This window comes from Flavobacterium sp. TSSA_36 (assembly GCF_051547165.1).
Lineage (GTDB): Bacteria > Bacteroidota > Bacteroidia > Flavobacteriales > Flavobacteriaceae > Flavobacterium.
In genome coordinates this window covers 518592-633934 of record NZ_JBPTTP010000001.1, presented here as the reverse complement: position 1 = coordinate 633934, position 115343 = coordinate 518592, and the positions used below count along the sequence as shown (strand labels likewise).

The window sequence follows — 115343 nt, the reverse complement described above, 5'->3', positions numbered from 1 at the left end:
CGGCGGAGGAGCTTAGAAGCTTGACAGTAATGTTAGGCTTTTTTTATGGAATAAACTTTTTGGACTAGGTTTCATCTTAAAAAATTACCCTTTCGATTATCGTTTACTGATACAGATTACTTGTAAGATAATTTTGTTTTTCTTCTATTTATGACGTGACTTCCCAATACATTTTTTGTAAGTTTGTAGGGATAGCATTTTCTGCTAATTCACAAATGTCACGCTTTATAAAAAATTTATGCCTTTATTTCAAAATTCAGTTGTTGCTAAATATCTAAAAACGCAAGATAAAACGCATCTCACAAAGCAATGGAATGACTTCAAAAATCATTTTCATAATCCTACTATCCAAGAAAATATTCGAAATAGTAAAGAAGAGCAATACCAAGAGGGATTTTTGAGGGATTTGTTTGTGAAAATTCTAGGCTACAGCCTTAATCCTGATACAAATTTCAACCTGACTACCGAATACAAAAACGTAAAAGATAGCAAGAAAGCCGATGGCGCTATTCTTATTGACGATAAAGTAAAAGCGGTAATTGAACTCAAAGGCACCAACACTACCGATTTAGGGAAAATAGAAACACAGGCTTTTGGCTATAAAAACAACCAACCTGATTGTGTGTATGTAATTACTTCCAACTTTGAGAAGATTCGTTTTTATATAGACAATGCCATAGAACACATTGAGTTTAATCTTTTCACGCTAACCGAAGCCGATTTTGACTTACTGTATTTGTGTTTAGCATTTGAAAATATTTCCAAAAACATTGCCAAGAAAATCAAAGACGAATCGGTAAGTGAGGAAGATGTCATTACCAAAAAGCTGTACAAAGATTACTCCCTATTTAAAAGAGAGTTGCACCAAAACCTCGTACAATTAAATCCTGAATTTGATCCTTTGGACTTATTCAAGAAATCGCAAAAATTACTAGACCGCTTTTTGTTCCTGTTCTTTGGAGAAGACCGTCATTTATTACCTCCCAATTCGGTTAGATTGATATTGGCACAATGGAAGCAACTACAAGAATTAGACGAATACACCCCGCTTTATGACCGTTTCAAAAAATATTTTGGGTATTTGAACACGGGCTACAAGGGAAAACAATATGATGTATATGCCTATAACGGTGGACTTTTTAAGCCTGACGAAATATTAGACAGCATAAAAATTGACGATGATTTATTGTACACCCATACTTTAAAACTCTCTGAATATGACTTTGCCAGCGAAGTAGATGTAAACATATTGGGGCATATTTTTGAAAACTCTTTGAACGAGTTAGACGAAATAAAAGCTCAATTGGAGGGAACCGATATTGACAAAACCAAAACCAAACGCAAGAAAGACGGTGTTTTTTATACCCCAAAATACATTACCAAATACATAGTCGAAAATACTATTGGTAAATTGTGTGAGGAAAAGAAAGTAGCACTGGTAATAAATGATGAAGACTACTTTGCAACAAAGGAGCATGCACCTTTGCCAAAAAAGAAAAAACAAGAATTATTAGAAAAACTGGACACTTACAGAAAATGGCTATTACAACTCACTATTTGTGACCCCGCTTGTGGTAGTGGTGCTTTCTTGAACCAAGCTTTGGATTTTTTAATTGAAGAACACCAATATATTGACGAACTGCAAGCCAAGTTGTTTGGCGATGCCTTGGTGTTAACCGATATGGAAAACAGCATTTTGGAAAACAACCTTTTTGGGGTAGACTTAAATGAAGAAAGTGTAGAAATTGCCAAACTCTCTCTATGGTTACGCACCGCACAACCTAATAGAAAACTAAACGATTTAAGCGGTAATATTAAATGTGGCAACTCCTTGATTGATGATCCAGAAGTGGCAGGAGATAAAGCTTTTAGTTGGAAGGAAGCTTTTCCGCAGGTGTTTAAAGAAAAACAGAAAAAACCATTTCATATTACAACAGCCATTCACGATAGTCGCACTTCACAAAGGATGATTGACTACAAGGTTCGAGAAAATAGAGCTTTGGGAACTATGCCTGAGCCACAAGTAAATTATCTTACCGATGATGACGAAATGGTAATTGCAGAAACGGTTTCGATTTTGGCAAAAGAACTACAATTAAATATTGTAGCATTTAATGTCTGCAAAGATCATATTCATATTGTTTTGGTTTGTGAAGAGGACGAAATTGACGAAATTGTTAGAAAAATAAAAGGACGTACTGCTAGAGAAGTAAATAAAAACAATGGAATAAATCCTGTAATCAATAAGGATTACAACAATGAGCTTTACAACAATGGGCTTGAGCCCATTGTCAAAGAAAGTACCGGAGCAAAAAGTGTCCCGCTATGGACACAAAAATTTGGATGCAAAGCAATTGTGGACCAAAACCAATTACAAAACACCATTGCCTACGTAAAAAACAACAGGGAAAAGCATAATTTGCCACCACATAGTAACAAGGGGTTTAAACCCCTTGTCGAAAGTATAGCCTGCTCCCACGAACACGCCTTTAGAGCCGAATATAAAGGTGGTTTTGATGTGATTATTGGGAATCCGCCTTATGTGGTTTATATTAAATCTATTGTTGGAAATTCTACCATTGATTATATCATTAAAAATTATAAGTATGCTGAATATAATCCAAACACTTATGCTTTATTTACAGAGCTTGGAACTAAGATTTTAAAAACTAATGGTTTCTTAGGTTTCATAATTCCAAATAGTTGGATGCAGAACAAATATTTTTCAAATATGAGAGATTTTGTTTATGGATTGCAAGTAAATGAAATAGTTTATTTAAAAAATACTGCTTTTCAGGAAATTGTTGAAACTGTAGTGTTAATATTTGAAAATAGAATTAGAATTTCAGACAAAATTAAACTTACTAGTGAAATTGTTGAAGATAAATTTATTTTTCAAACTTTTGATATTCAAAAATATAAAAATGGGTACAATCCATTTATAGAGACAACGGATAGTATTATTGATAAGATGAATATCCAAAAGAGTCTTAAGAATTATGCAATTATCTACAGAGGTCTTGAAACTAAAGATAATCAAAAATGGATTGTTTCTAATAAATTAGATGATAACCACAAGCCTATTTTATTAGGTAAAGATGTTAACAAGTATTCTACATCTTACAGTGGTTCATATGTCAACTTTATCAAAAAAGAAATGAAAAGTAATGCTAATGAAGAATATTATAATAGAGCTAAAATATTTATGAGAAGGACAGGCTCTTATATAATAGCAGATATTGATTTGACAAAGGCTATGGCATTAAAGAACTTATATTTAATTATTCCAAATGATGAAGACAATATCTACAGTATTGTAGCACAATTGAACTCTAAACTTTTTAATTATTATCATAAAGCAAAATCTTCAGGAGAAAATAAAGCATTTGCGCAATTTACTGGTGAATATATTGAGTCATTTCCTTACAATATTAATGATGATTTCAATATTAAATTTAAAAATCTAGTACAAAAAATAACTTCAAGTAATTCAGAATTAATTGAACAATCCCAAAAATTCCAAAGAACGCTTCAACGTAAATTCGAGCTAACCGATTTGCCCAAAAAGTTACAAGATTGGTATTTGTTGTCGTATGGAGAGTTTATCAAAGAATTGGGCAAAAAGAAAATCAAACTTTCCCTTTCGCAAGAGGCAGAGTGGGAGGATTACTTCAGCCAAGAACAGCAAAAAGCCGTTGCTTTAAAACAGCAAATAGACACCACAGATGCGGCAATAGACCAAATGGTGTATGCCTTATATGGGTTAACGGAGGAGGAAATAGCAATTGTGGAGAATAGTTAAAAATTTATAAATGAATATTGTTCATATTATAGGAAATGGATTTGATTTAAATTTAGATTTAAAAACTAGTTATAAAGACTTTTACGATTATTATATTAAAATAAATAGTAAAAATGAAATTATTGAGTTGTTAAAAAGAGAAATAAAGTCAAATTCAGAAAATTGGTCAGATTTAGAACTCGCTTTAGGAAAGTTTGCATCAAAAATAAAAACAGTAGATGAATTTGAGGTCATTAGACGGGACATCATTTTAAATCTTTCAAATTATTTAAAAGTCATTGAAGATTCTTTTGATTTTAAAAAGGTTATTATAGGTGAACTTTTGATGTTTTTAGGAGCTCCAAATCGTAAATTAAGAAATGGGGATAAAATTAAATTTGAACAAGAATATTTATCTTTTAAAAACCATGTAACCCAAATAGATACGATTTCATTTAATTACACATCAATTTTAGATAAACTACTTATTGGGCAGACTAATAAACAGATGAGTATTGCAAATTCATTGACCAATCATTCCATAATTAAGCCAGTTAAGCACATACACGGCTATCTTAACGAAAGGATGATAATTGGCGTAAATGATCCTTCACAGGTTTTGAATGAGTTTTTTGTTAAAAATATTGATTTTAATGAAGCCTTTATAAAAACCGAATACAATAAAGCGGCAAATCATTTAGTTGACAATGAGTGTGTTGATTTGTTAAATAATGCCAATATAATTTGTGTTTTTGGAAGTTCACTGGGCTTAACTGATAAATTCTGGTGGGAATTAATTTGTGAGAGACTTTTAAAGGGAAACTGTCAATTAATTATTTATCAAAGAAATCCATACATAGAAAATAATCTCTTCAGCAATGATATTTCAAAAGAAATCAGAAAAACAAAGGATAAGTTTTCATCGTTTAAATCCAATGCAACTAGAGAAGAAATTGAAATTATAAAACAAAATATTTATGTAAATATAAATTCAGATTTTTTTAAAATAGTCTAATAAATTAAACTTGTTAATATTGCTTTTACTCGATAAAATTCAATTTTTATGATTTTATACCACAACACATCCAATACCCTTGAACAAGTAAAGGAAAAGCCTTTTAAACTGGAGCGAGAGATTCAAAACCTTTTTGAAAACAATCTTCAAAACATTATGGGGTTGCAAATGGTGAAATCAGAGTTTAGTATCAAGAATAAGCGTATTGATACCTTAGCTTTTGATACACAATCCAACGCTTTTATCATTATAGAGTACAAGCGAGACAAAAACTATAGTGTGGTAGACCAAGGCTTGACTTATTTAAACTTAATGCTACAAAACAAAGCAGAGTTCATTTTAACGTATAACGAAACCTTACCCGAGCGTTTGCATAGTAAAGATGTGGATTGGTCACAATCTCGTGTGGCTTTTGTATCGCCCAGTTTTACAGAAAACCAAATATCGGCTAGTGATTTTAAAGATTTTGGAATTGAGTTATGGGAAGTAAAACAGTTTGAAAACAATACCATAAGCATTAATAGTATCAAAAAAAGTTCGGGTGCTCCCAGTATTAAACCGCTTCTAGAGAATAATGAGAAATTAAAGGAGGTAAAAGAAAACATAAAAGTGTTTTCAGAAGAAGACCATTTATCTAGTGGTTCAGATACTTCGAGGGAATTGTATGAAAAGTTTAAATCTGCCATCCTTAATCTTTCAGATGGAATCGAAGTTATACCCCAAAAATATTATATCGCCTTCAAAAAAGGGTCAAACATTTCAGATATTGAAATGCAAAAGAAAGGCTTGAAAATATTCATAAATACCAAAATAGGTTCGTTAGATGATCCAAAAGGTATCGCCAAAGACGTTTCCACAATTGGACATCGGGGCAACGGAGATTATCAAATCCAAATAGAAAATGACAATGATTTGGAATATATAATGAGTTTAATAAAACAGGTAATTAGTGTATAGATTCTTGCAAAATGCTTAATTTTAATAACTAATAACAGGCCTTTCACCCAAAAATCTTTGGGATATGAAAAAGTTTTATGACCACTATAAAACCTCTGGTGAAAACTGCGACACAGCGTCGCATTTTTACCTTGGAAACATAATTTATTGATAATGAGTAAAACCACTACTGATGACGAGGCATTGTTTTACGCTTCAAAGACAGTAGAATTGGCTTGGACAAGAGATATTTTACAGAACGTTTCCAATTGCGTCCGCAGTGCGGAAGCAATTCAATACATCATAAATAGAATGGAACTAAAAAAAGAGATTGAAAAACTAAGCAAAGGAGAATAAGGTTGCAATGAAACTCAGCATTAGAATAGTAAATAAGTTCTGTATTCACCATAGCTATTTACAACCAAAGCCCGACAAAATTTTTTTGTCGGGCTTTGGTTATTGTACAAATCACTCTTTATATCACCATCGTCAACTGAATACGTTTACGGTCTTCATCAACTTCGGTGACTTTTACTTGCACGTGTTAGTGGAGTTGCTACAATTTCAATACTTCTTCGATTATTTTTTGTTTGCAGGTTTCCCAATTAAAGTCTTTAACCATTTTAGGTTGCAACTGAATATCTGCATCCTCAAAATAAGCTAAACTTTTTTGTACCATAAAAACAGATCCATCAGGGTATTTTTGAGTATAAAAGGAAAATATTTCTTTTAATGAAAACTCTTCAAGTAAAAAAAATAAATCAATAAAATCTTTTTTTGAGCCTCTTCCTGCTATAGCATTTAACTTCATTGCAGCAATGTCTCTGGTTGACAGCATTCTAATATTTTCAACTAATAAAGCATTCGTTAATAATGGATATTTGTAATTCACAAAATCAACTTTAATATTATTAATCTTTGTAATTAATACATTTTTGGTACTTTGCGTTACAACAACTTCTCCAAAACTTTTTAATGTATCGATAAATAAATCAACTTTAATTTCTGAATTGCCAAACAAATCTATGTCAATAGAATTTCGATGTCCTATTTGTAAAGCCAGAGCGGTGCCGCCCACTAAATTGAAATCTGAAAACAGATTTTCATTCATAATTCCTTTTAAAAGTTCCAGTAGGTCGGGTACAACTGTCTGTGTTTGTAACATCTGAATTCAGTTTTATCTATATTAAATAGGGCTGACAAATAAGAAAGTGTAACTGCATCTAAGCTTCTGATTTTGATAGAAATATCTTTTATTTGATCTAATCCATACAAATCTTTTATTAAATTCCAATCACTTATTAAGCCATATTCTAAAACCTTTTGAACTAAATGGGCTTTGTGAATTTGTAGATCAAATCTATCCAAATCCACGTCCCAAAAAAGATGGGGCGAAAAGTCGTCTATAGTGATTTCTTTCTTCATAAAAACAAAGATAATAAATTTTAAATTTCAAAGGTTTAAATACGGTATTCCTGTTTCAAACCCTTGAATTTACCTTATCAAACGAACTCAATAGTACGCATTGGAATTTGGAATTTCTTTTTTTTGAGATTTCCTTTTTATATCACCATCGTCAATTGTATTCGCTTTCTTTCTTCATCTACTTCCGTTACTTTTACTTCAACGTGTTGGTGCAATTTAACCACTTCGTTGACATCGCTCACAAATCCGGATTTGAGTTGGGAAATGTGAACTAAGCCACTTTCTTTGATGCCAATGTCGACAAAGCAACCAAAATTGGTAATGTTGTTCACAATGCCTGGCAAAATCATTCCGGTTTTTAAATCTTTAATGGATTTGACATTCGGGTCGAATTCAAATATTTTAGCCGATTTTCTTGGGTCCAATCCTGGTTTTTCGAGCTCTTTGAGGATGTCTTTGATACCCAAAATCCCAATTTCGGGCGTTACGTAGTTTTCGGGTTTGATGAGCGCAATTTTTTCTTTGTTGGCAATCAAATCATTCACAGAGATTTTCAAGGTTTTAGCCATTTTTTCTACTATGGCATAAGCTTCGGGATGCACCGCCGAATTGTCTAACGGATTTTTTCCTTCTTTTATTCTGATGAAAGCTGCGCCTTGTTGGAAAGCTTTTTCGCCCAATCGCGGTACTTTTTTGAGTTGTTTTCGATCGTCAAATGGACCATTTTCAGAACGATACGTCACTATATTTTCGGCTAGTTTTTCTCCAATACCACTCACATAACTCAACAAATGTTTGCTAGCGGTATTGATGTTGATTCCCACCGAATTCACGCAACGAATTACCGTTGCATCCAATTCTTCTTTGAGTTTGGTTTGGTCCACATCGTGTTGGTATTGTCCCACACCAATGGCTTTTGGGTCGATCTTTACCAATTCGGCCAAAGGATCCGACAAACGACGTCCGATAGATACCGAACCACGAACAGTGACATCGTAATTTGGGAATTCTTCACGAGCAATTTTGGAAGCCGAATAGACCGAAGCCCCTGCCTCCGAAACAATAAATACTTGAACAGGTTTATCGAAAGCGATTTTCTTGATGAAGAATTCGGTTTCTCTTGAGGCGGTTCCGTTCCCAATGGATATGGCATCAATATTATAGGCGTTTACCATCGATTTGATTTTTTTCATCGCCATCGCCGTTTCATTTTGTGGCGCGTGCGGATAGATGGTTTCGTTGTAGAGCAAATCGCCTTTTTCGTCCAAACAAACGACTTTACAACCCGAACGAAATCCCGGGTCGATGGCTAAAATTCGTTTTTCGCCCAAAGGGGGAGCCAATAACAATTGCCCTAAATTATTCGCAAAAACCTGAATGGAATTGGCATCGGCTTTGGCTTTGGCTTCTTGCAAGGTTTCGTTCGCAATAGCTGGTTGCAGCAATCTTTTATAAGAATCCTCAATGGCCAATTGTACGTGGGAGGTACTTGGACTTTGTCCTTTCAACACCAATTCGTCGATTAGGTCATAGGCTTCGTTAAGATCTGCTTCGACTTTGAACTTGATAAAACCTTCATTTTCGGCACGCAGCATCGCCAAGAGTCGGTGTGAAGGCGCTTTGGTCAACGGTTCAGACCAATCGAAATATTGCGAAAATTTTTGCGCATCAGGTTCGTCTTTTTTCGTTTTGACTACTTTGGTGGTGATGGTCGCTTTGCGTTCGTACAAACGACGCAATTGTTTACGAACATAAATATTTTCGTTGATCCATTCGGCTATAATTTCTCTGGCGCCTTGTAAAGCCGTTTCTTCATTGACAATGGCATCGTTCAAGTAGTGCGTAGCCAAGAAATCGACATCGTCATTTTTCTGTGCCATTATAATTTTGGCCAAAGGTTCTAATCCGTTTTCACGAGCAACATCGGCTTTGGTTCTTTTTTTCTTTTTGTACGGCAAATACAAATCCTCCAACTCTTGTAGGTCAAAACTCTGTTGGATTTTTTTATCCAATTCGGGCGTCAAAGCGTTTTGCTCTTCGATGGATTTTACGATGGCTTCTTTTCGTTTCAAGATGGTCTCGTACTCCTTTTGGAGTTTGGCAATTTGTTCGATTTGTGTTTCATCTAGATTCCCAGTGGTGTCTTTTCGGTAACGGGAAATAAAAGGTATGGTGCAATCTTCTTGTAGTAATTGAACCGTTTTTTGGATATTGATGGCTGCGGTAGCCACCTTTTGGGCGATGAATTGTAGGTTGGTCATTTTTTGAATTTTCTAAACGCAAAGAAGCAAAGTTTTCGCAACGTTCGCAAAGGTTTTTGGAATTTATTACTGTATGAAATGATATTCAAACCCCAAAGTGAATTACAATTTCGGGGATCCTTAAGTTTCTAATATGAATTATTTTTAAGTTGAAACAAAATACGCAAAGGCAGGAATCAAATAAATGGTTTTGTCCTCTATTTGCAAGCTGTCTTTTTGATTTTGAGTGATTATAAATCCTTCTTTCAAATCGAAAAACTGCATTGCTTCTACTAATCCGTCCAATTCTCTTTTTTTGTTATCTCCATTTATTTCGTAACAAACCTGAAGTGCTGCGGTACATTTACCTTTATCGAAAAGCACAAAATCGCATTCGTTTTTTTCTCTAAAATAAAACATTTTAGTGCCTTTATTTCTCAAATAAATATAAACAGCATTTTCTAGTTTTCGACCATTATCCGAACTAAAACTTAAGGAATTAGCATTGATTAATCCGTTGTCAATGGCATAAATTTTTCTTGGATTTACGGCACTGCTTTTGGCTGAATAACTAAATTTTTGCAAGAAAAAAAGTAAATAGGCATCTTCTAACCACGTTAAATAATCAACAACGGTATTGGTGGAGCCTACTTGAAATGTTTTTTTCAAACTAGTATAAGTAGTTTCTTTCCCCACATTCGAGATTAAAAACAACGCAATATCTATCAGTATTTTGGTATTTCGAATTCCGTAACGAATGGCAATATCCCGGAACACAATATCTTTGAACAAGTTTTGTAAAACTTCGTCATTGTTCGACTTAAGATATTCTGGAAAACCTCCTTTTTCTAAATATTGGGTTAACGAAAACAGATTCGCTTCTTTTTTTTCGAAAACTATAAACTCTTGAAACGAAAAGGGAAATAATTCCGTGTTTAAATAACGTCCTGTAAGTCGGGTTCCTAAATCTTTACTCAGTAATGAAGCGTTAGAACCGGTAATAAAAATCTTTTTTTCGTTGTCGTGTAATTGCCGGATATAGACTTCCCATTGGGTTACATTTTGAATTTCGTCAAAGAAGTACGCTTCTACATTTTTAGGAATTATCTCTTCTAGTTTTGAAAAATCAGAAACTTCAAAATTGATTATTCGTGGGTCTTCAAAATTAATATAAGCTACTTTGGAGTATTTCTCCATCAAAAAATTCAATAAAGTACTTTTTCCACAACGCCTAATTCCCGAAATTACTTGAATAAAACTACTGTCAATGAAAATCGAATCGGCCTTGGTTCGAATGACAAGGGAGTTGTTTTTTTTTATTTTTACTTGTTGTAGTAAATACGCGTTTTCTATTTCTGATTTTAGTAACATCTTTAAAATTGTATTTTACAAATATACAAAATTATATAATACTAAAATACAAATAACTAATAAAACCTTACTGCTTAACCTTTTGGGCGATGTATTGTAAGTTGGTCATTTTTTTAATTTTTAGGATAGCTAAAATAGCTTAATTTACTCTAGCTCTTTTTGACTTGGTGGTAGAAAATTTTCTCCTGTTACTACACTTTTTCCAGTTTTCTCCTCTAAAGCTAGTCGGGCGTTTTTGGCAATTGCTCCTCCTTTCTTACTGGCTTTTGCATTTTCTAAAAGTCCCTTGGCTTCGTCTGTTTCGGCAATTTGTCGGGTAGAAAGTTCTGCGAGAGCTGTAAAAATTAATTCAGCTTCCGTCATATGATCTCTTAAATTTTGAGTTTTCAGTCCTTTTATTTCTTTATGATTTTTAACAGATAATCCTGTCCATTCCTGATGAATGATATTGATCAACATTGCAAATTCATCTTGTTTTTCAACACCAGATTCCTTCCAATAATCGGTTAACTTATTGCGAGTCTCCTGTCCAGTCATTCGTTGCTGAATCCATTTTTCGCTACGTCCTAATTTTTGCCAATTTTCACGGGCACGGTCTAAACTTTGGGCGGGATCTGCCAATTCTTGCATTCGTTCATAGCCTACTTTTGCTAACCATTGCTTGAACGGCTCTGCTTTTGGAGAAGGAATAGATTGAATTAAGCGCAATAAAGTTTCCGTATCGGCGGTATCTGTTAGTCTATTTCTACCATCTTCGGCTACCATTTTCAACTGTCCGATTTTATCGGACACTTCACTTCCTTCTTTTACTAGTTTCTTTTTCAAATCAGACCAATATTTCCTCGGTCTGTCTGTTCCTGTTAAAATCTGAATAACATCAATAACTGAGAAATACCAAATTTCTTTTTCAGCATCATAATGGCTACGTACTTTTTTGGCTTCGAATAATTTAATTGGGCTCATAATTAAGGGATTTTTATGACTTACATAAGAGTTCTAAATATAAGAAAAACAACTTACTTCTTTTATCTTTGACTTCAATTTTTACCCAAATGAACTTGGTTTTTTACTTTCTTTTATTGATTAACATATTCGCTTTTTTTGTAATCGGCTATGACAAAATAGTAGCTCAAAAACATAAAAGAAGAATCCCCGAAACAACACTTTTAGCTTTCGTGTTCTTCGGAGGAGCTCTTGGTAGTGGGTTAGCGATGCTTTTGTTCAGACATAAAACAAGGAAAACCAGTTATCTTATAAAATTTTGGTTGATCGTTATATTGCAAATTTTAGCCATTTGTTTTGTTACATTAGACTATAAAATCTAAATAATTTTGCTTGTTGATTACCTCAAAACTAGCTTCAGGATAGGCTTTTGCAAAGGCCGTGGGGATTTTAGCTTTTCTGTTTTCATTCCATTTGAATTCGTAGCCTTTCAAATTTCCGTTTTCTTCTTCGAGCCAATCCAATTCTTGTTGGTCATACGTACGCCAAAAATAATTGAATACTGTTTTTTGGGTATAATTTTGATTTTTTATACGCTCTGATGCCAAATAATTTTCCCACAAAGCCCCCACATCGGTTCGGGATTCTAAACGAGTAAAATTGCCAATAATGCCATTACGAATCCCGTTGTCATAAAAATACCATCTATTGGATTTGGTGATTTCTTTTCGCAGGTTTCTGCTAAAACCCGGCACTTTATAAAGTATAAAAACTTTTGAAAGCAAGTCCAGATAACGCTCGACGGTGTTTTTGGAAATACCCAATTGTCTAGCTAATTCTTGCAAAGAAACCTCTTGTCCTACCTGATAAGCAATTAATTTGAGTAAATCCAAAATTTTGTTGGACTGCTTGATACCCTCAAAAATCAAAATATCTTTCAATAAATAGGAATTGATAATCTCTTTTATGTAATTTATTTTATCATTCCAATCAGGGTATTGTTCGAGTTCGGGATAGGAGCCAAAAAGCAATCGCTCTTCCAATTTTTGAGTGGTTACTTTGAAATTTTCATAGTTAGAAAATTCCATTTGAGCCAATGGAAATAGATAGATTGTATTTTTTCTTCCCACCAAAGGTTCTCCTAATTTATTAGACAAATCAAAAACTGACGATCCTGTAGCAATAACTTTTATATTGTCAATAGAATCCACAATCAATTTGAGAATCAAACCAATGTCTGGAATATTTTGAGCTTCATCAATGACTAACAATTTGGTGTTTGCTAAAAGACGGCTGTAATTGGTTACGGAACGTTCTTTCAACAAATTTGCATCCTGAATATCTTCACCATTTAACTGCAAATAATCTGTTTTTGGAATGGTAGCAAGATAATTTTTGATGAAAGCAGTTTTGCCCACTCGCCTTGCACCCAATAAAATGAGTACTTTATTGGGTAACACTTTTTTGGAAAACAGTATATCTATACCTCTATTTAAAAAATCCATAGCCTGAAATGTTTAAATTTAGATACAAATATACTTAAAAAACATTAATTCAGTCAACACACTGACTGAATTTACATTAATTCAGTCAACACACTGACTGAATTTACATTAATTCAGTTAATTGAAAAGCATAGCAACTAATTTTTTTTGTAGTGAATTATTGAAGTGTACTTGTTTTTTAATATGAAAAAGAGGTTAAGTAACGAAATCAGCTTTAGGGTTTACGTTTACTTTCAAAACAGATTTGAAACAAAAAAGGAATACCCAATCGGAATATTCCTTTTCATAATTTATTTGTAGTAACGGTTTACTGTAACGACTCGAAACCTAATTTCAAGCGCACTCGATCCAAAACGCCATTGGCGATACCAGCGGCTTTTTCGGCACCTTGTTTCAATAAGGCATCTACTTCTGATAGGTTATTGATGTAATAATTGTACCGTTCTCTTTCGGTTTTGAATTTTTCTACAATCAGTTCAAACAAGGCTTGTTTGGCGTGGCCATAACCATAATTGCCTCCTAAATAATTGGCTGTCATCGAGGCAATTTGGGCTTCGTTGGCTAACAATTTATAGATAGCAAAAGCTTTACAAGTATCAGGATTTTTAGGTTCTTCTAATGGCGTACTATCGGTTTCGATGCTCATAATTTGCTTGCGCAACGTTTTGTCATCCAAGAAAATATTGATGATGTTATTGGCTGATTTGCTCATTTTTCCGCCGTTAGTACCTGGAATCAACATACTGTCTTCTTGGATTTTGGCTTCTGGTAGCACGAAGGTTTCTCCCATTTGGTGATTGAAACGAGAAGCGACATCACGAGTGATTTCGAGGTGTTGCAACTGGTCTTTTCCTACGGGTACAAATTCGGCATCATACAATAAAATATCAGCAGCCATCAACATTGGATACGAAAACAATCCAGCATTGACATCGTCTAAACGATCGGATTTGTCTTTGAAAGAATGTGCCAAAGTCAACCGTTGAAAGGGGAAAAAACAGCTCAAATACCAAGATAACTCCGCCGTTTGAGGCACATCGGATTGGCGATAAAAAGTAACTCTATTAACATCTAGTCCACACGCCAACCAAGCAGCTGCGGTACTGTAAGTATTGTTTCTTAAGGTTTCGCCATTTTTGATTTGTGTTATCGAATGCAAATCGGCGATAAAAAGGAATGATTCATTTTTTGGATCATTCGATAATGCAATTGCGGGTATAATTGCGCCTAATAAGTTTCCTAAATGTGGCGTTCCTGTACTTTGAACTCCCGTTAATATTTTTGCCATTGTAAATTTTTCAGAATGACAAAGTTCGCAAAGTTTGCAAGCTTTAGCATCATGTTTTATGAAAATTTTGTTGGTTTTGAATCAAATTCGTTCAACGCACTTGAAACTTAAAATTCAAAAAAAGGTAATTTTATTTTATTGGTAATTTAAAAAGCCAAAAAAGAACAATATGAAACTATTCATTAAGGATTTTTAAGGATAATTTGCCTCCTTTTTAAAAGCATTTCTATAAATTGCATAGATTAAATACAGCGTTATGGGAGAAGTGAATGCAGAAAAGACTCGTTTATCAGAAAGAAAAGATAATAAAGGATGGAAAAAATGGGGCCCTTACTTAACTGATAGACAATGGGGAACTGTAAGAGAGGATTATTCTTCCAACGGAGATGCTTGGAATAGTGTAACACATGATATGGCGCGTTCCAAGGCCTATCGCTGGGGCGAGGAAGGTATTGGAGGAATTTCTGACAACAAACAATATATTTGTTTTGCGTGGTCCTTTTGGAATCACCAAGATAAAATTCTGAAAGAACGCTTTTTTGGATTGACTGGCAACGAGTCTAATCATGGTGAAGATGTTAAGGAAATCTATTACTACCAAGATGCCACACCCACACATTCGTATCAAAAAATGCTTTATAAATATCCACAAAGCGCTTTTCCTTACGAAAAACTTGTCAAAGAGTCCAAAAAAAGAAACAGAAACCAACCCGAATACGAGCTCTTGGATACGGGTATTTTTAATGAAAACCACTATTTTGACTTAACTATTGAATATGCCAAAGCAGATAAAGAGGATATTTTAATTCAATTAACTATTGAAAACCAATCTAGTTTACCTGCTCCAATTACCGTTTTGCCTACGATTTGGTTTCGTAATACCTGGTGTTGGGGTTATGATGATTTCAAACACCGACCTACTTTAGCCGCTGATGATACTGCTAGTATAGCAGTTTATCATCAAATGGTGGGGCGCTTCCATTTGTATGCAGAAAAGGCGGATGATTTCCTTTTTTGTGAAAATGAAACCAATTTTAAACAATTGTATCATTCCGAAAATCCTACAGAATTTTGTAAAGATGGTATCAATAATTATGTGATACAACAAGAAAAAGACGCTGTAAATTCGGAAAAAAAAGGAACTAAAGCAGCAGCGCTCTATCAAGAAATTATTCCTCCCAAAGGCAAAAAAACAATTCGATTACGATTTTCAAAAACGACGCATACCACACCATTTGAGGATTTTGATGCTATTTTTAAGCAACGAATTCAAGAAGCAGATTTATTTTATGAAAACATACAAGGCAACGTAAAAAAGGACCCTTTAAAACTCTTGCAACGCCAAGCTTATGCTGGAATGCTTTGGACCAAACAATGGTATTATTATAATGTGTACCAATGGATCAAAGGCGATCCTTCAATGCCTAAACCTGATGCTCAAAGAAGTAAAGGGAGAAATAGTACTTGGAAACACATGTACACCGCCAATATTCTATCGATGCCTGACAAATGGGAATATCCTTGGTTTGCGGCTTGGGATTTGGCTTTTCATACGCTTCCCCTGGCCCGATTAGATCCGGATTTTGCGAAACGCCAACTTTCGGTGATATTGAGAGAATATTATATGCATCCCAATGGACAAATTCCAGCTTATGAATGGTCGTTTTCGGATGTAAATCCACCGGTTCACGCTTGGGCCACATGGAAAGTGTATGAAATTGACAAAGAAATGAATGGTGGTAAAGGTGATCGTGCCTTTTTGGAACGCATTTTTTTAAAACTATTGCTCAATTTTACGTGGTGGGTCAATCTAAAGGACGAAGGGGGCAATAACATTTTTGGTGGTGGCTTCCTGGGAATGGATAATATTGGCGTCTTTGATCGTTCTGCGGCCTTACCAACAGGTGGCCATTTAGAACAAGCCGATGGCACAGGATGGATGGCCATGTACAGTCTGAACATGTTGCGAATAGCTTGCGAAATTGCTATAGAAAATCCAGTGTATCAAGATATGGCTTCAAAGTTTTTTGAACACTTTTTGCACATTGCAGGTGCCATGCAAACTATGGGAGGCGATAAAATAAATCTTTGGGATGAACAAGATCAGTTTTATTACGACATGTTGCACAAAGAAAATGGAGAAGCCGAATTACTCAAAGTTCGCTCGATGGTTGGGTTGATTCCACTGTTTGCTGTTGAAGTTTTGACACCGGAATTGTTAAATCAATTGCCGGAATTCAAGCGACGCGTAGAGTGGATTATTGCGAATCGTCCTGATTTAGCGAACTTAGTGTCTCGTTGGTACAATCCCGGCAAAGGAGAGACAAAACTCCTTTCAATTCTTAGAGGACATCGTATGAAAATGATACTGAAACGTATGTTTGATGAATCTGAATTTTTATCGGATTACGGTGTTCGATCGTTGTCAAAATTTCACAAAGAGCATCCTTACCAATTCACTTATGACGGTGGTACTATTCAAGTAGACTATACTCCCGCCGAAGCCACAGGAGCAATGTTTGGAGGCAACTCGAATTGGCGTGGCCCCATATGGTTTCCTATGAATTTTTTAATTTTGGATTCGCTAGAAAAATTTTGTACTTATTATGGTAACGACTATGAAGTAGAATTCCCAACAAATTCTGGTAACATGATGAATATTAAGGAGGCTTCTGATGGTGTGGCGCAACGTTTACTTTCATTGTTTATTCCCAATAAAAACATGCATATTCCAATGTATGGGCCGTATGAAAAGTTTCAAAACGATTCGAATTTCAACCAAAATTATTTATTTTTTGAATATTTTGATGGGGATACTGGAAAAGGCTTAGGCGCGAACCATCAAACAGGTTGGACTGGATTGATTGCTGAAATTATTCATCAATTACATTTAGACAAAAAGTAAAAAGATAAAAGCCCTTTCAAGAAGGGCTTCTTTATTATCTATAACTATTTTAAAACCCATAATTCACCCCTAAACCAAAAACTTGTCGGGTTTGAAATCCTTGAAAAGCGTTGTCGTCATAAATGGCTTGAAAGTTCAAATTAGCCGATAAAACTCGGTTAATTTTCATCACAATAGCCAAAGAATAATCGATATCTACATTTTGAGGATCTTCTAAATAATTGGTGTAAAGATTCAGTGTATTTTCGGCCGAAACATTCGTCATTAAATTGAACTTATAATAAGCCGAAGCATAAAAACCCAATTCGTAGCGCAAGCTTTTAGTAGCATCTACCCCAAAATACGCTCCATCTACATAACCCGGTTGGGAGGTATAAAAATCGTCTACGAAGGTCATTTTAGAGGTTAGTGGCGCAAAATTTAAGCGCAAATGGTCTCCTTTTTTCCAAAACAAACCAGGTCCAAAAGTAAGATACCCAGGCGATAAAAAGTTGGTGTTTTCTGTTCTTATCTCAGCTCCATTGGCATCTTTGCCATAAATAAAACCACGGGTAAATTGAGTTCTAAAATTCAGGAACAACGAGTAATACCAATTCCCAAAAGCGTGTTGCCCTAGGGTAGAATTGAATTCGAAACGGTCATCGGTTTTTTTCTCAAAATCGGCATTTTTGGTTTGCAACAAACCGTAAGAAGCAATGATTTTGTTGTCCCAAGTCAGTTTGTCTTTTTTATAGTTGAAATCATAGTTGATGCCTAAATTTCCAGACAAGTTGTTTTCTCCACCTGCAATCCAGTTATTGAAGTTGGACTGGCTGAAAAGAAAAGCAATATTTCCTTTTTTGCGCCAACCGTTCGGCAAAGTATCATTGATGTTCTTGACGGCTGCCTCGGTGTTTTTGATTAGCTCTTTCTCGGTGTTTTGTGCTTGTGCTTCAGTAACGGAATAAAGCAAAAAAAGGGTAATTACAATGGCTCTCATTTCGTTTGGTTTTAAGTTTCTTACTCAAATGTAGTAAAAACCATTAAAACGCTGAAAAATAAATGGTTATTAAGTCCAAAAATCATAACAAAAAGGAAAATTGTGACTCCCTAACCCCGATTGCTTCGCCAGTTCGCTATCGCTCGGGTGTAGCGAAAATCCTTTTGTGCTGGGGTTCAGCACAAAAGATTATAGCGGATAGCGGGACTTTGCTTCCTGAAAATGCCCATTGCTGGGGTTTCTAAAAACAATTAAGGTTTTGGCCTTTTATACAAAGGCACCGCAGAACAAGCCTCACCATACATAATGCTTTTGGCCAAAGGTTGCAGTTTTTGAATGGCCATAATATAAGCGCTTTCTGGTACTGGTTTTTTGGAACAGCCTTTAATAATCAAAGGATGATCTTGATATTCGGAATAATTGAGTTGATTTAAGATATCTTGGTACAAAGAGGTATTCAAATCGATTATGGTGCCTAAGACAATATGCTTGGCAAAAGGGGAAAGATAAGACGCAACCAAAATAGTTGCCCACGCCGGAATAATGGCATCGGTACTACAATGCACCGCGACATAATGGTCTTGGTATTGGGACCAATCCTGATTTTTTAAGGCCTCCCGAAAGTCTTTTTCTTTTAATAAAAAACCATCCAACAGCCATTGCGAAACATCGACTTGCGTTCGAATTCCACTTGGATAATAATCTTCTAAATCGAAGACTTTTAGCGCACTATTGGCTACTTTATTTACTATTTCTTCCATCTTTTTAAAATGAGTATTCAGTGGTCAGTCTTTAGTGGTCAGTGGTAACTGCATACTATAAAACTGAACACTGAACACTTTTTATTTAAAGCATTCCCAATTCTAATTTAGCTTCTTCACTCATTAAATCCTTGCTCCAAGGTGGGTCGAAAGTGATTTCTACCTCGGCATCTTTTACGTGCTCAATGGATTTGATTTTCTCTTCTACCTCTCTTGGCAAACTCTCCGCCACGGGGCAATTTGGTGAAGTTAAAGTCATCAAGATTTTTACTTCATAATCGGTATTGACCATCACGTCATAAATCAATCCCAATTCATAAATGTCTACTGGAATCTCTGGGTCGTAAATCGTTTTTAATTTTTTTACAATCGCTTCTCCTAATACTTCGGTGTTTATTTCTTCTGTCATTTTTTTGGTTTTTAAAACATATGAGTCATATGAGTTTTTTTGTTTTCTAAAGTCTGGATATAAGTTCATGTAAGCAATAAACTTATAAAAATATCATCTAATTAAATCAGAACCAACATTAATCATCTAGCTCTCTATAATATTCATTTACCATTGTTTTTTGTCCTTCATAGTATATATTCTTAACGCCAAAATTAATTAACAAACCCATTGGAGCCTTCAATAAATTCATATAGGTAAGTAGTTGAGCATCAAAAATTGGATTAATTTCTACAACCGATTTTAATTCAACAACCAACGAATTCTCAATAAACAAATCACATCTAAGTTTTGATTCCAATTCAAAACCTTTATATGTTAAAGGAATTTGAAGTTCAGAAGAATAATTTATTTCGCGCAATTCTAATTCCTTTTTAATACATTGATGATAAATGTTTTCTAGTAGACCTGGTCCTAAACTTTTATGAACTTCTATCGCTGCTCCATTTACCTGATACACCAATTCTTTTAAAAAAGTTCTTGTTATTTTCATCTTGGGAAAAAACTTTAATGGCTTATATGTTTAATTATTTTTTTGCATCAAACGCCAAAGCATACATTTTGATGTTTTTAATCATCGATACTAAGCCATTAGCTCTGGTGGGAGACAAATGTTCTTTGAGTCCAATTTCATCAATAAAATCCATCTCTGCATTCAAGATATCAGCAGGTTTCTGATTCGAGAAAGCGCGTATTAAAATCGCGATTATGCCTTTCGTCAAAATCGCATCACTATCGGCAGTGAATACAATTTTGTCCTCATTTTGCTGGCCTTGTAACCAAACTTTAGACTGGCATCCTTTAATTAAATTATCATCGGTTTTGGCAGCTTCTTCTATTAAAGGCAAATTTTTTCCTAACTCAATAATGTATTCGTAACGCTGCATCCAGTCGTCGAACATTGAAAATTCATCTACAATTTCGTCTTGTATTTCTTTGATACTCATGCTTATTTTTCGCTATATGAAACTAATAAGGTTACTATTTTTTCTATGTCTTTTGGGGGAAATCCGTGGTCAAAACTTTTGGAGATGTAGGCCTTTCCACCAGCTGAAATGGCTAGGTTGGCAATGGCTGCACCGTCATATAATCGCTTTGCCGTTGGAGCTTTCAATGAAGGTATTTTTTCCAAATTCAATACAGAAAAGGCACTTTCAAGCTCCTTCTTTTCTTGTGCTGTCAACACAATTTCATAGGGTTTTTCATTTCTACCTTTGATGACCCAAACTTTTTGATTTTCCATCCAAACACTCAAATATACGCCTCTAGATTGCGCAGTATACGTGATGGATGAAGTGCTAAAATCATTGATTTTTTGACTTTTACAACTACTCATAATAACAAAAACAAAAAACAATTGACTAATCCACTTCATCTTTTTTAGGGGTTTATGACAGCATCATTTTGGCTTTCTTTACGGCCTCAACTAAGCTATCGATTTCTTCTTTGGTATTATAAAACGAAAAAGATGCTCGAATCGTTCCTGGAATTTCAAAGAAATTCATAATCGGTTGGGCACAATGATGTCCCGTTCGAACGGCTATTCCTAATTTATCGATAATGGTCCCAATATCATAAGGGTGAATTCCTTCTATATTAAATGAAATTACCGAAGTCTTATGTTCTGAAGTACCAAAAATACGCAAGCCTTCTATCTCTAAAAGACGTTGTGTTCCGTATTCTAAAAGTGCCAACTCCTGAGCTTGAATGTTTTCGAAACCAATTGCATTCATATAATCTACCGCAGTTCCAAGGACAATTCCTCCAGCAATATTTGGTGTTCCTGCTTCGAACTTATGTGGCAAATCGGCATAAGTGGTTTTTTCAAAAGTTACCTCTTTGATCATTTCGCCTCCACCTTGATAGGGTGGCAATTTGTTCAACCAAGCTTCTTTTCCATACAAAATTCCTGTACCTGTTGGCCCACACATTTTATGTCCTGAAAAAGCATAAAAATCACAATCCAAGGCTTGTACATCGGGTTTCAAATGAGGCACGGCTTGGGCTCCATCGATAAAAACAGCCGCTCCAAATTCGTGCGCTTTATCAATGATGTATTTTATGGGATTAATCGTTCCTAAAGCGTTAGAGATATGATTTACCGTAACGATTTTGGTTTTTTCGGATAGTAATTGATCAAATACTGACAAGATCAACTCCCCTTTTTCGTTCATCGGAATGACTTTTAGCGAAGCGCCTGTACGTTCGCAAAGCATTTGCCAAGGCACAATATTGCTATGATGTTCTAAAGCGGACACCAATACCTCATCGCCCGATTTTAGTAGAGAAGCAAATCCATTCGTTACCAAATTCACGCCGTGAGTTGTCCCTGAGGTAAACAATACTTCGTGCGCGTGCTTGGCATTGATATGGTGTTGAATTTTCCCTCTAGAAAGTTCGTACGCATCTGTCGCTAATTGGCTCAAGGTATGTACGCCACGATGAATATTGGCGTTGATTTCTTGGTAATACTTTGCAATCGCATCAATCACTACTTGTGGCTTTTGCGAAGTCGCTCCGTTATCGAAATAAACCAAAGGTTTTCCATTTACTTTTTGAGAAAGTATCGGAAAATCGGCTCTTATTTTTTGAAGGTCTAACATGACTTAATTTAGAATTTTTCTAAATACAAAAGTAGTGAAACTGTGGCTAATTTTCAGCAAACAGTTGTTAATAAAACTTGATACCCAAATAGGCGCTATTTATAGAGGAAACCCTCTGTAGTTTGAGCAAGGAAAGAAAAAAATAAAACCCAACACAAGGTTTCCTACTTTTTACTACATTGCTTAAAAATAACATTTTATGAAGAATATAATAAAAAGTATCGGAATCCTTCTTTTGCTTGTTTTGGGTTATATTGGATATACCACCTATCCTAAACTCGATTTAATCTCTGGTTTTTCGGCCAAAAGTATGGCGTCAGGACATTTTATTGACCATCGCTCACAAGAGATGATCGAAAAAGGAGATAACGACATTAACCTCATTGATCATGCTAAAAATGAAATCGATGACAACGCCAAAACCGCTACTTCATCTGTTTACGGATTAAAAACCAGAAAAGCTATGTATCGAGAAGGTTTAGGAGCGACATTAATCAATGATGATTTTGATGTTTCAAAACCCTATTTGGTACCAAAACGCAAGGTTACAAAAAACAATTTGCCCTTTCCCTATGGAAATAATGAAGCCAACGACACTGTTTTTGCCAATGTTGATTATTCAAAACTAACCGCTGCTGTAAACAACGCTTTCGATCCAAAGGGACAAAAGAAAAAAAGATCAAGAGCCGTTTTAGTGATTTATAAAGACCATATTATTGCCGAAAAATACGATACTGGATTTACCAAAAACAGTAAAATTTTGGGATGGTCTATGACTAAAAGTATCACTGCTACTCTTTTTGGGATACTCCAAAAACAAGGAAAATATGACATCAACAAACCCGCTCCAATTCCCGAATGGCAAAACGATGAACGAAAAAAAATCACGACCAACGATTTGTTGCACATGAATTCTGGATTGGAATGGGAAGAAGCCTATGATAAAATATGCGACGCTACTAAAATGTTATTCATAGCAGAAGATATGGGACGTGTACAACTCGAAAAACCTGCCGCTTTTGCTCCCAATACCCATTGGAATTACTCCTCTGGAACTAGTAATTTATTGTCTTACATCTTGCGTAAGCAGTTCAAAACCCATCAAGAGTATTTGGATTTTTGGTACACTCAATTGATTGATAGAATTGGAATGCATTCTATGCTAATCGAAACCGATATGGTTGGTAATTATGTTGGATCATCTTATGGATGGGCTACCGCAAGAGATTGGGCCAAGTTTGGATTATTGTATTTGCATAAAGGCAATTGGAATGGAGACCAAGTCTTTGATGCCAGTTGGGAGCATTATGTAAGCACCCCTACTAACGATTCAAACGAAGGTTATGGAGCGCACTTTTGGCTGAATGCAGGTGGTCATTTCCCAGCTGCGCCGCGAGATATGTACTCTTGCAATGGCTACCAAGGACAAAAGGTATTTATTATTCCGTCTTTGGATTTAGTTATTGTTAGAATGGGATTAAGCGACGAAGGAAAATATGATGTCAATGAATTGCTAAAAGGAGTGATTGGAAGTTTTAAGAAGTAACACCTACCCTATTTAAGCATAAACCCGACAAATTTTATGAAGTTGTCGGGTTTGTTTTTTTAACAGATTGCTCTATTTTTATCAATCCACAAAAATATCCGCCACATTAAAACTCAATTCTGGAAAAAGTGGACTGTGTACCAATCCTTCTTCGGCTATGGGTTTAAGGCCAATATATTTGTCTTTTTGAAGTGTATAAATTAAAATTGATTTTTGATACGGTTCTACAATCCAATATTCTTTAACGCCGTTTTCTTCATATAAATCGAACTTAATATCCATTTCTTTTTTGGAATTGCCTGGCGAAAGAATTTCAATAATCAAATCAGGCGCCCCAAGACACCCTCTGTCGTCTAATTTTTCCTTATCGCAAATCACACAAATGTCAGGTTGAAATACCGTTGTAATTTCTTTATCTGAGGTGCTTTTTTTGTAATTGATTAATCGCACATCAAAGGGCGCAACGTAAACGTTGCAAGGTGTTTTCTTAAAAAAATTTCCAAAAATTAAGGATAACTGAAATGAAACTTCCTGATGCTTTCTACTAGGTGCTGGACTCATTTTGAAAATTTTTCCTTTCAAAATTTCTAATCTTTCCTTAAAATTCCAAGTAAGATAGTCCGCATAGGTATACGATTTGGAAAGATCTAAACTGTTGATGTCTGTAATAATTGTTTCCATAAGAATGCCTATTAATACCTCAAATATACTAATTTTTGAGAGTGGATAAATACACAAAGGGCACAAAGTTCTAGTTTGACTTTATACCCTTTATTTATTTTATTTGAAATTGTTTTAAAAATTACAAATCAATCCACAAAAATATCCGCCACATTAAAACTCAATTCTGGAAACAGTGGACTGTGTACTAATCCTTCTTCGGCTATGGGTTTAAGTCCAATATAAGTACCTTTTTGTAAAGTATAAATTAAAATTGATTTTTGATACGGCTCTACAATCCAATATTCTTTAACGCCGTTTTCTTCATATAAATCGAACTTAATGTCCATTTCTTTTTTGGAATTGCCTGGCGAAAGAATTTCAATAATCAAATCAGGCGCACCGAGGCATCCTCTATCGTCTAATTTTTCCTTATCGCAAATCACACAAATATCAGGTTGAAAAACGGTAGTAATTTCTTTGTCGGAAGTACTTTTTTTATAATTTTTTAATCGCACATCAAAGGGAGCAACATAAACATTACATGGTGTTTTTTTGAAATAATTATAAAAAATACCCGTAAGCTCAACTGATATTTCTTGATGTTTTCTACTGGGTGCAGGGCTCATTTTGAAAACTTTCCCTTTCAAAATTTCTAATCTTTCCTTAAAATTCCAAGTAAGGTAATCCGCATACGTGTACGATTTGGAAAGATCTAAACTGTTAATATCTGTAATAATTGTTTCCATAAGAATGCAAATTAATACCTCAAATATACTAATTTTTGATAGTGGAAGTTACCAAAAAAGGGCACAAAGTTAAATTAAAAACTTTGTGCCCTTTGTGTAAGCCTTAGTGAACTTTGTGTTTATAAACTACAAATCAAACCCTAATTTCACGCCTAATTTATTGGCAATAATAGTCGTAATTCGTTTTTTAAGCTCTGGGATTTTGATGTTCTCGATTACTGCATTTGAGAAAGCGTACATCAATAATGCTTTGGCTTCTTTCTTTGGAATTCCTCGTTGTTGCATGTAAAACAAAGCTGTTTCGTCTAATTGTCCCACCGTACAACCGTGAGAACATTTTACATCGTCGGCAAAAATTTCTAACTGTGGTTTAGCATTGATGGTGGCTTTATCACTCAACAAAATATTGTTACTCTTTTGGAAAGCATTGGTTTTTTGAGCTTCTTTTTCTACGAAAACTTTCCCGTTAAAAACACCTGTAGCTCTATCTGAAAATATTCCTTTGTAATCTTGAAAACTTTCACAGTTTGGAGTTGCGTGGTTTACTAGGGTATAATGATCTACGTGTTGCTTCTCTCCTATTATCGTAATTCCGTTTAGCGTACTGGTAAGACGTTCGCCAAAATGATAAAAGTTCAAATTGTTTCTGGTCAAATTACCACCAAAAGAAAAGGTTTGCACCGCAACATGACTTTCTTGTTTTTGTGAAACGTAGGTATTATCAATTAAATTAGCCTCAGCACCGTCATTTTGAATTTTATAGTAATCAACAATAGCGCGTTTTGCAGCAAAAATTTCTGTAACTGAATTGGTCAACACGGCATTATCATTCAAACATTGATGTCTTTCGATAATTTGCACATGCGAATTCTCGCCTACAATCACCAAATTACGCGGCTGAACCAACAACGCTTTTTCAGAACCTGTAGAAAAATACATGATTTCGATAGGTTTATCGGCAACTTTACTTTTTGGAATGTTGATGTAAGCACCTTCATTAGCAAAAGCAGTATTTAAGGTTGTCAACGACTCGTCTTTACTTGCAATTTGGTTAAAGTAAGTATCAATAACCATTTTATATTTAGGCTTGTTCAACGCCGATGACATCAAACAAACGTCAATTCCATCGTGAGTAGTAGATGATAAATTGGAACTAAAAACCCCATCAATAAATACTACTTTATAGGTGTCCACTTCATGCAAAAAGTATTTCTTTACCTCTTTATACTCAATCGTATCTTCGGTATTTGGAAAAACACTGAAATCATTTTTTAGAATAGCATTTAAGGATGTATACTTCCAAGCTTCCTCTTTTTTGGTTGGAAAGCCTTTATTTTCAAAGTTCTTTATGGCTGCGGTGCGAATATCATGAAGAGCTGTTTGCACATCAATCTTCTCTTCAAAAGCCATAAAGGACGATAGTAATTTTTCTCTTAACATAGTTTTTCTTGTTTAAAGTTTAAGGTTTAAAAGTTTAAAGTTGTCATGGGATAACTTTAAACTTTAAACTTCAAACAAATTTTTACGCTTCTTGTTCTTGTTTGATCCAATCGTATCCTTTTTCTTCTAGCTCATAGGCTAATTCTTTGGTACCGGATTTTACAATTTTACCATTGTATAAAACGTGTACAAAATCAGGAACGATATAATCTAATAAACGTTGGTAATGCGTAATCACAACAATTGCATTTTTGTCGCTTTTTAGCTTGTTTACGCCATTGGCAACAATTCTAAGGGCATCGATATCCAAACCAGAATCTGTTTCGTCTAGAATGGCTAATTTTGGTTCTAACATCGCCATTTGAAAAATCTCATTACGTTTTTTCTCTCCTCCAGAAAAACCTTCGTTTAAAGAACGAGATAAAAACTTACGGTCGATTTCTAACAATTCAGATTTTTCGCGAATTACCTTCAACATTTCGTTGGCCGGCATTTCTTCTTTACCATTGGCTTTACGCGTTTCGTTGATAGCCGTACGCATAAAATTGGTTACAGAAACTCCAGGAATCTCCACTGGGTATTGAAACGAAAGAAACACCCCTTTGTGCGCTCTTTCTTCTGGTCCTAATTCGGCAATATCTTCGTTGTCTAAAAGAATTTCTCCCTCTGTAACTTCGTAGTTTTCGTTTCCGGCAATAATAGCCGAAAGTGTACTTTTTCCAGCACCGTTAGGTCCCATAATCGCGTGCACTTCGCCGGCTTTTACCTCAAGGTTGATTCCTTTTAATATTTCTTTATCGCCTATTGAGGCGTGAAGGTTTTTTATTGATAACATGAGTTGTTTTATTTTTATTCGTAGTGTCCTTTTAGTGAAATAATATTTAAGATTTCAATTGTATTTTCATCAATAATTTCATAAATTATTCTATGTTCTTGATTTATTCTTCTTGACCAAACACCCGAAAGATTATATTTTAACGGCTCTGGTTTTCCAATGCCTTCAAAAGGACTTTCTTGTATTGCTCTTAACAATTCTGAAATTTTCTTAAGAATTGTTTTATTTCCTATTTTATTCCAAAAATCTAAATCATTCTTCGCTTTTTTAGAAAAAATTATTTCCATAATTTGTCTATTTCCTCCAAAGTCATTTTTATACCTTTCCCTTGTTTTAGTTCTTCTCTAGCTTCCAAGATTTCTTTTACAAATTCTGGATTATAAGGTTTTTGCTTCGCCAGTTCGCTTTTGCTCGGGTCAATTTCTTGAACGATTTCAAAACCCAATGATTTTGCCAATGATTTCAAAACTGGAAAATCTTTCTTCTTAACGTTTTTTAAAATGAGTTCCATAACAATCTGATTTAAATACTATTGCTCCAAATTTATAAAAAATTATCCCACAGAACCTTCTAACGAAATTTCTAATAATTTTTGTGCTTCAACAGCAAATTCCATCGGTAATTTATTCAACACGTCTTTGCTAAATCCGTTTACGATAAGTGCAATGGCTTTTTCGGTTGGGATTCCACGTTGGTTACAATAAAACACTTGATCTTCTCCAATTTTACTTGTTGTAGCCTCGTGTTCTATTTTGGCAGATGGGTTTTTACTTTCGATATACGGAAAAGTATGTGCACCACAATTATTACCCATTAATAAAGAATCGCATTGCGAAAAATTACGAGCATTTTCGGCTCTTGGGCTAATTTGCACTAATCCTCTATAACTATTTTGTGATTTTCCTGCCGAAATTCCTTTAGAAATAATGGTTGATTTGGTGTTTTTCCCCAAATGAATCATCTTGGTTCCTGTATCGGCTTGTTGGAAATTGTTGGTTACTGCAATAGAGTAAAACTCTCCTACCGAATTATCGCCTTTTAAAACAACCGAAGGATATTTCCAAGTTACAGCAGATCCGGTTTCTACTTGCGTCCACGAAATTTTAGCATTGGCTTCGCATAACCCTCTTTTGGTCACAAAATTATACACTCCACCTTTGCCTTCTTTATTTCCGGGGTACCAGTTTTGAACGGTTGAGTATTTAATCTCTGCATTATCCATGGCTATTAATTCTACCACAGCAGCATGCAATTGATTTTCGTCACGACTTGGAGCGGTACACCCTTCCAAATAAGAAACGTAACTTCCTTCATCAGCAATTAAAAGAGTTCTCTCAAATTGTCCGGTTCCGGCCTGATTGATTCTAAAATAAGTAGAAAGTTCCATTGGACACTTCACCCCTTTTGGAATATAACAGAAAGAACCATCTGAGAAAACAGCCGAATTCAATGCGGCATAAAAATTATCTTTTTGAGGAACAACCGTGCCTAAATATTTACGTACTAATTCTGGGTGTTCTTTGATGGCTTCGGAAATACTCATAAAGATTATCCCTTTTTCGCCTAATGTTTTTTTGAAAGTTGTAGCTACCGAAACAGAATCGACTACAATATCCATAGCCACATTGTTCATCATTTTTTGCTCATCCACAGAGATACCTAACTTTTTATACATTTCTAAAAGTTCTGGATCTACATCGTCTAATGTCTTGTTAGGATCTACTGCTTTGGGCGCAGAATAATAGGAAATTGCTTGAAAATCTGGTTTTTCATAATGCACATTCGCCCATTCTGGCTCGATCATTTCTTGCCAAGCACGAAAAGCTTCGATACGCCAATCGGTCATCCATTGTGGTTCCTCCTTTTTTTGAGAAATCGCTCGAACAATTTCTTCATTTAAACCAATAGGAAATGTTTCCGATTCCAAATTAGTGTAAAATCCGTATTCGTATTCTTTATTTTCTAGTTCGATTTTTAAATCGTCCTCAGTATATTTACTCATATTTTTTTATTTATAGAGAAAAAGATTCTCCACATCCACAGGTTCTTTGTGCATTTGGATTATTAAAAACAAAGCCTTTTCCGTTTAATCCACCAGAAAATTCTAAAATTGTCCCTGCTAGATATAGGAACGATTTTTTTTCAACAGCAATAGTGATGTTGTTGTCCACAAAAATTTGATCATTTTCACCTTTATTTTTGTCAAATTTTAAATCATAAGATAAACCCGAGCATCCTCCACTTTTTACTCCTACTCTTACATAGTCTGTAGCGGCGTCAAAGCCATCATCTTTCATTAAATCGATGATTTTTGTTTTGGCTGTATCAGAAACCTTTATCATTTTGTAACTTTTTATTTGGTTATAAATTCAATGTTTTTAGATCCTTAGACGATCTGAAAATTTGGTTATATTGATTTTGTCTAAATTAACCGCAAATGTATAACTTTAAAAAGATTTTGGCACATTACTTAACATTTTAATGTTTGATAACTCAATAAGAAAAATTGATACCACTATTGGATAAAAAAATTTAGTCTTTTGAATACGTTAACAAGAAAATTATAAAAAAACTAAAAATTGTTGCTGTAGAAAACATCCAACATCAATCGTAGCTTTTAAATTTAGAAAAAAACCGCTTAGACTAAAAGTGTGCTAAGCGGTTTTTGTATATAGATTAGTGCGAAATACTCAAAAATTTACTGACAAGCGATTTTATTCACTCTATTTTGATGTCTTCCTCCCTCAAAATCTGTGGCTAAAAACGTAGCTACAATTTCTACTGCTTGCTCTATAGAAGTAAAACGAGCCGGAATACTCACCACATTAGCATCATTATGTAATCGAGTCAAATAAGCGATTTCTTTGGTCCAACAAAGACCTGCTCTCACGCCAACATGTTTATTTACGGTCATCGCAATACCATTCCCGCTGCCACAAATAACGATTCCAAAATCAGCTTTTCCTTGTTCAACATCAGTAGCTACAGGATGTCCAAAATCTGGATAATCAACAGAATCTGTAGTATCCGTTCCGTAATTCGTAACTTGATGTCCTTTAGATTCTAAAAACTGTACAATGGCTTTTTTGTAATCTGGTCCTGCGTGGTCGTTTCCTATAGCAATTTTCATGGTAGATGTTTAAGTTGTGAAGCAGCAAATTTAACCAAAGTAATTCAGTTTTTGTATATAAAAATTACTTTTGCCAAGTTCAAATACTAGTATGATATCAGGGCATTCGCTTTTAAAAAAAAGGTAGCCACCAATTACACCAATTGACACTAATTGTCATCGTAACTGATATTGAATGTGACTAATTCCAGCAATAGTACTAATTCGTGTCATTAAAAACACGCTTTAATTCTATCTAACACTTTTTTTAATCTTTGAAAATCAGCGAATCAGCGCTAAAAAAAGTTAGCCAAGCTGCGGTTAAAGTTTTTCCACTTTTTTGAAATTCGTGATTTATTAGTGCCTTCGTGGTGGATATTTTTAAAAGCCAACGCTCTAGCCTGAAATATCTAAATTGACAGCATAAAAATGAATATCTTGTAACTCACATAAAACGAGTAATTTAACAAAATCAGCTCATTTTATTATTTCTATAAAATACTATAAATCAATAGATAAACTATAATTTAAATGTTAATTTTATACATTGTTAATACGAAAACCTAATTAATTGATATTCAGTTAACTTTAAATTAACAAACAATGTTGATAACTATGGAAAGAAAATTAGAAGTTTTTTTAGTTTGCTTCAAAAAAAATTGTAATCCAAAATGGGAATTTAAAATGCAAGAAAAGTTTAGTGAATTTTTAGAATAGTTTTCAATACTTAGTTTGGAGTTATTAACATTAATTCTGAGAAAACTTATTTACAAATTAGCATATAATTCTAGTTTCAACAATTGTTAATTAAAATTTAAAAAACCTTATAAATTAATCACTTACCCTAAAACAACTATGTTAATAAGTACAAATAACTTGGAAAAACTTCTAAATACTACTTTTTCTTAAAAATTTATTGCGCTTATTAACACGCTATAATAACCATCAAAAAATATTTAAATTTAAATTTTTCTTTTTTATTATTTTAATGAATGTTGACAACTTTGAAATTTGAAAACTGAATTCAAACAATTTTTAAATGGTTGTTGAGTTCATCTAAGATAGATTGAACGGTTTCAAAATCGTTGGGATGAATTTTGAGTTGAATACCTCCGAGAGCATGAGTGTAAAAAGGGGCTACAGACAGAGTCGTTTCATTTTCAAAATAGAAAGGAATTTTTTCTAGCTCTAAAATGTGTTTCAAAACGACAATTTCATGAGGATAATTAAAAATAGCAATGGTTTTAAAATCTTGCATAACAGTTGTTTGTATAAAGATAAATAAATTAAGTATACGTTATATTTAATTTAAAACGGATGGGTATTCGTGTTTAACCGTTACTATTTTGTAATTTTAGACTTTATAAGAAAAGATATATGCGTAAAAGACTAAGAAAGCCAATCAAAAAAGAAATAGATTTTAGCGATAAAATTTTAAAAATATTGGCTCAAAATCCTAACAAAGGGTTTAACTACAAACAAATAGGAGCAAAGCTAGAGTTAGATGATACACAAAGTAGAAATCAAATTATCAAAGATTTGAAATTACTAGCTGCTTCAAAAAAAATTATTGAAAATGAACCGGGTAGTTATTTGGTCAAAGCAATTAGCCAAGATTATTACGAAGGAACCATTGATATGACAGGGCGTAAGACAGCTTATTTTATTTGTCCTGATTTTGAAGAAGACGTTTTTATTCCAACCAATAATCTGAATAGAGCTTTAGATAAAGACAAAGTGAAGGTCTATGTTTATAATCGAAGAAAAGGAAAACGTCCTGAAGGCGAAGTAATTGAAGTAGTCGAAAGAGCCAAAACTGATTTTGTGGGTGTGATTGACATTCAAAAGAATTTTGCTTTTGTTTCTACTGCCAATCCAAAAATGTACACCGATATTTTTATTCCAAAAGATAAAATAGGAGCCGCAGAGCACGGAGATGTCGTTCTGGTTCATATCGAAGATTGGCCTAAAAGAGCCGATAGTCCTTTTGGACAAGTAATTAAAGTGCTTGGAAAACCTGGAGAACACGATACAGAAATTCACGCTATTTTAGCAGAATATGGTTTGCCTTCTGAATTTCCAATAGAAGTCGAAACCTTTGCCCAAAAAATTGATACTACGATTCAAGAAAGTGAAATAGCCAAACGTCGCGATATGCGAGATACACTCACTTTTACCATAGACCCAAAAGATGCTAAAGATTTTGATGATGCACTGTCTTTCAAAAAATTAGAGAATGGTAATTTCGAAATTGGGGTTCACATTGCCGATGTTTCGTATTATCTAGAAGAAGGAACGATACTTGATGATGAGGCCTATCAACGTGCGACATCAGTTTATTTAGTAGATAGGGTAGTACCAATGTTGCCTGAGGTTTTATCTAATTTTGCTTGTTCGTTACGACCTCAGGAAGAGAAATATACGTTTTCGGCTATTTTTGAATTGGATGCTAAAGCCAAAGTCATCAATCAATGGTTTGGAAGAACCGTTATTTTTTCGGACCAACGTTTTGCGTATGAAGAAGCACAATACATCATCGAAACCAAAGACAACACTATTCCATTAGAAACTTCAATCACAGGAAGTAGTTATTTTGTGGCCGACGAAATTGTTGAAGCTACACTCAAAATGGATGAGTTAGCCAAAATTTTAAGAAGAAATAGAATGAATGAAGGCGCTATTTCTTTTGATAAAGTCGAAGTAAAATTCAATTTAGATCAAGAAGGAGAACCTGAAGGCGTGTACTTCAAAATAGCCAAAGATGCCAATCATTTGATTGAAGAATTTATGCTTTTGGCCAACAGAAAAGTAGCGGAATATATTGGCAAACAAAAGAAAACGTTTATTTACAGAATTCACGATGAACCCAATGAAGATAAGCTAATTGCCATGCAAAATGTGATTGCTAAATTTGGATACAAAATTGACTTTAGAAACAAAGGCGATATCTCCAAATCATTGAATGCCTTGATGGAAGCCGTGAGTGGTAAAAAAGAACAAAATTTGATTGATACTCTAGCCATTCGTTCGATGAGTAAAGCCAAATATTCAACGGATAATATTGGTCACTATGGATTAGCTTTTGATTATTATTCTCATTTTACTTCACCCATTCGAAGGTATCCCGATGTAATGGTACACCGATTATTGCAATTTTATCTCGATGGAGGAAAATCAGCAGATGAAGAAACCTATGAAACCAAATGTTTACATTCTTCGACTATGGAAGGTTTAGCTACTAATGCAGAACGTGATTCTATTAAATATATGCAGGTTAAATACATGCAAAATCATGAAGATCAAGAATTTTTGGGTGTCATTTCAGGAGTAACGGAGTGGGGAATTTATGTTGAAATCATCGAAAATAAATGCGAGGGTATGGTAAGAATTCGTGATATAAAAGAAGATTATTATACTTTTGACGAGAAACAATATGCCTTGGTAGGAGCGACTTCGCATGATTTATTACAATTAGGGGATGAGATATATGTAAAAGTAAAAAATGCAGATTTGGTTAAAAAACAATTGGATTTTCATTTTATAAGAAGAAATAATTAAAAAAAAATGATGAAAAAAATAATAGTACTAGTGGTCTTGTTCATCGCTAGTTTTTCCCAAGCCCAAATCACTAAAAATTTAGGTGATTTTGATTCGGTAAAAGTATTTGATAAGTTGACCGTAAAATTAATTCCTTCCGAAGAACGAAAGGTTGTCATTACAGGTTCAAGGGCATCAGAGGTGGAAGTAATAAACAGTAATGGTGTTCTTAAATTACGTATGCCTTTCCCAAAATTATTAGCTGGGAATGATATTAAAATTGTATTGTATTTTAAAAAATTGGAAAGTATTGATGGTAGTGAAGGAAGCTACATTTCGTGTGATTTTCCATTTAAACAAACAACTTTATCATTGAATACCAAAGAAGGTGCTCAAATAAAAGTAGAATTAGCCGTTGAAAAAGCGGTTTTAAGAGCTGTTTCAGGCGGAATAATAGAGGTTAGTGGAAGTACAAAAAGCCAATCAGTGATTATTGCTTCGGGTGGTATTTTAGAAGGGAAAGAGTTATTAAGCGAACAAAGCACTATAAACGTTTCTGCAGGAGGAAAAGCTGAAATACATGCTACAACCTTAGTGGATGCAAAAGTGAAAGCTGGAGGCTCTATTTACATTTATGGTAAACCCAAACAAATCAATCAAGAAACCATACTTGGTGGAACTATAATTGAAAAGTAACTTGAACTAGGCTTTTACCTATTCACTATTCACTAATTACTATTCACTAATTACTATTCACTATTAAATGATTAATGATATTTTAGCTGGAATTCCTTGGGGAATTTTTTTAAGTTTTATGATTGGCCCAGTATTCTTTATTTTACTAGAAACTAGTATTAGTAAAGGATTTAGAGCCGCAATGGTATTTGATTTAGGTGTTATATTTGGTGATATCGTATTTATTTCTATTGCTTATTTAGGGAGTTATCGTTTAATTACAAGTCTCAAAGATGAACCTTCCTTGTTTATTTTTGGAGGAATAGTGATGTTGGTTTATGGAATAATTTCTTTTATCAAATTACGAAATACAGAGAAATCTCCTGAAGAAATTCTTGAAGATGAGATCCTTAAGAAAAATTATGGCAGTCTATTTGTTAAAGGCTTTTTTCTCAATATCATCAATATTGGAGTGTTAGGTTTTTGGTTAGCCGTTATTATTTCTGTAGGTCCAAAAATGGATATGGAAACTTCAAGAATGATGACTTTTTTCACATCGGTTATTCTTTCTTATTTGTTAATTGATTGTATTAAAATTGTTTTGGCTAAAAAATTAAAATCAAAAATGACGCCTACCAATATTCATAAAATTAAAAAAGGAATTGCAGTCGTTTTAATGGTTTTTGGAATTGTTTTAATTACCCAAGGTGTCTTTCCTGGAGAAAAACAAATGGTAAAAAATGCCTTAGAAAAGATAGAGTAGGAGCCATTTCTATTCAAAAAAAAGATAAAGCTTCTGAATTTCAGAAGCTTTTTTTGTTTAATACTACACATTATTTAGTATTCTTAACTATCATATTTTTAAAATAATGAATCACTATTCAGGTGTTTTTTTTGACATTAATTACCTTCAACTTTAGTTGGAGAAACGAAATTTGAAAGTTTTAAAGGCTTTAGCTAAAATTTGTTGCTTTTATTTGGCTAAAGCCAATGCAATCAATCCCCATCATAACTCCAGCTAAAGCTGGAGGCAATTGAAAGTAAGATAAGCTGAGTAGTTACAATAATGAAAAAAAAGAGATACATTTATGCCTCTTTTTTGAGGCATCGTCCGGATTCGAACCTTTTCTTTATCTAATTTTTTCTAAAAATTTACCATTAAAAAAAACTCCAATTTTCTTTGAAAGTATTAAAGTCATCGTCCGGATTCGAACCTTTTCTTTATCTAATTTTTCTTAAAAATTAACCATAAAAAAAACGGCCAAGTTTCCTTGAAGGTTTCAGAGTTATCGTCCGGATTCGAACCTTTCTTTATCTAATTTTTATTAAAAATTTACCAAAAAAAAACCTCCAAGTTTCCTTGAAGGTTTCAGAGGCATCGTCCGGATTCGAACCGGAGTAGGAGCTTTTGCAGAGCCCAGCCTAGCCGCTCGGCCACGACGCCATTGTTTAAACGGATTGCAAATGTAATACAAAAATTCCAAAAAGCAAATTTCAAATTCCAAATAAAAAGAGATTGTTTTTTATTTTACACTTTATTTATTCACGTGTTTTACTCATAATAATGGTAACCGCTTCAACATCACCACCAATAGGAGGATTTATTTTTGAAACTTCTACTTCAATTTTAGTGATAGTAGGCGCTTCATTCATAGCACGAACCAAGATTCTATGGGCTACATGTTCTAATAATTCAGATCTTATAGCCATTTCTTCCACCACAATTCGGTTCAATAATACATAATCTACAGTATCATTTAATTGATCTGATAGTGAAGAAATAGATAAATCACATTCAATTTCTAAATTCACTAGATAATCTGAACCGATTTTTGCTTCTTCAAGTAAGCATCCGTGGTTAGAATATGTACGAATATTTTTTAGTTTAATTTTCCCCATTTTACTATTTCTAAATAATTAATTATTGTGCATAAAAGTACAAATTGTTTTGCTTTTTTGAGGGTTTTACTAAATAAAGAAGCCCTTTTCACTTAGATTCCTCAACAATTTTGATAACTTTGCTTTTCAAATTACTATATAATGGCATTAGAAGAAAAATCACTTCATTTTATTGAACAAATCATAGAAGATAGTATTGCTACTGGTTTTCCAAAAGAGCAATTGCGTTTTCGTTTTCCACCTGAACCTAATGGGTATTTACACATTGGTCATGCCAAATCCATTTGTCTTAATTTTGGATTAGGTTTGAAGTATAATGCCCCTGTAAACCTTCGATTTGATGATACTAATCCTGCCAAAGAAGAGCAAGAATACGTGGATGCTATCAAAGAAGATGTAAAATGGTTAGGTTTTAATTGGTCGGAAGAATTATATTCTTCGGATTATTTTCAGCAATTGTATGATTGGGCTATTCTTTTGATTAAAAAAGGAAAAGCTTATGTTGATAGCCAAACTTCAGAAGACATGGCGGCTCAAAAAGGAACGCCTACACAACCTGGTGTTGATGGACCTTATAGAAATCGTACTATTGAGGAAAATCTTCAGTTATTTGAAGGCATGAAAAATGGTGATTTTCCGGAAGGAAGTCATGTTTTAAGAGCTAAAATAGATATGGCTTCTACTAATATGTTGATGCGTGATCCATTGATGTATAGAATCTTACATCGTCATCATCATCGTACTGGAAATGATTGGAATATTTACCCGATGTATGATTATGCTCATGGGGAAAGCGACTATTTGGAACAAATTTCTCACTCTATTTGTACTTTGGAATTTGTAATGCATCGTGAATTGTATGACTGGTTTTTGGATCAAATTTATGATAGCAATAAAGTTAGACCACATCAATATGAATTTGCTCGTTTGAACTTGAATTATACCGTTATGAGCAAACGAAAATTATTACAATTGGTTCAAGATAAAGTGGTTAATGGGTGGGATGATCCAAGAATGCCTACTATTTCTGGTTTACGTAGAAGAGGGTATACCGCTGCTTCTATTCGTAAATTTTGTGATACTATTGGTGTTGCTAAGCGTGAAAACATCATTGATATTTCTTTATTGGACTTCTGTTTACGAGAAGATTTGAATAAAAAAGCACCTAGAGTTATGGCTGTTTTGGATCCTGTGAAATTGGTTATTACCAATTATCCAGAAGACAAAGTAGAGTGGTTAGACGCCGAAAATAATCAAGAAGATGAAGCTGCTGGTTTTAGAAAAGTTCCTTTCTCTCGTGAATTATACATTGAAAAAGAAGATTTTCTTGAAGTGGCTCCAGCCAAATTCTTCAGATTAAGCATTGGTAATGAAGTACGTTTAAAAAATGGTTATATTATTAAGGGTGAGTCTGTTGTAAAGAATTCTGACGGTTCGATCAAAGAAATTCATGTTACTTATGACACGGATTCTTTGAGTGGAAGTGGGAGTGAAGCCAGCAAACGTAAAGTAGCTGGAACGCTTCATTGGGTTGCTATTAATCACGCTATTGAAGCAGAAGTTCGTTTGTATGATCGTTTATTTACCGATGAAGCACCTGATAGTCATAAAGAGAAAAGTTTCTTGGAGTTTGTAAATCCATCTTCTTTGCAAATTGTAACTGGTTTTGTAGAACCAAGTTTACAAGATGCGGTTTCTGGTACGCATTATCAATTCCAAAGATTGGGTTATTTTTCTGTTGACAAAGATACAACGGATTCAAAATTAGTATTTAACAAAACGGTTGGTTTGAAAGACGCTTGGGAGGAGAAAGACAAGAAAGAAGCGAATCTTTTGATGAATACTCAAAAAGAAATCAATAAATACGTTAAAGAAAAAGATGCAAACCTAGCTTCAGCTTTATTAACTTCAATTGTTGGTAATATCGAAAGTATCGACAATTATAGTTTATTGACGCAAACGGTTAGTAAGAATATTAAAAATGATAATAATGCTTTATTGTTTTCAAATTTAATTCTGAAATATTCTGATAAAATTTCATTTAAAGATATTGCTAACGATTCTTTACAAAAATTATATACAATGTCTTTAAAAAGTCAATCTACTTTAGTTCGTGAGATTGTCATTGAAAATATAAAAAATGATGTTATTCATTTAGATCAATTTCAAACTTTGATTTAATTTTTTCATCATCAATTTTTCTTATCAAAAGCATCCTTTATCGGGATGCTTTCTTATTATTAATATTTTCTATTATTTTATGTGGAATAATTAATTTTTATTATTAAAAATGACTTTCATAAATTGATTTTAAGACATTTTTTTTATTTCTTCGACTCAATTTACATCTTTTAAATTTTATTTAAAAAAAAAGCTTTATTTTAATTTTTACTCCCTTTTTTAATAGTTTATCACGTTGTTAACTTTGTTTTGTTAATAAAGTAGTATCTTTATAATTAATAACACTAATTTTTAAGTATCATGGCAAGTAACACTGGAAATACCATTTTGGCTCTTATAACCGGAGCCGCTATCGGAGCAGGAATTGGAATTTTATTCGCTCCTGATAAAGGATCCAATACAAGAAAGAAAATTAGAAAAGGAGTAGAGGATGCTTCTGAGAATTTAAATGAAAAATTTTATGATGCTTCTGACAAATTGGTTGAGAGACTTTATTTGACTAAAGACGAGTTAGAACAGGGTTTAGAAAATTTTGTTGCCACCACTAGTCACAAAACAGAGGATGTTATTACTTTTCTAGAAGAAAAATTAGCGGCTCTAAAAGTTAAAAATGCTAAATTTCAAAAATAGGTAACCATGCCATTAGAGGATTTAAAAGAAAAAACAGAAGATATTCAAGACCAATTGCAACGTTATATAGAAAGTAACGTCGCTTATTATAAACTTTGGGGTTTTAAAGTGGCCATGAAATCAACGACTATGATTTTAAAGTTTTCTTTAATAGCACTCTGTTTTTCTATGGTATTATTGTTTTGTTCTGTTGCAGCTGCTCTTGCTATTGGTACTTTTTTGAATAGTAATGCCTTAGGGTTTTTGTCAGTGGGTGCCATTTATCTTGTACTTACGCTTTGTTTATTTATGGTTAAAAATAAAATTGTAGAGGGTCCCATTTTAGAAAAATTCTCAGAAATATTTTTTAACGACTAACTTATGGAAAACAAAAAATATGCTTCCTATGCAGAGATTGATCGGGATTTGGTAATTCTTAAATTAGAAAAGGAAATTCATTACCAAAAGCTCATTCTAAGCTTTCAAAAAACCAAGGAAAGTTTTGAACCCAAAAATATTATTGATAGTTATTTAGGTTCTTTTAAGCAGACCATTTCAAATAACTATGTGCAGATTATTCAATCAGCTATTCCTTATGTAATTGGTTGGTTTATTAATAGAAAAAGAGGCTGTTAAGCCTCTTTTTTATTACTCGTTTTCTGCTGTTTCTTCCGTAGTTTGGGATTCTTGTCTGGTGTTTTTACTTTCGTTTTTGGGTTTTTTACGTTCTGTTTTTTTCATCATTTCTCCAACTTGATTGGAAGCGGAGAAGGAGGCGACCATGTTATTCAGCATATCACTTCCTGCTTGAGGAGAATTAGGTAGTAATATTAAGTTAGAATTGGTATCAGCTCCAATGGCTTGTAGCGTATCATAATGCTGAGTTACTACTATCAGTGCTGATGCTTCTTGTGAATTGATCCCCACTTTGTTTAACACATCTACACTTTCTACTAAACCTCTTGCAATTTCTCTTCTCTGATCAGCGATACCTTGTCCTTGTAATCGTTTACTTTCTGCCTCTGCTTTGGCTTTGGCTACAATTCTAATTCTTGAGGCTTCCGCTTCAAATTCGGCTACTGTTTTTTCTCTATCTGCCGCATTGATTCTATTCATGGCATTTTTTACCTGAATATCAGGATCGATATCTGTAACTAATGTATTGATTATGGTGTAACCATACGTTGTCATGGCTTCATTTAATTCTCTTTTGACTGCTATTGCGATGTCATCTTTTCGCTCAAATACATCATCTAATATCAATTTAGGTACTTCGGCTCGTACTACATCAAAAACGTAAGACGTAATTTGATCGTGGGGAAATTCTAATTTGTAAAAGGCATCATAAACTGTTTCTTTTACCACCATAAATTGTACAGATACTTTTAGTTTTACAAAAACATTATCCTTCGTTTTAGTTTCGATAATTACATCTAATTGTTGAATTTTTAAATTAACACGTCCTGCAATTCTATCTATTAATGGTATTTTCAGGTGCAATCCTGATTGTCTGATGCTGTGAAACCTTCCAAAACGCTCTATTATTAAACTTGTCTGTTGTTTTACTGTAAAAAAGGAAGACAGTAAAATAAACAGTCCGATGACTAAAAATACTACAAATGCAATGTCCATAATTGTTATTTATTGAAGTTATTATTTTTGAATTGTTCTAAAGGTACAAAAAAAAGCTCCCCGTTTGGAGAGCTTATTCTTAAAGTGCGTTGATGGCTTTTTCTATTCTTTGAATAGTGGTTTCTTTTCCAATGAGTTCAACAATATCAAATAGGTGTGGACCTTTGAGTGCACCAACTAAACTTAGTCGGAAAGGTTGCATAATTTTACCCATTCCAATCTCATTTTCTGTCATCCAATCTTTGACTGTTGCTTCAATAGTTGCAGAAGAAAAATCATTTATATTTTTTAAAACTTCCATTAATTTTTGCATTAATTTGGGAGTCTCTTCTTTCCAATTTTTTGTAGCTTTTTCATCATATGTAGTTGGATCTTCGAAAAAGTAGGAGCTGAGTTCCCAAAATTCTGAAACGAAATTAGCTCTTTCTTTGATTAAACCTACAATTCTACTTACATCATACTGTTCAACAGCAATTCCTTTCTCTACTAGGATAGGAGTGAAGCTGTTAGCTAATTCTGCATTATTTTTATGAATTAAATATTGGTGATTGAACCATTTATTTTTCTCTGGATCAAATTTTGCACCTGCTTTGTGTACTCGATTCAAATCAAATACTTTTGTCAATTCTTCCAAAGTAAAGAGTTCTTTTTCGGTTCCATCATTCCATCCTAACAAAGCTAAAAAGTTAAGGACTGCTTCTGGATAAAACCCTTTTTCTCTGTATCCTGATGAGATTCCTTCCTCGGTTTTCCATTCTAAAGGAAATACAGGAAAGCCCATTTTATCTCCATCGCGTTTCGATAATTTACCATTTCCAATTGGTTTTAGAATTAATGGTAAGTGTGCAAACTCTGGAGCTTCCCATCCAAATGCACGATACAACAATACATGTAGTGGCATCGAAGGCAACCATTCTTCTCCACGAATCACATGTGAGGTTTCCATTAAATGATCGTCTACAATATTAGCTAGATGATAGGTTGGCATGCCATCACTTTTGAATAATACTTTATCATCTAATAAATTGGTTTCAAATTTTATGGCACCTCGAATGATATCTTTTAGATGTAATGTTTCATCTACAGGTGTTTTAAAACGGATTACATAAGGATCGCCATTTGCTATTTTTGCTTTCGTTTCTTCCGCGCTCAAACTAATTGAATTATTTAATGTAGTTCGAACCGAATGATTATAAATAAAAGTTTTGCCTTCTTTTTCTAAGTCATTACGCAAGGAATCTAATGCTTCTGCGCTATCAAATGCATAATAAGCATGGCCTGACTCAATTAATTCTTGAGCATAATTTTCATAGATGTGTTGTCTTTCGCTTTGCTTATAGGGACCAAATTTTTCATTTTTTCCTTTGGTCTCATCAGGTGCAATGCCTAACCATTCTAAGGCTTCTAGTATATATTCTTCGGCGCCTGGCACAAATCTATTTTGATCGGTATCTTCAATGCGCAAATAGAAAGTTCCATTGTTTTTTTTGGCAAATAAATAATTAAATAGGGCCGTTCTTACACCTCCTATATGTAATGGTCCTGTTGGACTTGGTGCAAAACGCACGCGTACTGGTTTTGACATGTTACTATTTTTTTACAAATATACGATTTTACCAATCTTTTTAATTTGAGTTTGTTAATTCGTATGCTCTCTGTTACTTTTTTCTACTTTCTTTCGTAGAAAATAGTATTTTTATAGGTTATATCTTTAATGCTATATATTTTGAAGTCGACAGGTATCATATATCAAAAATTAGAAGCTTTTATTAAAAAGTTTTATGCCAATGAGTTATTGAGAGGTGCATTGCTTTTCATTGGATTTGGCTTGTTGTATTTCCTTTTTACCCTATTTATAGAGTATTTTTTATGGTTACAACCCTCAGCGCGCACTTTTTTATTTTGGTCTTTTATTCTTGTCGAATGTTATTTACTTTTTCGTTTCATTGCATTTCCAATAATCAAACTGTTTAAATTACAAAAAGGAATTTCTTATGAAGAAGCATCTTCAATTATAGGGAATCATTTTCCAGAAGTCAATGATAAATTACTCAATTTTCTGCAACTTTCAGAAAGTAGGGAAGAATCCTCGGAATTACTATTGGCGTCCATTGAACAGAAATCAAATACTTTGGCACCTATTCCTTTTGGTAAAGCGATAAATTTTAATTCGAATAAAAGATATTTACCTATTGCTTTTATTCCTTTAGTGTTTCTTTTATTGTTTTTTGTATCTGGAAATAGTACTATTATTTCGCAAAGTTTTAATCGGGTAATCCATTATAAAGCCTCTTTTGTAAAACCTGCACCTTTTCAATTAATCATTCAAAATAGGCAGTTAACTGTACTTGAAAAGAATGATTTTATGTTACAAGTAAAAGCAGTTGGTACTGTTGTACCCGAGCAAGTTTCAGTTTTTATTGGGGATGAAAGTTATCTTATGGAGCAAATCAGTCCAGGTATTTTTCAGTATAAATTTGTGGCTCCTTCTAGTTCTTTTGTTTTTCATCTTGAGGCAAATACCGTAGTTTCATTCGATTTTGATTTGAAAGTTTTGCAAGTTCCTGCCATTGCTAATTTTCAAATGGAACTTATTTATCCTTCCTATTTAAAGCAAAGACCTCAAGTAATAAAAGGTAGTGGTAATGCCGTTATTCCAGAAGGGACTTTAGTTAAATGGCATATTTCAGGTCAAGCCATTCAATCCGTAGATTATAGTGTTGCATCTTCAACTAATAAGTTTGTAAATTCTGGAAGTTCTTTTGAATTCTCTAAAAATATTTATCAAAATACAGAATATCAGGTATTTACTTCTAATTTTTCGATAAAAAACTATGAAAAATTAAGTTATCGTCTCGAAGTAATCAAAGACCAGTATCCCTCCATTGATGTTATTCCGGCTCCTGATAGTTTGAAAGTTGAAAAGAGTTATTTTATAGGTAAAATTGCTGATGATTATGGTATTTCAAAATTGGAAATAGTCTATTATGAAAAAGGAAAACCCGCTACTGCCAAACGTGGAACAATTCCGATTAAATCTGGAGTTTTTGATCAATTTGTGTATTCTTTTCCCGACAACCTAGCTGTTTTGGAAAGTACAACGTATGAGTTTTATTTCGAAGTTTTTGATAACGATGCGCTACATCAATTGAAACATGCCCGTTCTGCTATTTTTTCTAATCATATTGCCAGTGCTTCTGAAAGGGAAGATGCTTTAATTCAAAAGCAAAATGCTACTTTAAATAGTTTAGAAAATACCTTAGATAAGCAATCGAAACAAATTTCAGATTTGGATAAGTTGAATGCTTCGGTAAAGCAAAAGAAGAATCTTGAATTTAAAGAGCAACAAAACATCGCTGATTTCATTAAAAAACAACAACAGCAAGATCAATTAATGAAATCTTTTTCTGAAAAAATTCAGCAAAATTTGAATCGTGACCCTTCTGATAAAAAAGACGGAGCTAAAGAAATTTTAGAAAAGCGATTGGATAAAGTAGTGGATGCGGTTGATAAAAATAAGGAGTTACTCGAGGAATTAAAGGAGTTAAATTCTAAATTAAATTCAGAGGAGCTTCAAGATAAATTATCACAATTTAAGCAAACTAGTAAAAATCAAGTAAAAACTTTAGAACAATTAGTCGAACTAACAAAGCGTTTTTATGTTGATAAAAAAGCCAATCAATTAGCTGATAAATTAGAGCAACTCTCCCAAAAGCAACAAAAGCTTGCGTTGGAAGAGAATCCTGCAAAGAGTAAATTACAAGAAAATATTAAAGAACAATTTCAAGATATTCAAGAACAACTACGTGATGTTATTAAAGAGAATGCTACTTTGAAATCACCTATTGATTTACCTGATACGAAAAATTTGGAACAAGATGTCAATAAAAATTTAAATGATTCTAAAGAAGAATTGTCTAAATCAAATATGTCTAAAGCTAGTAGTTCACAAAAGAAAGCTGCGCATAGCATGAAACAACTAGGAGCTAAAATTAAAGAAGCGATGGAGAGTGGTGAACGCGAACAATTAGAGGAAGACGTAAAAATGTTACGTCAAGTTTTAGATAATCTCTTGGCTTTTTCGAATGAGCAAGAGCAGGTAATGAAACAATTTCGTGTGGTTAAAATTGGTTCTTCCTCATTTAATAAATTTTTAAAAACCCAACAATCTCTCAAGAGCCAATTTAAGCATATTGATGATTCTTTATTTTCAATGTCGCTTCGTAATGAGAAAATTGCTGAAGATGTCACCAAAGAAATTGGTACTGTGCAGTACAATATTGATAATGCTATCGATAAATTAGGTAATGGAATTGTTTCAAAAGGTATCTCTCACCAACAATTTGTGATTGCTTCTTCCAACAAGCTGGCGGATATGCTAAGTGATTTTTTGCATAACATGCAAATGAATTTATCTGGTACAAGTCGTGGGAAACCAAAGCCAGGAAAGGGGGATGGTATGCAATTGCAAGATATAATTTCTAAACAAAAGGGATTGGGTGAAAAAATGAAAGATCAAATCAATGGTCAGGGTAAACCTAACGAAGGTGGTGCTAAATCGGGTGCTAAATCTTCAGGTAAAGAAGGTCCTGATGGGGAAGGGGACGCCAAAGCAGTTATGGAAATTTATCAGCAACAAAAGGAATTACGCGATGCCTTAGAGAACGAATTGCAAAAAAATGGTTTGAATGGTTCGGGGCAATCTGCTTTAGAGCAAATGAAACTAATAGAAAAGCAACTTTTAAACAAGGGTTTTAAAAATGAAGTGTTACAACGTGTTTTGAATCTTACCCAAGAATTATTGAAGTTAGACACTGCATTACAACAACAAGGTCAAGATAGTAATCGCAAGTCAGAAAGTAATTCAAAATCATTTTCTAATCCTTTAACGCCTTTACCAACCCCTTTGAAGCAATATATGAATAGTGTTGAGATATTAAATAGACAATCACTACCTTTGCACTCCAATTTTAACCAAAGAGTTAAGCAATATTTTAATACCAATGATTGATTTTAATTACGAGATTGATTTTACTTTGACAGATGAAACCTCATATGTTTCTTGGATTTCCAACACCATTCTTTCTGAAAATAAAGACGAGGGTGAGATCAATTATATTTTTTGTGATGACGAATATTTGCATAAAATTAATGTGGATTACTTGGATCATGATACCTTAACAGATATCATTAGTTTTGATTATACAGTTGGTAATGAAATCAACGGTGATATTTTTATTTCTATTGAACGTGTTAAAGAAAACGCTATTGATTTTGCCGTTTCTTTTGAAGAGGAATTGCGTAGAGTTATGATTCACGGCATTCTCCATTATTGTGGCTATAAAGATAAAACACCACAAGACGAAGTAGTAATGCGTCAGAAAGAAGATGAAAAAATGAAATTGTTTCACGTGAAACAATAAATATTCGCTTTTAGTTTCGTTCCACGTGGAACGAAATTTTTATTAATTTATTTATGTTCCACGTGAAACGTGTTTTGAAAGTTTCACGTGGAACACTTAACAAAAGAGTTTTCTTTTATAATTTTTTTACCATGTTTTTAGAAGAGTATGATGTAATTGTTGTTGGTGCTGGACATGCTGGTTCTGAAGCTGCGGCTGCGGCTGCAAATTTAGGATCTAAAACATTGTTAGTAACTATGAGTTTGCAAAACATTGCGCAGATGTCTTGTAATCCGGCAATGGGCGGAATTGCTAAAGGTCAAATCGTAAGAGAAATTGATGCTTTAGGCGGGTATTCTGGAATTGTTTCTGATAAGACCGCTATTCAATTCAAGATGTTGAATAAGTCTAAAGGACCCGCTATGTGGTCGCCGCGTGTTCAAAGTGATCGTATGCGTTTTGCTGAGGAATGGCGTATGATGTTAGAAGCTACTCCCAATTTAGATTTTTATCAAGAAATGGTGAGTGGTTTGATTCTTGAACAAGGAAAAATAAAAGGAATTAGAACTTCATTAGGAGTTGAAATTCGTGCCAAAGCCGTGGTGTTAACTAATGGTACTTTTTTGAATGGTTTGATTCATATTGGAGAAAAACAATTTGGAGGAGGAAGAGCAGGGGAGAGTGCGGCGTATGGAATTACCGAAGACTTGGTTAAGGTGGGTTTTCAATCCGGCAGAATGAAAACAGGAACGCCTCCTCGTGTGGATGGTCGTTCTTTGGATTACTCTAAAATGAACGAAGAAAAAGGTGATGCGCGTCCAGATAAGTTTTCTTATTCTGATGTAACAGTTCCTCTTGTTCATCAAAGGTCTTGTTTTATGACCTATACTTCAAATGAAGTGCACTCTATTTTGAGAGAAGGTTTTGATCGTTCTCCTATGTTTAATGGTCGTATCAAAAGTTTAGGCCCAAGATATTGTCCCTCTATAGAAGATAAAATTAATCGTTTCGCAGATAAAGAGCGCCATCAGTTATTTATTGAACCCGAAGGTTGGCATACTTGTGAAGTGTATGTAAATGGTTTTTCAACTTCTTTGCCTGAAGATATTCAATTTAAAGCCTTGCGTTCAGTTGCTGGTTTTGAAAAGGTAAAATTCTTCCGTCCGGGTTATGCAATCGAATATGATTATTTTCCTCCTACACAATTGAAACATACCTTGGAAACAAAATTAATTGACGGATTGTATTTTGCAGGGCAAATAAATGGTACGACTGGATATGAAGAGGCGGCTTCGCAAGGATTGATGGCAGGTATCAATGCACATTTAAAAGTCCATGAAAAAGCACCTTTAATATTAAAACGTGACGAGGCTTATATAGGAGTCTTGATTGATGATTTAATCACGAAAGGTACAGAAGAACCTTATCGTATGTTTACTTCACGTGCTGAGTATAGAACTTTACTTCGTCAAGATAATGCTGATTTTAGATTAACGCCGATGTCTTATGAAATTGGTCTTGCTTCAGAAGCTCGTTTGAGACGAATGGAATATAAATTGGAGGAATCCGAAAGAATGGTTTCTTTTTTCAAGGAAACGAGTATTACAGTTGCGGAGGCTAATCCTATTTTGGAATCAAAAGAAACGGCTTTAATTTCCCAAGGTGATAAATTATTTAAAATATTTTCTCGTCCACAAATTGACTTGCAAGATATGCTGCAGTTTGATAAAGTTAAGCAATATGTTCACGATCATAATTTAGATCAAGAAATACTAGAACAGGCCGAAATTCAAGTTAAATATTCGGGATATATAGAGAAGGAACGCAATAATGCCGATAAACTTTCTCGTTTAGAAGAAGTAAAGATTCCTGATAATTTTGATTATTCCAAAATAAAATCGATGTCAATTGAAGCAAGGCAAAAATTAGATAAAATTCGTCCTATTACTATTTCACAAGCTTCTCGTATTAGTGGTGTATCTCCAAGCGATATTTCGGTATTATTAATTTACATGGGGCGTTAAATTTATTTTACTTTTTTGAATGCTCCTTTTGTTCCACGTGAAACTAAATCTTATATTATTCAACTATTGCTCTATCTAAGAGCAATAGTTTTTTATTAAATTAACCTACTTATGACTATTGTATCAAAGCAACATTTTCTTACCGTAAAAGATTATTCGGTTTCCCAAGAGGTTTTCGACTTGTATCACGACGAAGCTTTGGATATGCTGATAACACATCCACAGCCTAGTTTAGAAAACTTAGGGAAATATTACGAAAGTGTAGATTATATTTCTCATACCGATTCGAAAAGAAGTTTATTTGAAAAAGCGTATCATTTTGTAAAAGGAATAGCTTTAAAAAATAAACTGCAATTAATTACTGCCGAACAACCTTCAAAAGGACAACTTTTGGATATTGGAGCTGGAACAGGAGATTTTTTGTTGGTAGCTCAAAATGATGGTTGGAAGACTATTGGAATTGAACCTAGTCAAAAGGCCAAAACCATTGCAGAAGGAAAAGGAATTTCTTTTGTAAATGATACGACCGAATTAGCTTCACAAAGTTTTGATTGTATCACGATGTGGCATGTGTTAGAACATGTTCCAGATTTAGATTTTCAACTAAAAGAATTGAAGCGTTTGCTAAAACCTGCTGGAACTTTAATTGTCGCGGTACCTAATTTTAAATCTTTTGATGCTAAGCATTATCAAAATTTTTGGGCAGCTTATGATGTGCCGATTCATTTTTGGCATTTTTCAAAACAATCGATACAAATGCTTTTTCAGAAAGAAAATATGGCACTAAAGAAAATCCTTCCGATGAAATTTGATTCTTTTTATGTGAGTTTATTATCCGAAAAATACAAAACAGGAAAAATGAATTTTGTAAAAGCTTTTTTTATCGGTTTACGCTCCAATTGGAAAGGAAGTCAAAATAAGGAGTATTCTTCACATATTTATGTGCTCAAAAACACTTAAAATTGATTTTAAGCCCTTTTAAGCGTTAATCTTAAGTAATGCTGACCAAAATCATGTCTTTTTTAAAACAATTACGCATTTCAAAGCTATTGAATCCGGTTTTAATCAGGTATTCTTATAGGATATTACCCTTTAATAATAAAAATCGATATAACTAAAAGTGGGGCATTTTACAAACTTTCTGTTGATGCTAACTATTTTTTTATATTTTTGTCTTACATCATATAAAAATAAAATTATCTCCAATGAAAAAATCATTACTTATCCTTGCCGTTGCGATAGCATTTGTGTCTTGTGATAAAAAAGAAGCAGTAAATGAAGTTAAAGAAGTAAAAACAGCCTATGTGGATACTTCTGAATTAATGAAGGAATATACCGAGGCCAAAGATCTTGAAGCGAAATACAAAACGCAAGCACAGGAAAAAGGACGTCAGTTAGAAGCTGAAATTAATCGTTTCAAACAAGAAGCGGCTAATTTTCAATCGCAAGCACAAGCTAATGGTCAAGAATGGGCTCAGAAAAAAGGAGCCGAATTGCAAAAAAGAGAACAACAATTAGGTTATGCTCAACAAGCATTATCTCAGCAACTTCAAATGGAAAGTGGCAAAGAAATGGATTCTTTAGTAAGTGGTGTTAAAAAATTCATCAAAGCGTACGGAAAAGAAAAAGGCTACTCATATATTTACGGAACAGGTGATGCTGCTTCCATTTTATATGCAGAGGATAAATTTGATATCACCAAAGATATTATCAAAGCCCTTAACGAAAAATACAAAGCTGACGGTGGTACCAAAGCAGAAAAAGTGGTTACCAAAAAATAATCCTGCAAAAATTGCATTGTAAAAAGTCTTCCTTATTTAGTGAAGACTTTTTTTTTTGGATTATCTTATAAAATTCAGCACGCAAAGCTCTTTTTTTTTATTTTAGTACTTTATTTATACGCCTTATGCAAAATCTTTCTAAAGCCGCCGCTTACACGCTTCAATTTATCAACCAAACACAGCGCTCTGTTTTCCTTACAGGTAAAGCAGGTACCGGGAAAACTACTTTATTGCGCGAAATTATTGCTACGACACATAAAAATACAGTCGTGGTTGCCCCTACGGGAATAGCAGCACTAAATGCTAATGGGGTGACGATACATTCCATGTTTCAATTGCCTTTTGGCGCTTTTATCCCGGATCACTCGGCACCACAATTTTTAGAAGCCACTAAATTTGAAACCAAAGCCACTTTGCAACGGCATTTTAAAATGAGTGGACTAAAAAAATCAGTGATTCGAAATATGGAATTGCTCATTATTGATGAAGTAAGTATGTTGAGAGCTGATTTGCTGGATGCTATGGATTTTATGATGCAAACAGTTCGCAAGAATAACAAGCCATTTGGGGGTACTCAAATATTATTTATAGGAGATTTACTACAATTACCTCCTGTGGTGAAAGACGAAGAATGGCGTACATTACGTAATTATTATCGGGGGAAATTCTTTTTTCACGCCCATGTACTGCTTCAAAATCCACCGTTATATATTGAATTATCTCATATTTACAGGCAAACGGATGAGCGTTTTATTTCGGTGTTAAACAATTTGCGTAATAATGAAATAACAAAGCAAGATGTAGCCATTTTGAATGAATATGTACAACCCGATTTTGACCTAAAAGCCAACAGTGGTTATATTTGTCTTACCACTCACAATGCCAAAGCTGATGCGATAAATACGGATTCAATCCAAGAATTACAGGGAAAAATGTTCCGTTATTATCCTGAAATAACAGGCGATTTTCCTGAAAAAATATATCCTTTAGAATCGCAACTCGAACTCAAAGTAGGGGCGCAAATCATGTTTGTTAAAAATGATTTGTCATTCAATAAACAGTATTTCAACGGTAAAATGGGTGTTATCGCTTCTTTAACAGAAAAAGAAATACGCGTACATTTTCCTGAAGAAAACACCTTTATTGAGGTTGAAAAATATGAATGGCAACATATTCGATATAAAATTGATCCTTTAACCAAAGAAATAGAGGAAGAAGTGTTAGGATCTTATGTACAATACCCCATCAAATTAGCTTGGGCCATAACGGTACATAAAAGCCAAGGCTTGACGTTTGACAAAGCAGCGCTCGATGTCTCGCAAGTTTTCCTTCCGGGACAGGCCTATGTGGCTTTGTCGCGTTTGCGTTCGTTAGAAGGGCTTATTTTGCTTTCTCCGTTGCGAATGAATGGCATTTCCAATGATCAAGAAGTGATGGACTACGCCCAAAATAAAGCATCAGATACTTATCTAGCTTCAGCGCTTCATTTTGAAACTAAAAATTTCATTTTAGAATATCTTTGCAACACCTTTAATTGGAAGGATTTAGCACAAGAATGGCGTAATCATCGCTTTAGTTATGGTGATCTATCAGAAGCTTCTATCAAATCAAAAAACGAAAATTGGGCCAAACAACAAGCGGAAGCCATTGAATTATTGTTAGTGCCTTCCTCAAAATTTATAGTACAACTTCAAAAGTTATTTGCTTCAGAAACGGTGGATTTGAATCATATTTTGGAAAGGGTAAATGCTGCATTTGAGTATTTTTGGAAACCAATGGATGCCTTGCTCGAAAAGCTTTTGTGGAAACTAGAAGAAATTCAGCATAGTAAAAAAGCCAAGGGATATTTTGACGAACTTTCCTTGCTTGAAGAACAGCAAACCAAAGCAGTTTTGAAATTAATGAAAGCCCAACTTTTGGTTCGTACTTTAGTAGCAGGAGATACTATTTCAAAAGAAAAATTGACCTCGCCCGCTATTAAAAATTATTTGTCCCAAAAAATAGAAAAAGTCAAAGCGGCCTACAGTGAAAAACATGGGGATTTACTTCCTGATTCCCAAGAAAAGGAGCGGTATCAATCTAAAAATAAATCCCCAAAAGCAGCAAAGAAAACTACCGTTGAGGAAACTTACGATTTATGGTTGCAAAAAAAATCCATAGCCGAGATAGCGCTATTGCGAATGGTTAGCAAGGAAACTATAATGCTTCATGTAACCAAATTGATAATAGCCAAGAAGATAAAAATAGAAGAAGTACTTTCTACCGACAAAATAACAGCGCTTTCTGAAGCTTTTTTTGGATATACAGAAGAGACGCTAAGTCCCCTAAAAGAAAAATATGGTGATACGTTTACTTGGGAAGAATTACGAATGTTTAAGGCAGCTTTAAACAGTTAAATTCTTATCTCACTTGATGCCTCCGTGCAGGCAATGTCTTTAAGAAAAGGAAAAATCAATAATTTGATTGCTGATTTTTGAGTAACGATTTTTGATTTTTAGATTGCTTCGGCAGTTCTCTTTTGGGCTCGTTTGAAGAGTATCGATTCTTGATTTTAGTGATAGTAAATGTTCAAAAAAAAACCTATTCGATAAGGAATAGGTTTTTGATTTTATAAGGTTTGAATTAAAATCCAAGCATCAGGATTGTGGTTTTCAATGATTTCTTGTTGTGCTTTTTGAGCGGCTGCAAAAGTAGCATAGCTTCCATAAACTACAGGAAAAAGCCCGTTTTTGTTTTCAGGAATTCTTTTGGCTTCATAGCCTAATTTTTTCAAATTATTTAATTCTTTGTTCGCATTGACTTCACTTCGATAAGCTCCGGCCATGATATGATATCGCAGTGGTGCTACGACTTTTTTCTCAGCAGTAGCCGTTACAGACAACGTTACTGTTGGTATCGGACTTTCGATAAAAAAAGTAGCTTCTTGAATTTTATTTTGCACTTTTTTCTGAACCGAATTTTCTACTAAAATAGTCTGATTTTCAATTTGTTTTTGATAAATACTGTAGCCCACACTAGAGGTAATTCCCAAGCCTAAAACAAAAATAGCTGCATAGCGCAAGAATGGGTAACGGTGACCACGATTTTCTTCTTCCTCTGTAGCCAAAGTAAGCACAGGTTTAGTACTAGATTCGTCAACTAACGTTTTCGCTTCTACTGCTTTTTCAAAGCGCTCCCGTTTGACCATAGGCGAAACAAAAGGGCTTAATCCGAAGGAAGACGTTAAGTAATTATTGCTCTCTTCAGCAGTGAACACCATTTTTGCATCAGCATTCAATCTAAAAGTACCGATATTTTTGAAAGTAAGAACCCCTTGTGTTTCCAATTGTTTCTTCCAATTAAAAACCTCAAATTGAATAGCACTCACGGCATAATCATAGGATGTTTTTTCAGCTTGAGCTACATGATTGGCTAATAAACCGTCGTTATTTTTTAACTGAGCGTTAAAAGAAATGGATTTTTTTGGTGGAAAAAATGAATTGGTGCTTTCCTGCAATTGTGCGGATTGGGTTTCTGTTAAAAAGGCACCAAATCCCGGAACCGCTACACATTGGTAACGATACAAAAGCTGTGCGATATATATTTCGATTTTCATAGTTACAAAGTTAGCCATCCAAAATAGTTATCAAAATTTTATTCACAATTTTTATTAACAAATTCGATTAAATTTTATACTTTTAAATTTCAAATAGTTAGTAAAAGTAAGCCCGTAATTTTTACTTATTTTTAGGTTTAAAAACAGCATATTTTGATGCTTTTTTTTACGTTTTAAAGACTTTTTTTAGGGCTCTTTTCATTGTATTATCAGCCAAAATCAGTAGTATACGCATGACCGAAACCGAATTATTTTCACTGTTAGCCCTTCAAAGTGTGGAAGGAGTAGGCGATATTGTTGCCAAAAAATTAATTACTCATTTTGGCGATGCCGAAGCTGTACTCAAAGCTACATCTTCACAATTGGCCGCCATTGACGGGGTAGGAGCCGTTTTAGTAAAAAATTTAAAAGAGGCCAACATTTATCAAAAAGCGCAATCCGAAATGGATTTTATTCAAAATAATTGCATCTCGGTGGCTTATTTTCAAGAAGAAACCTATCCCGAACGATTGAAACATTGTTTTGATAGTCCACTTTTACTTTTTGCAGCGGGAGCGATCAAGTATAACCAACGCAAAATAATCAGCATAGTAGGTACTCGTCAAATCACTTCTAACGGCACGGAATTTTGTAAAAAATTCATAGAAGATTTGGCACCTTTAAATCCTATCATTGTGAGCGGTTTCGCATACGGAGTTGATATTGTAGCCCATCAATTGGCAATGGAACACGGTTTACAAACCATCGGCGTTTTGGCCCATGGTTTAAATCAAATCTATCCCAAAACCCACAAAAAATATATGGCCAAAATGGAGCAGAATGGCGGTTTCCTGACCGAGTTTTGGAGCACTTCTAATCCTGACAAAGAGAATTTTGTGCGTCGTAACCGCATCGTTGCCGGAATGAGTGAAGCGACCGTAGTGATTGAGTCTGCCGAAAAAGGAGGTTCCTTGATAACCGCAAATCTAGCCAACGATTATAACCGCGATGTTTTTGCCGTTCCCGGGCGCATTACTGACAAATACAGTCAGGGATGTAATAGTTTAATCAAAACTCAAAAAGCACAACTGCTCACTAGCGCAGCTGATTTGGTGTATCACCTCAATTGGGACCTTAAAACCAGCACAAAGGCCGTTCAAAAACAGCTGTTCGTTTCTTTAGATCCCGAAGAGCAAAAAATTTATGATTATCTCCTACAATCCGGTAAAGAAGTGCTCGACAGTATTGCAATAGATTGCCAATTACCTACTTTCAAACTTTCGAGTTTACTGCTGAATATGGAACTCAAAGGCGTCATTCGTCCCTTACCAGGGAAATTGTTTGAAGCCATTTAGAGTAGGATTTTTTTTTGGACATTAATTGCCTCCAACTTTAGTTGGAGGGGTGAAATTTGAAAGTTTTAAAGGCTTTAGCCAAAATCAGCTGCGTTTATTTGGCTAAAGCCAATGCAATCAATCCCCATAACTCCAGCTAAAGCTGGAGCCAATTGAAAGTAAGTCAAGCTGAATAGTTACCTTTTTTTTATAAGCAACAGTGGTGTTTTCCATTTTCTAAAACTACCGAATTTGCTAAATCCCCTAAATCTGTGGGAAACATTCCTAATTACTCCCGCAGATTTAGGGAATTTAGCAGATTCTTGACTGTAAAATGCAATTTGTCGTGCGCCCACTTAAAAACTAGTCTTTTTTATCATCACAATAAATCCTACTTTTGAAATAAAAAGCAAAAATGAAGTTATACGCTATAGAAACCGGAAATTTTAAGCTCGACGGAGGCGCTATGTTTGGTGTGGTGCCCAAAACCATTTGGAACAAAACCAATCCCGCCGATGCTAATAATTTGATAGACATTGCCGCGCGTTGTTTGTTAATCGAAGACGGCAATCGCTTAATTTTGATTGATACCGGAATGGGCAACAAACAATCCGAAAAGTTTTTTGGATATTATTCGCTTTGGGGCAGTCATTCTTTAGACGCTTCCTTGGCAAAGCACGGTTTTCATCGTGATGCTATTACCGATGTTTTTATGACCCATTTGCATTTTGACCATTGCGGAGGAAGCATTCAGTGGAATAAAGACAAAACGGGCTATGAACCCGCTTTCAAAAACGCCAAATTTTGGACCAACGAAAACCATTGGCAATGGGCCACACAACCTAATGCGCGTGAAAAAGCCTCTTTTCTGTCTGAAAATATTTTGCCCATGCAAGAAAGTGGTCAGCTTCATTTTATCCAGCGCCCCGAAGGTGATTTTGGTGCATCAACCGAAATGGGTTTTGATATTTTCTACGCCGACGGCCACACCGAGAAACAAATGCTACCCCACATTTCATACAACGGAAAAACCATCGTTTTTTGTGCCGATTTGCTTGCTACTGCGGGTCATATTCCATTGCCTTATGTAATGGGCTACGACACGCGCCCGTTGCTCACCATGCCAGAGAAAAACAAAGTGCTCACCGCCGCTGCCGATCACAACCACTTTTTGTTCCTAGAACACGATGCCCACAACGAAATCATTACGGTACAACACACCGAAAAAGGCATTCGTTTAAAAGACGTTTTTACATGTGAGGAGGTGTTGTAAAAGACTTTTCATAAGTAAGTAAAGGCCGCGTTTCATGGTTTAAAACGGGGCCTTTATTAACAGTAATAATTTTAGTAAGGTAGTTGCTCAAGGCACTAACTCACGACCGAAAATAGTCCAATACCCTAAATTAATAGCGTTATTTCTTTGGTTTTTCGGGTGAGTAAGGCCAAAATCATGAAACTCGCAAATCCATAAGCGATGCCATTGTAAATTTGGAATTCTATCTAACTCTTTTTTAATCTTTGAAAATCAGCGAATCAGTGGTAAAAAAAGTTCGCCTAGCTGCGGTCAAAGTTTTCTACTTTCTTGGAATTCGTGACATTCAATTTCAGTTTTGATGACAATTAGTGTCAATTGGTGTAATTTGGTGACTAACTTTTTTTAAAAGCGAATGCCCTGAATCAATAATAACCATTGAAAGAATTTTTTCCTACCCAATTTTATCCGAATTGTGTCCACTTGGTTACCAAATCGTTAGTACACATTTTGCGAATAATCACAAAAAACAGTTAATTAGAGTGTGTTTTATTAAATGCTTCTGCTAATTTTGACTCTCTAATAAACATCCAAACTATTCATGAGAAAAATAAAATACACCCAATGGGCTTTAGCGCTGGCATTGACATTTTGTTTAGCTGGAAAGGCTCAAACCAAGACCACCTTTACTGGAAAAAAAGGAAAATTAACCGAACAACAGTTGCAACGTTGGTCCCATTTGGATTTGGCTACCGATAGTATTCCGGGCATGAGTGTCGATAAAATGTATGCCGAGTTGATCAAAAATAAAAAAGGATCTAAAGTCATTGTTGCCATTATTGACTCTGGTGTAGATATAGAACACGAAGACTTACAGTCTGTAATTTGGACCAACAAAAAGGAAATTGCTGGCAACGGAATTGATGATGATAAAAATGGATTTATCGATGATGTTCATGGTTGGAATTTCTTGGGTAACGATTTACACGAAACTCTAGAAATGACGCGTATTGTTAAAAAAGGGGATGATGGCTCTTTGGTTTACAAAAAAGCCAAAACCGCTTATGATAAAAAATATGCAGAGGCCATGCAAGGCAAACAACAAGTCGATTTTATTCTAAAAAATGATTTGGAAGTCCAAAAACATTTACAAAAAAAACAATACACTTTAGATGAAGTTAAGGCCATCGAAACGGTAGCGCCCGATTTGATGAATGCCAAAGCGGTCATGTCTCAAATTTTGACCAATGCTGGTGCCAAGTATTTTGAGGATATCGAAGAATACCGTAAGTACGTGTACGATCAATTGAATTACAATTTAAATTTAGAATTGGATGGACGTAAACTAGTTGGCGATAATCCGAATGAAATCAAAAACACAAAATACGGGAACAATATTGTTTTTGGCCCAGAGAAAGACGAGGCGCTACACGGAACTCACGTTGCTGGAATTGTTGCACAAACTCGACATAACAATTTAGGTGGAGACGGGATTGCCAATACTGTTGAAATTATGACCATCCGTGCCGTTCCAGACGGAGATGAATATGACAAAGACATTGCTTTGGCCATTCGTTATGCCGCAGATAATGGTGCTAAAGTCATCAACGGAAGTTTCGGAAAAAGTTTTTCACCAAACAAGCAATGGGTGTATGACGCCATTAAATATGCAGAGAAAAAAGATGTACTTTTTGTGCATGCCGCCGGAAATGATGGTTTGAACATCGATTTACCAGAAAACAGCAATTTTCCTAATGATTCCGATGATTACAAAACCGAATTTGCGGCTAACGTAATCACCGTGGGTGCTATCAATTATAAATACGGTCCCGAGGTAATCACTAATTTTTCTAACTATGGCGCTTTCAACGTAGATGTTTTTGCTCCAGGCGATGAAATCTATGCGACCATTCCGAATAACAAATACAAATATTTGCAGGGAACTTCAATGGCTTCTCCCAATGTAGCAGGAGTAGCGGCAATGATTCGTTCTTATTTTCCAAAATTATCTGCAAAACAAGTAAAACAAATCTTGATGAGTTCCGGAAATGCTTTACCGGAAAATGTAGTAGTAGGAGAGAACAAAGAACAGAAAAAAGCAACAGAGGTAGCTCGCTCTGCCAAAATGATTAATGCTTACAATGCTTTTCAAATGGCAGAACAATGGAGTAAAAACCCAAAAGCGAAATTGAAAATTCAAGGGTAAAACCTTTCAGTAATTAATGAAATATAAAGTTATGCGAATAAAAAAAATAGTTGTAGTTTCTTTTTTATTATCTGGTTTTGGATGGCTTTCCGCTCAGAATACAACCTATTGGCAACAACATGCTGATTACAAAATGGAGGTGTCAATGGATGTGAATAGCTATCAATACCAAGGCAAACAAGAATTGGTCTATACCAATAATTCGCCTGAGACCTTGACTAGAGTGTTCTATCATTTGTATGCTAATGCGTTTCAACCCGGAAGCGAAATGGATGCGAGAATTCAAAGTATCAAAGATCCTGACGCACGTATGATGCACAAAGCCACAGTAAATGGGGTAGAAACCAAGGAAAGTCGGATCAAAAATTTGAAGCCGAACGAAATTGGTTTTTTACACATTACTAATTTCAAACAAGACGGCAAAATAGCCACAGCAAAAGAAGTAGGAACGATACTTGAAGTTACTTTGGCAAAGCCAATTTTACCCGGAGCGTCTACTATTTTCACCTTAGATTTTGAAGGGCAAGTCCCCGTACAAGTGCGTCGTTTGGGGCGCAATAACAAAGAAGGTGTCGAATTATCGATGACGCAATGGTACCCAAAAATGGCCGAATTCGATTTTGAAGGTTGGCACGCCGATCCGTATATCGCTCGTGAATTTCACGGGGTTTGGGGTAATTTTGATGTAAAAATCACAATCGATAAAGACTATGTTTTAGGAGGTTCAGGCTATTTACAAAACAAAAATCAAATTGGATTTGGGTATCAAGATAAGGGCGTTACTGTTCCCGTTAACAAAAAAGCGAAAACACGTACTTGGCATTTTTATGCCCCCGATGTACATGATTTTGCTTGGGCGGCCGATAAGAATTTTTTACATGATGTGGTCAAAGGACCTAACAATGTCGATTTGCATTTCATTTACAAAAACAATCCAAAGATTATTGCCAATTGGAAAGCCTTGCAACCCAAAACTGTTGAGTTGATGAAAGTCTACAATGAAACCGTGGGCAACTATCCTTACAAGCAATATTCTGTAATTCAGGGTGGCGACGGCGGAATGGAGTACGCCATGTGCACCTTGATTTTAGGCGAAGGCACTTTCGAGGGATTATTGGGAGTTACCAGTCACGAAATGGCGCACTCTTGGTTCCAACACGTTTTGGCGTCTAACGAATCCAAGCACGGATGGATGGATGAAGGCTTTACCTCGTTTTTAGAAGATTATGGTCTGAATGCCATTTCCGATAAACCCGTCGACAATCCTTTTATCAATGCTTACAAAGGTTATCTTTCTATGGCTAATTCCGGTGAAGAGCAGCCACAAAGCACACACGCCGATCGATTTGACAAAAACCGTTGGTACAGCATTACCTCATACAGCAAAGGCGAAGTTTTCTTAACGCAATTGGGTTATTTGATTGGCAAAGACAACCTATTGAAAACCTTGAAAAAGTACTATCAAGACTTTCAATTCAAACATCCAACGCCAAATGATATCAAAAGAAGCGCAGAACGCATTTCTGGCGCCAATTTGGACTGGTATTTGACTGATTGGACCCAAACCACCAACACGATCGATTACGCCATAAAAGAAGCCAAAGACGCCGCAGACAAAACCGTGGTGACTTTAGAACGCATCGGACGTATGCCAATGCCTATCGATTTGTATGTAGAATACACCGATGGCACTACCGAAAGCTTCTACATTCCGTTGCGAATGATGAGTTTTGAAAAAGAAAATCCTACGCCAGCCATCAAAAGAACGGTGGCCAAAGATTGGGCTTGGGCGTATCCCACCTATGAGTTGACGATTGGCAAACCCAAATCAGCCATCAAAAAAATCACCATCGATCCTAGTGGTTTACTAGCCGATGTAAAACCAGCCAACAACATTTTGGAAGTGAAATAATTTTTTCGAAATACCTTAAAAAGTCTAGTGAAAGCTAGACTTTTTTTATTTAACCCTGTCAGAGTTTTAAACGCTGACAGGGTAGCTAAGGGAACTACCATTTGACTACGAATTCGTGTCATTTGTGTTTATTTTTTTAGGAGCAGCACTTTTTTGCATACCACACGAATTGTCCCGCTTTCCGTTTCACCCGAGCACTCGTTTAACTACAAACAATTTTATTTTAAACTCTATCATTCTTATTTTCTGATAATATGTCAAAATACAACATCAATCTAGAGGATATTTTAAAGTAATATTCAAGAACACATTCAATACTTTTTTCGATTGAATCTTCGTAAAACATAGAACACTCTCTTGTTTTATGCTTTGTAAAAATATTAGTATTTAAGGTGCCATTTTTATAACTATTTGAATCTTTAGTATATTTATGATGATCAAATTCTACATCAAGAAATTTAGAAATTTTATCTAATACCAAATCTATAAATATATCTGCAGGGTCATAATAATAATTTATATTATTCGGAACTGTAGAAGTATAGTATTCTATTTTAATATTTTTATTCCTCCTGGAAATAGTTTTATTTAAAACCATTTGATCAATATCATATAATTTCATTGTTATACCAGAAATACTTTCTTTTATTTGTTGAAAGAGTAATTGACCTTCTATTAAATCCTTTCTGGATGCATTTGCACTTGTAGCTTTAATCAAAACATTAAATTCTGGACAATTTTTTTTATATTCAAAAAATAATATTTCAATAGTTTTATTTTCGTCAGACATAATAAAAATGCGTTTAATTTTTTTTTAATTTTAAAATGAAATCTACGGTAGTTTAAGCAGTATTAGTTTAATGGCTTGTATGTTTGATTTGGGTGTATGACTTTGAATTTTTAGTTCTTTGAATCACTGCTTGATTTTAAAATGTATATTATAAATATAACCACTATTAAAAGAACTACAGCAAATGTTTCATTTTTCTTGAAAAAATCGATGAGACCAATAGAACAATAGATGATTAACCCAAGGATGACAATTATTTTTATTGTTTTCATTCTTTAAAAATATAAAGTGTTTTTTGTTTCTCCAAATGTCATAAAATTACATTAAGCAAAATGAGGATTACTTTGTATATGACTCCTGCCCAATGTAATTTTCATAAAAAAGTGAAACCAATTCGTTTATTCAGCCCAATTTCGAAGATTCTGATTAGTGTGGAGAGCTGAATGTTTCCTTTTCCGTTTTCAATTCTTGAAATATAGCTTTTCTTGGTGCCTGTTTTTGCAGCAAGCTCTTCTTGTGTGATTTTGGCTTCTCTTCTGGCTTCTTTGAGCATTTCACTAATGATAAACATTTGAGATTTTTCTTCGTAAGCGTTTCTGCTTTCCGTACCAATTTTTCCGTGTTCAACTTCAATAAGTTGGTCAAAAGTTTGAATGTTTTTATACTCTTTCATAATTATTTGTTTTTCTGTTGAAAATACTCATTCATTATACTCAAGGCTTTTTCCAATTCATTTTTTGGTGTTTTCTGTGTCTTTTTTTGAAACCCATTAAAAAGAACAACCAACTTTCCTTTATCAAAACAGCAAAATATCCTGTAAATATTGGACTGATATTCGATTGGTATTTCATAAAGTCCATTTGTTCCAGTTAAATGTTTAAGAAACTTTTCTGGAACTTTTTCAACTTGTTTTATTAATTCAAGAACATATTTTATTTTCTCTTTTACCTTTTCATCTTGTTGTTGGTAAAATTCAATAAAGTGATTTTCATAGAAAATGATTTCTCTACTCATTTGGCAAAGTTATCTTAAAAGTTAACAATAATAAAATTTTCCGAGTTGTTTTTGGAGTTTCGAGTGGTATTATAGCACCAAATTTGAATAGATGTAAGATAAATATTCATCCTATACGGCTGCAATTGGGCTTGTTAGCGAAGGTTGGTTTAGCTTTGTGGTTTTCAAATATATTCAATTATTCCTACAAAACATAATCGAACTGTTTATTTTCTAGTTGTTTATAAGCAAATACTAAAACACCTACACCGTTTTGAAAACCTTGCAGGAGCTAGGTTTATAGCTTGCACTATGCGTTATGAAAACGATTCGTCTCTTCTAGCCCCGGGAGGAGCGGCATCCTTTGCTGACGGGGTTCGGCAGCAAAGATATAGCGGATCACGGGAGGAGTCGTGTGGTAAAGACCGTTCGTGTGCTCCAAATGCTATGACCAATACTGCTATTTTTGGAGTCTAGTTGACCCATTTATTTTTTCAGTAGGATACTTTTCGAGGCGATGATAACTTGACTTTTTTGTTCCGCCGAAACTATTGTGATCGAATAAATTAAACCGTAGTTTTGTGAGGACATCAATAGATTCAGAATTATGAAACCAAAAGTAACCATTATTGGCGCAGGAATTTCGGGGCTTTCCGCAGCTTTGCATTTGCATCGTCAAGGATTTTCAGTAAAAATTATAGAGGCTAGTGATCGACCCGGCGGACGCATCAAGACGGATGTGGTGGAGGGATTTAGACTCGATCGTGGGTTTCAAGTCTTGCTTACTTCTTATCCAGAGGCTCAAAGTCTTTTGAATTATGAGGCGTTGCAGCTCAAAACTTTTTTGCCGGGCGCTACCGTTTTGTATGACGGCGGTCAATTTGACCTTGCGGATCCGTTCCGAAGACCGTCGGCTGTAATCTCTACGGTTTTGGCTCCTGTGGGTTCGCTAAAGGATAAAATTAACACTTTTGTATTGAAGCAAAAATTGCTAGGCAAATCGATACAGAAGATTTTTTCGCAAGAGCAACAATCCAGCTTGGCGCAACTTTCGGACTACGGTTTCAGTGCCAAAATGATCAATCGTTTTTACAAACCGTTTTTCTCTGGGATTTTTCTAGAAAACGAACTTTCGACACCCAACCGAATGTTTGATTTTGTAATGAAAATGTTTTCCGAAGGCGATGCGGCTATTCCGGCTTTGGGTATGGAGGAAATTTCAAAACAATTGGCGGATCAATTGCCTTCGGATGCTTTTATGTTTCATACCAATGTCACTGCTATTCAAGATACAACAATCGTGACCAGTGAAGGTATGGAAATCACTTCGGATGTTATTGTGATGGCGACTGAGGCCAATGCCTTGCTTTCGAAACATAAAGAAAATGCAACTACGGAATATCATTCGGTAACTAATGTCTATTTTCAAACGACGGTAGCGCCTTCTGATCAAGCGGTGGTTATTTTGAATGCTTCTGAAAACAAACAATGGGTGAATAACCTCACGGTGATGACCAACATAAGTAAAGCCTATGCTCCCGCGGGGAAGGTTTTGATTTCGGTGTCTTGCAATGGTGCTTATGATCTCAGCGATGCCGAATGGTCTCAAAACATCAAAGCAGAATTGCGCCCTTGGTTTGGAAATCAAGTCGAAAATTGGTCGCATTTGAAAACCTATACCATTGCGTATGCGTTACCCAAGTTACCGGTACTCCAAGATGAGGTTTCGGAATCGGAACTGAAATTGGCTCCCAATCTATACTGTTGTGGGGATCATTTGTTAAACGGTTCTATCAATGCCGCAATGAAATCCGGTCGATTGGTAGCGAATTTAATTGCTTCAGAATACGGAAAAAAGTAATATTTATGAAAAAGAAGTCCTATTTTTTTAGGGTTTCCCAAAAAATGTAAAAATTCAAAAACATATAAAAAAGAGCCGGAATACTGATCCAAAGACTGTCTTTTAGACGGATTCTAACCAAAAGGCCTAATAGCATAAGCGTGCCCAGTCCTAAGGATGAGAGCAGTAATAAAGGTTGGTAGTACAGACCAATTAACAAACCAGCTGCTCCAATGCATTGTAAAATAATGGTTAGTAATCCTAATTTTTCTAAACCAAATCTTTTGAATTCCCCCTTCATATGAGGCGAGGTGAAATAGGAAATCACGTAGCCAAAAAAAGATATACTTGAAAGGAAAATGCATATTTTGTATACATTCATATTGGATTACTTAGCTGTAAATACTACAATTAATGCGCATAAAAGTAGTAAAATTAAGGAGGGTAAATGTTTGATAAAAGGGTTTTTGACTTTAAAATGAAAAAACTGTGCTGCCACCATAAATAATCCCATTAAAAAAGCTGATGGCATGGCTAGAGAGGGATACCAAATACTAACCATTAAAAGCGTCGACAAAGCCATTTTTGAAGCCCCAACCATATTTCGTGTAACATCGGATAAACCAAATTGTTTGAATTCTTTTGTGACATTTCCATATCTAAAAACCCATACAAAAAACACAGAGACGGCAATTGTTATGTGTACCAAAGGCAAAATTTTTTCCATAATTACTAAAGTTTAAGGTTTGAATCTATTGTTTTATAAGTGCAATTGTGAATTTTAAATTAAAATTTCCTCTAAGATACTGAAATATATCCTTATAAATCAATTTAATACCTAATATTAGATGTTCCGATTTATTATATTTGTTTGTCAAATGGTAATGGTTCCAATATTCTAAGTAATGTAACAAACCCTTCCAAAAGCATACTAATGGTTCTATTTTACCAAACAATAAGATTAGCCTTAACCCAAAAAAATTATGAAATGGGCATGACCGAAAATTGGTCGCAAACACCAATGATGATATGCGCATTACATATAACCTTTAAAAAACAATAAATAGCAACTTATGAAAAACATCAAACTATCGCTTTTGGCGGCCACATTGATTTTGGCTTCTTGCGAAAAAAAACCAGAGCTGGTTTCGGGAATACTCCAAAAAAACATGGATACTTTAGTGAAACCGGGAGATAATTTTGCGGCTTATGTTAACGGAACTTGGGTCAAAAATACCAAAATTCCTGCCGATAAATCCAATTATGGTGCGGGTTATATGCTGTACGAACAAGCTCAAAAAGACGTAAAAGCAATTATCGAAGAAGCTTCGAAAGGGAATTTTTCTGAAGGATCAGATGAGCAAAAAATTGGCGATTTCTACAATTCATTTTTGAATCGAAAAGACCGAGACGCCAAAGGGATTACACCACTTCAACCCGAATTAAAAGCCATAGATGCAATTGCAACGTATTCGGATTTGGCGACTTATTTTGGGGAAGCCAATAGAACAGGGCTTTCTGTGCCGTTTTCGATTGCAGTGACAGAGGATTTTAAGGATCCAAAACAATACACATTGATGACTTGGCAAGGTGGCTTGGGCTTACCAGAACGCGAATATTATCTTCAAAGCGATGCCAAAACGGCGGATATTCGTAAAAAATATGTGACGCATATCGAAAAGATGCTACAATTAGGAGGTATTGCCAATCCAACAGAAAATGCAGCCAAAATTATGGCCTTGGAAACCGCTATCGCGAAGATCCAAATGACCAAAGAAGAAACAAGAAATACCGCGGCTTTGTACAACAAATACGCCATCAAAGATTTGAAAACGGTGATGCCAGATTTTGATTGGGCGGCGATGCTCAAAAAAGCGGGAATGGATAAAGAAAAAAGCCTTGTGTTATCGCAAGTGGCTTATACTAAAAACTTGAACGGCTTGATCAAAAATACACCAATTGATACTTGGAAAACCTATTTGAAATGGGGATTGATCAATAAGAGCGCGAGTAGTTTGACCACCGCTTTGGATAAAGAAGATTTTGAGTTCTATGACAAAGTTTTATACGGCACACCAGAACAAGAAGAGGATTGGAAAAGAGCTGTGAATTCGGTAAATGGTGGTTTGGGTGAAATCATCGGGAAAGTGTATGTAAAAAAACATTTTACACCTGAAGCCAAAGAGCGTATGACTCAATTGGTGAAAAACTTGTTGAAAGCCTATGCCGAAAGCATTAAAAATTTGGATTGGATGAGTGCCAAAACCAAAAAAGAAGCCTTGGCTAAAGTGGATAAATTTATGATTAAAATTGGCTATCCAGACCAATGGAAAGATTATGCTGCTTTGAAAGTAGTGAAGAATGATTTGTATGGCAACCGTGCCCGTGCAAAAGCCTTTGAATACAACAGAATGATTGCCAAATTAGGCAAGCCTGTAGACAGAACCGAATGGGGAATGACACCACAAACGGTAAACGCTTATTACAATCCAACGCTGAACGAGATTGTATTTCCAGCGGCTATTTTGCAAGCGCCTTTCTTTAATTTAGAAGCTGATGATGCGGTAAATTATGGTGGAATTGGGGCAGTAATCGGTCACGAAATTGGTCACGGATTTGACGATCAAGGGAGCACTTTCGACGGAGATGGTGTGATGAAAAACTGGTGGACGCCAGCTGATTTAGCCGCATTCAAAGCTAAAACCAATGCTTTGGTAGCACAATACAATACCTTCAAAGTGTTTCCAGATTTGAATGTCAACGGAGCCTTTACTTTGGGAGAAAATATTGGAGATTTGGGTGGATTAACCATTGCCTTAAAAGCGTACAAAATGTCGCTAAACGGCAAGGAAGCTCCAGTGATGGATGGTTTTACAGGGGTACAACGCGTATTTTTGGGTTGGGGACAAGTTTGGTTAGAGAAATCTCGCGAAGCTTCTTTACGCAACCAAATCGCCACGGATCCACATTCACCAGCTAAATTCAGAGTAAATGGTGTGGTGCGTAACATACCTGAATTCTACGAAGCGTTTAAAGTACAACCTAAAGATTCCTTGTATTTAGCACCAGAAAAGCGTGTTAAAATTTGGTAATCGAAAGAATCAAAAAAGCAAAAAAGCTCAACAGTAAGTTGGGCTTTTTTTGTGGGATATTATCTTTTAGGAGCAGCATTTTGGGGTATTATACGAGTTGTCCCGCTCTCGGCTACAATCTTTTTCTTGCCGAACCCTGGCGGATTTTCCCTCCCATCGGGGCTAGGGAGTTACATTTGTCTTTTTTTTGGAAACAATTAGCCATAAAAAACCCTTTCAGTATGAAAAACTGAAAGGGTTATCATTTCTATAAATCGATATTACAAATCAAATTTAATCCCTTGTGCCAAAGGCAAATTGGTTGTATAATTAATCGTATTGGTTTGGCGACGCATATACACTTTCCAAGCGTCAGATCCTGATTCTCTTCCGCCACCAGTTTCTTTTTCTCCACCAAAAGCACCACCAATTTCAGCTCCCGAAGTTCCAATATTCACATTGGCAATACCACAATCCGACCCTGCTACTGACAAGAAACGTTCTGCTTCACGTAAATTATTGGTCATAATAGCAGAGGATAAACCTTGTGCCACACCATTTTGTAACTCGATTGCATTTTCAACATCGCCACTGTATTTCATCAAATACAATACAGGAGCAAACGTTTCGTGTTGTACAATTTCGAAATTGTTTTGAGCTTCAGCAATAGCTGGTTTTACATAACAACCGCTCTCATAGCCTTCACCTGTGAGGACGCCACCTTCTACTAAGATTTTACCGCCTTCGGCTACTACTTTAGTCAACGCTTGGTTATACATTGCAACGGCTTGTGTATCAATAAGTGGTCCCACGTGGTTTTTTTCATCCAATGGATTTCCAATTCTCAATTGCCCATAAGCAGCCACAATAGCGTCTTTTACTTTGTCATACATACTTTCGTGGATGATTAATCTACGCGTTGAGGTACAACGTTGTCCTGCGGTTCCAACAGCGCCAAAAACAGCTCCAATTACCGTCATTTTGATATCAGCATCAGGAGTCACAATTATCGCATTGTTACCTCCCAATTCCAAAAGCGATTTTCCTAAACGACCAGCAACCGTTTGTGCTACAATTTTCCCCATTCTAGTAGAACCTGTAGCTGAAATTAAGGGTACACGAGTGTCTTTGGTCAACAATTCACCAATAGTGTAATCGCCGTTAATCAAACAAGAAATTCCTTCTGGAAGGTTGTTTTCTTTTAACACTTCCGCAATAATATTTTGACAAGCTACTCCGCAAAGAGGCGTTTTTTCAGAAGGTTTCCAAACACAAACATCGCCACAAATCCAAGCCAAAGCTGTATTCCAAGCCCAAACCGCTACCGGAAAGTTGAAAGCAGAAATAATACCTACTACCCCAAGCGAATGGTATTGCTCATACATTCTGTGCCCCGGACGCTCGGAGTGCATTGTCAATCCGTGTAACTGACGAGACAATCCTACTGCAAAGTCACAAATATCAATCATTTCCTGAACTTCGCCGTAGCCTTCTTGCAACGATTTTCCCATTTCATAAGAAACCAATTTACCTAAAGCTTCTTTGTTTTTGCGTAATTTTTCTCCGAACTGACGCACAATTTCTCCACGTTGTGGGGCTGGCATCAATCGAAATGTTTTGAAAGCAGCTGTCGCAGTTTGCATCACTTTTTCATAATCCGCAGCAGAACTTGTCGTTACTGAGGCAATTAATTGTCCGTCTACTGGAGAATAACTTTCTAATAATGAACCGCTCGCAAAATGCTGCGTTCCAGTAGAAGTTCCTTCATTTACTGCTTTAATACCTAGTTGCGCTAGGGCTTCGTTCATTCCGAATTGAGTCGCTATTGTTGTCATTGTAACTTTTTTAGTTAAAATTGTTATATTTTTTCGTAAAGATAGTATTTAGATGCAAATTTCAAAGAAGAGTTCCTAGTTAAAATTAGTAAACACCAAAAAATCAAGACTTTCTGTTGATTGAAGTCCTTTTGAGAAGCCGTAAAAGTAACCTAAATCGCAAAATTAAAGCAGATTTGATTTAAAAAAAACAGCCATTTTCAGCAGAAGCCGTACTTTTAACCTTTAATTTTCAATGCAGAAAAGATGAGAAAAGTGTTGGGTTTGCTACTGCTATTTTTTGTGAGCACATTAGTTTCTTTTGGACAAAAGACGAAACCCGTTTTTGAGGTGGTGCCTTTGGGAATTTATGGCGGAATCGATGAACGAAATTTATCGGCCTATTTAGTGGCTCCTATCGGAACAAAGGAATACGTTTGTTTAGATGCTGGAACTGTTCATTCGGGCATTGAAAAAGCAATCGAAAAAGGCACTTTCTCCGTGCCTTCGAGTACCGTTTTACGCCAATACATCAAAGGCTATTGTATTTCACACGCGCATTTGGATCACGTGTCGGGTTTGATAATCAATTCGCCTGCCGACTCGACCAAAACCGTTTATGCCACAGCTCCTGCAATGAAAATGATGCAAAACCATTATTTTAATGATGCGACTTGGGCGAATTTTGGCGATGAAGGTTTGGGTAAACCCTTAAAAAAATACCATTTCGAAACCCTTTCTTTTGGAAAAACCATACCCATTTCGAATACCTCAATGACGGTGCAAGCGTTTCCGTTGAGTCACGTAAATCCCTACGAAAGCACTGCATTTTTAATCAAAAAAGATAACAATACAATCTTGTATTTAGGCGACACAGGACCTGACTCCGTAGAAAAATCCACAAACCTAGCCGACCTTTGGAAGGCCATCGCGCCCTTGATTCAAAAACAAGAGCTGAAAGGTATTTTGATAGAAGTTTCATTTCCTAACGAACAGCCCGATGCGTTCCTATTCGGACATTTAACACCAAAACATTTGATGAAAGAAATGCAGGTTTTAGCAGCACTCACAGGGAAAGAAGCCTTGCAAAAATGCAAAATCATCATTACCCATTTGAAACCTCCTGCTGCCTCTATCCAAAAAATAAAACAGCAATTAGCGGCTCCAAACGAGTTGGGATTGACTTTTGTTTTTCCTGAACAAGGGGTGCGTATGGAGTTATAGTTTACTATTGAAAAAAATGAAACAGATAAGGCATTTAAGGTCATTTAAGTTTCGATTAAATCTGAGTTAAAAGCTTAACCGCAAAGTTCGCAGGGGTTTACGCAAAAGGCGCAAAGTTATTTTGTGTTTTAATCTTTTGTAAGGGATTTTCAAGCTAGCTTAAATGACCTTAAAAGCCTTATATGGTTTAAAAAACCAGTTATTTTAAAAAAACTTCAATGACTTATATTTTTTATAAAATCAGCCAGTTGCCGTTTTATTTCAAATGTTCGAGCATATCTATCGTCATATTGTCGAGGGCAAAATGGTGGTTCCAACCCCAATCTTCGCGCGCACGGCTGTCGTCGATGCTGGCGGGCCAACTGTCGGCAATTTTTTGACGGAAATCGGGTGCATAGCTGATGGTGAAATCAGGAATGTGCTTTTGGATTTCGGCAGCGATTTCGGTGGGTGTAAAACTCATCGCGGCCAAGTTGTACGAAGAACGAATCTTGATTTGCTCCGCTGGCGCCTGCATAATTTGGATGGTAGCCGCAATGGCGTCGTCCATATACATCATAGGCATTTTGGTTTCGGCGGACAAGAAACATTCGTACGATTGGTTTTCGAGGGCTTTGTGGTAAATGTCTACCGCATAATCTGTAGTGCCGCCGCCTGGAGGTGAAGACCAGCTAATCAAGCCCGGATAACGGATGCTGCGTACGTCTACACCAAAAAGGTTGTGATAGTATTCGCACCATCTTTCGCCCGACTGTTTGCTAATGCCATACACGGTCGAAGGTTCCATAATGGTGTATTGAGGCGTATTTTCTTTGGGAGTAGTAGGTCCGAAAACTGCAATACTCGAAGGCCAGAATATTTTTTTGATTTTTCCGGCTTTGGCCAAATTCAGGACGTGAAACAAGGAATTCATATTCAAATCCCAAGCAAAGGCGGGGTTTTTTTCGGCAGTAGCCGAGAGCAAAGCGGCCATCAAATAGACATCGGTGATTTGGTGCACTTCGACCAAATGTTCGATTTGGTTAAAATCGAGCGCATTGATGACTTCAAAAGGACCCGAGTTGACCACATCTACATTCAGTTTTCGAATATCGGAGGCGATGACGTTCTCGGTACCGTAAATTTTTCTCAATTTTTGGGTCAGTTCCGTTCCGATTTGACCACACGCGCCAATGATTAATATTTTTGGATTCATAAGTTGCCGTTTTAAAAGAACAAAGATAGGAATTTATCTTAAAAATATCGATTTCGCAAAAATGACAATAAATTTAATAAAAAAATGTAATTGTTGCTTTGAATTCCTTTAAAATATTAAATAGTAAATAAAAAATACTCACTTGCAGCCAGTGATGCTCTGAAAATGTTGAGAAAAGAATTAGAGGTTTTGGTCTTTATGAAAAACAAATTAGTTGAAGTATGGCTGTGGAACTCTTAAAGAGGTTGAAATAATAGAGTTGAAAATGAATTTATAGCTATTTTTACCAAATGAATTTGAAGGTACAAATCACGAAAGTGTTTCTTTTAGGAGCGCTCCTTTTTCCAAGCTGTTTTTGGGGGCAGCGTGAGGTGACTACTTTGTTACAACAATTGGATCACACGGTTGCAGACTATCCGAATGCTATTACCAAAAAAGAAAAGCGGTTACAGTATCTCAAAGATGAGTTGCGTTACAGTACTTCTAGCGAGCAACGGTATGCGATTTATGTACAACTTCATTCAGAGTATACAGCCTTTCAATTGGATTCGGCGCTTACTTATGCTAGAAAAAGTTGGCAAGTAGCCCTAGCTTTAAACGATTTAGAAAAAGTAAACGGGGCTCAGCTCAATGTAGCGATGATATTAGGTACTTCAGGTATGTATAAAGAGTCGATTGACTTGTTGGAGTCCATACCCGTGAACACCACACCAAGTATCAAAGGATATTATTTCGGCACGTACCGAATTGTCTATGGTTACTTGACTGAATATGCGGCTTCGGCTTTAGAAAAACAAAAGTACAAGGCATTGACGCAACGCTACCGAGATTCTTCTATGTTGTATTTTCAGCCGAAAAGTCGAGAATTTTGTATTGCCAATACCGATGTTTTATTTGAAAAAAAACAATACGATCAAGCGATTGCTGCGTTACGTCATTTTTACACGTCAACATCTGCTCAGGATCCCGATCAAGCGGTTTTAGCGTATTTGATTGCAGAAGGTTATCGATTAAAAAAAGATAAAGAACAACAAAAAAAGTGGTTGATTCTTTCGGCTATTTCTGATGTACAATTGGCCAAAAAAGAAAATATTTCGTTGCGTAAAATAGCTTTTATCTTGTATGAAGAAGGCGATATTGATCGGGCGTACACGTACATTAAGCGATCTTTGGAAGACGCCTTGTTTTGTAATGCCAAACTACGGACGTATGAAATTTCTAAAATGCTGCCCATCATCAACCAAGCTTACGAAAATAAAAACGAAACCAATCGTACACAATTGACCATTTTTCTGTTGGCGGTAAGTGTTTTGTCGTTAATCCTATTAGGCGCTTTGGTATTGCTTTTCAAACAAATGCGAAAAGTAGCTGCGGCCCAAAAAGCCCTTACCTTGGCTAATGAACAACTTTCTAATTTGAATCAGGACTTAAAAGAAATCAACCAACGACTAAATGCTACCAATGCAACCTTGGCCGAGGCGAGTTTGTTGAAGGAAATTTATATCGGCCGTTATATGGACCAATGTTCGGATTATATTGGTAAACTTGAGGAATATAGTCAAAAGCTTAAAGTAATGGCCACAGCTGGAAAAGTAAATGAGTTGCTCAAATTGGTTAAATCGAATGCGCCTGTTGAAAAAGAATTAAGGGAATTTTACACCCAATTTGACCAAACTTTCTTGGAATTGTTTCCCTCTTTTATTCAAGATTTTTCGGATTTATTGTCCGATCAAGATGCGATCCATTTGAAAAAAGGCGAACTACTCAACACCGAATTGCGCATTTTTGCTTTGATTCGTTTAGGGATAAAAGACAGTGCCAAAATTGCGGTGTTTTTGCGATATTCTGTTTCTACCATTTACAATTACCGCTCACAATTAAAAAACAAAGCACGAGGTCCAAGAGAAGAATTCGAAAATCAAGTGCTATTAATTGGAACTGCTCAGGAAAAATAACTACTTTTTGTTCCTAATGCTACCACTTTTTTTGTTTACTTTTATTTTATAAATAATTGAAATATAGTGTTTTGTAATATTTTAAATCTACTTTTTTTTTACGCTATCGTTTTCACTATGATAAAGCGGCTAATTTTGTAGGTATAGTTTTTTATGCCGAAAGGAAATTTTAAAGGCTACTGATTACATCGATTTCGATGGATTTCGCACTTTGTATTGATTCCTTTTTAGCATCGCATCTCCTAAATGTTTAATCCTTTTTATTCAAAAAAATGAAACACTTTTTATTCTCTGTTTTCCTTTTTTGTATCGTAATGACTTCGGTACAAGCCCAACAATTACAATCGCCCGATAAACAATTGGTCATGACATTTTCATTGCTTTCGGATGGCACGCCAAGTTATACCTTGAATTACAAAGACAAGGTTGTAATCAAGCCAAGTACTTTAGGATTCGACTTGAAAAATGATAAAAAATCCTTACGAAATGATTTCGTAGTTGCTGATACCAAAACGGCAACTTTTGATGAAAATTGGAAACCGGTTTGGGGCGAAGTGGCCTCGATTCGTAATCATTACAATGAATTAGCGGTTACTTTGAATCAAAAAGAAACCGAACGACAAATGGTGGTTCGTTTCCGATTATTTAATGAAGGATTAGGGTTTCGCTATGAATTCCCATTGCAAAAAAACTTATCGTATTTTGTAATCAAAGAAGAAAAAACACAGTTTGCCATGACCGGTGATCACACTGCTTTTTGGATTCCGGGAGATTATGATACGCAAGAATACGATTACACTACTTCAAAATTATCCGAAATTAGAGGATTCAGCGAAAAAGCCAAAACGGCCAATTTATCGCAAACCACCTTCTCTCCAACCGGTGTGCAAACTTCATTATTGATGAAAACCAAAGAAGGATTGTATATCAACTTACACGAAGCCGCATTACTCAATTATTCGTGCATGCATTTGAATTTGGATGATAAAAACATGATTTTCGAATCGTGGTTGACTCCTGACCAAATTGGTGACAAAGGTTTGATGCAAGCGCCACACAATACACCATGGCGTACTATTATAGTGAGCGATGATGCCAGAAATATTTTGGCCTCTAAAATGACATTGAATTTAAACGATCCTTGTAAAATTGAAGATACTTCTTGGATAAAACCTATGAAATATGTTGGGGTTTGGTGGGAAATGATTACCGATAAAAGTAGTTGGGCGTATACCGATGAATTGCCTTCGGTGCAACTTGGTGTTACCGATTTCACTAAAGTAAAACCCAACGGTCGTCACGGAGCTACTACCGAAAATGTAAAAAAATACATTGATTTTGCGGCTCAACACGGTTTTGATGGCGTTTTGGTTGAAGGTTGGAACGAAGGTTGGGAAGATTGGTTTGGTCATTCCAAAGATTATGTATTTGATTTTGTAACTCCTTATCCAGATTTTGATGTCAAAGGGATTCGTGACTATGCAAAGGCTAAAGGAGTAAAAATGATCATGCATCACGAAACTTCTGGATCTGTTCGTAATTATGAGCGCCATATGGACAAAGCGTATCAATTTATGAAAGACAATGGGTATGACGCTGTAAAAAGTGGTTATGTTGGAAATATTTTGCCGCTAGGCTCTAATCATTACAGCCAATTTAGCAATAACCACTATCAATATGCGGTAGAAAAAGCAGCCGAATACAAAATTATGGTAAACGCACACGAAGCCGTGCGACCAACCGGAATTTGCAGAACGTATCCAAATTTAATCGCTAACGAATCGGCTAGAGGAACAGAATACCAATCATTTGGTGGTTCCAAACCAAATCACGTGACACTCTTGCCATTTATGCGCTTGTTAGGCGGCCCTATGGATTACACACCCGGTATTTTCGAAATGAATATCAGTTCGTTTAGTCCGGATAACAAATCGCATGTCAACAGCACTTTGGCCAATCAGTTGGCGTTGTATGTAACTCTTTATAGCCCTTTACAAATGGCGGCCGATTTTCCGGAACATTACAACAAATTTGCTGATGCTTTTCAATTCATAAAAGACGTTGCGATAGATTGGGATGAGAGTAAGTATCTAGAAGCCGAGCCAGGTGATTATATTACGGTAGCGCGAAAAGCTAAAGGAACAAATAATTGGTTCATTGGAAATGTAAATGGTGAAACCCCAAGAACGTCTAAAATTAAACTAGACTTTTTGGATAAAGGCAAAACGTATGAAGCCACCATTTATGCCGATGCCAAAGACGCCCATTATAAAACGAATCCACAAGCGTATACCATTCGAAAAATGAAGGTAACAAACAAAACTCAATTGTCTCAATATTCTGCTCCAGGTGGGGGATATGCGGTGAGCATTGTGGAAGTTAAAAAGTAAAAAACAGGGTTAGTACCCAATTTTAAATTGTTAGATTAATTTGTTTTGGTTTTGAAAGAGCTCGATTCTAGATCGGGCTTTTTTTATGCCACAAATTCACGATTTTTTTTAGATTAGCTTGGTGTTTACAATGCGACAGCAATGTTTTCAAATTAGGACGGATTAAAATCCATCCTTACAAAATTCACGAACCTACGGTTCTTTTGCACCGTCAAGTTCCTTAGGAACGATTCATTTTGTAGCCCAGAAATTTATTTCTGGGGATATAAACGCCGCCTAGATCCATCCACGTTATTTGACATTAGGATTCATTTGATGGCCACGAATTTTATCAGAAAACAAGGTGTTTTAATGTGACGAATTCTTGGTTCTTATCAATTTCTAATCTAACTAAAATTAGCGCATTTGTGGCTATTTAGTATATTCTTCCATTTCTTTGAAAATACAAAACGAAAAACAATAACTAAAATTTACTTTGTAACTTTGCACTTCAAATTTAATTTTCAGATGAAACACCAATTCTGGTCCCTTTTTATAGCCACACTACTTTTGTCTTCTTGTAACGACAATCAGAAACTCCGTTTGGAAGCTCAAAAAAAGGAAGCCCAACGAAAAGAAGTTATTTTTACCAATATCAACAAAGGTTGGGATTTTCAAAGTGCCCCTATCAATGATGTCGCTCAAAATAGTCTTTCGTATTGGAGTCAATGGCGAACATTTATGGATGAATTGGCCCAAAAACCCAAAAGTTCCATCAGTGCTTTTCAAAAGAAATCCAAAGCATTGACTAAAAAAGCATTGGAATTAAAAGACAATATTCCTGTACAATACAATACTGCTTCTATAAAAAGTCGAATTTCTATTTTGATTACCAATGTGAGTTTATTAGACATGTATATGCATTTGACTCAAATTCCAGACAAAAAAGTAGTGCAACAGATTACAGAAATTAATTTGGAATTGATTGCATTACAGCGTGAAATGGATAAAATTGACATAAAAAGTAAGATTCCGGTGGAAACAGGGGAATCCGAAATGTTACAAATGATAAAAGACACGCTGAGAGCCATCCCTTCATCCGTTACTTTACCTTCAAATACCCCACGCGTTGAGTAAGCCAATTTTATACAGTACCTACGACAAATCACCTAAGTGTATTCAAATAAGTGCAAGTTTGACGGCACAACCTGCCAGCAAATGGCATTTGACAGGTTTACTAGGCTCTGGATTCTCATTTGTGGCGCGTTCGCTGTTTACCCAAACCGAATTGCCTTTTTTGTTGGTGTTCAATAACAAAGAGGAAGCGGCTTATTATTTGAACGATATGGAGCAATTGGTGGGCGAAAAAGACGTACTGTTTTATCCCGCCTCTTTCCGAAGACCGTATCAAATAGAAGAAACCGATAACGCCAATGTTTTGTTACGTGCTGAGGTATTGAACCGCATCAATTCGCGTAAAAAACCCGCCGTAATTGTCACCTATCCCGAAGCACTTTTTGAAAAAGTAGTCACCCGAAAGGAATTGGACAAAAATACTTTGAAAGTTGCTGTAGGAGATAAGATTTCTATCGATTTTATCAACGAGGTGTTGTTTGAATATGAGTTCAAAAGAGTCGATTTTATTACCGAACCCGGAGAATTTTCGGTGCGTGGTGGAATTGTTGACGTCTTTTCGTTTTCGAATGATAATCCGTACCGCATCGAGTTTTTTGGTAACGAAGTGGAAAGTATCCGAACTTTTGATGTTGCTACCCAATTATCGATTGAAACCAAGAAAAAAATTACCATAATTCCCAATGTAGAAAACTCCTTTTTTCAGGAAAATCGAGAATCTTTTCTAGATTATATTTCGCCACAAACGGTGATTTTTATTCAAAATACCGAGCTATTGTTGGCCGATTTGGACAAACAATTTGGCAAAGCCGAAGAAGCTTTCGCGAAATTATCCCAAGAAATCAAACGGGCCACACCCGAGCAATTGTTCTTGAATCAAGCCAGTTTCATCAAGCGCGCTTTGGATTTTTCGGTCGTAGAATGGGGGAGTAAAGCCATTTTTAAAACCATAAAAACGTTTCCTTTTCATTTTCAGCCACAGCCGTCATTCAATAAACAATTCGATTTGTTATTGAATAACCTTAACGAAAACCATTTTAACGGCTACAAGAATTATTTGTTTTGTTCCAATGACGGACAAGTCAAACGCTTTCACGATATTTTCGAAAGTTTAGATGAAGCCAATGCCGAAAATATTCGAAAGCAATACCACACCATCGTGTTGCCAATGTATCAAGGCTTTATCGATGAAGAAAACCAAATAGCCTGTTACACCGACCACCAGATTTTTGAACGCTATCACAAATTCAGCATCAAAAATGGCTATTCTAAAAAACAAAATTTAACGCTCAAAGAACTGACTTCGCTTTCGGTTGGCGATTATGTGACGCATATTGACCACGGAATTGGGAAATTTGGAGGCTTGCAAAAAATACAGGTCGAAGGCAAAACCCAAGAAGCGATTAAGTTGGTGTATGCCGATAATGACATTGTGTATGTGAGCATTCATTCGCTACACAAAATCTCGAAATACAACGGCAAAGACGGAACACCACCCAAAATTTACAAATTAGGCTCGAATGCTTGGAAAGTTTTAAAACAAAAAACCAAAGCGAGAGTCAAACATATTGCGTTCAATTTGATTCAGTTGTACGCCAAACGTCGCTTGGAAAAAGGCTTTCAATTTGCGCCGGATAGTTATTTGCAAAACGAGCTAGAAAGTTCGTTTATCTACGAAGACACCCCTGACCAAGTAAAATCAACTCAGGACGTCAAAGCCGATATGGAAAGCGAACGTCCTATGGACCGATTGGTCTGTGGCGATGTAGGTTTTGGTAAAACCGAAGTCGCCATTCGTGCCGCTTTCAAAGCCGTAGATAATAGCAAACAAGTGGCGGTTTTGGTACCGACCACGATTTTGGCCTACCAACATTTCCGAACGTTTAGCGAGCGATTGAAGGATATGCCTGTAACGGTGGGCTATTTGAACCGTTTTAGAACCGCCAAGCAAAAAGCAGAAACCCTAAAGCAACTCGCCGAAGGGAAACTAGATATTGTCATCGGTACACACCAATTGGTCAACAAAAATGTGGTCTTCAAAGATTTAGGTTTGTTGATTGTAGACGAGGAGCAAAAGTTTGGCGTAAATGTAAAAGACAAACTGAAAACCATTGCTGCCAATGTAGATACTTTAACTTTGACAGCAACGCCTATTCCAAGAACCTTGCAGTTTTCGTTGATGGCGGCCAGAGATTTATCGGTAATTACTACGCCACCGCCCAATCGTTATCCGATAGAAACGCACGTAGTTGGGTTTAATGAAGAAACCATTCGAGATGCGATTTCGTATGAAATTCAGCGCAATGGTCAAGTGTATTTCATCAATAACCGCATCGAAAATATTAAGGAAATCGCGGGTATGATTCAGCGTTTGGTGCCCAACGCCCGAGTAGGCATTGGTCACGGGCAAATGGATGGCAAGAAACTCGAAGAATTGATGTTGGCGTTTATGAACGGTGAATTCGATGTTTTGGTAGCCACCACCATCATCGAAAGCGGATTGGATGTGCCCAATGCGAACACCATTTTCATTAATAATGCCAATAATTTTGGACTGTCGGATTTGCACCAAATGCGAGGACGTGTGGGACGAAGCAACAAGAAAGCGTTTTGTTATTTCATTTGTCCGCCGTATTCTGCAATGACCGAGGAAGCTAGAAAACGCATCCAAGCCTTGGAACAATTTAGCGAGTTGGGTAGCGGATTCAATATTGCGATGAAGGATTTAGAGATTCGTGGCGCTGGAGATTTACTGGGTGGAGAACAAAGTGGTTTCATCAATGAGATTGGCTTTGATACCTATCAAAAAATTATGAATGAAGCCATCGAGGAACTTAAGGAGAATGAATTCAAAGATTTGTATCCAGAAGAGAACAACATCGAAACCAAACAATACGTCAAAGACCTGCAACTCGACACCGATTTTGAGTTGTTATTCCCAGATGAATACATCAATACCGTTTCGGAGCGATTGCTGCTGTACAACGAATTAGGAGAAGTCAAAAACGAAGAAGAACTGACTGTTTTCATCAACAAATTGATCGATAGATTTGGTCCTTTGCCGGCAAGAGCCAATGCGTTGATGAACAGCATTCGCATTAAGTGGATTGCCATCCGCGTGGGTATCGAAAAACTAGTGCTCAAACAAGGCAAAATGATTGGGTATTTTGTTTCCGACCAACAATCCGATTTTTACCAATCGAATCGCTTCAATAAAGTCTTGGATTTTGTACAAAAGCATCCCAATCTATGCAAAATGAAAGAAAAGCAAACCCCCGCAGGCCTGCGCTTGTTGCTGACTTTCGATAATGCTAAAACCACCCGAAGATGTTTGGAGTTGATGGTATTGTTGGGAGGGGAGCAATAGGTTTTTGACAAGATAAATCTTTATATTTGAATCTTATTTATAACCACAGCTATGACCGAAAGTACCCTTATCGTAAGAATGTCCAAAAGTGCAGGCATTTATAATAAGAACAATACGTATGAAATACGTCTCAATAACGGCGACTTTATGCCTATGAATTATCAAAACAATCGAATGGAGTTTCGATTGCCAAATGGTAAACATACCGTCACAATAAAAAATGAAGTGACGACCCACGAAACCGAATTTGAGTTGCGTTATGAGAAAACCAAAGTGCTTACCATCAACCCAAGTGTTACCTACAAATTGTTTATGGGATTCATGATTGGAATGGCTTTATGTAGTTCATGTATTTCACTATTTATTGCCAAAAAAGTGATGCCTACTTTGCTGATGATTCCGTTTATTCCTCTTTTGTTTGTCAAGAAAAAGAATTTTGCTCCAAGTTTTATGGTAACGGAGAAATAGAAGTAAAAGTACCGGAGCGCCTCTAGCGAATTGTTAACATCCTCTTATATTTTACGAATATTAGGTTCGTTTTTTAGTCTTAAAAATAGTTTTTCTTATCTTGCTATTATTTTTATAATAAGCGATTAAAAAACACATGAGAACATTAGTTATAGGCGACATACATGGAGGTTTGCGTGCCTTGCATCAAGTGTTGGAGCGCGCCAAGGTAACCCCATCCGATCAATTGATTTTTTTGGGCGATTATGTCGACGGCTGGAGTCAATCGCCTCAAGTCATCGATTTGCTCATTCAAATGAAAAAAACACACCATATTATCTGTATTCGAGGCAATCACGATGAGTTGTTTATGGACTATTTGGATAGTGGAAAAGACAACCCGTTATGGTACAAACATGGCGGAGAAGCTACGGTTTTGGCTTACGAGAAAGTAAGTCCCGAAACCATTCAAGCGCATATTATTTTTTTGAAAGAGCTCGAAAATTATCATCTTGACCAGCAAAATCGTTTGTTTATTCATGCTGGGTTTACTAACCTAAACGGGATAGCTTATGAGTATTTTCCAAGATTGTTTTATTGGGATCGCACCCTTTGGGAAACGGCGGTGGCGTTAGATAAAACATTACCCAAAAATCATCTTTTGTACCCTAAACGGTTAACACTTTATGATGAAATCTTTATCGGGCACACCCCAGTTACCCGTTTAGAACAAACCACACCCGTGCAAATGGCCAATGTTTGGAATGTAGACACCGGTGCCGCCTTCAAAGGCCCACTCACAATTATGGATGTCGACACCAAAGAATATTGGCAAAGCGAACCTTTACATCAATTATATTTTGACGAAAAAGGAAGAAATTAATACACTATTGTACCTCAAATTTATATATCATAAAATGAAAAAAGTTGCCCTTATAACCGCCTTATTTGCCTTTAGTTTTATCCATGCACAGCAAGCATTTTCTGGAAAAGGCGACCAAAAATTTAGTGTAGGCGTAAACCTTCAAAACGGAGGGAATGCCATTCAATTAGCCTCTGATTTCGGACTTGGCGAAAATCTATCTTATGGTTTTGTAGGGAGTTACATCCTTGGATTTGATCGGTTAAATGGTGCTAGCAAACCCGCTTTCAAAGACCGTTTTGATGCTAAAGTTCGTATCAATGCCAATCTAGGTAGCGTGTTGCAAATTGACGAAAAATTAGATGTATATCCCGGCTTAAGTTTAGGACTAAAAAACTTTGGAGGCCATGTAGGCATGCGCTATTTATTTACCAATGGTTTCGGCCTCTTTTCCGAAGCGGGATTTCCCATAGCCAAATATGAAAACAAAGACCGTGGTTATTACAATCTCAATAACCAATTTACCTTTTCCATTGGCGCGGTTTTTAACATGTAATGGAAGTAGTAGGAGCAGTTAGCAATAGTCCTTTTTGTAAGCCAAGTCCTGCTGTCCTTCCAATCTTTTTATCCAAAAAAAGGATAAAAAGGATTTTCCCTCCCATCAGGGCTAAGGGGGAGCATTGTCTTTTTTTGGAAGCATTTCTTTGACTTTCTCGCACAAAAAAACGAAGCACTAGACCTCGTTTTCATGTTATTTTGGAATGTATTCCTAATTTTTTAAGTCTTTAATCACTTTAAATGCCACATCCACTTCCTCTTCACTCACCAAAATAGTAAACTCATTCGAAGTCGAGATGACCTCATTAATAATGACTCCTTCCCAAGCCAAACGCTGAAAAATGAAATAGTAAATCCCTGGAACGACAATATTTTCTTTGGGTAATTTAACCGTAATCGAGGCTAAATTGTCTAATTTCTGAATCAATCTTTCATTTGAAAAATGCTTGTCCACCAAATGATTAACGCTACTACTCACCACTATATTGGTTTCGTTCACTCCACGAGAAGAAGTGTAAAAAATATCCGAAAACGTGTTGATGTCTGTAATCAAGTCGGCTTGTTTGTTCAAAACCGTATCCGATGCGGCAAACGTGTAATCCGTCAACTCTGAGCGTACGGTAATTTCGCCAATATTTTTGATGACTTTATTGATTTTATGATTTAATTTAAAATCTAATTCTTCTGTTAATCGTTTCAAAGCCATCACCACAGCGCCTTGTTTTACCTCTTTACCAAATTCGCTTTCTAATTCGGTCATGATATTCCGAGATAATGAAGTCAAATTAATAATTCCCATGGAAAGGGCATTTAATAAAAAAGGTTTGGTTTTGATGTAATTTTCAACAATCGAAGAGACAGTTTTCATAGCGGATTTATTTTTTAATTTTCAGACAAAACATGTATTAAAAATACAAAATGTGGTAAAATTCTTTGCAAATATAATTAAAAAACAATTTGTTACAAATATAACACTTGATTTTTTGACTTTAAAAGTAAAAAAAGGCATCGGTAAGATGTTCAATAGCAAAGGATTCGCCCTCTTTTTGGATCGCTATGATGTCAAATCGCGCTTCTAAATCGATTTCGTTAAGGGTAATATAAGCATCGACTGCCTTCACTAATAATTGAATTTTTTTAGGTTTTACAAAGTCCTGAGGCAATCCAAACTCGATAGAAGATCTTGTTTTGACCTCAACAACAGCCAAAACATCCTCTTTTTGAGCCAAAATATCAATCTCCGCCTTCTGAAAAATCCAATTCGTTGCTAAAATCGTGTACCCTTCTTTTTTCAGAAATTCAACCGCTAGCTCCTCACCTAGTTTTCCTAATTCGTTATGTGCTGCCATATTTTAAATTATAACTATTATTTTAAACATATAAGTCATTTCAGTTATTTGTTATTGAACCATTTAAGGCATTGAAGGTCATTTAAGATTTGAATTGGAATGGGCTTTAGCCCATTCATTATAATGCAATAATGCAAACCCACATCAGGCTTTAGCCAAACTACAACATAATTTTGGCTAAAGCCTTTCTAGATTCACATTAAAAAACATCCCGATAAATCAAGATGCAATTGATGATTTTGACAATTAATACTCTCGGTATTTCAATGTGTAATCACTTTTTGAACCATATAAGGTATTGGAGGTGATTAATAACACTCATTATTTTGAATTACACGAGTAAAAATAAACCATTTTTCTTAGTGAACCTTGTGCATGCCTTTGTGACCTTCGTGGTTAAAACCCACTTATATGCCCTTCAACACCTTATATGGTTCAATAAAAAAAAGAAACTTACATGACTTCTATGTTTAAACTAAAAAACTATTCAAAAACCACAGTAGTTCCTTTAGCCGTGACTTCAAGTGTGATGGTGTTTCCCAAAATCAACGCGCGATTGTCCTTGATATGTCCCGCAGGGAAATTATAGACCACAGGAATGTTATAGGATTTGGTTACGTCTTCAATAATTTCAAGCGCATTTTTGCCCCAAGGAATATCATTATCCTTCATTTTGGTCATACCGCCAACGATAATTCCTTTGATGCTTTCCAAACAACCGTTGCGTTTCAAATTCATCATCATACGGTCGATGTGGTACAAATACTCATCTAAATCTTCGATAAAAAGAATTTTATCTGTACAATCAATAGCAGAAGGCGAACCAAACAAACTATACAAAATCGATAAATTCCCTCCTACCAATTCACCTTTGGCTTTGCCCAAACGATTCATTGCAGTTGGTTCAATAGTGTAGGATAAAGGTTGTCCAAACAAGGCTTTGTATAAAGTAGCAATCGATTCTGGAGCGGTTCTAGGAATACTCACAGGCATCGTTCCGTGAATGGTTTTGTAGCCCAACGTATTCAAATGATTGTGCAAAACAGTTACATCGCTAAAACCAACAATCCATTTAGGATGCTTTTTGAAAGTAGAAAAATCCAATAAATCAATCATTCTCACCGTTCCGTAGCCGCCACGCGCACACCAAATCGCTTTAATATTAGGATTGTCCATTTGCTTTTGAAAATCGGCAGCACGTTGCGCATCGGTCCCCGCCAATTGATTTTGGTCTAAACCAATGGTGCTTCCAATCACCACTTCGAGTCCCCAACTGTGTAGCAAATCGATAGTAGGTTGTAAATTATCTTCGATATTTTTTCGAGCGGTAGCCACAATGGCAATGGTGTCTCCTTTTTGAAGTACGGGTGGTGTAATCATCTTTTTTTGAGCTTGACTGTTAGTAATCGAGCATACAAAAACCAAAAACAAAACTTGCCATAAAAAATGACTCTTGCTTTTGGCTTTTGCTTGTCGATTTGTAATAATGTTTAAATTGGATTTCAATAGTTTCAAAACTGAGTTAAAAAACAAATATAGGCAAATCCTAAAATATGCAGCGGTTTCTAACGGAAATCCCTTAACTTTACTTGTGGCGATTTTAGTATAATATATATGAAGTATAACTGGTTGATTTTTGGACTCTTTCTTGTTTTGGGGACATCTCCTCTATTTTCACAAACCAAAAAATTCAAAATACATACGGTTGCGTTTTACAATTTTGAAAACCTTTTTGACACCATCAACGACCCCGATACTTTTGACGAAGAATGGACGCCCGATGGTTTGCAACGATGGACGAAAGCAAAATACCAAACCAAACTCCATCATTTGGCACAAGTACTTTCAGAAATTGGCACGCCTGAAAACAAAGAATTGCCCACTTTCATTGGCGGATGCGAAATCGAAAACCGAGCCGTACTCGAAGATTTGATTCAACAATCCCAATTACAAGAAGCTGAATATGGCATCATCCACTTTGATTCACCCGACAAGCGCGGCATTGATGTGGCTTTGTTATATCGAAAAAAATGGTTTCGTCCGACAAATTACAGTGTGATTCCCTTGTATTTGAATGCTACTTTATCGTCTGAAAAAACCAATACTGCTGCATCATTGGCTGAAAAAACAGAAGATGATGTTCCCGTTCTAGCACCAACCAAAAGAATTTACACTCGAGACCAATTACTCGTTAGTGGCTATTTAGAGGGAGAAGAAATCCATCTCCTTATCAATCACTGGCCTTCTCGTTCGGGTGGCGAGCAAAAAACAAGCGCCTACCGAGAAGCCGCAGGAAAACTGAACAAGAAAATTATCGATTCGTTACAACAACTCAATGTCAATGCAAAAATCATTACGATGGGTGACCTCAACGATGGCCCTCATAACAAGAGCATAAAAGTGGCTTTGGGTGCCAAAGGAAAGAAAACAGCGGTAGCTCCATACGAAATCTTCAATCCTTTTGAAGCTTTGTTGAGCAGAGGGTTAGGTACGATTGCACACCAAGATGCTTGGGATGTTTTTGACCAAATTATGCTTACAGGCACTTGGCTCAATTCAGATTATTCGACTTTGCAGTATTGGAAAGCAGGCATATTCCAACGGAATTACCTCATTCAAACTCAAGGAAAATTCAAAGGCTATCCACTCAGACATTCCCTAACCGAAGTTGGCTACAGCGATCATTTTCCAGTGTATCTCTATTTGATTAGGGAAGGGAAATAGGCACTCGATAATTTCCGCCACGAATTCACTAATAATTAACGAATTATAATGTTTTAATGGCACGAATTTAAAGAAAGTGTAAAAACTTTGATGGTAGCTTGGCTAACTTTTTTACCGCTGATTCGCTGATTTTCAAAGATTAAAAAAAGTGTTAGATAGAATTATTAAGATTGATGAAATTCGAGACATTCGGTTTCAATTTCGATGTGCATTTGTGACAATTAGTGTAATTAGTGGCTAACTTTTTTTAAAAGCGAATTCCCTTAAGTAGGGGAAGAATCGGTTTTTGATAGTATCATTTGATAGCATCATTTTCTTTATCTTAGCCTTTCGAATTTTAGTACAAAAACAATGGCAATAGCAAAACCTTTCAACCTCAACCAATGGATTCAAGATAACCGTGAATTATTAAAACCACCCGTTGGCAACAAGAATCTTTATGTTGATTCTGGCGACTATATCGTGATGATTGTGGCGGGACCGAATGCCCGAAAAGATTACCACTACAACGAAACGGAAGAGCTGTTTTACCAACTCGAAGGCAGTATAAAAGTCATCATTCAAGAAGAAGGGCTGCGCAAAGAAATGGAACTACACGCAGGAGATATGTATTTACATCCCGCTAAAATTCCGCACTCGCCTGTTCGTTCCGAAGGTTCTATTGGTCTAGTCATTGAACGCAAAAGAGCAGGATTGGGTTTTACCGATGGTTTGCTTTGGCATTGTGAGTTTTGTAATCATAAACTGCACGAAGTCTATTTTGAGCTCCACAACATTGAAAAAGATTTTCTCCCTCATTTTCAACATTTTTATAGTTCTGAGGCGTTGCGAACTTGCCAAAATTGTAGCACCGTGATGGATACCGACCCAAGATTTATGGGCAAGAAATAAGCATTGAACTAAATTTTTTAAAACATATAAGCCATAGGAGTTTTGCATCCTTTGTGTAATTCCTTGTGAATTATGTCGCTTTTTTTAAACCATATAAGGCTTTTAAGGTCATTTAAGCTAGCTTGAAAATCCCTTACAACCTTGGAAGAATTACCTCGATTTCAAACAAAATAATTTGCGGTGATTTTTTTAAACCATTTAGGCAGATAAGGACATTTAAGTTATTTCTTTTCTCAACTTAAATCTATATGTGTCTTAGTTTTTTTGGACAATTTAATTGGAGCAAACGAACAGATTTTACCACACTTCCCCTCCCGTGTTCCGCTATATCTTTGTTACCAAACCTCGTCAGCAAAGGATGCAGCTCCTCCCGGGGCTAATCGAGTCGAATTGTTTTCAAAACACTTAGTGTAAATAATACTTTCCTCCTGCAAGGTTTTCAAAACTTGTAGGTGTTATAGTGCTACATTTTAAACGGTTATGAAATAAATAGTTACTTAATGATTTGTAAGAATAATTGAATATATTTGAAATTAAATAAAGCAAAAACAGACCTTCACTTACCATAACTTATATGGTGTAGTCTCGAAAGTTTATTTCGCATACATACTAGCGAGGCAACATTTTAGCTCACCTATCTATGTCATGCTCGTACTCACAATCTATACAATACAAAATCACAATCTCCTTATGATAGATTTTACGTAATTATTATTGTGAGCACGACCAGAGGGCATCGCACGAGCCTTTGAAATTAATGCAGCTAGTGCCACGTAGTCCGTAGCATTTAGAATCCTCACTTAACAACAATATTTCTAATTCGGTATTGCTGTCTTGTTATGAAAACAAAAAGTACTTACCTAGCCCCTATGGGAGGGAATATCCTTTTTCTGGATAAAAAAGATTGGAAGGACAACAGGACTTTGCTAACTGATGTGCCCATTTTTTGCTGCTCCTAAAAAACAATGGAGTGGTTTAGGTTGAAATTAATGGTCGCTAATGCTTAAATTTACATTTTATTACACAAAACAATGTTATTATCTCCTTCTTATCAAAAGTTTAAAGACCAAATTGTAGCTGTGCTCGACTCGGAGCGTATATTGACGAATCCTTTGCAAACCCTGGCTTACGGAACGGATGCGAGCTTTTATCGGTTGATTCCGAAGATGGTGCTTTTGGTACAATCTGAAGCCGAAGTAGTGGCGATTATCAAAGCGGCAAATGCTTTGAATATTGCCCTGACGTTTCGAGCGGCTGGAACGAGTTTATCGGGACAAGCGATAACGGATTCGGTTTTGGTCGTGGCGACGCACGGCTGGAAGCACTACGAATTACTAGATGACAAGCAAAAGATAAAACTAGAACCCGGAATTGTAGGCGCTAGAGCCAATACTTTTTTGGCACCACACGGACTAAAAATTGGTCCCGACCCAGCTTCTATTGGTGCGGCGATGATTGGTGGAATCGTAGCCAACAACGCCAGCGGAATGTGCTGCGGAACGGCTCAGAATTCCTATAAAACCATTGCAGATATTCGGATGGTTTTGCACGATGGGACGGTCCTAGACACAGCCGATGCGGAAAGTGTGGCTTCGTTTTATGAAACTCAGGCGCATTTAATTGAGGAAATTAAGGCCTTGCGACATACAATTATTGCGAATCCAGCTTTGGAGGAGCGTATTCGTCAGAAATTTAAAATCAAAAATACTACGGGCTACAGCATCAATGCTTTGGTGGATTATGAAGACCCTATTGAGATTATCAAGCATTTGATGGTGGGTTCTGAAGGGACTTTGGGGTTTATTTCGAATGTGACTTTCAAGACGGTCGTAGACGAAAAGCATAAATCTTGTTCGTTGTTGATTTTCAATTCGATTCAGGACGCATGTAATGCGACGATTTTGCTGAAATCAAGTCCTGTTGCCGCAGTGGAATTGCTAGACAGAGATTCCATTCGCTCGGTAGAAAATGACCCTGAAGCACCTGATTATTTTAAAACGTTACACGAAGATGCTTGTGCCTTATTGGTAGAATGCAGAGATAATGATAAAGAAGTGTTGTTGCAAAAACAACAACAAGTGAAAGCTCAAATTGTGAGTATACCGACTTTTACGGATTATGAATTCACATCAGACCCCAAACAATATTACTTTAATTGGAAGGCAAGAAAAGGTTTGTTGCCCACTGTAGGCGGTTTGCGAAAAACAGGAACCACGGTGATTATTGAAGATGTGGCTTTTCCGCTACCGCAATTGGCAGAAGCTTGTGTGGCATTAAAAGCCTTATTCAAAAAATACGAATACGATGACGCGGTTTTGTTTGGACACGCGCTAGAAGGGAATTTGCATTTTGTGTTTTCGCAAGATTTCTCGAATCCGAAGGAAGTGCAACGCTATGAAGATTTAATGGCCGAATTGGCGATAATTGTAGTTGATCAATTTGGAGGCTCTCTAAAAGCGGAACACGGAACGGGACGTAATATGGCGCCTTTTGTGGAAAAAGAATGGGGAGCGGCGGCTTATGACATTATGAAACGCATTAAGAAGATCTTTGATCCTAAGAACCAAATCAATCCCGATGTTTTGATCAATCCCGATCCAAAAGCGCATTTGAAACACTTAAAACCTTTACCAGAATCTCACGCTATTATCGATAAATGTATGGAATGTGGATTCTGTGAACCGCATTGTGTTTCCGAAGGATTGACGCTTTCTCCCAGACAACGCATTGTTATTGCTAGAGAAATCAGTCGATTAGAAGCCACTAATGACGACCCGCAACGATTGGCAGCTATTCGAAAAGATGTTACCTATCAATTGGATGAAACTTGCGCGACGGATGGTTTGTGTGCTTTGGCGTGTCCAGTTCATATTGATACGGGCAAGTTTGTCAAACATTGGCGAGCCGATGCGATTACCGATACGCAAAAGAAAGTGGCGAACTACATTGGTTCAAATATGGATAAAACCACAGCAATGATGCGAATGGGATTAAAAGTAGTGTCGTTTTTTCATTCGATTTTGGGTACAAGTGTTATGTCATCGATTTCTAGTGGATTACATTGGATTTCAGGGGGCAATATTCCAAAATGGATGCCTCAAATCCCGAAAGGAGCGGATAAAATTAAATAAACAAAAGATTGGCTACTAATTCACGAATTTTAATTGATGTAGGAAAAAGATAAAGGCCACAGATTCGCAGATTTTAATTGGAATAGCATAAAGGGAATAACCGCAAATTCGCAAATTTTAGTTGTTATAGCATAAAAATGATGACCGCGAATTCGCAAATTGATTTTTAAAAAAGAGCCACTGATTTGCAGATTTTAATTGGAATAGCATAAGGGAATTCACCGCAAATTCGCAAATTTTAATTTAAGTGTTTGTAAAACTAAATTTGCGAATTTGCGGTGAAACAAATTTAAAATTTAGTGCATTCGTGGCAAAAAATAAAGAAAGATGGCTGATTTAAAAGTAGTGTATTTCCCTTCCTGCATCAACCGTGCGATGGGAAAAAACGAATTTCAAAAAGAAGAAGACCTTCAACTCACAGCATTGACGCATCAGTTGTTAGAGCGGGCGGGCTACACCATTATTTATCCAAAAGAGTTGGAGGCACATTGTTGTGGAATGCCTTTTTCTAGCAAAGGTTTTGTGGAGGTGAATCATAAGCAATCCCAACTTTTAGAAGCGGATTTGCTTCGTGTTTCAGAGAGTGGCAAGTATCCAATTTTGTACGATATGAGTCCTTGTTTTTACCATTCCAAAGAAGAATTTACAAGTGCTTTGAAGATTGTGGACCCAATCGAGTTTATGTTGAACTTTGTGCTACCCAATTTAACCGTGAAAAAGAAAAAGGAAGCAGTAGCTATTTTTCCCGTTTGTTCGGTTAAAAAAATCGGAAAAATGGACCAGTTACTAGCTTTGGCACAGCATTGTGCAGAGCAAGTGACGATGATTGACAGCAATTGTTGTGGCTTCGCGGGCGACCGTGGTTTTTTGGTTCCAGCATTGAACGAACATGGACTTAAAGACTTGAAACAGCAAATTCCAATCCATTGTACTAGTGGATATTCTACCAGTAGAACCTGTGAAATTGGTTTAGATAAAGCCAGCGGAATGTCGTTTACTTCTATTTTTTATTTGATTGAAGAAGTGACGCGATAAGCAGAAACGAAAGTTTATAAAGCAAAGAAGCCAGCAATTATGCTGGCTTCTTTGTTGTTATTTTTTTGGAATTAATTTGAATACGATCCAATATTAGAATAATCCCATGCTCTGTCAGGAGAAATATTCCATTCAGAATCTAAGGCTGTTGTTCCTTTAGAAACGGACCAATCCGTATTAGGTTTGGTTACGGTTTTCTTTCTCCAAAAAGTGTTGTTTCTGGTTTCACCAGATTCACCAGCTATAGACCAATAAAATTTGGTTCTAGCAGTAGTTGAAGTTGCAGTTAATCTTGGAACTTGAGGGCTACCAAAAACATCAATAATTTTATATTTTTCTCCATTTAGTGTGTGAGTTCCAGCTGCATCTTTTTTCAATAATGCGATGGCACTGTTACCACTTAATTGTAATGGTTTGCTGGCATCAGCATTGGCTTCGGACGTAGTTCCCCAAGTTTTATCGCTTTTCACAATGCTAGGATCAGCTGTGTTAGAAGCAATAACATAAGCTTTTTCTTTAGCCAATGACCCTGTTAAAAGTAGGTAATTGTTAGAGTCAGTAAAGCTCCATTCGGATAAAGTCGCTTCATCAGTAGTGGCTTGGTAACCGATGGCATAGTTAGATAAATCTATGGAGTTATCGGTTCCGTTGTACAATTCAACATAATGATTTCTTTTTGCTCCACCATTTGGATCTGTATTTACTGCAGTAGCAAGCTCAGAAATCAACAATTCTTGAAAGGGATTTGTTGGTACTGTAGGACCTGTAGGGTCATCAGCTACTGTGAATAAACCAACATTAGAATAATCCCAACTTCTAGGTGCTGAAACTATCCATTCAGAATTAACAATTGTAGTTCCTTTGGATAGTGCCCAATCCGCATTAGGTTTTTTGATAGATTTTTTTCTGTAGAATGTGTTGTTTCTGGTTTCACCAGATTCTCCAGCAATAGACCAAATAAAGTTGTTTCTAGAGGAATTACTTGCTGCTATTATACGAGCTACTTTTGGACTACCGAATACATCAATGATTTTGTATTTTGCTCCATTTAAAGTGTGTGTACCGGCTGCGTCTTTTTTCAATAAAGCAATAGCACTATTACCACTTAGTTGCAAGGGTTTGCTAGCATCAGCATTCGCAGTACTAGAAGTTCCCCAAGTTATATTGCTTTTCACAGTGGTTAAATTCGCAGCATTAGATCCAATAACAAAGGCTTTGCCTTGATCCAAATTACCACTTAGCTGAAGATAGTTTTCTGTATTAGTAAAAGTCCATTCAGCCAATGTTGATTCGTCTGAACTAGCCTGATAACCGATAGCATAGTCAGACAAATTGATTGCTTTACCAGTGCCATTATATAATTCTACGTAGTTATTTCTTGTTTTATCTGTGTTGTCTGTATTGATAAACGTAGCAATTTCCGAGATTAATAAATCTTCAAAACCACCAGCAGGAATTTCTGGTTCTACAAAAGGCTGATCGGTAAATTCAGAAGAACATCCGGTAAATAAAAAGGCGCTAAGTATGCTTAAATATAGGTATTTTTTCATGATCTATAATTTAGAATGTTAATTGTACTCCCAAATTGGTGTTCCAGTTTGAGGTGTTTAAAGGTTCCACTTTTCGATCTACGTAAGAGGTGTTTAAACCAATTTTCAAGGCATTATTTTTAAGGTATTTATTGACACCCACTGTGTACCAATTTTCTTTTTGGATTAAAGAAGTTGCTGATACTACTTCAGGTTCAATGAAAGAAAAGCGAGTATCAAAGGCCCAACCATTTCTTGTTACATATGAAGATTGTACATTCACACCATAACCCATATTGTATTTTGAAGCAGAAGTTTCAGCATTCAGGAGGGTAGAAGCGGAACTATTACTGTACAAATCTTTTCCGTTAACTGAGGCATTGGTATATTCTCCTATGAATGAAAATCCTTTGTATTTCACAATAAAATCGGTTACCATTTTACGGTAATCAGCATAGGCCGCTTTACCGTCTTTATCAAAAATTCCAGTGATGATACCATTACCACTTCCTCTAGCTTCACTGGCTTTTACATTATAGCTACCGGCCACACCAAAGGCAATTTTTAGCGTTGGTTCATAGTACAAATCATGACTAATAAACGCATTGTTTTTGATGAAATCTCCCAAAGGCATAATGTCTAAACGGCCTCCATATTTTAAACCGGAATCGGCTTTTTCGCCAAAGGCAATTTGACCATCTCCTGTAGTTATGGACACCGATGGATAAATTCTAACAGCACCAATAGTGAAATTTGTTTCGATAAATAATCCCCCTTCGCGAGTTGCCCCCACAAAATTTTGCATTAATCCGCCATAGGCAATGCCGTCATTAGATTGTCCGGCGATGGTTTGCGAAATGTTTTGTGCAAAGCGTTCGTCTTCTAAAGCCAATCTATTGTTAGTATTGGTTCGTTTTTCTCCAAAGTACAAATAGGCATTGTTTTTATATAAATTCAAGCCTACCCAAGCTTCTAATAATCCTTTGGTTCCTGTAAAATCGGTCACCAAACCGATTCGCGCTTTGTCATTCAAAAAAGAACCGTTCAAGTAGAGTCGTGCCATATTGATCGACATTCTGCTGGTGTTTTCCGTATCAGTGCCATCATCGGCTTTGTTGAAGGCAGCGCCCGATTGAATGGTTCCCGAAAAGTTAATCACAGATTTATTTTTTTTACCCAAATTGATGTAGGTACCTTCTCCATTTTTATAAATAAAGGTGGAATCCGTTTTTTTAGCTTCCTTTATTTCTTGTGCATTACTGTACGTACTGATTAGTAATACTGCAGCGAGGGTATAAGTAAATATTTTTTGCATGATAAATTAATTTTGTAGTTGAACGATTTGACTCAAATTCACGCGCAATAGACGTAACCTATCAGAATTTGGTAATGTTTTTAAAATCTTGTTTTGGTATAATGAATTAACGCCTTCAGGTTCTAGTAGGTCAATGATGGTATTTCCCATTTTTTGATGGGCTTTGATTAAAATAGAACGGGCTGGAACTTGCATGATTTCTTTATTGATTTCAAATTTGCCCTCTTCCTTTTGTACATAGGTTTCTACCTCCATATCATACGCTTTTTCAGTCACCGAAAAGTCTATTCCAGAAGTTCTTAATACATTGAATAAGGGTTTGCTTTTAGTAATAATGACATAGCCTTCAGGTCTTTTTCTAGTGGCGGTAGCTACATGTTGGGTGTTGTCTTTGGCTTTAAATTTATAAATGGAATACTCATTAGTACAGGTATTTACAAATTGAAAGTTGGATTCAATCATCGTAGGTTTTGAGGTAATTACAATTTCATTTTTACCTTCGATTGCTTTTTGATTGGCTTTTTCAATGGTCGATTTTATGTTGTCAGATTCTTTATTGGCAATATCTAAATAGGATAAAGCGGCCAAAGTTGAAGTTTCAATTCTTCTTTTTACGGCCTTTTCTTTCTCCGTTACCCCACGAATTTCCATCAAAATAGAAATTCTGTTTTGCAGTGCATAATTTGTTGCACTGGAACGAGAAGTTATACCTCCAATATTTAAAATAACTTGGTTATCCATACGTTGCGAGGAACAATAGTTTCTGATCACTCGTTTATTTTTTTCGAGTAGGGATTTCGTAGGAGTCACAAAGTCGTTTTCGATCATTTTTCGAATGTTTTCATCTACATTGAGGTTTCCGGAGTACAAAAACATTGCATCGTAAGAAGATGTCAAGCAATCATCAATATCTAAGAAATCTTTGCGTTGTGGATTGTATTCGTGAAAATCAATCACCACATGGGGATCAAAGGTATTGATGGCATTTTTAACATTTACGGTTTCAGGCACATTCAAGATGCCTAAATTGCGATTCAAATCAGTTTCGTCATTTGAAAATCGAGTTTCATCTTTATGCCCATCTACGTTTACAATAGGAATAATTTGGACAATTGCTTTGTCTAAATAGGCACTATAGCTTGGGTTTTCAAGAATTTCATAAATGGTATTCAACATGGCGTCTGTGCTGATGGGTTCGTCACCATGCATACTGCCTAAGAAGGTTACTCTAATTTTTTGAGAATCACTTATTTTACCTTTTTTATTTAAAGTGACCAAAGGAACGTTGTTGCCTCTTTGCGATTTTCCAATGGTAGCAATGGTCATCACTTCAGGATACTTTAGGGCTAAATTGTCTAAAAATTTAAGCACATTAGTGTAACTGGTATAGTAATCACTTCCAGTAGTTATGGGTACAGGAAGTTGTTTTTCAGGATCTGGAAAAAATTTGGTATAAATGTCGTTTTCTTGAGCGTTGAGGTGCATGGCAAAAAGAAAACCAACTACTGTGATGAATATTTTTTTCATAATTATAATTGTATGGTTAACATAATTTGACCGTATAAATAATCCTTATCGCCTCCTTTGATGTTGGATTTGCCAATTTCTGTTTGAATTTTCAAATCGTGACCTGCAAGATATTTGGTAGCCACAAGGGAGTAGTTTTTGTCGTACGTATCGAAGGAATTGGATACTTCATCTTGGAATAATTGGGTATAACGCAAGCCAAACGACCAGCTAGAAGGCAATAAATAGCCCGCTTGAACATTGAAGCCTGACCCTAGATTTAATCGGGAGAATACTCTGTTTTTGTTCTCTTCAACAGTAGCATCAATGGGAAATGGTCTATATGCGCCTGCTAAAGTGAACTCACCTGTTACGGAATCAGACATGCTCGCTTTGGTCATGAAATAACTTCCCAAAGAATAAAAACCTCGGTATTTGAACATATAATCAACGCCAAATTTTTGATAATCGGGTAAAACAATATTTTGATTGGCGTCTCCGTATAAATAACGCCCTCCGTTTGTACCTTTAGCTGAGGTTTGACCATTGTTATAACTGTACACTGCGCCGATTACTAATTTGGGCTTTTTCTCTCTGGCCAAGTCTTCCATATAAAATTCGCCTAGTTTTGAGAAAGCACCAAAGGGAAGATAATCCAAACGGGCGCCATATTTAAACCCACCATAATTTTTAGTTAATCCGGATTGTCCTTCTCCTGTAGTAATGGAAACATAGGGTTTGAACAATTGTCCTGCCACTCTAAATTGCCCTTGGTAGCGTACTCCGTAATCAAAAATAGCATCAAAAGCGCTTGAGAGTTCACTGCGTTCTATAAACCCTAATACTTCACCTTCAATTCTGGTTTCTCTAGAATCCAAATAATCAGCTCTTAGTCCAAAATTGATGCGGTGTCCTTTGGCAGGGCGATATTCGATGTAAGCATCTTGTAAAAGGTTATTGAAAGAACGATTTCCAGAAGTGGTACTTTGATAATCTGAAGCAAAATTCAAGCGAATTCTGTAATACAATTTTTTATCAAAAAGGTTACCGCTTACTTTCATACGCGCTCTTCGGATTCTGAACTGCGAATTCATCGTTTCAAAATCGTTGGAGGTATTCATTAAATATAATGATTGAACGCTTTGAGTAATGTTCATCGAGGAACCATTTTCAGAGATAAAATTGATGCCATCTCCAATGTTGTAATTCCTTTTTAAACGGACGATACTAGAGGTTGAGTCTAGGTTAATTTCCTCATCATTATCATAGTTATCTTTGTCATCATCTTGAGCATAAGTAGTGGCTCCAAAGACAAAACACAACAATACGATGAGGTAATGATTTAGTTTTGTTACATTCATAGTGTGGATGTTTATTAATTTTTAGTTTCAAAATTTCCATAAACAAGGATATCTCCATCTTTCATCATTTGTTTACCTCTTGCGATTACATCTGTCAGTTGTAAATCGGTAGTGAAAGCACAAAAATCGGCATCGAAACCTACTTTTATACTTCCTTTATGTTTTAATGCTAAATTTTTGGCAGGATTACTAGTGATTAATTTGAAGGCTTGTTCAATGGGTAATTTCCCTTCTTGTACTAATAGTACGACTTGTTTTAAATTCAAATGAATCGGTGCTTTTTTGAAGCCGATAGTAACGCCTTGTTCGTTGACAATTCCGATACCCGCATTACCATCACTACTAAAGGTCATCTTGTCTATCGATACGCCTTTTTCTAGAGCATACAGCACCGATTTGTAGGGGTCGGTGTATTTGGTTCCGCCTGAAGTAATGTCGATCATCCCGCCCAGTTTGGCAAACTCAATGGCTTGTTCAAATAAAGGAAGGGTACGCCCCACGTGCGTTGGAGAAATATGTTCGATTGGGAATTCGTATTTTTGAACTAATTCTAACAAAACATCCATTCTAGAACTAAGCGCGCCTAGATGGATATGAAGAATCCCTTTTTTGCCAGCGATTAAACCGCCTACGCGTACTTGTTTTAATTCTCGAAGTAAATCAATGGCTTCAGGGTACGAAGATCGTTCATCACTGATGGCTACTTTGCACCCTACTACTTTGTCAATGAAAATCATATCGTCTTGAATAGATTGGGTAAAGGTCACCGCATCCAAACCAAAATAACTGGTCAAGATATAGGCCGAAATTCCTTCAGATTCTAAAGATTTGGCCTTGGCGTATAATGTTTTGATACTTCTGGCGCTTCCATCGGTACCTAATAATCCTACTACGGTTGTAGTTCCGCATGCTATGAATTCTCCTAACATGATTTCGGGTGTCATAGACCCAAAGCCATGTTTGCCCCCAGCGCCCGTGATGTGCACATGTTGGTCAATTAAACCTGGAGTCAAGATTTTGCTATTAAAATCTATCACTTCCGAGAATAGCGTCGAAACTTCAATAGTATCCTCTATGGCAACTATTTTTTCTCCGGCAATAAGAATGTCTTTTTTGCCTAAAAATTCTGGGGCATAAACGGTGGCGTTTTGAATAAGTTTTAACATAGCTATAGTATAAAGTGGTGAATAAGCATTACTAATAGGGCCACAACAAACGGAATGGCATTGCGTTTGGCGATATCAAAAGGGGACACTTTGGCGATTTCTGAGGTGGATAACAGCACCCCCGAAATAGGGGAAACCGTTCTCCCCATCGAAGCCGCAAATTCCATTGGTAAAATCATATGTGTAGTAGAAACAGCCAATTCTCCGGTAAGTTTTGGTACCAAAGGACCAAAGGCAAAAAAGGCCGCATTACCACTTCCCATCAAAATCGAGGCTAAGAAAATCATCAGCGCCATCACAATACTAATCCCATCAGCACCTAAACCAAGACTTTGTGAACTGCTGATTAATCCATCAATGAACATCAAAGCAATTAATCCTTTAGAGAAAATCTCGGCAGCAATGATAAGCGTCACTACCGATTTAAAAATATCTCCCATTCCGTTGAAGAAGATTTTTAAAGAATTAAAAACTACTTTGATATCTCGGGTTCTGACCGCTTCAAAAACAAGTCCAACGAATACACAAAAAATCATCACCATAGTGGTATTTACATGTATTGGCGTTTCGAAAAATTGAAAAAGATCTGAAAAAACTAATAAAATGATGAGTGGCAAAATGGGAATAATGGCATAAAAAACCGGTACTTTCAATTCGATTTCTTTGGTTTCAACAGTAGTAACTTCCACCTTCATTTTTTTGTCGTAATATTTATTGACAAAGTAATAAGTGATCATTAAAGCGATGGTCAAAGGCACCATCAATGGGATTTGCGAACCAAAAAAATGAGAAACAGAATCGGTTTCGATAATTTTAACGGAGCGAGCTGTAATCACTGAAGCAGGTCCCACTCCAAAAGCAGTACAAGCTGTGATTACGGAGGCTGCAGAAAGGCGACTCACCCCCAAATTCACCATAATAGGAAAAATAGAAGCCATCAATAAAAGAGCTAGACCAGCGGCTGATGGAATACAAATAAACAGAAATTGCCCGATAGGAATTACTAATGAGGCAATGATGTACGGGTATTTTTTGAGTAAAGAAAGTGGTTTCATGGCCAGATAAACCAAGGCATCCGAAGCACCAATTTTATCAATAAAAGCTACGAATCCACCAATGGCCATAATCATCAAACCCACATTAGCATTGGTTTGACTGAAGGCTACGCTGATGTATTCAAAGATATCAAAAAAGGCGGAGCCGGTGGGTTTGTCTAGTTTTGGCATTTCAAAACCTAACACCGAGGCGACTCCAAGCATTAACAATCCGCTAATAATTAGGACAGCATGTGCATAATAGTTTTTGATTAATAACCTCGCTACGATTGCAATAAAGAAAATTGCAATTAAAGAACCTGCTAGTATCATAAATTTTGAATTAAAATGGATTTAATTGGTTTAAAATCATTGATTTTATGCGTTTTAGGCTTTATAAAGGTATAAATTTTATTAAATGTAACTACGTAGCGTTTAAACTTTGTTTATTCAAAGTGTTTAATAACCAGGTTTTTGACTAGTTCCTTACAAAATTAGGTACTACTTATTTTGGCTTTTATGATAAATGTCAACGAACGGAGACTTTGGGATAGGTTTAACGCAATCTGTTAATTCTCGTTAATTTTCAATAATTGGGTCTAGATTTTGACACTGAATCGGGTTGGTTTGTAACTATTAAACCTGTGAGTAGGGTAGGTGGACTAATTTTTTTTTAAGGAGAAGCCCTAGCCAGCTAGCATAAAACCCAAAATCAAAAGCAGTTTCCTAAATTTGATTTTGGGTTAAAAAGTTGTTCAAGTATGTCTAAAAAAGCTAGTAGTTAAAGCGCTTAAATGCTTCTATAGCTTCATATTCTGCTAGACCTAATTGGTCATACAATTGAGCTGTTTTTTTATTTCTGTCTTCGGCTCGTACCCAGAATTCTCTAGAATCATTCCCTTGAAACATTACTCTATCTTTTTGCGATTGATGGTACAAAATGGCTTGTCGTTTTAATAGTACTTCGTCTGGACTTAAAGGAACGGCCATGTCTATTTCGTGCAGGTCCCATTCATGCCACGCACCTCGGTACAACCATAACCAACAGGCTTTCATAAAAGGCTCTGATTTTAAGGCTTTCATAGCAGCAAAAATAGCATTAAGGCATACTTCATGCGTTCCGTGTGGGTCGGCGAGGTCACCAGCAGCAAAGACCTGATGTGGTTGAATGCGTGTAATGATTTCTTTTACAATAGCAATGTCTTCAGTCCCCAATGGATTTTTTTGAACCTTTCCCGTTTCATAAAATGGTAAATCCAAGAAATGTACATTTTCGTCTTTTAGACCGATGCATCTTACGGCTGCATAGGATTCTCTTCTACGTATAAGCCCTTTTAACTGTCGAACTTCTTCCGAATCGATGGCGCCTTTTGGTTTTGTTTTAATGGTATTTATGACCGATTGAAAATGGATATCTGTAGCGTTTTTGTGTGTAAAATCATGAGCCACTTCAGCAAATTTTAGTGCTTCATCATCTGTGACAGCAATATTGCCAGAAGTTTGATAGACTACGTGAACATCATGTCCTTGTTGGATTAATTTTGCCAAAGTACCTCCCATAGAAATGACATCATCATCAGGATGTGGGCTAAAGAGGAGTACTCTTTTTTGGGAAGGTTCAGAACGTTCGGGTCTGTAGGTGTCCTCAGTATTAGGTTTTCCTCCTGGCCACCCCGTGATGGTATGTTGTAAAACATTGAACATGTTAATATTCAGGTCGTATGCAGATTTTCCTGCTGCCAAAAGATCAGACATTCCATTGTTATTGTAATCTCTATCTGTGAGTTTAAGAATTGATTTTTGAGTGTGTTGACAAAGCCAAACAATGGCTTTCTTTTTTAGCTCTTCTGTCCAAAGACATTCTCCAACCAGCCAAGGTGTTTCTAATCTTGTTAGTTCAGCTGCGGCACCTTGGTCTAAAACAAAAGTTGTATTCGAATGATGTTGTAAAAACGTGGCGGGAACTTCGGTGCTAATTTCACCTTGAATGGTTCTTTTTACGATAGCCGCTTTGTTTTGTCCCCAAGCCAATAATACAATTCTTTTGGATCGCAAAATAGTAGCTACTCCCATCGTTATCGCTTTTTTAGGAACATTATTAATACCATTAAAATCACCCGAAGCGTCTACTTTGGTAATGTAATCCAGCGTAATGATTCTAGTTCCAGAGTTGATGTGAGATCCAGGTTCATTAAATCCGACATGGCCAGTTCTTCCAATTCCTAATAATTGAAAATCTAAACCTCCTGCATTTTTAATTTTCATTTCGTAATCAATGCAGTATTGATTAATATATTCTAAAGGAATGGTACCCTCGGGAATGTTGATGTTTTCAGGTAGAATATCTACATGGTTAAAGAGATGTTGATGCATAAAGTAATGATAACTTTGAACGCTTTCTTTGCGCATCGGATAGTATTCGTCTAAGTTGAAGGTGATTACATTGGCAAAACTTAAGCCTTCTTCTTTGTGCATACGTACTAATTCCTGATACACTTTGATAGGCGAGGAACCCGTGGCCAATCCAAGGACACATTTTTTATGCTTTTCTTGTTTGTAGCGAATCAAATCGGCAATTTCTTGTGCGACTAAAATAGAGGCTTCGGAAGCATTTTTAAAGATGACATTGTGAATTTTTTCAAAGCGGGTATCTTCAAACTGACCTGCAGGTTGGTAACTAATGGGTGATTTTGGTTTGGATACTATTTCCATAATTCTGATATATGTTTTTAGATATTTGATACGTTAGGTTGAATTGTTTTTTACCACATAGGAGAAGTATAGAATTTATAGTTTTTTAAAAGAAACCAATAGACGTTTTACTATTCACATAGCTTATCTATGTGAGAAATAGAGCTATTTCTATTGTTTTCTATGTTGATTTACGTTAATCTATGATTCTATGTGGTTACTCTTTTTTTATTTGTATTTCAACCATTGGTTGTGATTACTATTCTGTGAATGAATTTGATGAGGTATTATAACGAGTTATTCATTACAATACTAATGCCCTTACTTCTGAGAAATCAGGAGTAAAACAAAGAAAACTTGCTGGGAATCCGGGTTGGATTTTACCTAATTGATTTTCCATTTTTATGGCTTTTGCTACACGTGAAGTGCCCATTTTTATGGCTTCATCTACTTCAATATTCAAATGTTGTATGGCATTTCGAATGGCTTCTTCCATAGATATACTGGCACCTGCCAAATTGCCTTCATCATTGCGGTAGAAACCATTGTCGAGATGCGCATCAAAATTTTCCCATTTAAAATTTTCTACTTTTCGGCCTAAAAAAGCGGCATCTGTAATCAAAAACAGCTTGTCTTTTTTTAAGGCATAAGCTATTCGGGCTGCGGCATAATCGCAATGTGCACCATCCAAAATAATGGGTGCATAAATGGTGTCGTTTTCAAAAACAGCACCTACTAAGCCTGGCTCTCGATGTCCAAACTGTGTCATAGCATTGAATAAATGTGTTACTAATTGAATGCCTTTTGAAAAATAATATTGCGCCTCTTGATAGGTCATCGTTGAATGTCCCGCCGAGAGTACGATGCCACTTTCTAAAAGCAAGTCTAATTGGTCTTCAGTAAAACATTCTGGGGCAATCGTCATTACTTTTATGACGTCTTTCCCGTATTTGATGATTTCTTCAAGTTCGGTAGTAGTAGGTTTTCGAACCTGTTTTACGCTATGAGCTCCCCGTTTTAAAGGATTCAAAAAAGGTCCTTCTAAGTGCATGCCTAACACGCCGTTGTTGTATTTGTTTTTATAAGATTGGATGGCTTCAATGCCTTGTAAAATGGTTTCTTTTGAGGAAGAAATCAAACAAGGAAGCGTATGCGTAGTGCCATATTTCAAGCTTGTTTCATAAATGTCTTGTAGGGTTTCTTCTGTTGGATACTGACTAAAATAAAATTTTTCACCACCATTAATTTGAATATCAATGGCGCCAGCCGATAGGTGATTCCCTTTCAAATCTATCAGCTCAACGTGTTGCGGAATTTCATTTTGAATGGAAAGGATAACTCCGTTTTCGATCACCACAACGCTATCTTTGAGTAGTGCCTCACCGGTATGAATAATTCCGTTGTAAAGTGCTTTTTTCATTTTTTAAATGGTCATTAATTTTTTTTCAAATACTCCTCTAAAATCTGAAGGCAATACCATTCTTGTCGTGGTAAATGGAATGGCCCTTTGTACAAGTTTCCTTTGGCGGTTTGAGCAATGGTTCCGTCGCGATGTAAGTAACCAAACCATTCGCCATTTTGAGCATCATGGAATTTTTCATAGGCATACTCATGCACCATTTTGTGCCATTGTGCATATTTCTCATTGCCTGTCATCGTGAAAGCCAATAAAGTAGCGATAATTACTTCGTTATGAGGCCACCAGAATTTCATGTCCTGCCAATATTCTTGAACGGGTTTATCGTACACATCTTTGTAATAGAGAATGCCTCCATGTTCTTTATCCCATCCGCGGTCCCACATATAATCTAGCATTTTGCAGCCTAAGGCAATTAAATGGGGATCGTTGTTGCGGTATTTGGCTTCGTGCAAGATAAACCAAGCACCTTCGATTGCATGACCGGGATTTAGGGTGCGACCATCAATGTGATCGATGATACTGCCGTCGGGTGCCACTTGTTCCATTACACATCGAATGTCATCTTTTACAAAATCGCGTTCAATTTCATCAATCCATTTACTAATCCATTCATCGCAGCGAGGATCGCCAATCGTTTCTCGTAATTGTTGAGCTGTATTGATCATAATCATAGGAACTCCAATCCCTTTGGATGGTCGGGTTGAGGTATATTTGGGTTGTAATAACCCAGGAGTTGTTGCGTATTCGATACATTTTCCAAATAAAAAACGAGCTTTTTCAGCAACAGCTTCATCCCCGCTCACTTTTGCGTAAGCTGCCATAGCAATCACTGCAAAGGTTTCCGAAAAGAAATACCGTCTTTTTCGAATCGGTTGTCCTTGACGAGTGACGTGAAAAAACATTTGTCCATCATTGTCAAAGCAATAGTTGTTCAAAAAATCTACCCCACATTTTGATGCCTCTAACCATTCTTTTTTGGGTTCAACCGTTGCATAAAGGGTGGCCAATAACCAAGAAGCGCGACCCTGAATCCAGACTGCTTTATCGTCATCAATCAAACTTCCATCGTGATCACGCATCAGTAAGAACCCGCCAAATTGGGTGTCTATCGAGCGAGGAAACCAAAAAGGAATTGTATCGTGTACTAATTGATTTTGATAAAATTCTTTTAAGTTTTGAAGTTCTGTTTTTGAATAGCTCATTTTTATTATTTAATTATTGTCATTTATTTTTTTGATTACATTCACTTACGTAATTCGGATATGCCTAAAGAACATCCAGCGAAAAAGTGGAACAAGGCAATCCTTCTTCATTGATTAAATTGGCATTTGTAAAAGGTTTCCAAGCATACAATACTGATTGAATAGTTGTTCCTTTCGGTTGGAATATCACCACTTGATTGCCCATAATCTTCGCTTCGACGGCTATGTGTTCCCCAGTTTTTGATACGATTTCAAATCCTTTTAGGGGTTGTTGTTCTTTGGTCATCAGTTTTTTGACAGAGGCAAAAGAAATCCATAACGCATCGCCTTTTAGTGTTACTTTTACGGGTATTGGTCCATAAGCGACGATGTCTTTTTTATAGGTTTCCTTCAAAGCTATTCTGGCTAGTCGGTCACCGATTTCTTTTTTTTGTATTGGATGTACGTCTTTTTCATCACCATAATCGATACTTACCGCCATAGCACTATTAGGCGTTTGTTGAGACAAGTGACTTTGCATCGCTCTGAATTCTGGCCAAGAAGGACGATCGAGGCTAGAAAGTTGTACAAAATAAAAAGGGAAATTAGCCTTCCAAGCCTTACGCCAACTTGCTACCATTATCGGAAACAAATGTTCGTACCAATTGGTATTATGTGCATTGCTTTCGCCTTGGTACCAAAGTACCCCTTTGATAGGAAAGGATGTAACGTTCTTAATTCCTGCCTCAAAATTGTAGCAGGGTTCGTAGGGATGACGCTGTTTGGGATTTGTACTATTTTTTAAATTTATATCGGCTCTTTCTCTTACCCAAGGCATCAAAAAATCTGATTTGCGCCAGTTGTACAAAACATCTACTGCTTTGTTGTCGTGTTCCAAAGTGTAACGATCTATCCAAGATTCAATGGGAGAGCCACCCACGGCTACTTGTATTAACCCGATAGGGATGGTTTCTTCTTGGATAATTTTTTTCCCGAAGTAATAGGCAATTGCCGAGAAATCTTTGGCTGTAACAGAGTCGCATACTTTCCAATTTCCTGAGAAATAATTCAGCTGATTGGTTTTGGCCAAGGTCAGGGAGTCCCAAGCGGATTCATTGGTTTCTTGTATGGGTTGGTAATGAAAAAAACGCAATTGTGTATTGACTTTCGTTAATGCAACTTCGGCTTTTCCGTTTTCTGATTTTTTGAGTGGGAACGCCATATTGGATTGTCCCGAGCACAACCAAACATCACCTAAGAGGATGTTTTTCAAAGTAATACTTTTAGTTTTGGTTTTTGCTTGTATTTCAAATGGCCCTCCGTGAGGCATAGCCGGAAATTGAACGTTCCATTTGCCATTAGCATCGGTTACTACAGTTCTTTTTTGAGAATGAAACACCACTTCAACTTGATCTCCCGCATTGGCTTTTCCATAAATAGGAATAGGTTGTTGGCGTTGCAAAACCATATTGTCTGTAAAAATAGGTGCCAAAGCCAAATCGCCGAAGTTGCCACTGATAGCGGAATATACCGTAGTTGCCAAAATCGTAGCGCCTTCTTTGGAAGGGTGTAAAGCATCTGGGAAAAGGTCTGGGCGTGAGGATAACTTTTCGTGTAAATCAACTAACGAAACTTCATTTACTTGGGCAACGTGTTCGATCTGTGCTTGGATTTCCCAAAACCATTCTCTTGTGCCCGATTTGAAACGAGGATGTTCGTTAAAAATTGGACTCATCCTGCAGATGAATACTTTTACTTTTGGATTTTGTTGCCTTAAAGTGGTGATTAGTTCACTATAGTTGCTTTGAAAGTCTTGTTTATAATTGGGCCAATTTCGAGGATCGGTATCGTTGAGTCCCAAATGGATAATAGCAATATCCGGACGATAGGCGATTGCTTCTTTGTATTCGTTGGTTTTAAAATAGGGTTTGTGTCCTTTCTTTAAAAGTGTCGCACCACTGTGACCAAAGTTTTTTACCTCATACTCTTTTCCCAATAAGGATTGTAAAACAGACGGATAGGCCTCCGATGTTGGATTCCCCAATAAATACCCTGCCGTAACAGAATCGCCTATGCAAGCGACTTTGGTTTGTGCGAAACCCACATCAACGAACCAAACCCACATCAGGAAAAATAGACAATAAGATTTTTTGATAAAAGACATAGTGTTTTTTTTAAATAATCTACCGAGACGAAAGGTGAATCTCGCCTCAGTAGATACAACAACCAAATTTCAACTTAACCACTCAAAACAAATACGATTTATTTATGCTTCGCAATAATCATTGACCTGAGGTTTTAAAAAGCAAAGCTGAACTAGCAAAGCCAAAACGACGATGCCGGCCATCATTGCAAAGCCAAAACCTAAAGTTCCATTATCTGCGTATTTTCCTAAAATAGAAGTTACTATGGCGCCACAACCTACGCCTGTCATATTCAAAATTCCATAGGCAGTGGCTCTATATTTTGAAGAGACAAACTGACAAAGAATAGGCATATTATTAGCGTCAAACATGCCATATCCCACCCCAAAACAAAGGCCTGCGCTTACAATATGCACAATTGAATTTCCAAAGCCTATGAGCAATAGCGCAGGAATGGTCAAACTCAATCCAATAGCACTCGTGTAAATTCGACCTTTTATATTTTTTTGTACCCATATATCCGAGAGAAGCCCCCCAAATAGTACTCCAAGTAAGGAAGAAATAGAGATGGTTATGGTAGCCAATGGCCCTGCTTGTTCCATGGCGATGCCTAAATTTTCAGAGAATAAAGTAGGCAACCAGTTTTTGGTAGCCCAACCCGGTAAGCTAATGGTAGCAAAAAAGAATAATATAATCCAGAAAGAAAGATTAGAAAATAAAAGGGCAATGCCTTTTAAAACGTCCTTTTTTTCGGAAGGAGAGTCATTTTTTATTTCAGTTTTGGTACTTGTAGCCGTTTTTATTTCAGCCAAAAAGAAGATTAAAATCACTGCATACACAATGCCAATCAATCCAAAATAATGAAAAGTACTGTGCCAAGAATACGCTCCAGCAATGGTAGCACCAAAACCACCTAAAGCCGATCCCACATAAAGACCTGTCATATGAATTCCGATGGCCAAGGATCTGGATTTTTGTTGATGATAATCGGCAATAAGCGACAGTCCCGCTGGAATGTACAATGCTTCACTAACTCCCATTAAGGCTCTTAGCCAATAGACTTGTTGGTAGCTTGTAGCATATCCCATAGCATATGTTACTAATGACCAAACAAACAAACTGCCTACAATTAACCATTTTCGGTTCATTTTATCAGCAATAATGCCCGAAATAGGACTCATCAATGCATAAATCCAAAGAAAGATGGCCATTAAGTGACCAAAATTTTCTCCTGAAACCAATTCAGGGATGTCTTGCTCCATCGAAGGACGCATCGTGGCGAGCATCTGTCGGTCCATATAATTGAGCAATGCCACAAACCAGAGCAGGGCTACTACTATCCACGGATAATATTTTGAGTTTTTCATAAAAGTAATCATTACTGTATTTTATAAATCAGGATACTTCTTTGTAGAAGCGCTATTGATTTTATTCTGTTATCTTTCCAATCATTATATTAGGTGTTCGAACACCAGGTTTTATCTCGCCATTGGATAAAACAATAGCTTCTTCCCACAAACAAGCATTTGTAGTTACTGGAGTAAGGAAGGGTAATTCGCCTATTTTTTCCCAAGAATCAGTGATTGTGTCGTAGGCTAGAATTCCTCTGTAAAAACCTTGATGCTGGGTAACGAGTTCGTTTTTTTGGGCTAGTAGTACTTCTTTTTCTTTTGTAGTTTCGGCAAGTGCTATTTTTGATAAGTAGGTTTCTATTCGATGAAAAATTTCACCGTTGTCACCACCTAGAAGTAGAATTTTACTTTTGCCTAGAGGAACAGCAGCTCCTGCGGAATAATTCATAATTGTATTCCCATCAGTTATCGAGGCTACTTCTTTCCATTGTTTCTGGTTGAAGTTGTACGAAAAAGTAGTGCTGTGTAATTCGCTAATTCCTGAAACTTTTTTGGTTCTTCCTCCAAAAACAAAAAGGCACGGACCCTCCTTAGTCTCTTGGACTACCGCAGTAGCATTGGCTAATGCCAAAGGAAGATCGGCTAATCTTTTCCATTGCAAATGCGTTTCATTCAAGTTTAAGCTATAGAAATCTTTTGAGGAATTTTGTGTTTCATCTCCACCTACGGCATACAGTACTTTTTCGTAATTGCTTAAAGCGATGTTTGATAGTGCTTTGGGCAAATCTGGAAGATGATAGAAAGTGACTTCATTTTTTGCCTTTCCCCATTTTAAAAGATATCCTTTTTTAGAATAACCATTTTTATTTTCTCCTCCCACATAAGCCACTCCTAAGTCTGTGGACGTAACACCACAATAGGCTATAGGTTCAGGTAAATAGGTGTCAACTTCGGTATTCCAACTATAGTTGTCGCCTTTTTTTTCTAGGACTTGTATTGTGTTATAGTATTTTTTTTGTCCTCCTTCCCAAGGCATTTTTTCAGGAAAATTTGCGCCACCAGCCACGATCAAAACATCTTTGTGTACTCCATTTATCGCTCCAGCCAATCCTAATATTGGTTTCCCTTGTAGGTCTTGCATATGGGCGGCTGTTTTCCATTCTATGTTAGGATTTATATTTGTTTGAGCAAAAAGTGAAGTGCTATTTGGCATGATTATTAGGATTAGTGTGAAAGAAAACAGTAGATTTCTTATCGTTTTCATTTTTAATCGACGCTATTAATTCGATTTAAAGCTCTTAAAATCTAAACTTTGCACATCTTTTTGAAAGGCTTCAAATTGGGATGAGGTCATGTTTTTTACGGGTAATCTGAAATCTCCTAGATTCAATCCTGTGACTTTCATATATGATTTTCCAACAGAAATTCCACCATATTTTCCTAGTAATCGAATCATATTGATGGATTTTTGTTGTAATTCTCTTGCTTTCGTTAGATTATTGTTTTCGAAGGCTGCTATCAAATCATGGTATAAAGGCGCTGCATAATTAAAGGTACTTCCTACGGCTCCTTTGGCTCCTAATACTAAAGCGGAGAGCATATTTTCATCACGTCCCCAAAGCATGTCATATTTTCCTTCTTTATAACTCATACAGCTTTGAAAGTCCATAAAATCTTCGTGTGTGTATTTTATTCCTGCAAAATTGTCGAGTTGACCATCCAAAGCTTGTACCAAATCAAACATTGGAATGTTTACTCCAGTTAATACTGGAATATGATAGTAATACAGAGGCATATTGGGCACACTTTCACCTACCATAATACACGCTTGTGCCAGCATCTCTACATTGGCCGGTTTAAAATAAAATGGCGCCGTCAGCGAAACAGCATATAGCCCTATTTCATAAGCATGTTTGGCCAAATCAATACAATCGTTCAAGCAAGTTCCTCCAAGGAAAACCATGACTTTAAAATCAGCATCGTGATTAGAACAATCGGCCCAAGCTTGTGCAACCGCTTTTTTTTCTTCGAGTGTTAATGAAACACCTTCTCCTGTAGATCCGTTGATAAAAGCACCGGTTACTTTATTGCGTTTTAAAAAGGAATAATATTCGGGTATGCGACTACAATCTAATTGACCATTAGCATCAAAAGGAGTGAATGGTGCGGCTATAAGCCCTTGTAAATGAGTTGTTTTCATGTTTTTTTTAATCTTAATAATGGAGTGTAAAAGACCAAGCCGAACTATATGCATAGTCGACTCAGTCATTTTCAGTAAAAAAGGGTTTAGCAGTCCTTAATTTTGTTTAATCTTTGGATTGTAGTTGATGGTGTTTTGAGAAATTGGAAATAAGATGGATTTCCCAGTCATTGAAGGTACCCAAGATGTTTTATTAAAACGTACCAAATCCCACCAAGCTTTTCCTTCAAAAGCTAACTCTTTTAAACGTTCATTTAATATGGTATCGTCGTTTGCGGCTTGAGTACCATTAGTGAATGAAGCAGTTGCGTCTGCTCGTTGCATTACAAGATTCATCTCGGTTGTTGGATCTTGACCCAAAGCGTTTTTGATTTCGGCCTTCATCAAAAGAATATCTGCCCATCTGTAGATGATGATATCACTAGTAAATCTTCTTAAAGATCCATCTACAGTCCCGTTGTATTTCATTAAACCTGTAACAACATCGGCGGTATTGGCAGTATTTCTTAAGGTTAAGAAAGTAGCATCTTTTCTTGTGTCTGTAGCCGAAAAAGTAAAGCGAGAAGCATCGGGCTGTACTCTAGAAATTCCCGCATTTCCAGAACCAGAACCTAAAGTTCCGAACAAGGCAGTCGCTGCTGAGGCAGTCGCTCCAGAAAAATCTGAAGGACCTACATACATAAAAGAATTCCAATTGTCTTGTAAATTTGAAGTAACATCAGTCAAAGAATAACGAATGGCAAATACGATTTCAGCATTTCCTTTGTTAGCGTAACTAAAGACATCTTTAAAATTGGGTAATAAAGTTAAGGGAGTGATGGCATTTATTGCGGTAAGCGCCACATTCAAATCTGTTGTTCCGCCTCCCAATTGCTTAGCAGTCCATAGATAAACATCTGCCTTTAACGCATTGGCAGCTGATTTTGACAATTGTACCTTGTTGTTCGTTTCATCAGGAAAATTGTTCAACGCTAATTCTAAATCCGATTTAATAAAAGCAAAGGTTTCTTCAATTGTGTTTCTAGGAATGATATACTCGTTTTGATTGGTATTTTCAGTTGGAGTTGTTACAATAGGAACACCGCCCCAAGAACGCGCCATGATGAAATAAGCCAAAGCTCTCATAGTATAGGCTTGTGCCAAATAACGTTTTTGTTCTTTGACCGTTGCAGGACTAAAAGTGATAGTAGGCACATATTTTAAAATTAAATTGGCTTGTTGTACTACAGTGTACAATCCGCTCCAGTCTACATCAATATTTTGAGCATTGAGGTTGTTGTTGTAATAATTAGCGAGATTCAAAGGCGATTGAACACCACCTTTAATCTCAGCGCTGCGAGCTCCTCCCAACAAATAGTAATTTTGTTGCGTTTGAGTTCTAAAACTATAGTATAAGCCATTTACAGCAGCTTTGGCATCATCTTCGGTTTTCCAAAAGGCATCTGAGGTGATACTACTTTCAGATTGAAGGTCTAAATCATCAGCGCAAGATCCAAAAAGGGTAAGTCCTGCAACTAAAAATATATATAGGATATGTTTATTTTTCATGGTATTGATTTTAAAATTACAGACTAATATTGATTCCAAAAATGATATTTCTTGGAACTGGATAGGTACCTGTTGCTCCTGCAGAATTGAGTCCTTGGCTAGATCCTCCATCAATTCCTTGTACTTCTGGGCTTAATCCGCTATACTTGGTGAAATAGTACAAGTTGCTTCCCGTAACATACACTCTAGCTGAAGAAAGTTTGATTTTTTCGACAAAAGATTTTGGAACAGTATAACCAAGGGTGATTTCTCTTAAACACAAGAAGTCTCCACTTTCGTAATAACGGCTGTTACCTTGAAACATATTGGTGTTGTAAGCAGCTCCACTCGCTTCAGAACGGAAAAGGTTGTTTTGATTGGTTTGATCCGCCCAACGGTAACGAGGTACATTAGTGATATCTCCTTCTTTTTGCCAAGATTGTAAACTCTCAGCAATTAAACCGTAGTTTCCTTGAAACTGACCTACAAAACGGGCTCTGGCTTCGTTATAGATGGTAGCCCCCAAAGAATAATCAGTTCTAACAGTCAATGAGAAGCCTTTGTAATTTACATCAAAATTGAAACCTCCCACAAATTTCGGGAACATATTCCCCATAAATTTACGGTCTTTGCTATCAATTATTTTGTTTCCGTCAGTATCTTCGAAGATGGCATCACCAGGTAATTTTATACCATTAGGATTTCCTCCAGTTGCAGAAGTTTTACTAACATAGGTGTCTCTGTAGATGGCATTATACGCATCGGCTTCCGCTTGTGTAGACAAAATTTTGATTTGTTTATGCGCATAAAAGTCACCAATTCTTTGGCCTTCTTGTAATCCTCCAACAAATTTATATTTACCTGTTGCTGCATCCCAAACTTCAGTTCCACCAATTCGGTTATTCAAGTTACCATTAAATGGAAGTTTTTCGATAGTATTTACGTTGTGAGAGATAATGAAACCCGCATTGATTTTAAGATCTTCGTTATTATAAATAGCAGCATTAATTTCCATCTCAAACCCTTTGCTTCTTAAAGCTCCTAAATTGGTCAAAACGGTAGAGAATCCACTGTTAGAAGGTAAGGTCAAATTGGTTAACAAATCGGTAGTGAGTTTGTTATAGAAATCTCCAATCACGCGGATTTTGTCTTGGTGAATACCTAGATCAAAACCGATATTGTTGGTTTTTGATTGTTCCCATTTCAATCCAGGATTGGCAATTTGAGAGTTTACTATGGCAGCTTGTCCGTTGTAATTATTGGCCAAACCATTGGTAGAACCTGAATAAAGTCCTCCTGCTTGAAAATCACCAAGCGTTCCAAGGTTACCATTTACGCCATAACTGGCTCTCATTTTTAAGGAAGAAACCACTTTAGGTACATGTTGCCAAAATCCTTCTTCGTGCGCATTCCATCCTACAGAAACTCCTGGGAAGAATCCAAATTTATTGTCTGGTCCTAAACTAGAAGCACCATCATAACGGAAGGAACCCGTAAACAAATATTTGCCTTTGTAATCGTAATTCAATCGTCCGAAAACACCATTAATTACAAGTTTGCTGTTGTTTGCAAAAACAGATACTGGAATGGGAGAAGAATCTAAGGTTTCGGTTACATCCGATGCGCTGCCTTTACCTGCGGCATTGAATGCCTTAATTACTCGGTTGTAATTAGAGCCTCCTAGTTTGGCTTCAAAATTACCGATAGATTCTAACTCCTTTTTATAGGTGAAAACCCCTTCAAATTGTGTTTGAAAATAACGATTATTAAACTGTGAAGCATTTCTAGAGTTGTCCAAAACACCGGTCCCGTTCAAAAAAGCTTGTTGGAACACGTTGCCCGCATTGTTTTCGCTATACAAGGACATCGAAGGCACGAAATTCAAATCTTTGGTAATTCTCAAATCTGCATCCACACCAAGTTGTAATTTTTCGTTTTCGTTGATCCCTTTAACTTTACCCATTTGGTACAAAGGATTTCCATTGATGTTGTTTTGACCTGGAGCTAAAGATCCGTCTTCTAATAAAAATTTAGTAGTAGGTGCATTGCCTAAGTAACGGTTAAACACCACACTATTGCTCACGACTTGATTGTTGTTGGATCTAGCATAGAGCATTTTTCCATTCACTGTAAAGTTGTCAGCCAGTTTAAATGAAGCATTCATTTTGGAAGTAAAACGCTCATAGCCTGTAAAAATCGTAACTCCGTCTCCTTTTAAATAGCCTAAACTCAAATCGAATAAGGCTTGGTCATTTCCTCCACTAAAATTCAAATTATGGTTTTGTGTAATGGCATTTTGAAACAAAACATCATTCCAATTCGTGCTTTTATACATAATGATATTGGCATTGTTCAAAGGATCTACCATTTCTTGCCAACCTTTGCCTTGCAATGTGGCAATGGCATCTGGAGTTAAACTCGATTTGAGTAAACTAGCAAACGGAGTGCCTGATGTTAGGTTATTACCTGTTCCATAAGGAGTGGCACCGGCTAATTGATTATCTCTAGCGTTAGGACGAGAGCCTCCTAAGATGTCTGCCGCATTTTTTACTCCTAATCTCGAAAGACGGATGAAGTCTTCGCCTCCAAGAAAATTATATTTTTTGTTTACTTGACTAAATTGAGTAGAATACCCGTATGAAATTTTTGTTTTTCCAGGTTTTCCATTCGAAGTGGTAATGATAATTACCCCATTCGATCCTCTTGCTCCATAAATTGAGGTAGAAGCAGCATCTTTTAATACTTGCAATGAGGCAATATCCGCAGGGTTTATGTCGTCTATTTGCAAACGAATTACCCCATCAACAATATACAGAGGAGTGGCGCCCGAAGGATTGTCTATCGAGGTACCGCCACGCACCAAAATATTGGAGGCTTTACCCGGTTGTCCCGAAGCGGTTCGAACAATAACCCCACTCACGTTTCCTTGCAAAGCTTGAGTCACGTTAGAATACGGAACGTTTTCCAACACTTTTTTGTCTAATTTCGATACCGAAGTGGTTACCGCTCTACGGTTTTGAGAACCATATCCTACTACGATTACCTCATTCATTTGTTGGCCAATTTCTTTCAACACAATTAAAAGGTCTTTGTCGCCATCAATTTTAACAACTTGATCTTGAAGACCAATAAAAGTGGCTAGTAATTCGGTAGCTTCATCGGGAACATTGAGCGCAAAGCTTCCATCAAAATCGGTTTGTATTGCGATTTTAGTTCCTTTCACTAGAATGTTTACGCCAGGTAGTGGTTCCCCTTTTTCGTTTACTACCTTTCCCTTGATCTTTTTTTGAGTACTACTACTTTGAATTTTACTAATGGAAAGCTCATTTTTAGGTACTAATGAGATAACATTACCCTGAATGATCCATTTTACGGGAGCATTCATAAAAATTTTCTGCAATACATTTTCTATGGTCGCGTTTTTTACTTCCATAGAAACAGGGTCGATTTTGTTTAAAATGGCTACATCATAAAAGAAAACGTAATTGGTTTGTTCTTTAATAACGTTCAATACCTTTTTTGCAGGTACCTTTTTACCTGAGAAGGTAATGGTTTGAGAAGAAACAGCTGCTGAAACATGAAGGGTAAAAGCAATTATCAATACAGTTGATA

91 protein-coding genes and 1 tRNA gene (1 of these 92 only partly in view) are annotated in these 115343 nt (G+C 36.1%); 38 read left to right on the top strand and 54 right to left on the bottom strand.

Translation table 11 applies throughout. From position 1 onward, the window contains the following. The first annotated feature begins 238 nt into the window (after positions 1–238). The 4 genes from ACSVH7_RS02720 to ACSVH7_RS02705 all read left to right on the top strand — a co-directional run bounded on the left by ACSVH7_RS02720 (position 239) and on the right by ACSVH7_RS02705 (position 6089). The gene (locus tag ACSVH7_RS02720) at positions 239–3802 is read left to right on the top strand and encodes an Eco57I restriction-modification methylase domain-containing protein (protein ID WP_438065156.1); all 3564 of its coding nucleotides are present in this window, start codon (positions 239–241) and stop codon (positions 3800–3802) included. Positions 3803–3812: 10 nt separating this feature from the next. Next, the gene (locus ACSVH7_RS02715; protein ID WP_438065155.1) at positions 3813–4796 is read left to right on the top strand and encodes an AbiH family protein; all 984 of its coding nucleotides are present in this window, start codon (positions 3813–3815) and stop codon (positions 4794–4796) included. A 48-nt stretch (positions 4797–4844) separates the two neighbouring features. Next, positions 4845–5753 (top strand): DUF5655 domain-containing protein, encoded by a 909-nt coding sequence (locus ACSVH7_RS02710; RefSeq protein WP_438065154.1) that lies wholly within the window; start codon positions 4845–4847, stop codon positions 5751–5753. Positions 5754–5906: 153 nt separating this feature from the next. Then, positions 5907–6089, top strand: coding sequence for a hypothetical protein (locus tag ACSVH7_RS02705; RefSeq protein ID WP_438065153.1), 183 nt, complete (start codon positions 5907–5909; stop codon positions 6087–6089). Positions 6090–6288: 199 nt separating this feature from the next. Here ACSVH7_RS02705 and ACSVH7_RS02700 read toward each other — a convergent pair whose 3' ends face one another. From ACSVH7_RS02700 to ACSVH7_RS02680, 5 genes are all read right to left on the bottom strand, one after another. Beyond that, positions 6289–6897, bottom strand: a complete 609-nt coding sequence (locus tag ACSVH7_RS02700; RefSeq protein WP_438065152.1) for a nucleotidyl transferase AbiEii/AbiGii toxin family protein — start codon at positions 6895–6897, stop codon at positions 6289–6291. Then, positions 6852–7157 carry a DUF6922 domain-containing protein gene (locus tag ACSVH7_RS02695; RefSeq protein ID WP_438065151.1) on the bottom strand — a complete coding sequence of 102 codons (306 nt, stop codon included), beginning with the start codon at positions 7155–7157 and terminating at the stop codon, positions 6852–6854. Before ACSVH7_RS02695 ends, ACSVH7_RS02700 begins: the two co-directional genes overlap by 46 nt. A 137-nt stretch (positions 7158–7294) precedes the next feature. After that, positions 7295–9418, bottom strand: a complete 2124-nt coding sequence (locus ACSVH7_RS02690) for a Tex family protein (protein WP_438065150.1) — start codon at positions 9416–9418, stop codon at positions 7295–7297. 144 nt (positions 9419–9562) lie between these two features. After that, complete coding sequence (locus ACSVH7_RS02685) at positions 9563–10768, bottom strand: ATP-binding protein (RefSeq protein WP_438065149.1); 1206 nt, start codon at positions 10766–10768, stop codon at positions 9563–9565. 144 nt (positions 10769–10912) lie between these two features. After that, positions 10913–11731, bottom strand: coding sequence for a BRO family protein (locus ACSVH7_RS02680; protein WP_438065148.1), 819 nt, complete (start codon positions 11729–11731; stop codon positions 10913–10915). A gap of 89 nt (positions 11732–11820) precedes the next feature. Here ACSVH7_RS02680 and ACSVH7_RS02675 point away from each other — a divergent pair, with 89 nt between their 5' ends. After that, the gene (locus ACSVH7_RS02675; RefSeq protein WP_438065147.1) at positions 11821–12093 is read left to right on the top strand and encodes a DUF1294 domain-containing protein; all 273 of its coding nucleotides are present in this window, start codon (positions 11821–11823) and stop codon (positions 12091–12093) included. Here ACSVH7_RS02675 and ACSVH7_RS02670 read toward each other — a convergent pair. Together ACSVH7_RS02670 and trpS are read right to left on the bottom strand one after the other, a co-directional pair. Continuing rightward, positions 12076–13215 carry an ATP-binding protein gene (locus ACSVH7_RS02670; protein WP_438065146.1) on the bottom strand — a complete coding sequence of 380 codons (1140 nt, stop codon included), beginning with the start codon at positions 13213–13215 and terminating at the stop codon, positions 12076–12078. The two genes, ACSVH7_RS02675 and ACSVH7_RS02670, sit on opposite strands and share 18 nt — an antisense overlap. A 307-nt stretch (positions 13216–13522) precedes the next feature. Next, the gene (trpS, locus tag ACSVH7_RS02665) at positions 13523–14503 is read right to left on the bottom strand and encodes a tryptophan--tRNA ligase (protein WP_438065145.1); all 981 of its coding nucleotides are present in this window, start codon (positions 14501–14503) and stop codon (positions 13523–13525) included. 256 nt (positions 14504–14759) lie between these two features. Between trpS and ACSVH7_RS02660 the strand changes: the two genes are divergently transcribed. Continuing rightward, the gene (locus ACSVH7_RS02660; RefSeq protein ID WP_438065144.1) at positions 14760–17408 is read left to right on the top strand and encodes an MGH1-like glycoside hydrolase domain-containing protein; all 2649 of its coding nucleotides are present in this window, start codon (positions 14760–14762) and stop codon (positions 17406–17408) included. 49 nt (positions 17409–17457) lie between these two features. Here ACSVH7_RS02660 and ACSVH7_RS02655 read toward each other — a convergent pair whose 3' ends face one another. The 7 genes from ACSVH7_RS02655 to ACSVH7_RS02625 form a co-directional block, all read right to left on the bottom strand. Further along, positions 17458–18387 (bottom strand): DUF3078 domain-containing protein, encoded by a 930-nt coding sequence (locus tag ACSVH7_RS02655; RefSeq protein WP_438065143.1) that lies wholly within the window; start codon positions 18385–18387, stop codon positions 17458–17460. 251 nt (positions 18388–18638) lie between these two features. After that, complete coding sequence (locus ACSVH7_RS02650) at positions 18639–19148, bottom strand: DUF2480 family protein (protein WP_438065142.1); 510 nt, start codon at positions 19146–19148, stop codon at positions 18639–18641. Between the two features lie 85 nt (positions 19149–19233). Continuing rightward, positions 19234–19557 (bottom strand): SUF system Fe-S cluster assembly protein, encoded by a 324-nt coding sequence (locus ACSVH7_RS02645; RefSeq protein ID WP_438065141.1) that lies wholly within the window; start codon positions 19555–19557, stop codon positions 19234–19236. Between the two features lie 118 nt (positions 19558–19675). Beyond that, entirely contained in the window at positions 19676–20089 is a 414-nt protein-coding gene (locus ACSVH7_RS02640; protein WP_438065140.1) for a GxxExxY protein, read from the bottom strand. 34 nt (positions 20090–20123) lie between these two features. Then, positions 20124–20543, bottom strand: a complete 420-nt coding sequence (locus ACSVH7_RS02635; RefSeq protein ID WP_438065139.1) for a SufE family protein — start codon at positions 20541–20543, stop codon at positions 20124–20126. 2 nt (positions 20544–20545) lie between these two features. Next, positions 20546–20971, bottom strand: a complete 426-nt coding sequence (locus ACSVH7_RS02630) for a hypothetical protein (RefSeq protein WP_438065138.1) — start codon at positions 20969–20971, stop codon at positions 20546–20548. A gap of 13 nt (positions 20972–20984) precedes the next feature. Next, positions 20985–22199 (bottom strand): aminotransferase class V-fold PLP-dependent enzyme, encoded by a 1215-nt coding sequence (locus tag ACSVH7_RS02625; protein WP_438065137.1) that lies wholly within the window; start codon positions 22197–22199, stop codon positions 20985–20987. A 199-nt stretch (positions 22200–22398) separates the two neighbouring features. On the opposite strand from ACSVH7_RS02625, the gene ACSVH7_RS02620 reads away from it, so the two are divergent. Continuing rightward, complete coding sequence (locus tag ACSVH7_RS02620) at positions 22399–23745, top strand: serine hydrolase domain-containing protein (RefSeq protein ID WP_438065136.1); 1347 nt, start codon at positions 22399–22401, stop codon at positions 23743–23745. 81 nt (positions 23746–23826) lie between these two features. On the opposite strand, the gene ACSVH7_RS02615 is transcribed toward ACSVH7_RS02620, so the two are convergent. From ACSVH7_RS02615 to ACSVH7_RS02570, 10 genes are all read right to left on the bottom strand, one after another. Further along, a complete protein-coding gene (locus ACSVH7_RS02615; RefSeq protein ID WP_438065135.1) occupies positions 23827–24426 on the bottom strand; it encodes a Uma2 family endonuclease in 600 nt (199 codons plus the stop codon). A 128-nt stretch (positions 24427–24554) separates the two neighbouring features. Beyond that, on the bottom strand, positions 24555–25154 hold the full coding sequence (locus tag ACSVH7_RS02610; RefSeq protein ID WP_438065134.1) for a Uma2 family endonuclease: 600 nt from the start codon (positions 25152–25154) through the stop codon (positions 24555–24557). Between the two features lie 126 nt (positions 25155–25280). After that, entirely contained in the window at positions 25281–26594 is a 1314-nt protein-coding gene (gene sufD, locus ACSVH7_RS02605; protein WP_438065133.1) for a Fe-S cluster assembly protein SufD, read from the bottom strand. A gap of 82 nt (positions 26595–26676) precedes the next feature. After that, complete coding sequence (gene sufC, locus ACSVH7_RS02600; RefSeq protein ID WP_315170569.1) at positions 26677–27429, bottom strand: Fe-S cluster assembly ATPase SufC; 753 nt, start codon at positions 27427–27429, stop codon at positions 26677–26679. A 14-nt stretch (positions 27430–27443) separates the two neighbouring features. Beyond that, a complete protein-coding gene (locus ACSVH7_RS02595) occupies positions 27444–27716 on the bottom strand; it encodes a Txe/YoeB family addiction module toxin (protein ID WP_438065132.1) in 273 nt (90 codons plus the stop codon). Continuing rightward, the gene (locus ACSVH7_RS02590; RefSeq protein ID WP_438065131.1) at positions 27707–27940 is read right to left on the bottom strand and encodes a DUF2683 family protein; all 234 of its coding nucleotides are present in this window, start codon (positions 27938–27940) and stop codon (positions 27707–27709) included. Before ACSVH7_RS02590 ends, ACSVH7_RS02595 begins: the two co-directional genes overlap by 10 nt. 42 nt (positions 27941–27982) lie before the next feature. Continuing rightward, a complete protein-coding gene (gene sufB / locus ACSVH7_RS02585; protein WP_438065130.1) occupies positions 27983–29431 on the bottom strand; it encodes a Fe-S cluster assembly protein SufB in 1449 nt (482 codons plus the stop codon). 10 nt (positions 29432–29441) lie between these two features. Continuing rightward, positions 29442–29771, bottom strand: a complete 330-nt coding sequence (locus ACSVH7_RS02580; protein ID WP_438065129.1) for a HesB/IscA family protein — start codon at positions 29769–29771, stop codon at positions 29442–29444. Positions 29772–30127: 356 nt separating this feature from the next. Continuing rightward, positions 30128–30559 carry a ribose 5-phosphate isomerase B gene (rpiB, locus tag ACSVH7_RS02575; protein ID WP_438065128.1) on the bottom strand — a complete coding sequence of 144 codons (432 nt, stop codon included), beginning with the start codon at positions 30557–30559 and terminating at the stop codon, positions 30128–30130. Positions 30560–31562: 1003 nt separating this feature from the next. After that, positions 31563–31796 carry a DUF2007 domain-containing protein gene (locus ACSVH7_RS02570; protein WP_438065127.1) on the bottom strand — a complete coding sequence of 78 codons (234 nt, stop codon included), beginning with the start codon at positions 31794–31796 and terminating at the stop codon, positions 31563–31565. A 119-nt stretch (positions 31797–31915) separates the two neighbouring features. Between ACSVH7_RS02570 and rnr the strand changes: the two genes are divergently transcribed. The 3 genes from rnr to ACSVH7_RS02555 all read left to right on the top strand — a co-directional run bounded on the left by rnr (position 31916) and on the right by ACSVH7_RS02555 (position 35513). Next, positions 31916–34096 (top strand): ribonuclease R, encoded by a 2181-nt coding sequence (gene rnr / locus ACSVH7_RS02565; RefSeq protein WP_438065126.1) that lies wholly within the window; start codon positions 31916–31918, stop codon positions 34094–34096. Between the two features lie 6 nt (positions 34097–34102). Next, positions 34103–34771, top strand: coding sequence for a head GIN domain-containing protein (locus ACSVH7_RS02560; RefSeq protein WP_438065125.1), 669 nt, complete (start codon positions 34103–34105; stop codon positions 34769–34771). A gap of 67 nt (positions 34772–34838) precedes the next feature. Then, positions 34839–35513: a LysE family translocator gene (locus tag ACSVH7_RS02555; protein ID WP_438065124.1), complete on the top strand. Its 675-nt coding sequence runs from the start codon at positions 34839–34841 to the stop codon at positions 35511–35513. 610 nt (positions 35514–36123) lie between these two features. Here the strand turns inward: ACSVH7_RS02555 and ACSVH7_RS02550 are convergent. Both ACSVH7_RS02550 and folB read right to left on the bottom strand, forming a co-directional pair. Continuing rightward, a tRNA-Cys gene (locus ACSVH7_RS02550) sits at positions 36124–36194 on the bottom strand. 95 nt (positions 36195–36289) lie between these two features. Then, positions 36290–36649: a dihydroneopterin aldolase gene (gene folB / locus ACSVH7_RS02545; protein WP_438065123.1), complete on the bottom strand. Its 360-nt coding sequence runs from the start codon at positions 36647–36649 to the stop codon at positions 36290–36292. Between the two features lie 141 nt (positions 36650–36790). Here folB and ACSVH7_RS02540 point away from each other — a divergent pair, with 141 nt between their 5' ends. From ACSVH7_RS02540 to ACSVH7_RS02525, 4 genes are all read left to right on the top strand, one after another. Then, the gene (locus ACSVH7_RS02540; RefSeq protein ID WP_438065122.1) at positions 36791–38830 is read left to right on the top strand and encodes a glutamine--tRNA ligase/YqeY domain fusion protein; all 2040 of its coding nucleotides are present in this window, start codon (positions 36791–36793) and stop codon (positions 38828–38830) included. A 300-nt stretch (positions 38831–39130) separates the two neighbouring features. Beyond that, positions 39131–39460, top strand: coding sequence for a YtxH domain-containing protein (locus ACSVH7_RS02535; protein ID WP_438065121.1), 330 nt, complete (start codon positions 39131–39133; stop codon positions 39458–39460). A gap of 6 nt (positions 39461–39466) precedes the next feature. Continuing rightward, on the top strand, positions 39467–39817 hold the full coding sequence (locus ACSVH7_RS02530; RefSeq protein WP_438065120.1) for a competence protein: 351 nt from the start codon (positions 39467–39469) through the stop codon (positions 39815–39817). Between the two features lie 3 nt (positions 39818–39820). Beyond that, positions 39821–40075, top strand: a complete 255-nt coding sequence (locus ACSVH7_RS02525; RefSeq protein ID WP_438065119.1) for a DUF6327 family protein — start codon at positions 39821–39823, stop codon at positions 40073–40075. Positions 40076–40087: 12 nt separating this feature from the next. Here ACSVH7_RS02525 and ACSVH7_RS02520 read toward each other — a convergent pair whose 3' ends face one another. Together ACSVH7_RS02520 and gltX are read right to left on the bottom strand one after the other, a co-directional pair. After that, entirely contained in the window at positions 40088–41071 is a 984-nt protein-coding gene (locus ACSVH7_RS02520; RefSeq protein WP_438065118.1) for an SPFH domain-containing protein, read from the bottom strand. Between the two features lie 79 nt (positions 41072–41150). Beyond that, positions 41151–42656, bottom strand: a complete 1506-nt coding sequence (gene gltX / locus ACSVH7_RS02515; protein ID WP_438065117.1) for a glutamate--tRNA ligase — start codon at positions 42654–42656, stop codon at positions 41151–41153. 141 nt (positions 42657–42797) lie between these two features. Here gltX and ACSVH7_RS02510 point away from each other — a divergent pair, with 141 nt between their 5' ends. The 6 genes from ACSVH7_RS02510 (at position 42798) to ACSVH7_RS02485 (ending at position 52674) form a co-directional block, all read left to right on the top strand. Further along, a complete protein-coding gene (locus ACSVH7_RS02510) occupies positions 42798–46082 on the top strand; it encodes a hypothetical protein (RefSeq protein ID WP_438065116.1) in 3285 nt (1094 codons plus the stop codon). Further along, positions 46075–46494 (top strand): rRNA maturation RNase YbeY, encoded by a 420-nt coding sequence (gene ybeY / locus ACSVH7_RS02505; RefSeq protein WP_438065115.1) that lies wholly within the window; start codon positions 46075–46077, stop codon positions 46492–46494. Before ACSVH7_RS02510 ends, ybeY begins: the two co-directional genes overlap by 8 nt. A 131-nt stretch (positions 46495–46625) precedes the next feature. Then, positions 46626–48497, top strand: a complete 1872-nt coding sequence (mnmG, locus tag ACSVH7_RS02500; protein WP_438065114.1) for a tRNA uridine-5-carboxymethylaminomethyl(34) synthesis enzyme MnmG — start codon at positions 46626–46628, stop codon at positions 48495–48497. A gap of 111 nt (positions 48498–48608) precedes the next feature. After that, a complete protein-coding gene (locus ACSVH7_RS02495; protein ID WP_438065113.1) occupies positions 48609–49457 on the top strand; it encodes a class I SAM-dependent methyltransferase in 849 nt (282 codons plus the stop codon). A 245-nt stretch (positions 49458–49702) separates the two neighbouring features. Beyond that, positions 49703–50278, top strand: a complete 576-nt coding sequence (locus ACSVH7_RS02490; protein ID WP_438065112.1) for an OmpH family outer membrane protein — start codon at positions 49703–49705, stop codon at positions 50276–50278. Between the two features lie 125 nt (positions 50279–50403). Continuing rightward, positions 50404–52674 (top strand): helix-turn-helix domain-containing protein, encoded by a 2271-nt coding sequence (locus tag ACSVH7_RS02485; RefSeq protein ID WP_438065111.1) that lies wholly within the window; start codon positions 50404–50406, stop codon positions 52672–52674. A gap of 212 nt (positions 52675–52886) precedes the next feature. On the opposite strand, the gene ACSVH7_RS02480 is transcribed toward ACSVH7_RS02485, so the two are convergent. Beyond that, complete coding sequence (locus ACSVH7_RS02480; RefSeq protein WP_438065110.1) at positions 52887–53873, bottom strand: SPOR domain-containing protein; 987 nt, start codon at positions 53871–53873, stop codon at positions 52887–52889. A 233-nt stretch (positions 53874–54106) separates the two neighbouring features. Between ACSVH7_RS02480 and dprA the strand changes: the two genes are divergently transcribed. From dprA to ACSVH7_RS02460, 4 genes are all read left to right on the top strand, one after another. Then, positions 54107–55207 (top strand): DNA-processing protein DprA, encoded by a 1101-nt coding sequence (gene dprA, locus ACSVH7_RS02475; RefSeq protein WP_438065109.1) that lies wholly within the window; start codon positions 54107–54109, stop codon positions 55205–55207. Between the two features lie 394 nt (positions 55208–55601). Continuing rightward, on the top strand, positions 55602–56459 hold the full coding sequence (locus ACSVH7_RS02470; RefSeq protein WP_438065108.1) for an MBL fold metallo-hydrolase: 858 nt from the start codon (positions 55602–55604) through the stop codon (positions 56457–56459). Between the two features lie 580 nt (positions 56460–57039). Then, positions 57040–58644 (top strand): S8 family peptidase, encoded by a 1605-nt coding sequence (locus ACSVH7_RS02465; RefSeq protein WP_438065107.1) that lies wholly within the window; start codon positions 57040–57042, stop codon positions 58642–58644. 16 nt (positions 58645–58660) lie between these two features. Beyond that, positions 58661–60556: a M1 family metallopeptidase gene (locus tag ACSVH7_RS02460; RefSeq protein WP_438065106.1), complete on the top strand. Its 1896-nt coding sequence runs from the start codon at positions 58661–58663 to the stop codon at positions 60554–60556. Positions 60557–60779: 223 nt separating this feature from the next. Here the strand turns inward: ACSVH7_RS02460 and ACSVH7_RS02455 are convergent, their stop codons facing one another. The 3 genes from ACSVH7_RS02455 to ACSVH7_RS02445 form a co-directional block, all read right to left on the bottom strand. Then, positions 60780–61346, bottom strand: coding sequence for a hypothetical protein (locus tag ACSVH7_RS02455; protein ID WP_438065105.1), 567 nt, complete (start codon positions 61344–61346; stop codon positions 60780–60782). Between the two features lie 373 nt (positions 61347–61719). Then, on the bottom strand, positions 61720–62019 hold the full coding sequence (locus tag ACSVH7_RS02450) for a helix-turn-helix domain-containing protein (RefSeq protein WP_438061838.1): 300 nt from the start codon (positions 62017–62019) through the stop codon (positions 61720–61722). 2 nt (positions 62020–62021) lie between these two features. After that, positions 62022–62360 carry a type II toxin-antitoxin system RelE/ParE family toxin gene (locus ACSVH7_RS02445; protein WP_438065104.1) on the bottom strand — a complete coding sequence of 113 codons (339 nt, stop codon included), beginning with the start codon at positions 62358–62360 and terminating at the stop codon, positions 62022–62024. Between the two features lie 586 nt (positions 62361–62946). Between ACSVH7_RS02445 and ACSVH7_RS02440 the strand changes: the two genes are divergently transcribed. After that, on the top strand, positions 62947–64200 hold the full coding sequence (locus ACSVH7_RS02440) for a protoporphyrinogen/coproporphyrinogen oxidase (RefSeq protein ID WP_438065103.1): 1254 nt from the start codon (positions 62947–62949) through the stop codon (positions 64198–64200). Positions 64201–64219: 19 nt separating this feature from the next. On the opposite strand, the gene ACSVH7_RS02435 is transcribed toward ACSVH7_RS02440, so the two are convergent. Beyond that, positions 64220–64561, bottom strand: coding sequence for a DoxX family protein (locus ACSVH7_RS02435; protein WP_438065102.1), 342 nt, complete (start codon positions 64559–64561; stop codon positions 64220–64222). Positions 64562–64567: 6 nt separating this feature from the next. Then, positions 64568–64906 (bottom strand): DoxX family protein, encoded by a 339-nt coding sequence (locus ACSVH7_RS02430; protein WP_438065101.1) that lies wholly within the window; start codon positions 64904–64906, stop codon positions 64568–64570. A gap of 346 nt (positions 64907–65252) precedes the next feature. On the opposite strand from ACSVH7_RS02430, the gene ACSVH7_RS02425 reads away from it, so the two are divergent. Then, on the top strand, positions 65253–67271 hold the full coding sequence (locus tag ACSVH7_RS02425) for a M13 family metallopeptidase (protein WP_438065100.1): 2019 nt from the start codon (positions 65253–65255) through the stop codon (positions 67269–67271). A 260-nt stretch (positions 67272–67531) separates the two neighbouring features. On the opposite strand, the gene amaB is transcribed toward ACSVH7_RS02425, so the two are convergent. Continuing rightward, entirely contained in the window at positions 67532–69085 is a 1554-nt protein-coding gene (gene amaB, locus ACSVH7_RS02420) for an L-piperidine-6-carboxylate dehydrogenase (protein WP_438065099.1), read from the bottom strand. A 246-nt stretch (positions 69086–69331) separates the two neighbouring features. On the opposite strand from amaB, the gene ACSVH7_RS02415 reads away from it, so the two are divergent. Beyond that, complete coding sequence (locus tag ACSVH7_RS02415; RefSeq protein ID WP_438065098.1) at positions 69332–70288, top strand: MBL fold metallo-hydrolase; 957 nt, start codon at positions 69332–69334, stop codon at positions 70286–70288. Positions 70289–70544: 256 nt separating this feature from the next. Here the strand turns inward: ACSVH7_RS02415 and ACSVH7_RS02410 are convergent, their stop codons facing one another. Beyond that, positions 70545–71483 carry an L-threonine 3-dehydrogenase gene (locus tag ACSVH7_RS02410; protein WP_438065097.1) on the bottom strand — a complete coding sequence of 313 codons (939 nt, stop codon included), beginning with the start codon at positions 71481–71483 and terminating at the stop codon, positions 70545–70547. A 290-nt stretch (positions 71484–71773) separates the two neighbouring features. Between ACSVH7_RS02410 and ACSVH7_RS02405 the strand changes: the two genes are divergently transcribed. The 7 genes from ACSVH7_RS02405 (at position 71774) to ACSVH7_RS02375 (ending at position 82173) form a co-directional block, all read left to right on the top strand. Continuing rightward, positions 71774–73438 (top strand): DUF6377 domain-containing protein, encoded by a 1665-nt coding sequence (locus tag ACSVH7_RS02405; RefSeq protein ID WP_438065096.1) that lies wholly within the window; start codon positions 71774–71776, stop codon positions 73436–73438. 272 nt (positions 73439–73710) lie between these two features. Next, complete coding sequence (locus ACSVH7_RS02400; protein ID WP_438065095.1) at positions 73711–75828, top strand: glycoside hydrolase family 97 protein; 2118 nt, start codon at positions 73711–73713, stop codon at positions 75826–75828. 507 nt (positions 75829–76335) lie between these two features. Beyond that, positions 76336–76944, top strand: coding sequence for a hypothetical protein (locus tag ACSVH7_RS02395; RefSeq protein WP_438065094.1), 609 nt, complete (start codon positions 76336–76338; stop codon positions 76942–76944). Then, positions 76937–80308 (top strand): transcription-repair coupling factor, encoded by a 3372-nt coding sequence (gene mfd / locus ACSVH7_RS02390; protein ID WP_438065093.1) that lies wholly within the window; start codon positions 76937–76939, stop codon positions 80306–80308. The genes ACSVH7_RS02395 and mfd overlap by 8 nt, the downstream gene beginning before the upstream one ends. Positions 80309–80359: 51 nt before the next feature. Continuing rightward, positions 80360–80776 (top strand): hypothetical protein, encoded by a 417-nt coding sequence (locus tag ACSVH7_RS02385; protein ID WP_438065092.1) that lies wholly within the window; start codon positions 80360–80362, stop codon positions 80774–80776. 136 nt (positions 80777–80912) lie between these two features. Continuing rightward, positions 80913–81638, top strand: a complete 726-nt coding sequence (locus tag ACSVH7_RS02380) for a metallophosphoesterase family protein (RefSeq protein ID WP_438065091.1) — start codon at positions 80913–80915, stop codon at positions 81636–81638. A 34-nt stretch (positions 81639–81672) separates the two neighbouring features. Next, positions 81673–82173 carry a DUF6646 family protein gene (locus tag ACSVH7_RS02375; protein ID WP_438065090.1) on the top strand — a complete coding sequence of 167 codons (501 nt, stop codon included), beginning with the start codon at positions 81673–81675 and terminating at the stop codon, positions 82171–82173. A gap of 213 nt (positions 82174–82386) precedes the next feature. Here the strand turns inward: ACSVH7_RS02375 and ACSVH7_RS02370 are convergent, their stop codons facing one another. The 3 genes from ACSVH7_RS02370 to ACSVH7_RS02360 all read right to left on the bottom strand — a co-directional run bounded on the left by ACSVH7_RS02370 (position 82387) and on the right by ACSVH7_RS02360 (position 84904). Then, positions 82387–83043 (bottom strand): aspartate kinase, encoded by a 657-nt coding sequence (locus ACSVH7_RS02370; RefSeq protein WP_438065089.1) that lies wholly within the window; start codon positions 83041–83043, stop codon positions 82387–82389. Positions 83044–83164: 121 nt separating this feature from the next. Beyond that, on the bottom strand, positions 83165–83524 hold the full coding sequence (locus tag ACSVH7_RS02365; RefSeq protein WP_438065088.1) for a YraN family protein: 360 nt from the start codon (positions 83522–83524) through the stop codon (positions 83165–83167). Between the two features lie 483 nt (positions 83525–84007). Continuing rightward, on the bottom strand, positions 84008–84904 hold the full coding sequence (locus tag ACSVH7_RS02360) for a S66 peptidase family protein (protein WP_438065087.1): 897 nt from the start codon (positions 84902–84904) through the stop codon (positions 84008–84010). A 234-nt stretch (positions 84905–85138) separates the two neighbouring features. On the opposite strand from ACSVH7_RS02360, the gene ACSVH7_RS02355 reads away from it, so the two are divergent. The 4 genes from ACSVH7_RS02355 (at position 85139) to ACSVH7_RS02340 (ending at position 91305) form a co-directional block, all read left to right on the top strand. Beyond that, entirely contained in the window at positions 85139–86248 is a 1110-nt protein-coding gene (locus tag ACSVH7_RS02355) for an endonuclease/exonuclease/phosphatase family protein (RefSeq protein WP_438065086.1), read from the top strand. A 351-nt stretch (positions 86249–86599) separates the two neighbouring features. Beyond that, positions 86600–87139 carry a 3-hydroxyanthranilate 3,4-dioxygenase gene (locus tag ACSVH7_RS02350; RefSeq protein ID WP_438065085.1) on the top strand — a complete coding sequence of 180 codons (540 nt, stop codon included), beginning with the start codon at positions 86600–86602 and terminating at the stop codon, positions 87137–87139. Positions 87140–88170: 1031 nt separating this feature from the next. After that, positions 88171–90270 carry an FAD-binding and (Fe-S)-binding domain-containing protein gene (locus ACSVH7_RS02345; protein ID WP_438065084.1) on the top strand — a complete coding sequence of 700 codons (2100 nt, stop codon included), beginning with the start codon at positions 88171–88173 and terminating at the stop codon, positions 90268–90270. A gap of 327 nt (positions 90271–90597) precedes the next feature. After that, the gene (locus ACSVH7_RS02340) at positions 90598–91305 is read left to right on the top strand and encodes a heterodisulfide reductase-related iron-sulfur binding cluster (protein WP_438065083.1); all 708 of its coding nucleotides are present in this window, start codon (positions 90598–90600) and stop codon (positions 91303–91305) included. Between the two features lie 71 nt (positions 91306–91376). On the opposite strand, the gene ACSVH7_RS02335 is transcribed toward ACSVH7_RS02340, so the two are convergent. The 15 genes from ACSVH7_RS02335 to ACSVH7_RS02265 form a co-directional block, all read right to left on the bottom strand. Then, complete coding sequence (locus tag ACSVH7_RS02335) at positions 91377–92855, bottom strand: lamin tail domain-containing protein (protein WP_438065082.1); 1479 nt, start codon at positions 92853–92855, stop codon at positions 91377–91379. A 10-nt stretch (positions 92856–92865) separates the two neighbouring features. After that, positions 92866–94149 carry a hypothetical protein gene (locus ACSVH7_RS02330; RefSeq protein WP_438065081.1) on the bottom strand — a complete coding sequence of 428 codons (1284 nt, stop codon included), beginning with the start codon at positions 94147–94149 and terminating at the stop codon, positions 92866–92868. Between the two features lie 6 nt (positions 94150–94155). Next, positions 94156–95676 (bottom strand): M14 family zinc carboxypeptidase, encoded by a 1521-nt coding sequence (locus ACSVH7_RS02325; protein ID WP_438065080.1) that lies wholly within the window; start codon positions 95674–95676, stop codon positions 94156–94158. A 2-nt stretch (positions 95677–95678) separates the two neighbouring features. Then, a complete protein-coding gene (locus tag ACSVH7_RS02320; protein ID WP_438065079.1) occupies positions 95679–97016 on the bottom strand; it encodes a porin in 1338 nt (445 codons plus the stop codon). A 14-nt stretch (positions 97017–97030) separates the two neighbouring features. Further along, positions 97031–98182: a beta-aspartyl-peptidase gene (iadA, locus tag ACSVH7_RS02315; protein WP_438065078.1), complete on the bottom strand. Its 1152-nt coding sequence runs from the start codon at positions 98180–98182 to the stop codon at positions 97031–97033. Between the two features lie 2 nt (positions 98183–98184). Further along, positions 98185–99549: a C4-dicarboxylate transporter DcuC gene (gene dcuC / locus ACSVH7_RS02310; protein ID WP_438065077.1), complete on the bottom strand. Its 1365-nt coding sequence runs from the start codon at positions 99547–99549 to the stop codon at positions 98185–98187. A gap of 441 nt (positions 99550–99990) precedes the next feature. Continuing rightward, the gene (gene nagB, locus ACSVH7_RS02305; protein ID WP_438065076.1) at positions 99991–101928 is read right to left on the bottom strand and encodes a glucosamine-6-phosphate deaminase; all 1938 of its coding nucleotides are present in this window, start codon (positions 101926–101928) and stop codon (positions 99991–99993) included. Between the two features lie 283 nt (positions 101929–102211). Next, positions 102212–103327: an N-acetylglucosamine-6-phosphate deacetylase gene (gene nagA, locus ACSVH7_RS02300; protein ID WP_438065075.1), complete on the bottom strand. Its 1116-nt coding sequence runs from the start codon at positions 103325–103327 to the stop codon at positions 102212–102214. Positions 103328–103341: 14 nt separating this feature from the next. After that, the gene (locus tag ACSVH7_RS02295) at positions 103342–104529 is read right to left on the bottom strand and encodes an AGE family epimerase/isomerase (protein WP_438065074.1); all 1188 of its coding nucleotides are present in this window, start codon (positions 104527–104529) and stop codon (positions 103342–103344) included. Positions 104530–104593: 64 nt separating this feature from the next. Then, positions 104594–106672: a GDSL-type esterase/lipase family protein gene (locus ACSVH7_RS02290; protein ID WP_438065073.1), complete on the bottom strand. Its 2079-nt coding sequence runs from the start codon at positions 106670–106672 to the stop codon at positions 104594–104596. Positions 106673–106774: 102 nt separating this feature from the next. Next, positions 106775–108019 (bottom strand): MFS transporter, encoded by a 1245-nt coding sequence (locus ACSVH7_RS02285; protein ID WP_438065072.1) that lies wholly within the window; start codon positions 108017–108019, stop codon positions 106775–106777. A 61-nt stretch (positions 108020–108080) separates the two neighbouring features. Next, positions 108081–109268, bottom strand: a complete 1188-nt coding sequence (locus ACSVH7_RS02280) for a kelch repeat-containing protein (RefSeq protein WP_438065071.1) — start codon at positions 109266–109268, stop codon at positions 108081–108083. 15 nt (positions 109269–109283) lie between these two features. Next, positions 109284–110204: a dihydrodipicolinate synthase family protein gene (locus ACSVH7_RS02275; protein WP_438065070.1), complete on the bottom strand. Its 921-nt coding sequence runs from the start codon at positions 110202–110204 to the stop codon at positions 109284–109286. A gap of 96 nt (positions 110205–110300) precedes the next feature. Further along, on the bottom strand, positions 110301–111752 hold the full coding sequence (locus ACSVH7_RS02270) for a RagB/SusD family nutrient uptake outer membrane protein (protein WP_438065069.1): 1452 nt from the start codon (positions 111750–111752) through the stop codon (positions 110301–110303). 16 nt (positions 111753–111768) lie between these two features. Beyond that, on the bottom strand, positions 111769–115343 hold the 3' portion of the coding sequence (locus ACSVH7_RS02265) for a TonB-dependent receptor (protein ID WP_438065068.1). 7 nt of this gene lie beyond the right edge of the window; 3575 of the gene's 3582 nt are visible here — the last part of the coding sequence; the start codon falls outside the window, past its right edge; it ends in the stop codon at positions 111769–111771.

What these genes read in the sequence shown, in the direction of transcription:
- gltX (WP_438065117.1), bottom strand. Translation starts at nt 42,656, where the DNA reads ATGTCAAAACCAGTACGCGTGCGTTTTGCACCAAGTCCAACAGGACCA.
- mnmG (WP_438065114.1), top strand. Translation starts at nt 46,626, where the DNA reads ATGTTTTTAGAAGAGTATGATGTAATTGTTGTTGGTGCTGGACATGCT.
- ACSVH7_RS02445 (WP_438065104.1), bottom strand. Translation starts at nt 62,360, where the DNA reads ATGAGTAGAGAAATCATTTTCTATGAAAATCACTTTATTGAATTTTAC.
- ACSVH7_RS02660 (WP_438065144.1), top strand. Translation starts at nt 14,760, where the DNA reads ATGGGAGAAGTGAATGCAGAAAAGACTCGTTTATCAGAAAGAAAAGAT.
- ACSVH7_RS02615 (WP_438065135.1), bottom strand. Translation starts at nt 24,426, where the DNA reads ATGGAAACAATTATTACAGACATCAACAGTTTAGATCTTTCCAAATCG.
- folB (WP_438065123.1), bottom strand. Translation starts at nt 36,649, where the DNA reads ATGGGGAAAATTAAACTAAAAAATATTCGTACATATTCTAACCACGGA.
- ACSVH7_RS02270 (WP_438065069.1), bottom strand. Translation starts at nt 111,752, where the DNA reads ATGAAAAATAAACATATCCTATATATATTTTTAGTTGCAGGACTTACC.
- ACSVH7_RS02405 (WP_438065096.1), top strand. Translation starts at nt 71,774, where the DNA reads ATGAATTTGAAGGTACAAATCACGAAAGTGTTTCTTTTAGGAGCGCTC.
- ACSVH7_RS02325 (WP_438065080.1), bottom strand. Translation starts at nt 95,676, where the DNA reads ATGAAAAAAATATTCATCACAGTAGTTGGTTTTCTTTTTGCCATGCAC.
- ACSVH7_RS02375 (WP_438065090.1), top strand. Translation starts at nt 81,673, where the DNA reads ATGAAAAAAGTTGCCCTTATAACCGCCTTATTTGCCTTTAGTTTTATC.
- ACSVH7_RS02495 (WP_438065113.1), top strand. Translation starts at nt 48,609, where the DNA reads ATGACTATTGTATCAAAGCAACATTTTCTTACCGTAAAAGATTATTCG.
- ACSVH7_RS02415 (WP_438065098.1), top strand. Translation starts at nt 69,332, where the DNA reads ATGAGAAAAGTGTTGGGTTTGCTACTGCTATTTTTTGTGAGCACATTA.
- ACSVH7_RS02535 (WP_438065121.1), top strand. Translation starts at nt 39,131, where the DNA reads ATGGCAAGTAACACTGGAAATACCATTTTGGCTCTTATAACCGGAGCC.
- ACSVH7_RS02560 (WP_438065125.1), top strand. Translation starts at nt 34,103, where the DNA reads ATGATGAAAAAAATAATAGTACTAGTGGTCTTGTTCATCGCTAGTTTT.
- ACSVH7_RS02580 (WP_438065129.1), bottom strand. Translation starts at nt 29,771, where the DNA reads ATGATAAAGGTTTCTGATACAGCCAAAACAAAAATCATCGATTTAATG.
- ACSVH7_RS02355 (WP_438065086.1), top strand. Translation starts at nt 85,139, where the DNA reads ATGAAGTATAACTGGTTGATTTTTGGACTCTTTCTTGTTTTGGGGACA.
- ACSVH7_RS02720 (WP_438065156.1), top strand. Translation starts at nt 239, where the DNA reads ATGCCTTTATTTCAAAATTCAGTTGTTGCTAAATATCTAAAAACGCAA.
- ACSVH7_RS02295 (WP_438065074.1), bottom strand. Translation starts at nt 104,529, where the DNA reads ATGAGCTATTCAAAAACAGAACTTCAAAACTTAAAAGAATTTTATCAA.
- rnr (WP_438065126.1), top strand. Translation starts at nt 31,916, where the DNA reads ATGCGTAAAAGACTAAGAAAGCCAATCAAAAAAGAAATAGATTTTAGC.
- ACSVH7_RS02455 (WP_438065105.1), bottom strand. Translation starts at nt 61,346, where the DNA reads ATGTCTGACGAAAATAAAACTATTGAAATATTATTTTTTGAATATAAA.
- ACSVH7_RS02470 (WP_438065108.1), top strand. Translation starts at nt 55,602, where the DNA reads ATGAAGTTATACGCTATAGAAACCGGAAATTTTAAGCTCGACGGAGGC.
- ACSVH7_RS02680 (WP_438065148.1), bottom strand. Translation starts at nt 11,731, where the DNA reads ATGAGCCCAATTAAATTATTCGAAGCCAAAAAAGTACGTAGCCATTAT.
- ACSVH7_RS02670 (WP_438065146.1), bottom strand. Translation starts at nt 13,215, where the DNA reads ATGGATTTTTTAAATAGAGGTATAGATATACTGTTTTCCAAAAAAGTG.
- ACSVH7_RS02345 (WP_438065084.1), top strand. Translation starts at nt 88,171, where the DNA reads ATGTTATTATCTCCTTCTTATCAAAAGTTTAAAGACCAAATTGTAGCT.
- iadA (WP_438065078.1), bottom strand. Translation starts at nt 98,182, where the DNA reads ATGTTAAAACTTATTCAAAACGCCACCGTTTATGCCCCAGAATTTTTA.
- ACSVH7_RS02320 (WP_438065079.1), bottom strand. Translation starts at nt 97,016, where the DNA reads ATGAATGTAACAAAACTAAATCATTACCTCATCGTATTGTTGTGTTTT.
- ACSVH7_RS02440 (WP_438065103.1), top strand. Translation starts at nt 62,947, where the DNA reads ATGAAACCAAAAGTAACCATTATTGGCGCAGGAATTTCGGGGCTTTCC.
- ACSVH7_RS02360 (WP_438065087.1), bottom strand. Translation starts at nt 84,904, where the DNA reads ATGATTACACCACCCGTACTTCAAAAAGGAGACACCATTGCCATTGTG.
- ACSVH7_RS02480 (WP_438065110.1), bottom strand. Translation starts at nt 53,873, where the DNA reads ATGAAAATCGAAATATATATCGCACAGCTTTTGTATCGTTACCAATGT.
- ACSVH7_RS02410 (WP_438065097.1), bottom strand. Translation starts at nt 71,483, where the DNA reads ATGAATCCAAAAATATTAATCATTGGCGCGTGTGGTCAAATCGGAACG.
- ACSVH7_RS02705 (WP_438065153.1), top strand. Translation starts at nt 5,907, where the DNA reads ATGAGTAAAACCACTACTGATGACGAGGCATTGTTTTACGCTTCAAAG.
- sufD (WP_438065133.1), bottom strand. Translation starts at nt 26,594, where the DNA reads ATGTTAAGAGAAAAATTACTATCGTCCTTTATGGCTTTTGAAGAGAAG.
- ACSVH7_RS02330 (WP_438065081.1), bottom strand. Translation starts at nt 94,149, where the DNA reads ATGCAAAAAATATTTACTTATACCCTCGCTGCAGTATTACTAATCAGT.
- ACSVH7_RS02430 (WP_438065101.1), bottom strand. Translation starts at nt 64,906, where the DNA reads ATGGAAAAAATTTTGCCTTTGGTACACATAACAATTGCCGTCTCTGTG.
- ACSVH7_RS02435 (WP_438065102.1), bottom strand. Translation starts at nt 64,561, where the DNA reads ATGAATGTATACAAAATATGCATTTTCCTTTCAAGTATATCTTTTTTT.
- ACSVH7_RS02370 (WP_438065089.1), bottom strand. Translation starts at nt 83,043, where the DNA reads ATGAAAACTGTCTCTTCGATTGTTGAAAATTACATCAAAACCAAACCT.
- nagB (WP_438065076.1), bottom strand. Translation starts at nt 101,928, where the DNA reads ATGGAAATAGTATCCAAACCAAAATCACCCATTAGTTACCAACCTGCA.
- ACSVH7_RS02280 (WP_438065071.1), bottom strand. Translation starts at nt 109,268, where the DNA reads ATGAAAACGATAAGAAATCTACTGTTTTCTTTCACACTAATCCTAATA.
- ACSVH7_RS02395 (WP_438065094.1), top strand. Translation starts at nt 76,336, where the DNA reads ATGAAACACCAATTCTGGTCCCTTTTTATAGCCACACTACTTTTGTCT.
- ACSVH7_RS02400 (WP_438065095.1), top strand. Translation starts at nt 73,711, where the DNA reads ATGAAACACTTTTTATTCTCTGTTTTCCTTTTTTGTATCGTAATGACT.
- ACSVH7_RS02685 (WP_438065149.1), bottom strand. Translation starts at nt 10,768, where the DNA reads ATGTTACTAAAATCAGAAATAGAAAACGCGTATTTACTACAACAAGTA.
- ACSVH7_RS02450 (WP_438061838.1), bottom strand. Translation starts at nt 62,019, where the DNA reads ATGAAAGAGTATAAAAACATTCAAACTTTTGACCAACTTATTGAAGTT.
- ACSVH7_RS02340 (WP_438065083.1), top strand. Translation starts at nt 90,598, where the DNA reads ATGGCTGATTTAAAAGTAGTGTATTTCCCTTCCTGCATCAACCGTGCG.
- ACSVH7_RS02695 (WP_438065151.1), bottom strand. Translation starts at nt 7,157, where the DNA reads ATGAAGAAAGAAATCACTATAGACGACTTTTCGCCCCATCTTTTTTGG.
- ACSVH7_RS02595 (WP_438065132.1), bottom strand. Translation starts at nt 27,716, where the DNA reads ATGGAAATAATTTTTTCTAAAAAAGCGAAGAATGATTTAGATTTTTGG.
- ACSVH7_RS02650 (WP_438065142.1), bottom strand. Translation starts at nt 19,148, where the DNA reads ATGGAAGAAATAGTAAATAAAGTAGCCAATAGTGCGCTAAAAGTCTTC.
- ACSVH7_RS02335 (WP_438065082.1), bottom strand. Translation starts at nt 92,855, where the DNA reads ATGAAAAAATACCTATATTTAAGCATACTTAGCGCCTTTTTATTTACC.
- ACSVH7_RS02460 (WP_438065106.1), top strand. Translation starts at nt 58,661, where the DNA reads ATGAAATATAAAGTTATGCGAATAAAAAAAATAGTTGTAGTTTCTTTT.
- ACSVH7_RS02620 (WP_438065136.1), top strand. Translation starts at nt 22,399, where the DNA reads ATGAAGAATATAATAAAAAGTATCGGAATCCTTCTTTTGCTTGTTTTG.
- ACSVH7_RS02525 (WP_438065119.1), top strand. Translation starts at nt 39,821, where the DNA reads ATGGAAAACAAAAAATATGCTTCCTATGCAGAGATTGATCGGGATTTG.
- ACSVH7_RS02690 (WP_438065150.1), bottom strand. Translation starts at nt 9,418, where the DNA reads ATGACCAACCTACAATTCATCGCCCAAAAGGTGGCTACCGCAGCCATC.
- rpiB (WP_438065128.1), bottom strand. Translation starts at nt 30,559, where the DNA reads ATGAAAATTGCTATAGGAAACGACCACGCAGGACCAGATTACAAAAAA.
- ACSVH7_RS02275 (WP_438065070.1), bottom strand. Translation starts at nt 110,204, where the DNA reads ATGAAAACAACTCATTTACAAGGGCTTATAGCCGCACCATTCACTCCT.
- amaB (WP_438065099.1), bottom strand. Translation starts at nt 69,085, where the DNA reads ATGACAACAATAGCGACTCAATTCGGAATGAACGAAGCCCTAGCGCAA.
- trpS (WP_438065145.1), bottom strand. Translation starts at nt 14,503, where the DNA reads ATGGCAAAAATATTAACGGGAGTTCAAAGTACAGGAACGCCACATTTA.
- ACSVH7_RS02570 (WP_438065127.1), bottom strand. Translation starts at nt 31,796, where the DNA reads ATGCAAGATTTTAAAACCATTGCTATTTTTAATTATCCTCATGAAATT.
- ACSVH7_RS02655 (WP_438065143.1), bottom strand. Translation starts at nt 18,387, where the DNA reads ATGAGAGCCATTGTAATTACCCTTTTTTTGCTTTATTCCGTTACTGAA.
- ACSVH7_RS02675 (WP_438065147.1), top strand. Translation starts at nt 11,821, where the DNA reads ATGAACTTGGTTTTTTACTTTCTTTTATTGATTAACATATTCGCTTTT.
- ACSVH7_RS02610 (WP_438065134.1), bottom strand. Translation starts at nt 25,154, where the DNA reads ATGGAAACAATTATTACAGATATTAACAGTTTAGATCTTTCCAAATCG.
- ACSVH7_RS02425 (WP_438065100.1), top strand. Translation starts at nt 65,253, where the DNA reads ATGAAAAACATCAAACTATCGCTTTTGGCGGCCACATTGATTTTGGCT.
- nagA (WP_438065075.1), bottom strand. Translation starts at nt 103,327, where the DNA reads ATGAAAAAAGCACTTTACAACGGAATTATTCATACCGGTGAGGCACTA.
- sufC (WP_315170569.1), bottom strand. Translation starts at nt 27,429, where the DNA reads ATGTTATCAATAAAAAACCTTCACGCCTCAATAGGCGATAAAGAAATA.
- dcuC (WP_438065077.1), bottom strand. Translation starts at nt 99,549, where the DNA reads ATGATACTAGCAGGTTCTTTAATTGCAATTTTCTTTATTGCAATCGTA.
- ACSVH7_RS02640 (WP_438065140.1), bottom strand. Translation starts at nt 20,089, where the DNA reads ATGAAAATAACAAGAACTTTTTTAAAAGAATTGGTGTATCAGGTAAAT.
- ACSVH7_RS02635 (WP_438065139.1), bottom strand. Translation starts at nt 20,543, where the DNA reads ATGAGTATCAAAGAAATACAAGACGAAATTGTAGATGAATTTTCAATG.
- ACSVH7_RS02380 (WP_438065091.1), top strand. Translation starts at nt 80,913, where the DNA reads ATGAGAACATTAGTTATAGGCGACATACATGGAGGTTTGCGTGCCTTG.
- ACSVH7_RS02285 (WP_438065072.1), bottom strand. Translation starts at nt 108,019, where the DNA reads ATGAAAAACTCAAAATATTATCCGTGGATAGTAGTAGCCCTGCTCTGG.
- ACSVH7_RS02530 (WP_438065120.1), top strand. Translation starts at nt 39,467, where the DNA reads ATGCCATTAGAGGATTTAAAAGAAAAAACAGAAGATATTCAAGACCAA.
- ACSVH7_RS02590 (WP_438065131.1), bottom strand. Translation starts at nt 27,940, where the DNA reads ATGGAACTCATTTTAAAAAACGTTAAGAAGAAAGATTTTCCAGTTTTG.
- dprA (WP_438065109.1), top strand. Translation starts at nt 54,107, where the DNA reads ATGACCGAAACCGAATTATTTTCACTGTTAGCCCTTCAAAGTGTGGAA.
- ACSVH7_RS02625 (WP_438065137.1), bottom strand. Translation starts at nt 22,199, where the DNA reads ATGTTAGACCTTCAAAAAATAAGAGCCGATTTTCCGATACTTTCTCAA.
- ACSVH7_RS02540 (WP_438065122.1), top strand. Translation starts at nt 36,791, where the DNA reads ATGGCATTAGAAGAAAAATCACTTCATTTTATTGAACAAATCATAGAA.
- ACSVH7_RS02630 (WP_438065138.1), bottom strand. Translation starts at nt 20,971, where the DNA reads ATGAAGTGGATTAGTCAATTGTTTTTTGTTTTTGTTATTATGAGTAGT.
- ybeY (WP_438065115.1), top strand. Translation starts at nt 46,075, where the DNA reads ATGATTGATTTTAATTACGAGATTGATTTTACTTTGACAGATGAAACC.
- ACSVH7_RS02290 (WP_438065073.1), bottom strand. Translation starts at nt 106,672, where the DNA reads ATGTCTTTTATCAAAAAATCTTATTGTCTATTTTTCCTGATGTGGGTT.
- ACSVH7_RS02465 (WP_438065107.1), top strand. Translation starts at nt 57,040, where the DNA reads ATGAGAAAAATAAAATACACCCAATGGGCTTTAGCGCTGGCATTGACA.
- ACSVH7_RS02365 (WP_438065088.1), bottom strand. Translation starts at nt 83,524, where the DNA reads ATGGCAGCACATAACGAATTAGGAAAACTAGGTGAGGAGCTAGCGGTT.
- ACSVH7_RS02645 (WP_438065141.1), bottom strand. Translation starts at nt 19,557, where the DNA reads ATGACAGAAGAAATAAACACCGAAGTATTAGGAGAAGCGATTGTAAAA.
- ACSVH7_RS02385 (WP_438065092.1), top strand. Translation starts at nt 80,360, where the DNA reads ATGACCGAAAGTACCCTTATCGTAAGAATGTCCAAAAGTGCAGGCATT.
- ACSVH7_RS02350 (WP_438065085.1), top strand. Translation starts at nt 86,600, where the DNA reads ATGGCAATAGCAAAACCTTTCAACCTCAACCAATGGATTCAAGATAAC.
- ACSVH7_RS02710 (WP_438065154.1), top strand. Translation starts at nt 4,845, where the DNA reads ATGATTTTATACCACAACACATCCAATACCCTTGAACAAGTAAAGGAA.
- ACSVH7_RS02485 (WP_438065111.1), top strand. Translation starts at nt 50,404, where the DNA reads ATGCAAAATCTTTCTAAAGCCGCCGCTTACACGCTTCAATTTATCAAC.
- ACSVH7_RS02715 (WP_438065155.1), top strand. Translation starts at nt 3,813, where the DNA reads ATGAATATTGTTCATATTATAGGAAATGGATTTGATTTAAATTTAGAT.
- sufB (WP_438065130.1), bottom strand. Translation starts at nt 29,431, where the DNA reads ATGAGTAAATATACTGAGGACGATTTAAAAATCGAACTAGAAAATAAA.
- ACSVH7_RS02700 (WP_438065152.1), bottom strand. Translation starts at nt 6,897, where the DNA reads ATGTTACAAACACAGACAGTTGTACCCGACCTACTGGAACTTTTAAAA.
- ACSVH7_RS02520 (WP_438065118.1), bottom strand. Translation starts at nt 41,071, where the DNA reads ATGGACATTGCATTTGTAGTATTTTTAGTCATCGGACTGTTTATTTTA.
- ACSVH7_RS02555 (WP_438065124.1), top strand. Translation starts at nt 34,839, where the DNA reads ATGATTAATGATATTTTAGCTGGAATTCCTTGGGGAATTTTTTTAAGT.
- ACSVH7_RS02490 (WP_438065112.1), top strand. Translation starts at nt 49,703, where the DNA reads ATGAAAAAATCATTACTTATCCTTGCCGTTGCGATAGCATTTGTGTCT.